This window comes from Thioalkalivibrio sp. ALJ21, from assembly GCF_000378605.1.
GTDB lineage: Bacteria > Pseudomonadota > Gammaproteobacteria > Ectothiorhodospirales > Ectothiorhodospiraceae > Thioalkalivibrio.
This window is the reverse complement of record NZ_KB905155.1, coordinates 457,679-570,324: the sequence shown is the minus strand read 5'-3', so window position 1 is coordinate 570,324 and position 112,646 is coordinate 457,679. Positions and strand designations below refer to the sequence as shown.

Annotated in this window: 108 protein-coding genes, 1 tRNA gene and 2 pseudogenes (2 of these 111 running past the window's edge); 56 read left to right on the top strand and 55 right to left on the bottom strand. The window is 64.1% G+C overall.

Going from position 1 to position 112,646, the window contains the following annotated elements; translation table 11 throughout:
- The 3 genes from F579_RS0102675 to F579_RS0102665 all read right to left on the bottom strand — a co-directional run.
- Positions 1-406 carry the 5' end (the start) of an HDOD domain-containing protein gene (locus tag F579_RS0102675; protein ID WP_019024389.1) on the bottom strand. It extends 1,967 nt beyond the left edge of the window, so 406 of the gene's 2,373 nt are visible here — the first part of the coding sequence; it begins with the start codon at positions 404-406; its stop codon lies beyond the left edge, outside the window.
- Between the two features lie 126 nt (positions 407-532).
- Positions 533-1,558, bottom strand: a complete 1,026-nt coding sequence (locus F579_RS0102670) for a DUF2235 domain-containing protein (protein ID WP_019024390.1) — start codon at positions 1,556-1,558, stop codon at positions 533-535.
- A gap of 97 nt (positions 1,559-1,655) precedes the next feature.
- On the bottom strand, positions 1,656-2,186 hold the full coding sequence (locus F579_RS0102665; protein ID WP_019024391.1) for an Hsp20/alpha crystallin family protein: 531 nt from the start codon (positions 2,184-2,186) through the stop codon (positions 1,656-1,658).
- A 141-nt stretch (positions 2,187-2,327) separates the two neighbouring features.
- Here F579_RS0102665 and F579_RS0102660 point away from each other — a divergent pair, with 141 nt between their 5' ends.
- The 4 genes from F579_RS0102660 to F579_RS0102645 all read left to right on the top strand — a co-directional run bounded on the left by F579_RS0102660 (position 2,328) and on the right by F579_RS0102645 (position 6,389).
- Positions 2,328-2,945 (top strand): rhomboid family intramembrane serine protease, encoded by a 618-nt coding sequence (locus tag F579_RS0102660; RefSeq protein ID WP_019024392.1) that lies wholly within the window; start codon positions 2,328-2,330, stop codon positions 2,943-2,945.
- Positions 2,946-3,015: 70 nt separating this feature from the next.
- Complete coding sequence (locus F579_RS0102655) at positions 3,016-4,383, top strand: sialidase family protein (protein WP_019024393.1); 1,368 nt, start codon at positions 3,016-3,018, stop codon at positions 4,381-4,383.
- A complete protein-coding gene (locus F579_RS0102650) occupies positions 4,383-5,306 on the top strand; it encodes an isoaspartyl peptidase/L-asparaginase family protein (protein ID WP_019024394.1) in 924 nt (307 codons plus the stop codon). The genes F579_RS0102655 and F579_RS0102650 overlap by 1 nt, the downstream gene beginning before the upstream one ends.
- 75 nt (positions 5,307-5,381) lie before the next feature.
- Entirely contained in the window at positions 5,382-6,389 is a 1,008-nt protein-coding gene (locus F579_RS0102645) for an adenosine deaminase (RefSeq protein WP_019024395.1), read from the top strand.
- A gap of 26 nt (positions 6,390-6,415) precedes the next feature.
- Here the strand turns inward: F579_RS0102645 and F579_RS0102640 are convergent, their stop codons facing one another.
- Complete coding sequence (locus tag F579_RS0102640; RefSeq protein ID WP_051076694.1) at positions 6,416-7,945, bottom strand: amidase; 1,530 nt, start codon at positions 7,943-7,945, stop codon at positions 6,416-6,418.
- A gap of 216 nt (positions 7,946-8,161) precedes the next feature.
- Between F579_RS0102640 and F579_RS0102635 the strand changes: the two genes are divergently transcribed.
- The 7 genes from F579_RS0102635 to F579_RS0102605 all read left to right on the top strand — a co-directional run bounded on the left by F579_RS0102635 (position 8,162) and on the right by F579_RS0102605 (position 15,598).
- Positions 8,162-9,472, top strand: coding sequence for a diguanylate cyclase (locus F579_RS0102635; RefSeq protein WP_019024397.1), 1,311 nt, complete (start codon positions 8,162-8,164; stop codon positions 9,470-9,472).
- A gap of 81 nt (positions 9,473-9,553) precedes the next feature.
- Positions 9,554-10,102, top strand: a complete 549-nt coding sequence (locus tag F579_RS0102630; RefSeq protein WP_019024398.1) for a heme NO-binding domain-containing protein — start codon at positions 9,554-9,556, stop codon at positions 10,100-10,102.
- A complete protein-coding gene (locus tag F579_RS0102625) occupies positions 10,095-11,972 on the top strand; it encodes a bifunctional diguanylate cyclase/phosphodiesterase (RefSeq protein ID WP_019024399.1) in 1,878 nt (625 codons plus the stop codon). Before F579_RS0102630 ends, F579_RS0102625 begins: the two co-directional genes overlap by 8 nt.
- Positions 11,973-12,076: 104 nt before the next feature.
- Complete coding sequence (locus tag F579_RS0102620) at positions 12,077-12,826, top strand: bifunctional 2-polyprenyl-6-hydroxyphenol methylase/3-demethylubiquinol 3-O-methyltransferase UbiG (RefSeq protein ID WP_019024400.1); 750 nt, start codon at positions 12,077-12,079, stop codon at positions 12,824-12,826.
- Positions 12,827-12,918: 92 nt separating this feature from the next.
- Complete coding sequence (locus F579_RS0102615; protein ID WP_019024401.1) at positions 12,919-13,236, top strand: hypothetical protein; 318 nt, start codon at positions 12,919-12,921, stop codon at positions 13,234-13,236.
- 56 nt (positions 13,237-13,292) lie between these two features.
- Entirely contained in the window at positions 13,293-14,552 is a 1,260-nt protein-coding gene (locus F579_RS0102610; protein ID WP_019024402.1) for a GspE/PulE family protein, read from the top strand.
- Between the two features lie 38 nt (positions 14,553-14,590).
- A complete protein-coding gene (locus F579_RS0102605; protein ID WP_019024403.1) occupies positions 14,591-15,598 on the top strand; it encodes an MDR family oxidoreductase in 1,008 nt (335 codons plus the stop codon).
- Positions 15,599-15,607: 9 nt separating this feature from the next.
- On the opposite strand, the gene thiI is transcribed toward F579_RS0102605, so the two are convergent.
- Both thiI and F579_RS0102595 read right to left on the bottom strand, forming a co-directional pair.
- On the bottom strand, positions 15,608-17,089 hold the full coding sequence (gene thiI / locus F579_RS0102600) for a tRNA uracil 4-sulfurtransferase ThiI (RefSeq protein WP_019024404.1): 1,482 nt from the start codon (positions 17,087-17,089) through the stop codon (positions 15,608-15,610).
- Positions 17,082-18,020 (bottom strand): DUF523 and DUF1722 domain-containing protein, encoded by a 939-nt coding sequence (locus F579_RS0102595; RefSeq protein ID WP_019024405.1) that lies wholly within the window; start codon positions 18,018-18,020, stop codon positions 17,082-17,084. Before F579_RS0102595 ends, thiI begins: the two co-directional genes overlap by 8 nt.
- 97 nt (positions 18,021-18,117) lie before the next feature.
- Between F579_RS0102595 and F579_RS0102590 the strand changes: the two genes are divergently transcribed.
- The 3 genes from F579_RS0102590 to F579_RS0102580 all read left to right on the top strand — a co-directional run bounded on the left by F579_RS0102590 (position 18,118) and on the right by F579_RS0102580 (position 20,710).
- Positions 18,118-19,110: a patatin-like phospholipase family protein gene (locus F579_RS0102590; RefSeq protein WP_019024406.1), complete on the top strand. Its 993-nt coding sequence runs from the start codon at positions 18,118-18,120 to the stop codon at positions 19,108-19,110.
- Positions 19,107-20,093, top strand: coding sequence for a pentapeptide repeat-containing protein (locus F579_RS0102585; protein ID WP_019024407.1), 987 nt, complete (start codon positions 19,107-19,109; stop codon positions 20,091-20,093). The genes F579_RS0102590 and F579_RS0102585 overlap by 4 nt, the downstream gene beginning before the upstream one ends.
- A gap of 203 nt (positions 20,094-20,296) precedes the next feature.
- Positions 20,297-20,710 carry a hypothetical protein gene (locus tag F579_RS0102580; RefSeq protein ID WP_019024408.1) on the top strand — a complete coding sequence of 138 codons (414 nt, stop codon included), beginning with the start codon at positions 20,297-20,299 and terminating at the stop codon, positions 20,708-20,710.
- On the opposite strand, the gene F579_RS15400 is transcribed toward F579_RS0102580, so the two are convergent.
- Complete coding sequence (locus F579_RS15400; protein WP_081616890.1) at positions 20,707-20,901, bottom strand: hypothetical protein; 195 nt, start codon at positions 20,899-20,901, stop codon at positions 20,707-20,709. The two genes, F579_RS0102580 and F579_RS15400, sit on opposite strands and share 4 nt — an antisense overlap.
- Positions 20,902-21,022: 121 nt before the next feature.
- Here F579_RS15400 and F579_RS0102575 point away from each other — a divergent pair, with 121 nt between their 5' ends.
- Positions 21,023-22,591 (top strand): EAL domain-containing protein, encoded by a 1,569-nt coding sequence (locus F579_RS0102575; RefSeq protein ID WP_019024409.1) that lies wholly within the window; start codon positions 21,023-21,025, stop codon positions 22,589-22,591.
- On the top strand, positions 22,588-23,304 hold the full coding sequence (locus F579_RS0102570) for an OmpA family protein (protein ID WP_019024410.1): 717 nt from the start codon (positions 22,588-22,590) through the stop codon (positions 23,302-23,304). The genes F579_RS0102575 and F579_RS0102570 overlap by 4 nt, the downstream gene beginning before the upstream one ends.
- Before the next feature lies 1 nt (position 23,305).
- On the opposite strand, the gene F579_RS0102565 is transcribed toward F579_RS0102570, so the two are convergent.
- Positions 23,306-24,064 (bottom strand): GGDEF domain-containing protein, encoded by a 759-nt coding sequence (locus tag F579_RS0102565; protein ID WP_019024411.1) that lies wholly within the window; start codon positions 24,062-24,064, stop codon positions 23,306-23,308.
- Positions 24,065-24,617: 553 nt separating this feature from the next.
- On the opposite strand from F579_RS0102565, the gene F579_RS0102560 reads away from it, so the two are divergent.
- Positions 24,618-25,064 carry a PRC-barrel domain-containing protein gene (locus tag F579_RS0102560; protein WP_019024412.1) on the top strand — a complete coding sequence of 149 codons (447 nt, stop codon included), beginning with the start codon at positions 24,618-24,620 and terminating at the stop codon, positions 25,062-25,064.
- A 246-nt stretch (positions 25,065-25,310) separates the two neighbouring features.
- A complete protein-coding gene (locus F579_RS0102555; RefSeq protein WP_019024413.1) occupies positions 25,311-26,048 on the top strand; it encodes a Crp/Fnr family transcriptional regulator in 738 nt (245 codons plus the stop codon).
- Between the two features lie 30 nt (positions 26,049-26,078).
- Here the strand turns inward: F579_RS0102555 and F579_RS0102550 are convergent, their stop codons facing one another.
- Positions 26,079-26,291 carry a CsbD family protein gene (locus F579_RS0102550; protein ID WP_012982783.1) on the bottom strand — a complete coding sequence of 71 codons (213 nt, stop codon included), beginning with the start codon at positions 26,289-26,291 and terminating at the stop codon, positions 26,079-26,081.
- 685 nt (positions 26,292-26,976) lie between these two features.
- On the opposite strand from F579_RS0102550, the gene F579_RS0102545 reads away from it, so the two are divergent.
- Positions 26,977-27,528, top strand: a complete 552-nt coding sequence (locus F579_RS0102545; RefSeq protein ID WP_019024414.1) for a hypothetical protein — start codon at positions 26,977-26,979, stop codon at positions 27,526-27,528.
- A gap of 21 nt (positions 27,529-27,549) precedes the next feature.
- Here F579_RS0102545 and F579_RS0102540 read toward each other — a convergent pair whose 3' ends face one another.
- Positions 27,550-29,085, bottom strand: coding sequence for an L-lactate permease (locus tag F579_RS0102540; RefSeq protein WP_019584597.1), 1,536 nt, complete (start codon positions 29,083-29,085; stop codon positions 27,550-27,552).
- A 72-nt stretch (positions 29,086-29,157) separates the two neighbouring features.
- On the bottom strand, positions 29,158-29,781 hold the full coding sequence (locus F579_RS0102535) for a hypothetical protein (RefSeq protein ID WP_019024416.1): 624 nt from the start codon (positions 29,779-29,781) through the stop codon (positions 29,158-29,160).
- A 130-nt stretch (positions 29,782-29,911) separates the two neighbouring features.
- Here F579_RS0102535 and F579_RS14835 point away from each other — a divergent pair, with 130 nt between their 5' ends.
- Positions 29,912-30,289: an MliC family protein gene (locus F579_RS14835; RefSeq protein ID WP_026301048.1), complete on the top strand. Its 378-nt coding sequence runs from the start codon at positions 29,912-29,914 to the stop codon at positions 30,287-30,289.
- Here F579_RS14835 and F579_RS0102530 read toward each other — a convergent pair.
- Positions 30,231-30,908 carry a hypothetical protein gene (locus tag F579_RS0102530; RefSeq protein ID WP_019024417.1) on the bottom strand — a complete coding sequence of 226 codons (678 nt, stop codon included), beginning with the start codon at positions 30,906-30,908 and terminating at the stop codon, positions 30,231-30,233. The two genes, F579_RS14835 and F579_RS0102530, sit on opposite strands and share 59 nt — an antisense overlap.
- A 207-nt stretch (positions 30,909-31,115) precedes the next feature.
- On the opposite strand from F579_RS0102530, the gene F579_RS0102520 reads away from it, so the two are divergent.
- A complete protein-coding gene (locus F579_RS0102520) occupies positions 31,116-32,243 on the top strand; it encodes a flagellin (RefSeq protein WP_019024419.1) in 1,128 nt (375 codons plus the stop codon).
- Between the two features lie 17 nt (positions 32,244-32,260).
- On the opposite strand, the gene F579_RS0102515 is transcribed toward F579_RS0102520, so the two are convergent.
- Complete coding sequence (locus tag F579_RS0102515; protein ID WP_026301049.1) at positions 32,261-33,019, bottom strand: hypothetical protein; 759 nt, start codon at positions 33,017-33,019, stop codon at positions 32,261-32,263.
- Between the two features lie 242 nt (positions 33,020-33,261).
- On the opposite strand from F579_RS0102515, the gene F579_RS0102510 reads away from it, so the two are divergent.
- From F579_RS0102510 to F579_RS0102495, 4 genes are all read left to right on the top strand, one after another.
- Positions 33,262-34,569 (top strand): PAS domain-containing methyl-accepting chemotaxis protein, encoded by a 1,308-nt coding sequence (locus tag F579_RS0102510; RefSeq protein WP_019024421.1) that lies wholly within the window; start codon positions 33,262-33,264, stop codon positions 34,567-34,569.
- Positions 34,570-34,767: 198 nt separating this feature from the next.
- Entirely contained in the window at positions 34,768-35,910 is a 1,143-nt protein-coding gene (locus tag F579_RS0102505) for a hypothetical protein (protein ID WP_026301050.1), read from the top strand.
- Between the two features lie 19 nt (positions 35,911-35,929).
- Complete coding sequence (locus tag F579_RS0102500; protein ID WP_019024423.1) at positions 35,930-36,877, top strand: hypothetical protein; 948 nt, start codon at positions 35,930-35,932, stop codon at positions 36,875-36,877.
- A gap of 256 nt (positions 36,878-37,133) precedes the next feature.
- On the top strand, positions 37,134-38,372 hold the full coding sequence (locus F579_RS0102495) for a bifunctional diguanylate cyclase/phosphodiesterase (protein ID WP_019024424.1): 1,239 nt from the start codon (positions 37,134-37,136) through the stop codon (positions 38,370-38,372).
- A gap of 68 nt (positions 38,373-38,440) precedes the next feature.
- On the opposite strand, the gene F579_RS0102490 is transcribed toward F579_RS0102495, so the two are convergent.
- Both F579_RS0102490 and F579_RS0102485 read right to left on the bottom strand, forming a co-directional pair.
- Positions 38,441-38,836, bottom strand: a complete 396-nt coding sequence (locus F579_RS0102490; RefSeq protein WP_019024425.1) for a DUF4168 domain-containing protein — start codon at positions 38,834-38,836, stop codon at positions 38,441-38,443.
- A gap of 337 nt (positions 38,837-39,173) precedes the next feature.
- Complete coding sequence (locus F579_RS0102485) at positions 39,174-39,878, bottom strand: DUF4197 domain-containing protein (protein ID WP_019024426.1); 705 nt, start codon at positions 39,876-39,878, stop codon at positions 39,174-39,176.
- Between the two features lie 130 nt (positions 39,879-40,008).
- Here F579_RS0102485 and F579_RS0102480 point away from each other — a divergent pair, with 130 nt between their 5' ends.
- Entirely contained in the window at positions 40,009-41,097 is a 1,089-nt protein-coding gene (locus F579_RS0102480) for a lecithin--cholesterol acyltransferase (RefSeq protein WP_019024427.1), read from the top strand.
- Between the two features lie 19 nt (positions 41,098-41,116).
- Here F579_RS0102480 and F579_RS0102475 read toward each other — a convergent pair whose 3' ends face one another.
- Together F579_RS0102475 and F579_RS0102470 are read right to left on the bottom strand one after the other, a co-directional pair.
- On the bottom strand, positions 41,117-41,854 hold the full coding sequence (locus F579_RS0102475) for an ABC transporter substrate-binding protein (protein WP_038029312.1): 738 nt from the start codon (positions 41,852-41,854) through the stop codon (positions 41,117-41,119).
- Positions 41,855-41,918: 64 nt separating this feature from the next.
- Positions 41,919-43,442 (bottom strand): NAD(P)H-dependent oxidoreductase, encoded by a 1,524-nt coding sequence (locus F579_RS0102470; RefSeq protein WP_019024429.1) that lies wholly within the window; start codon positions 43,440-43,442, stop codon positions 41,919-41,921.
- A 114-nt stretch (positions 43,443-43,556) separates the two neighbouring features.
- On the opposite strand from F579_RS0102470, the gene F579_RS0102465 reads away from it, so the two are divergent.
- A complete protein-coding gene (locus F579_RS0102465) occupies positions 43,557-44,018 on the top strand; it encodes an SRPBCC family protein (RefSeq protein WP_019024430.1) in 462 nt (153 codons plus the stop codon).
- On the opposite strand, the gene F579_RS0102460 is transcribed toward F579_RS0102465, so the two are convergent.
- Positions 44,015-44,563: a cyclin-dependent kinase inhibitor 3 family protein gene (locus F579_RS0102460; protein ID WP_019024431.1), complete on the bottom strand. Its 549-nt coding sequence runs from the start codon at positions 44,561-44,563 to the stop codon at positions 44,015-44,017. The two genes, F579_RS0102465 and F579_RS0102460, sit on opposite strands and share 4 nt — an antisense overlap.
- 281 nt (positions 44,564-44,844) lie before the next feature.
- Between F579_RS0102460 and F579_RS0102450 the strand changes: the two genes are divergently transcribed.
- The 3 genes from F579_RS0102450 to F579_RS0102440 all read left to right on the top strand — a co-directional run bounded on the left by F579_RS0102450 (position 44,845) and on the right by F579_RS0102440 (position 46,883).
- Positions 44,845-45,468, top strand: a complete 624-nt coding sequence (locus tag F579_RS0102450) for a phosphoribosyltransferase (RefSeq protein ID WP_019024432.1) — start codon at positions 44,845-44,847, stop codon at positions 45,466-45,468.
- A gap of 127 nt (positions 45,469-45,595) precedes the next feature.
- Positions 45,596-46,249 carry a phosphoribosyltransferase gene (locus F579_RS0102445; RefSeq protein ID WP_019024433.1) on the top strand — a complete coding sequence of 218 codons (654 nt, stop codon included), beginning with the start codon at positions 45,596-45,598 and terminating at the stop codon, positions 46,247-46,249.
- The gene (locus tag F579_RS0102440) at positions 46,236-46,883 is read left to right on the top strand and encodes a dienelactone hydrolase family protein (protein ID WP_019024434.1); all 648 of its coding nucleotides are present in this window, start codon (positions 46,236-46,238) and stop codon (positions 46,881-46,883) included. Before F579_RS0102445 ends, F579_RS0102440 begins: the two co-directional genes overlap by 14 nt.
- Here F579_RS0102440 and F579_RS0102435 read toward each other — a convergent pair.
- From F579_RS0102435 to F579_RS0102415, 5 genes are all read right to left on the bottom strand, one after another.
- On the bottom strand, positions 46,858-47,310 hold the full coding sequence (locus F579_RS0102435; RefSeq protein WP_019024435.1) for an SRPBCC family protein: 453 nt from the start codon (positions 47,308-47,310) through the stop codon (positions 46,858-46,860). The genes F579_RS0102440 and F579_RS0102435 overlap by 26 nt on opposite strands.
- A 1-nt stretch (position 47,311) precedes the next feature.
- Entirely contained in the window at positions 47,312-47,791 is a 480-nt protein-coding gene (locus tag F579_RS0102430; protein WP_019024436.1) for a VOC family protein, read from the bottom strand.
- Positions 47,792-47,830: 39 nt separating this feature from the next.
- Entirely contained in the window at positions 47,831-48,208 is a 378-nt protein-coding gene (locus tag F579_RS0102425; protein WP_019024437.1) for a VOC family protein, read from the bottom strand.
- 88 nt (positions 48,209-48,296) lie between these two features.
- Positions 48,297-48,485, bottom strand: a complete 189-nt coding sequence (locus F579_RS0102420) for a hypothetical protein (RefSeq protein ID WP_018137790.1) — start codon at positions 48,483-48,485, stop codon at positions 48,297-48,299.
- Between the two features lie 49 nt (positions 48,486-48,534).
- Entirely contained in the window at positions 48,535-50,592 is a 2,058-nt protein-coding gene (locus F579_RS0102415; RefSeq protein ID WP_019024438.1) for a sodium-translocating pyrophosphatase, read from the bottom strand.
- 453 nt (positions 50,593-51,045) lie between these two features.
- On the opposite strand from F579_RS0102415, the gene F579_RS0102410 reads away from it, so the two are divergent.
- The 3 genes from F579_RS0102410 (at position 51,046) to F579_RS0102400 (ending at position 53,623) form a co-directional block, all read left to right on the top strand.
- Positions 51,046-51,585: an HIT family protein gene (locus F579_RS0102410; protein ID WP_019024439.1), complete on the top strand. Its 540-nt coding sequence runs from the start codon at positions 51,046-51,048 to the stop codon at positions 51,583-51,585.
- 205 nt (positions 51,586-51,790) lie between these two features.
- Positions 51,791-52,789, top strand: coding sequence for a streptogramin lyase (locus F579_RS0102405; RefSeq protein WP_019024440.1), 999 nt, complete (start codon positions 51,791-51,793; stop codon positions 52,787-52,789).
- A gap of 165 nt (positions 52,790-52,954) precedes the next feature.
- Positions 52,955-53,623 (top strand): c-type cytochrome, encoded by a 669-nt coding sequence (locus F579_RS0102400; RefSeq protein ID WP_019024441.1) that lies wholly within the window; start codon positions 52,955-52,957, stop codon positions 53,621-53,623.
- A 36-nt stretch (positions 53,624-53,659) separates the two neighbouring features.
- On the opposite strand, the gene F579_RS0102395 is transcribed toward F579_RS0102400, so the two are convergent.
- Positions 53,660-54,430: a hypothetical protein gene (locus F579_RS0102395; RefSeq protein WP_026301052.1), complete on the bottom strand. Its 771-nt coding sequence runs from the start codon at positions 54,428-54,430 to the stop codon at positions 53,660-53,662.
- A 192-nt stretch (positions 54,431-54,622) separates the two neighbouring features.
- Between F579_RS0102395 and F579_RS0102390 the strand changes: the two genes are divergently transcribed.
- Positions 54,623-55,906 (top strand): hypothetical protein, encoded by a 1,284-nt coding sequence (locus F579_RS0102390; RefSeq protein ID WP_019024443.1) that lies wholly within the window; start codon positions 54,623-54,625, stop codon positions 55,904-55,906.
- Positions 55,907-56,122: 216 nt separating this feature from the next.
- On the opposite strand, the gene F579_RS0102385 is transcribed toward F579_RS0102390, so the two are convergent.
- The 3 genes from F579_RS0102385 to F579_RS0102375 all read right to left on the bottom strand — a co-directional run bounded on the left by F579_RS0102385 (position 56,123) and on the right by F579_RS0102375 (position 59,998).
- The gene (locus tag F579_RS0102385; RefSeq protein ID WP_231365778.1) at positions 56,123-57,007 is read right to left on the bottom strand and encodes an alpha/beta fold hydrolase; all 885 of its coding nucleotides are present in this window, start codon (positions 57,005-57,007) and stop codon (positions 56,123-56,125) included.
- Between the two features lie 121 nt (positions 57,008-57,128).
- Positions 57,129-58,259: a site-2 protease family protein gene (locus tag F579_RS0102380; RefSeq protein ID WP_019024445.1), complete on the bottom strand. Its 1,131-nt coding sequence runs from the start codon at positions 58,257-58,259 to the stop codon at positions 57,129-57,131.
- 197 nt (positions 58,260-58,456) lie between these two features.
- Positions 58,457-59,998: an AAA family ATPase gene (locus F579_RS0102375; RefSeq protein ID WP_019024446.1), complete on the bottom strand. Its 1,542-nt coding sequence runs from the start codon at positions 59,996-59,998 to the stop codon at positions 58,457-58,459.
- A 199-nt stretch (positions 59,999-60,197) separates the two neighbouring features.
- Here F579_RS0102375 and F579_RS0102370 point away from each other — a divergent pair, with 199 nt between their 5' ends.
- The 3 genes from F579_RS0102370 (at position 60,198) to F579_RS0102360 (ending at position 64,470) form a co-directional block, all read left to right on the top strand.
- Entirely contained in the window at positions 60,198-61,208 is a 1,011-nt protein-coding gene (locus F579_RS0102370) for a TIGR00341 family protein (protein WP_019024447.1), read from the top strand.
- A 236-nt stretch (positions 61,209-61,444) separates the two neighbouring features.
- Positions 61,445-62,896: a diguanylate cyclase gene (locus tag F579_RS0102365; RefSeq protein WP_019024448.1), complete on the top strand. Its 1,452-nt coding sequence runs from the start codon at positions 61,445-61,447 to the stop codon at positions 62,894-62,896.
- Positions 62,897-63,171: 275 nt separating this feature from the next.
- The gene (locus tag F579_RS0102360; protein WP_019024449.1) at positions 63,172-64,470 is read left to right on the top strand and encodes an MFS transporter; all 1,299 of its coding nucleotides are present in this window, start codon (positions 63,172-63,174) and stop codon (positions 64,468-64,470) included.
- Between the two features lie 80 nt (positions 64,471-64,550).
- Here F579_RS0102360 and F579_RS0102355 read toward each other — a convergent pair whose 3' ends face one another.
- Complete coding sequence (locus F579_RS0102355; protein ID WP_019024450.1) at positions 64,551-64,883, bottom strand: antibiotic biosynthesis monooxygenase; 333 nt, start codon at positions 64,881-64,883, stop codon at positions 64,551-64,553.
- Positions 64,884-64,942: 59 nt separating this feature from the next.
- Positions 64,943-65,263, bottom strand: a complete 321-nt coding sequence (locus F579_RS0102350) for a hypothetical protein (protein ID WP_019024451.1) — start codon at positions 65,261-65,263, stop codon at positions 64,943-64,945.
- 734 nt (positions 65,264-65,997) lie between these two features.
- On the opposite strand from F579_RS0102350, the gene F579_RS0102340 reads away from it, so the two are divergent.
- Both F579_RS0102340 and F579_RS0102335 read left to right on the top strand, forming a co-directional pair.
- A complete protein-coding gene (locus F579_RS0102340; RefSeq protein WP_026301053.1) occupies positions 65,998-67,677 on the top strand; it encodes a diguanylate cyclase in 1,680 nt (559 codons plus the stop codon).
- Positions 67,677-68,795, top strand: coding sequence for an alpha/beta hydrolase (locus F579_RS0102335; protein WP_019024454.1), 1,119 nt, complete (start codon positions 67,677-67,679; stop codon positions 68,793-68,795). The genes F579_RS0102340 and F579_RS0102335 overlap by 1 nt, the downstream gene beginning before the upstream one ends.
- 35 nt (positions 68,796-68,830) lie before the next feature.
- Here F579_RS0102335 and F579_RS0102330 read toward each other — a convergent pair whose 3' ends face one another.
- From F579_RS0102330 to F579_RS0102320, 3 genes are all read right to left on the bottom strand, one after another.
- On the bottom strand, positions 68,831-69,610 hold the full coding sequence (locus tag F579_RS0102330) for a nuclease-related domain-containing protein (RefSeq protein WP_019024455.1): 780 nt from the start codon (positions 69,608-69,610) through the stop codon (positions 68,831-68,833).
- Positions 69,611-69,725: 115 nt separating this feature from the next.
- Positions 69,726-70,004 carry a hypothetical protein gene (locus tag F579_RS0102325; RefSeq protein ID WP_019024456.1) on the bottom strand — a complete coding sequence of 93 codons (279 nt, stop codon included), beginning with the start codon at positions 70,002-70,004 and terminating at the stop codon, positions 69,726-69,728.
- A gap of 797 nt (positions 70,005-70,801) precedes the next feature.
- Positions 70,802-71,464 (bottom strand): hypothetical protein, encoded by a 663-nt coding sequence (locus tag F579_RS0102320; protein ID WP_019024457.1) that lies wholly within the window; start codon positions 71,462-71,464, stop codon positions 70,802-70,804.
- A 503-nt stretch (positions 71,465-71,967) separates the two neighbouring features.
- Here F579_RS0102320 and F579_RS0102315 point away from each other — a divergent pair.
- A complete protein-coding gene (locus F579_RS0102315) occupies positions 71,968-73,434 on the top strand; it encodes an amidohydrolase family protein (protein ID WP_019024458.1) in 1,467 nt (488 codons plus the stop codon).
- Between the two features lie 42 nt (positions 73,435-73,476).
- On the opposite strand, the gene F579_RS15340 is transcribed toward F579_RS0102315, so the two are convergent.
- From F579_RS15340 to F579_RS0102285, 7 genes and pseudogenes are all read right to left on the bottom strand, one after another.
- A complete protein-coding gene (locus F579_RS15340; protein ID WP_231365783.1) occupies positions 73,477-73,638 on the bottom strand; it encodes an acetyltransferase in 162 nt (53 codons plus the stop codon).
- A 76-nt stretch (positions 73,639-73,714) separates the two neighbouring features.
- Complete coding sequence (locus tag F579_RS0102305; RefSeq protein WP_019024460.1) at positions 73,715-74,365, bottom strand: hypothetical protein; 651 nt, start codon at positions 74,363-74,365, stop codon at positions 73,715-73,717.
- 93 nt (positions 74,366-74,458) lie between these two features.
- Entirely contained in the window at positions 74,459-74,734 is a 276-nt protein-coding gene (locus F579_RS0102300) for a BrnA antitoxin family protein (RefSeq protein WP_019024461.1), read from the bottom strand.
- Between the two features lie 7 nt (positions 74,735-74,741).
- Positions 74,742-74,894: pseudogene (locus tag F579_RS14830) on the bottom strand (DUF2442 domain-containing protein); the annotation flags it as partial.
- 96 nt (positions 74,895-74,990) lie between these two features.
- Positions 74,991-75,728: a transposase gene (locus tag F579_RS0102295; RefSeq protein ID WP_019024462.1), complete on the bottom strand. Its 738-nt coding sequence runs from the start codon at positions 75,726-75,728 to the stop codon at positions 74,991-74,993.
- 196 nt (positions 75,729-75,924) lie between these two features.
- Positions 75,925-76,416, bottom strand: coding sequence for a hypothetical protein (locus F579_RS0102290; RefSeq protein ID WP_019024463.1), 492 nt, complete (start codon positions 76,414-76,416; stop codon positions 75,925-75,927).
- A gap of 381 nt (positions 76,417-76,797) precedes the next feature.
- Positions 76,798-77,085 (bottom strand): annotated as a pseudogene (locus F579_RS0102285) (hypothetical protein); the annotation flags it as partial.
- A gap of 195 nt (positions 77,086-77,280) precedes the next feature.
- On the opposite strand from F579_RS0102285, the gene F579_RS0102280 reads away from it, so the two are divergent.
- Positions 77,281-77,817, top strand: coding sequence for a hypothetical protein (locus tag F579_RS0102280; protein WP_019024465.1), 537 nt, complete (start codon positions 77,281-77,283; stop codon positions 77,815-77,817).
- A gap of 244 nt (positions 77,818-78,061) precedes the next feature.
- Here F579_RS0102280 and F579_RS15395 read toward each other — a convergent pair whose 3' ends face one another.
- The 4 genes from F579_RS15395 to F579_RS0102265 form a co-directional block, all read right to left on the bottom strand.
- Positions 78,062-79,384, bottom strand: coding sequence for a hypothetical protein (locus F579_RS15395; protein WP_231365780.1), 1,323 nt, complete (start codon positions 79,382-79,384; stop codon positions 78,062-78,064).
- Between the two features lie 247 nt (positions 79,385-79,631).
- Complete coding sequence (locus tag F579_RS15275) at positions 79,632-80,108, bottom strand: hypothetical protein (RefSeq protein WP_155984978.1); 477 nt, start codon at positions 80,106-80,108, stop codon at positions 79,632-79,634.
- Between the two features lie 322 nt (positions 80,109-80,430).
- Positions 80,431-81,669: a ribonucleotide-diphosphate reductase subunit beta gene (locus F579_RS0102270; protein WP_019024467.1), complete on the bottom strand. Its 1,239-nt coding sequence runs from the start codon at positions 81,667-81,669 to the stop codon at positions 80,431-80,433.
- A 109-nt stretch (positions 81,670-81,778) separates the two neighbouring features.
- Positions 81,779-84,673 (bottom strand): ribonucleoside-diphosphate reductase subunit alpha, encoded by a 2,895-nt coding sequence (locus F579_RS0102265; RefSeq protein ID WP_019024468.1) that lies wholly within the window; start codon positions 84,671-84,673, stop codon positions 81,779-81,781.
- Positions 84,674-85,124: 451 nt separating this feature from the next.
- On the opposite strand from F579_RS0102265, the gene trxB reads away from it, so the two are divergent.
- The 6 genes from trxB (at position 85,125) to F579_RS0102235 (ending at position 92,169) form a co-directional block, all read left to right on the top strand.
- Positions 85,125-86,237, top strand: coding sequence for a thioredoxin-disulfide reductase (gene trxB / locus F579_RS0102260; protein ID WP_019024469.1), 1,113 nt, complete (start codon positions 85,125-85,127; stop codon positions 86,235-86,237).
- Between the two features lie 3 nt (positions 86,238-86,240).
- Positions 86,241-87,461, top strand: a complete 1,221-nt coding sequence (locus tag F579_RS0102255; protein WP_019024470.1) for a GNAT family N-acetyltransferase — start codon at positions 86,241-86,243, stop codon at positions 87,459-87,461.
- Positions 87,462-87,701: 240 nt separating this feature from the next.
- Positions 87,702-88,457: a leucyl/phenylalanyl-tRNA--protein transferase gene (gene aat / locus F579_RS0102250; protein ID WP_019024471.1), complete on the top strand. Its 756-nt coding sequence runs from the start codon at positions 87,702-87,704 to the stop codon at positions 88,455-88,457.
- 259 nt (positions 88,458-88,716) lie between these two features.
- Positions 88,717-89,391 carry a hypothetical protein gene (locus F579_RS0102245; RefSeq protein WP_019024472.1) on the top strand — a complete coding sequence of 225 codons (675 nt, stop codon included), beginning with the start codon at positions 88,717-88,719 and terminating at the stop codon, positions 89,389-89,391.
- 232 nt (positions 89,392-89,623) lie between these two features.
- Entirely contained in the window at positions 89,624-90,124 is a 501-nt protein-coding gene (gene gloA / locus F579_RS0102240; protein WP_019024473.1) for a lactoylglutathione lyase, read from the top strand.
- A gap of 161 nt (positions 90,125-90,285) precedes the next feature.
- The gene (locus F579_RS0102235) at positions 90,286-92,169 is read left to right on the top strand and encodes a DEAD/DEAH box helicase (protein WP_019024474.1); all 1,884 of its coding nucleotides are present in this window, start codon (positions 90,286-90,288) and stop codon (positions 92,167-92,169) included.
- Between the two features lie 50 nt (positions 92,170-92,219).
- Here the strand turns inward: F579_RS0102235 and F579_RS0102230 are convergent, their stop codons facing one another.
- Positions 92,220-92,981 carry a TIGR01458 family HAD-type hydrolase gene (locus F579_RS0102230; RefSeq protein WP_026301054.1) on the bottom strand — a complete coding sequence of 254 codons (762 nt, stop codon included), beginning with the start codon at positions 92,979-92,981 and terminating at the stop codon, positions 92,220-92,222.
- A 114-nt stretch (positions 92,982-93,095) separates the two neighbouring features.
- Complete coding sequence (locus F579_RS0102225) at positions 93,096-93,716, bottom strand: methyltransferase domain-containing protein (RefSeq protein WP_019024476.1); 621 nt, start codon at positions 93,714-93,716, stop codon at positions 93,096-93,098.
- Between the two features lie 78 nt (positions 93,717-93,794).
- Here F579_RS0102225 and F579_RS0102220 point away from each other — a divergent pair, with 78 nt between their 5' ends.
- Both F579_RS0102220 and F579_RS0102215 read left to right on the top strand, forming a co-directional pair.
- A complete protein-coding gene (locus F579_RS0102220; protein ID WP_019024477.1) occupies positions 93,795-94,502 on the top strand; it encodes an MBL fold metallo-hydrolase in 708 nt (235 codons plus the stop codon).
- A 65-nt stretch (positions 94,503-94,567) separates the two neighbouring features.
- Positions 94,568-94,644: transfer RNA gene (locus F579_RS0102215), tRNA-Arg, on the top strand.
- A 166-nt stretch (positions 94,645-94,810) separates the two neighbouring features.
- Here the strand turns inward: F579_RS0102215 and F579_RS14820 are convergent.
- Entirely contained in the window at positions 94,811-95,032 is a 222-nt protein-coding gene (locus F579_RS14820) for a helix-turn-helix transcriptional regulator (RefSeq protein ID WP_081616888.1), read from the bottom strand.
- 147 nt (positions 95,033-95,179) lie between these two features.
- Here F579_RS14820 and F579_RS0102205 point away from each other — a divergent pair, with 147 nt between their 5' ends.
- From F579_RS0102205 to F579_RS0102195, 3 genes are read left to right on the top strand one after another with little or no spacing between them, the layout of a single operon-like run.
- On the top strand, positions 95,180-95,419 hold the full coding sequence (locus F579_RS0102205; RefSeq protein WP_018877780.1) for a hypothetical protein: 240 nt from the start codon (positions 95,180-95,182) through the stop codon (positions 95,417-95,419).
- The gene (locus F579_RS0102200) at positions 95,412-96,629 is read left to right on the top strand and encodes a site-specific integrase (RefSeq protein WP_026301055.1); all 1,218 of its coding nucleotides are present in this window, start codon (positions 95,412-95,414) and stop codon (positions 96,627-96,629) included. The genes F579_RS0102205 and F579_RS0102200 overlap by 8 nt, the downstream gene beginning before the upstream one ends.
- On the top strand, positions 96,619-97,590 hold the full coding sequence (locus F579_RS0102195) for a TraI domain-containing protein (protein ID WP_019024480.1): 972 nt from the start codon (positions 96,619-96,621) through the stop codon (positions 97,588-97,590). The genes F579_RS0102200 and F579_RS0102195 overlap by 11 nt, the downstream gene beginning before the upstream one ends.
- 265 nt (positions 97,591-97,855) lie before the next feature.
- On the opposite strand, the gene F579_RS0102190 is transcribed toward F579_RS0102195, so the two are convergent.
- Together F579_RS0102190 and F579_RS0102185 are read right to left on the bottom strand one after the other, a co-directional pair.
- On the bottom strand, positions 97,856-98,557 hold the full coding sequence (locus F579_RS0102190; protein ID WP_019024481.1) for a M48 family metallopeptidase: 702 nt from the start codon (positions 98,555-98,557) through the stop codon (positions 97,856-97,858).
- On the bottom strand, positions 98,554-101,892 hold the full coding sequence (locus tag F579_RS0102185) for a type I restriction endonuclease subunit R (protein ID WP_019024482.1): 3,339 nt from the start codon (positions 101,890-101,892) through the stop codon (positions 98,554-98,556). Before F579_RS0102185 ends, F579_RS0102190 begins: the two co-directional genes overlap by 4 nt.
- 89 nt (positions 101,893-101,981) lie before the next feature.
- Between F579_RS0102185 and F579_RS14590 the strand changes: the two genes are divergently transcribed.
- A complete protein-coding gene (locus F579_RS14590) occupies positions 101,982-102,173 on the top strand; it encodes a hypothetical protein (RefSeq protein ID WP_019024483.1) in 192 nt (63 codons plus the stop codon).
- Positions 102,174-102,389: 216 nt separating this feature from the next.
- On the opposite strand, the gene F579_RS15490 is transcribed toward F579_RS14590, so the two are convergent.
- The 6 genes from F579_RS15490 to F579_RS0102165 all read right to left on the bottom strand — a co-directional run bounded on the left by F579_RS15490 (position 102,390) and on the right by F579_RS0102165 (position 110,061).
- Positions 102,390-102,596 carry a KTSC domain-containing protein gene (locus F579_RS15490; protein WP_081616887.1) on the bottom strand — a complete coding sequence of 69 codons (207 nt, stop codon included), beginning with the start codon at positions 102,594-102,596 and terminating at the stop codon, positions 102,390-102,392.
- A gap of 79 nt (positions 102,597-102,675) precedes the next feature.
- Complete coding sequence (locus F579_RS14810; protein WP_081616886.1) at positions 102,676-103,764, bottom strand: HigA family addiction module antitoxin; 1,089 nt, start codon at positions 103,762-103,764, stop codon at positions 102,676-102,678.
- Positions 103,754-104,056 carry a type II toxin-antitoxin system RelE/ParE family toxin gene (locus F579_RS14805; RefSeq protein ID WP_081616885.1) on the bottom strand — a complete coding sequence of 101 codons (303 nt, stop codon included), beginning with the start codon at positions 104,054-104,056 and terminating at the stop codon, positions 103,754-103,756. The genes F579_RS14810 and F579_RS14805 overlap by 11 nt, the downstream gene beginning before the upstream one ends.
- 385 nt (positions 104,057-104,441) lie before the next feature.
- Positions 104,442-106,280, bottom strand: a complete 1,839-nt coding sequence (locus F579_RS0102175; RefSeq protein WP_019024484.1) for a DUF262 domain-containing protein — start codon at positions 106,278-106,280, stop codon at positions 104,442-104,444.
- A gap of 45 nt (positions 106,281-106,325) precedes the next feature.
- On the bottom strand, positions 106,326-107,648 hold the full coding sequence (locus F579_RS0102170; RefSeq protein WP_019024485.1) for a restriction endonuclease subunit S: 1,323 nt from the start codon (positions 107,646-107,648) through the stop codon (positions 106,326-106,328).
- A complete protein-coding gene (locus F579_RS0102165) occupies positions 107,641-110,061 on the bottom strand; it encodes a class I SAM-dependent DNA methyltransferase (RefSeq protein ID WP_019024486.1) in 2,421 nt (806 codons plus the stop codon). Before F579_RS0102165 ends, F579_RS0102170 begins: the two co-directional genes overlap by 8 nt.
- Positions 110,062-110,273: 212 nt before the next feature.
- Between F579_RS0102165 and F579_RS0102160 the strand changes: the two genes are divergently transcribed.
- The 3 genes from F579_RS0102160 (at position 110,274) to F579_RS0102150 (ending at position 112,378) form a co-directional block, all read left to right on the top strand.
- Positions 110,274-110,561 carry a hypothetical protein gene (locus tag F579_RS0102160; protein WP_019025562.1) on the top strand — a complete coding sequence of 96 codons (288 nt, stop codon included), beginning with the start codon at positions 110,274-110,276 and terminating at the stop codon, positions 110,559-110,561.
- A 75-nt stretch (positions 110,562-110,636) separates the two neighbouring features.
- Positions 110,637-111,629: a hypothetical protein gene (locus F579_RS0102155; protein ID WP_019024487.1), complete on the top strand. Its 993-nt coding sequence runs from the start codon at positions 110,637-110,639 to the stop codon at positions 111,627-111,629.
- Positions 111,629-112,378, top strand: coding sequence for a DUF3320 domain-containing protein (locus F579_RS0102150; protein WP_019024488.1), 750 nt, complete (start codon positions 111,629-111,631; stop codon positions 112,376-112,378). Before F579_RS0102155 ends, F579_RS0102150 begins: the two co-directional genes overlap by 1 nt.
- A gap of 51 nt (positions 112,379-112,429) precedes the next feature.
- On the opposite strand, the gene F579_RS0102145 is transcribed toward F579_RS0102150, so the two are convergent.
- Positions 112,430-112,646, bottom strand: the 3' portion of a protein-coding gene (locus F579_RS0102145; protein WP_019024489.1) for an MbcA/ParS/Xre antitoxin family protein. It continues 116 nt past the right edge of the window; only the last 217 of its 333 coding nucleotides appear in the window; its start codon lies off the right edge, out of view; the stop codon is at positions 112,430-112,432.

Here is a 112,646-nt window from a genome sequence, read left to right as displayed (position 1 = left end):
GGACAATCCCCTGCTCGTGCGCAGCCGCCAGGGCATCGACAATCTCGCGCATCAGCGCCAGGGCGCGGTCCAGCGGCAGCCGTCCCCCGGCGAGCAGGGCATCCAGCGTTTCGCCCTCGATGTATTCGCATACGAGATAGAGACCCTCGTCCCAGGGCCCCGCTTCGAAGATCGCCGCGCTGTGGGGATGCCGGAAACGGCTCACCGCGCGGGCCGCGCGCATCAGGTCATCACGCGCCTCGGCATCGCCCAGGGCCTGGTGCGTCAGCGTACGTACCATCACGCGCCGGTCCAGTACGCCGTCATGCGCGACATACAGGCCGTCGCGCGCACTCTCCCCCAATGTCTCCAGCACACGAAACCGATCGATCCAGCGTTCCTGGCTCGCGTCACGCGACCTCGCCATGCCCCCTCCCCGGAGTCCTTGCTACCCTTTCGTCCCGAGTCCGGCACCCCCGCCAAAGCGGCGGTTATACCTCCAAACGCCCCCGTGCCGGTGCATTCATGATGACACGACCCGGCGCCAGTGAGGTCACCTGTCGCGGGATCGCTTGTCGAGATAGGCCTTGAGGTTTGGAGGACGGTAGTCGCGCGACTGCCGGTAGCGTTCTTCGACCGACGAGTGCAGCCGCGTCGGGGAATCCCCCTGGTCGAGATCCCGGACCAGTGTACGGCGCAAGCGATAGATGTGACGCCGCGACTGGTGGATCGCGGCGCGAGCGTCGGGGCGCAGGCTGGCCGGGAGGTGCGGCTCGAACTCCAGTCCTCCGATGGATGCCTGCTCCAGCATCCAGTCCAGGGCAATATCGGCGACCCGCAGCCCCCGGGCATCGGGTGGATAGCCGCCCCCGATATCCGCGTGCACCCCGGCGAACCACTGCTGGTCCAGATCCAGCCCTTCGCGCGGCTCCCACAGGGTAGGTTCGAAGTCCGCGCGGCGCTCGTCGATGGCCAGTGCATGCCGGGCGATCCGGACATTCGGGCCGAGCTTGGTGTCGTAGAACTCGTCGGTGCGGTCGAACAGCCCGAGCACCGAAAACGGGATGCCCAGTGCCCCGACGGTATCCCAGACACCCACGAAACGGATCGTCCGAGAGGGATGGCTGTGGGTCTCGCGAAAGGCGCGCGAGTGCTTGCCCTCGGGCTTGTAAGCCGCCCCTGTGCGCTTGTACAGGCGAAAGGCCTCTTCGATCAGGCGTGCATCCGGGCGCCGGAGAACCCCGCAGTTGTTGATCAGGCCGCACAGGCTGCGCACGGTGTACGCGCCCCGGCTGAACCCGAACAGGAAGAGCTCCGTGCCGGAGGCGTAGTTCTGCACGATGTAGCGATAGGCATCGGTGATGTTTTTGTGGATGCCCCGCCCGGTTACTCCGCCACTGACCCGGGCGTGGTACGACCCCACACCCCAGTCATAGAACACCTGCTGGGTATCGCCGGCAGCATCCACGGGCGCCACCGCCCGCGCCAGGCGCAATACGTTGGTCGGGACGTCGGACTCGACGTCCTCCTCCGGACGGTTCCAGGTCCCGTCCGCGCAGATCACGATACGACGCGTCATCCATGGCCTCCCTGCCGCCTACCCTTTCTTCAGCCTAGACTGCGCCGGGCCGTTGCGCATGTGCCGTTCGGCTCCCCGTTGGCTAGCTTTCCTTGGCCTAACGGCCAATCTCGATGCGCCGCAGCCCGGGGCGCTCGCCATCCTTGCGGCGGGGCACGTGGATATCCAGCACCCCGTTCCTGAAACGCGCGGATATGCCGTCCGCGTCGGCGTCGCCGGGCAGGCTCAGGACCCGGCGAAACCGCCCGTAACTTCGCTCGATTCGATGGTAGCCCTCCTCGTCCTCTTCGTGTTCCTGGCGCTTCTCGCCGGAGACGATCAGGTCGTCGCCATCGATCGAAAGGTCGATCTCCTCCTCCGCGATCCCGGGCACCTCCACCGAGATCCGGTAGGCCTTGCGTCCTTCGGCGATGTCCACGCTGGGCTTCAACCACAATGGACCGGTACGCCTCGCGAGGGCACCGCCCGGGGCACGACCGAAGAACTGCTCGAACATCCGGTCCATCTCCTGGTGCATCCGCAGCAGCGGGTCGCCCGTGGCGTCATCGCTCCGCGCGGGCAGGACCTCGGGCTGTTCCTGTTCCTCGCGCTTGAACCAGTTCCACGGCTTGAGCTTTTGCAGGTCCATGCCGTCACCTCCTCGTGTCGTGTGTCGTGAACACTTGCGTTCAGGGCTCCTACACCGATACCTAGGAAGTCGAGCGAGCTTTTCAATACCTGGGGCCAAACCCATCAGAAAAATCGGCCCCTTGGGAGCGGTGGGTCATCAATGGAACAGGACTTTTACATCACGCTGTTCATAATCGCAGGCACGGTGGCCACCTCCGTGTGGGCCTGGCAGCGCCCACGCGTGATGGAGCGGATGATCTACTGGCCACCGGCGGTGGCCCGGGGCGAATACTGGCGGCTGATCACCCACGGGTTCATCCACGCGGATGGCACCCACCTCGCGTTCAACATGATCACGCTGTTCTTCTTCGGGATGACCATGGAGCGCGTGCTGGTCCCGGAGATCGGCGTACTCGGCTTTGTGGCGTTCTATCTGGCTGGCATCGTGCTGGCGATCCTGCCCACGCATCTGCGTCACCGGGACAACCGCTTCTACCGCAGCCTGGGAGCCTCGGGCGCAGTGTCGGCCGTCCTGTTCGCCTATATCCTGCTACAGCCCTGGTCGATGCTGTTCGTGTTCTTTATCCCGATGCCGGCGATCGTGTTCGCGGCCGCCTACGTGGCCTATTCGTTCTGGGCGCAACGGCAGGCACGGGACAACGTGAATCACAGTGCTCACCTGTGGGGTGGTGCCTGGGGCGTGGGCTTCATGCTCCTGCTGGAACCGGCCCTGCTCGGCCGTTTCGTGCAGGAGCTCCTGTCGCCGCTTGGGGGATAGACGTGAATCCTTCCGGGCCCCCGGTGGTCCCATAAAGCGCAGTTGCCCGGATTTCGCCACAGGAGGTCGCATGCCTCGAACCACATACGCACACGCATGGCCAGCCATTGGCCTCGTCGCCGGGCTTGCTCTCGCGTTTGCGCCCACACCGATCCTGGCGGACGAGGAAGCCCAGAGCCAGGTTGTCTGGCAGGATCCCGTCGAAGTCGCCCGCGGCGAGGCCTACCGAGGCCCCTGGCGCATGAATGCCTCCGACTTTCGCTATGTGGACGACGCCTCGGTGGCGATCAACGACCACGGAGAAGTGGTCGTCGTCTGGGTTGACCAGGTGGAGCAGGCGATCCTGCTGCAACGCTACGACCGCGACGGTCAGGCCGTCCTGGATGAACCCACCCGTATCGGCGGGCAACCGGACACCTTCTCCTGGCTCCCGCGCGTCGCGATCGAGCCGGCACCGGATGACGAGGACGACTTCACCGTTCACCTGCTCTGGCAGGAGATCCTGTTTACCGGAGGCGACCACGGCGGGGAGATCCTCTATGCCCGCTCCCGGGACGGCGGCCGATCGTTCGAGGATCACCAGAACCTGTCCAACTCGCGCGACGGGGCTGGCAAGGGACGCATCACAGCCCATCGCTGGGACAATGGCAGCCTGGACCTGCTCCTGGCCGGGAATGGACAAGTCGTCGCGGCCTGGACCGAATATCGGGGTCCACTGCGCGTCACCTACTCGTCCGACAACGGCGAAAGCTTCGCGGAACCCGAAACGATCAACGATGGGGCCGACAAACCGGCCCGCGCACCGAGTCTGGCCCGGGCTCCCTCGGGGCGGATCCTGCTCGCCTGGTCGGAGGGCGACAGCCCGTATGCCGATATCCGCATCGCGACCTCGGGTGAACTGGGCGAAGGCTTTTCCGCACCCGCGACGGCGCTTGAAACGCCCGGTCACGCCGACGCCCCTTCGCTGGTAGTGGATGACGAAGGCACCGTGCATCTGGCGTTCGGGGCCATCCCGGCGAACGACCTGGAGGACTACCGCCAGCCCTACCACCGTCGAATGCACATCACCCAGGCCGATGCGGACACCCTTGAGTTCAGCCCGGCGAACGAACTCGACGCGGACGACTGGCCGGGCGGCTTCCCCACGCTGTCGAGCTCCGCCGACCGGCTCTATCTCGTCTGGCAGCGCTATCCACACCCGACTGATCGCCCGTACGGCCTCGCGTTTAGCCTCGCTCCACTGGACACCCTGGCGTTCGCGCCTGTCGAGCCCGTCCCCGGGACCGTCGACCAACCCTACAGCGGTGGGCTTCAGGGGCAGCTGAAACGGCGGATGGCCGCCAACGCGGCTGGCGAGATCGCGATTGCCCAGAGCCGCTTTGTCCCGGGCAGCCACAGCGACATCCTGTTGATCCGCGGACAGGCTCAGGACCGCTGATGGCCTCGAAGTCCTTCTCGCTGATGATCCATGGCGGGGCCGGGCGCATCCGCGAGGCGCAGGACTCGCTGGTTGCCGAGCAGTACCACGTCGCGATACTGCGGGTACTGGAAGCCGGCCGCGAGCAACTGGCCCGCGGCGAGCGCGCACTCGATACCGTGGAACACTGCGCGGCGCTGCTTGAGGACGACCCGCTGTTCAACGCCGGTACCGGAGCCGCGCTGACGCGCGAGGGCACGGTCGAACTGGACGCCGCGATAATGGACGGTGAAACCCTCGGTGTGGGGGCCGTGGGCGCGGTTCGCGGCATCGCCAACCCCATTCGACTGGCCCGCGCGATCCTGGAGGATGGCGCGCATGTGCTGCTGGTTGCGGAGGGTGCCGCAAGCTTTGCCCGGCAGGCCGGGCGGCCTCTGATCGACGAACGCCGACTGATTACGGCGCAGCGGCGGGAGCAACTGGAACGGACGCTCCGGCGTGGCATGGTCACGCTTGACCATGACGAGCCCGCCCCCGGGACCATCGGTGCGGTCGCCCGCGATCAGCACGGCCACCTGGCCGCGGCAACCTCCACCGGCGGCATGAATGGCCAGCGGCCCGGTCGCATCGGGGACTCGCCAATCGCGGGGGCGGGCGTCTACGCCGACGATCACACCGCCGCCATCTCCGCCACCGGCCTCGGCGAGCATTTCCTGCGCAGTGTCTTCGCCAAGGACCTGGCCGACCGTATCGAGCTGCTCGGCCTCGGCGCCTCTGAAGCCCTCAACGCGAGCCTGCGGCGGCTGCACGAGCGACTGGATGGCTACGGCGGTGCGATCGTGATCGACCGCGAGGGCCACTGTGCGGCCGGCACGACGACCCCACGCATGATCCATGGCTGGATCGAGCACGGCGGCGCCAGCGAGACGCGTATCGACCCGTAATCGCGGCCCATCAAGCGCGATCCAGAACAAGCCGTTACCATTCCTCGCCCACGCACGAAACCACAGGCCGCCACCATGCAAGACGCCATCGCCCGCCTCCCCAAGGTAGAGCTGCACCTCCACATCGAGGGCGCGCTGGAACCGGAACTCCTGTTCCGGCTGGCCGAACGCAATGGCGTGGAACTGCCTTATGGCTCGATCGACGAGGTGCGCGCGGCCTACCAGTTCCAGGATCTGCAGTCGTTTCTGGATATCTACTACGCGGGGGCCTGCGTCCTGCTGACCGAGCAGGACTTCTATGACCTGACCTGGGCCTATCTGCAGCGCTGCCAGCAGGATCACGTACGCCACACCGAGATCTTCTTCGACCCGCAGACGCATACCGAACGCGGCGTGGCGTTCGCGACCGTGATCGACGGCATCACCCGCGCCCTGGACGATGGCGAACGCGAGCTGGAGATCTCCAGTCGCCTGATCCTGTGCTTTCTGCGCCACCTGAGCGCCGAGGCCGCGATGGAAACCTTCGAGGCGGCCCTGCCCTACCGTGACCGCATTGCGGCATTCGGTCTGGACTCGGCCGAACAGGGCAATCCGCCGGAGAAATTCCGGGCGGTATTCGATCGCGTGCGCGAGGCCGGCTTCCGTGTCGTCGCCCACGCGGGCGAGGAGGGCCCGCCCGAATACATCCACCAGGCCCTGGACCTCCTGCAGGTCGACCGCATCGACCATGGCGTGCAGGCCGAGCAGGACCCCGGCCTGCTGCAACGGCTTGCGCAGGAGCAGATCCCGCTGACCGTCTGCCCGCTGTCGAACATCAAGCTCTGCGTGTTCGACCGGCTCGAGGACCACAACCTCAAGCGCCTGCTCGATGCCGGGCTGCGGGTCACCATCAACTCCGATGATCCCGCCTACTTCGGCGGCTACATCGGCGAGAACTTCCGCGCGACTGCGGACGCGCTGGGACTGTCCCTAGACGACCTGGAGCAGCTCGCCCGCAACGCGGTCGAAGCCGCCTTCCTGGACGACCCGGCCCGCCAGCACCTGCACGCCGAAATCACGGACTGGCGCCACAGCGTCGCCTGACCGCAAACGGGGCCAGGACGTTTCCTTCAGCCCTGGCGAGTGTCCGGCAGGTCTGGCGGCACCCGGTGGAACCAGGGCTGCGCGGCCTCCAGTTGTGTCGCCAGCGACAGCAGCCGTCCCTCCTCGCCCCAGGGCGCCATGAACTGCACGCCCACAGGCAGCCCGGCATGATCCCAGTGCAGCGGTACCGACATCCCCGGGATCCCGGCCAGATTGGCGGCCAGGGTAAACGGGGTGCGCTCCAGGTTCTCGAACGTCATCCGCTCCAGAAAGCGGCTGTTCAGCATCCAGCGGCCCACCGGCAGGTACAGGGCAAGCCGTTGCAGGGCGCGGACCAGGGGGGCTGGCTCCAGCTCGCCGATCCGCGGGGGCGGCATCGCCACGGTCGGCAGCAGCAGGACGTCATAGCGCTCGAACAGCGTCGCCAGCGCCAGACTCACGCGATTCCAGCCCTGCCGGGCGCGGGCGTATTCCCCCGCGGTCAACGCCCGCCCCAGCCGCGCCAGTGTGCGTGTATCCAGCTCGAAGTCGTCCCAGCGCGCACCCCGTTCGCGCGCACGCGCCACGAATGCCGCTACCTGCCCGTACAACAACGCCAGTACAGACCGCGCCACATGCCGGCCGTCCACCGGCCAGTTGGTCACACGCTCAATGACGTGCCCTTGGGCTTCCAGTAAACCGGTGGCCCGCTCCACCGCCTCCACACAGTCGCGGTCGACCCGTCCGTCCACGGGCGAATCGACGTTCCAGCCGATCCGCAGGCGTCCCGGCTCGCGTCGGGCGAGTTCCTCGAAGCTTGCCGGAGGTGGCTCCACCCGAAAGGGCGCGGAAGCACTCCGCCCCGAGGACAGGACATCAAGCATTCGAGCACTGTCGCGCACACTGCGCGAAAGCACCCCTTCGCTCACCGCGCCTTCCCAGGCCTCGCCCGCCAGCGGCGTCACCGGCACCCGACCGCGCGAAGGCTTCAGTCCGAACAGGCCGCAGTACGAGGCCGGTATGCGAATCGACCCGGCCCCGTCGTTGGCACCCGCCATGGGCACGATCCCGGCCGCCACGGCTGCCGCCGCCCCACCGCTGGAACCACCGGGCGAGCGATCGATATCCCACGGGTTTCGCGTCGGCCCCCAGAGCGCGGACTCCGTAACCCCCTTGAGCCCGAATTCCGGCGTCGCGGTCTTGCCCAGAATCACCAACCCTGCATCTTCGGCCCGGTGGACCGTGTCAGCACTGGCCGACGCAATCACCTGACGGCAGGACCGACTGCCCAGGGTCGAGGGGAGCCCCTGAACGTCCTGCAGGAGGTCCTTGACCAGGTACGGGACCCCGGCGAATGGTCCCTTAACGCCCTCGTCGATTCTCGCCTTGGCACGCGGACGGGCATCGATGCAAACCGCATTGAGCACGGGGTTCACCGCATCCAGGCGCTCCAGCGCGCACCGCAGCAGAGACTCGGGCGCGACCTCCCCGTCACGCACGGCCGCCGCACAGGCGCAGGCATCCAATTGGCGATACTCGCGCGCTCCCGGTGTCTGGCCAGCGTCGTCTCCTTTCATGAGGGAACTGTACCGTGGGTTCGCTTACGCAGTCAGGCGACCCACACGCCATTCATGCCCTGACACCACAGCCGAAGTGCCGCAGTTGTTGCAAACGCTGGCAGCGCGCACTATACGGAGCGGCAGCACGGACGCTGCGGTTTCTGGACGGAATGGGAGCAAGGACATGCGCGGGCACAGGGGGCCACGGCCGGATCGCCAACAGGGGCCGGGATCATGAGGATCCTGGTCGTCGATCGCTCGCGCGTGTTCCGCGCCCTTTGGAGCCGCATGGTGGGCACCGCCGGGCATGAAGCCAGCATGGCCGGCACCGGCGCCGAGGGGCTCGCACGTCTGGACATCTTCCGCGCAGAGCTGGCCTGCGTTTCGCTAAGTCTGCCCGACATGGATGGCCTGGAATTCTGCCGCGCGGCGCGCAAGAGGCGTTACGGCCGCGGGCTTCCGCTGATCATCCTTACGTCCAACCCTGATATGCGCATTCGCGAACGCGCCTTCGCCGCGGGCGCGACCGATGTCCATGACCGAACCAACATTGGGGAACTGTTCCAGCAGGCCGAACGCTACGCGCAGCCGCTGGAGAGCCTCCTCAGTGGACGGATTCTGTATGTGGAGGACAGCCCCACTGCCGCACGCTACCTGCGCCGCGCCCTGGAGCCTATGGGCCTCGATATCGTGCACTACACCAGTGCCTCCGAAGCCCTCGCGGCCTTCGACCCCTCGCAGTTTGACCTGGTCCTGAGCGACATCCTGGTTGAGGGAGAGCTGAGTGGAATGGGGCTTGTGGGTTGCATCCGGCAGCAATGCCCGGACATGACCGAGATGCCAATCGTCGCCATGTCGGGCCTGGATGACCAGCATCGACGGGCAGAAATTTTTCGACTCGGTGTCAATGACTTCGTTACCAAACCTTTCCAGGGGGATGAACTTCGGGCGCGCCTGTACAACCTGCTGAACAACAAACGCCTGATGGAAGAGGTCCGCCTCCAGCGCCAGAAGCACTACGAGATGGCGATGGTTGATCCACTAACCGGTCTGAGCAATCGCAATGCCTTGACGGAGTTCGCCAGCCGATTCTTCGATGAACCCTGCAGCCACGAACAACCGCTGGCCCTGATCCTGATGGACCTCGACCACTTCAAGGACATCAATGACCGTCACGGCCACCTGGTCGGCGACGAGGTCCTCGCGGCCATTGGCGAACTGCTGCGCGCGGTTGCCGCGCCCGGCGAGGTCCCCGTCCGCTTCGGCGGCGAGGAGTTGCTGATGCTGATGCCAGGCAGCGACCTGTTCGATGCCCATACCCGTGCCGAGGACCTGCGCCAGCGGGTCCAGGATCTGCGCCCGGCGGGCCTGCCGCTCACCGCATCCTTTGGTGTCACCAGCCGAGAGCCCGGCAGCAATGCCGAACTCAATGACCTGTTCCGTGCAGCCGACGAGGCCGTCTACAACGCCAAGGCCCAGGGCCGGAACTGCGTCGTCTCCCTCCCCGGAAAACATCACAACCCCGCAGCGGAACACTACGGCTGAGCGGCCACCGTCGCCCACTCTGTCTTCCGCTGGTTCAATCGTTTAGGGTCGCGGGACGGACACGCGAACGGGAACAGTGGAATGAAAGGCATCGTATTCAACGTCCTTGAAGAGATCGTGACGGAGCACTATGGCGAGGAAGGCTGGGAGGATCTCCTGGACCGGGCGCAGGTTAGCGGCGCCTATACCTCGCTCGGAAACTACGAGGACGACGAGATGATGCGACTGGTCGGCGCCGCCTGCGAGGTCACGGGCCTCAATACCGCCGACTGTCTGCAATGGATCGGACGCGAGATGCTTCCGCGTTTCGAGCAGGCCTATCCGGGCGTCTTCGATCACTACCCCGACTCGATCGGGCTGCTTCAGGCCCTGAACGATGTGATCCATCCGGAAGTCGTGAAACTCTATCCGGGCGCTCGGGTTCCCGTTTTTGACTGCACGCGGACAGGGCCGCAAGAGCTGGCGATGGACTACCGCTCGGAACGGGGGCTTTGCTCGCTGGCGCACGGGTTGATGCTGGGCACGGGGGACCGCTATGGGCAGACCGTCCACGTCGAGCACCCGGAGTGCCAGCATCGAGGCGACGGCCGTTGCCATTTCCAGATCCACGTCGAGCCAAACGTTGGCTGACTCCTACCACCAGGATCGTGCCAAGGCGCCAGCACTGCGCGACCGCCGCCTGGAACGCGAACGCCAAGCTCGCCAGGAAGCCGAGCGAATCGCCGAAGACGCAACCCGGCGTCTGTATCGGGAACAGGTCAAGCTCGAGACGATCCTGGAAGTCACTCGACTAGCCAATGCCAGCGACAGCCTGGAGGACACCACTACCCAGGGCCTGCAACAGCTCGCTGCCCACACCGTCTGGCGGCGCGCTCACGCCCTTTACCGCGACCCGGCGGGTCAGCTACGCCGAATCGCCGACCTGAACCTGCCGGCACCGGATGACGAGGTCGAGCCCACGCCGGCCGGTCGTGTCCTGCTGGAGTCTGCCTGCGGCATCGAGAGCCAACTTGGGCTCGCCAGCCAACACCCCAACCGCCCGGAACGCTGCTGCATCTGCAGCATTTATGTCCATGGTCATTGCTATGGGCTGATCGAGGCATTCGCCGACACCCCGGATATCGACCCGGACCTTAGCCGCGAGGTCATCGAGGGGATCGCCCAGGCGCTCGGCCATGTGTACAAGCGGGAACACGATCGCCGCGTGATCGAACACATGGCCTACTTCGACAGCCTGACCGGGCTGGGTAACCGCGCCCTGTTCTTCGACCGCCTTGAGTTCGCCCTGCGTCGCGCGCGACGAGCCGATCAGTGCGTAGCGGTTCTGGCACTCAACATCGACCGCTTTCGCGACATCAACGACATGGTCGGGAAGCAGGCCGGCGATCAGCTCCTGATCACACTCGCGCAAGGCCTGCAGGGCGTCATCCGCGAGACCGATACGGCGGCTCGCATCGGCGGTGACGAGTTTGTCGTGGTATTCGACGGGATCGACTCCTCCGAGGATGTCGAGGGGCTTTGCCAGCGCGTATTGAAGGCCTTGCATCACCGATACTCCATGCACGTAGCCGATGAATTCGAGCCCCGACTGAGCGCGGGTGTTGCGGTGTTTCCCGGGGATGCCCCCAACGCCGAGGCCCTGACCCGCTGTGCGGAAACCGCCCTGCAGCGTTCCAAGACAGAGGGTGGGGCCCGCCTGACGGTGTTCGACCCCGCACTGGCCGAGCGCAGCGCGCGGCGGCGTGAGCTGGAGCAGGAAGTCCGCGCTGCCGTGGGCAACGGCGAACTAATCCCCTGGTTTCAGCCGATCGTGGCCCTGCCCGGCGGGCGCATCATCGGGGCCGAGGCCCTGCTGCGCTGGCAGCGTCCCGGGGCACCCGGGCCGGATCAATTCGTACCCATACTGGAAGAACTCGGCCTCATGCTGGAAGTCGGCGACCAGGTGTTGCATACCGCGATGCAGCAGGCCGCAGACTGGCGCGCGGCGGGACACCAGTTTGAGCGCATCTCGGTGAACGTTTCGCCGGTACAGCTCAAGCGCGACCACTTTCTGACCGTACTGGACCAAGCCCTGGCCAACACGGCCTTGCCCGCCGACTGCGTCTGCCTGGAGGTCACCGAAAATGTGTATCTGGAGGGCGACTCCAGCATCCGCAACCGAATCGCGGCCATCAGCGAGCGCGGGGTACATATCGCGCTCGACGATTTCGGTACCGGCTACTCGGCGCTCGGCTACCTGCAGTGGTTACGCCTCGACACGCTCAAAATCGACAAGAGCTTCGTTCAGCCACTCGGCCAGGACCCGTACTACACCAATCTTGTTCGCTCGATCATTGGTCTCGCCCAGGCGCTGGATTTGCAAGTGACCGCCGAGGGCATCGAGCACCCGGAAGCGGCGAGCATGCTGGCCGCAATGGGATGCACCTATTGCCAGGGCTATTACTTTGGTCGCGCCATGCCGGCGGATGCCCTCACCCCGCTGCTGCACAAGCGTCTTTAGAAACCCGGACCCGTTCACAGCTTCCCACATGCGCCCCCGGGGAACCGCCATGGCGCCAGACAGAACCCCTATACTCTTCACATATTCGCGCCCCGGAATTCCGCTTGTCTGATTCTGCCTCCCCGCATACCGCCGATCACGATCGGCTGCTCGACACCAATCGCCGTTTCTACAATGACTTGTGGAAAGATTCGCAACTGGTGTCGCCCGATCAGTTCAATACCTGGCCGCTGGTCTGCCGGCTGAACCGCGACGGCTGCGAACGCCTTGAAGTCGGGCCCGGCATGCGCCCACGGCTGCCCATCGCCGGCACGCACTTCGCCGACATCAGCGAGCCCGCCCTGCGCACGCTGCGTGCCGAAGGCGGGCACACGGAATCTGCCGTCATCGGCGACCTGCCCTACGAAGACAGCCGCTTCGACCTGATCTCTGCGCTCGACATCATCGAGCACGTCGAGGATGACGAACAGGCCATGCGCGAACTGGCGCGGGTCGCCGCCCCGGGGGCGCGCATCCTGCTCTCGACGCCCCTCCATCCGGAATACTGGACCCGCTTCGACGAAATCGTGGGTCACTATCGCCGCTACACGCCCAACAGCCTGTTCGCGTTGCTGGAACGCCACGGTCTTACCATCGACCAGAGCGGCGTGTTCGGCATGAAGCCCCGTTCGTCACTCCTCACCCGCCTGGGCATGTGGTTCCTGCAGCATCACCGCGATACGGCGATGCATTACTACAACCGCTACTTCATGCCACTGGCCCTGAAGCGGCAAAAGGCGCTCCAGCTCTACCCGGGCATGATCCCCACAGAAGACGTCGGCGAGGTCTTTCTGGTCTGCCGCCGAGTGGCCTGAGGCGCGCACTCGCGGCCGGAGTATGGGTGCTTGAAGGAACCCGCTCCCGCGGGTATTGTCCATGGATCAAGAACCTGACCCAGGCTGCATCGATGTTCGATACCCGTCCGCTGCATACGGCCCAACAACAGCACCCGTTTATCCTGTCGCTGCTGGTGCTGGCGACCGGCTTCGTGCTGACGATGCAGAATCCGCAGGCCCAGGACGCCACTGCCCAGCTGGTCTCGAAGGTTGAACTGCCCACTCTCGCGCAGGTCATGGAAATGCGGCCTCAAAGCCCGCCGCCCGGGGTCGAAGGTGACCAGATGGTCAGCGAGGAGACTGAGGAGACTCAGGCCCTGATCATGCTGGACCGCGAGGCACAGGTCACCCGTTCCGCGAGCGACCTGCGAGAACGCCCGCAGCGGTAGCTTTTGCCGGTTACGACCGGTATCGCGACATCCCCAACCCTTTCACCGGGGGCTGAATGCCGGAATCGCTCCGACCAACGCCCGGTGACGGGCGTGCACTGAAACCCCATCTGGTCCCCGGCCTGCGCGAATACCTCAACGAGGACGAGCACGCAGAAGGCCGGCTCGAGGCACATGCCCTGATCGAGGACGCCGTCGCCGTACGCGCCTCCGACATCCATCTCGACCCCGAGCCTGACGGCTACCGCATTCGGCTGCGCATCGATGGCCTGATGGTGGACGCCACAACACTCGAGTCCGGCCTGGGGGAACTGCTGTCCAATCAGCTCAAGACCCTGGCCAGTCTGGACCCGATGCCCACCCTGAACTCCGCGGAAGGCAGCTTCGCCTGGCGCGACGAAGACACGGGGCACCTGGATCTGCGTGTGACAACCGTACCCTGCGTCAACGGCGACAAGCTGTCCGTGCGCATCCTGGCCGAGCCCGATGCCTTCCAGGACATGAGCGACCTGGGTCTGCCGGAACAGGAAGTCGAGGCCATTCGCCAGTGGACACAGACAGCCGGTGGCGTACTGCTGGTGACCGGCCCCACCGGCAGCGGAAAGACCACGACCCTGTACGCCCTCCTGCACGAAATCGGCCAGACACCGCAGCAGATCATCACGCTCGAGGACCCGGTCGAGTACGCCATCCCGGGCGTGAACCAGATCCAGATCAATGCCGACCAGGGGCTCGACTTCGAGCAAGGCACGCAGACCCTGCTTCGACTCGATCCGGATTACGTACTGGTCGGCGAGGTCCGCGACGGGCCATCCGCCCGCGGCGCGATCAACATCGCCACCAGCGGGCGTTCCCTGATGGCCACCCTGCACAGTCGTGATGCAGTCGGTACCGTCGCCTCCCTACGCAACATGGGCCTTGAAGACTTCGAGATCGCGCCGACACTCGAGCTGGTGATCGCACAACGTCTTGTGCGGCGTCTGTGCCCGCATTGCCACGAGCGCCGGGCGCCGAACGACCGAGAACAACAGTGGCTCGGCATCGGTGGGCGCGCGGCACCCGAGACGGTCTGGGCCGCGCGCGGCTGCTCCGCCTGCAACAATCTGGGCTACCACGGCCGCATCGGTATCTTCGAGGTCTGGCACCTGGACGAGTCCGACAGCGCGGCCATCCTCGACCACCTCGACGACAGAGGCCTGCGCCAGCGCCTGGCCGACAAGGGCCAGCGAATGCTCCTCGATGACGGGATGGACAAGGCCGAACGCGGCCTGACGACCTATGACGAGCTGTTCCGCGCCGGCCTGCTTTCCCCGTAGCGGAACCACACATCGTCAAAATCTGATTACAGACCCCAATGACCCCGAACGACACCTTCAACGCATTGCTGCTGCAAGCGGGCGATCCACGACCGGTCGCCGAGCTATCTACCCTGAACCCGACCGACCTCCCCGCAGGGGAAGTACTGATCGCCGTTGACCACTCGGGGCTGAATTACAAGGATGCGATGATCCTCAACGGGCTGGGTCGCCTGGTGCGGGAGTACCCCCATGTGCCGGGGATCGACCTGGCGGGCACGGTGAGCGAATCGGCCGACGAACGCTATCGTCCGGGGGATCGCGTCCTGCTGACCGGCTGGCATGTCGGCGAACGCCACTGGGGCGGCTTTGCGGAATACGCCCGGGTCCAGGGCGACTGGCTGACCCCGATGCCGGACACACTGGATGGGCGTAGCGCGATGATCGTGGGCACGGCCGGGTTTACCGCCATGCTGGCGATCGAGGCGCTGGAACACGGTGGCATCACCCCCGAAAGCGGAGAGATCCTGGTCACAGGCGCGTCCGGCGGCGTCGGCAACCTGGCGATCGCACTCCTTGCCGCGCTGGGCTATCACGTTGCGGCCGCCACCGGCCGGCCGAAAAACGCCAGGCACCTGGAGGCCCTGGGCGCGCGGTCGATCGTGCCCCGAGGCGAGCTCGCCGAGCAGCCCGACCGCCCGCTGCTGTCCGAACGCTGGGCGGGTGTAATCGACAGCGTGGGTGGCGATACCCTGGCCCATGCACTTGCCGAGACCCAGGCCCGCGGCGTCGTCGCCGCCTGCGGGCTCGCCGGCGGGGCGGGACTGACGACCACGGTCATCCCATTTTTGCTGCGCGGCATTCGGCTGCAGGGCATCGACTCGGTGCAATATCCCGCGAACGACCGCGAAAGGGTCTGGCAACGCATCGGCCGCCTCCTCTCCCCGGAGACACTCAAGCGGTGCCTGGCGGAAGAGATCGGCCTGTCACAGCTCCCGGATCGCGCGGATGCGCTGCTGGCCGGTCAGGTCCGCGGGCGCGTCCTCGTCACCCCCAAAGGCGACTGACCGGCTCTCTCACGCACCCGTCACGGCCTCGGGCTGCCTGTCCCACAGCCGGCGGAGCCTGGTCACATCGCCCGCAAAGGCCCGCGCGTCATAGCCCGCCGCACGCATGCGTTCGGCCAGTACCGCGGACTGCGTACCACGAAAGCAGTAGAGCACGTACGCGCGGTCTCGCGGGAGCTGCTCGAAGCTCGCCGCGAGTTCGTCGGCCGGGTGGTTCACCGCGCCCGGCAGGTGCCAGTCCCGATACAGATCGGGTGGCTGACAATCGATAATCTCCGCCGCCTCGGGGATGTGCTCGATCAGTAGCGGGCTCGTGCGATCAGCGGATGGCGCCGGCGCCATCAGGTCATGCATCCGGGCCTCGGCAACGGCGTGGTCCAGACAGTCCTCACTGAGCACGGCCTCCAGCCTTTCGATGTGCGCGCGCTTGCTGGTCACCATCGGCCGCTGATTCGCGATCGCGCAAAACTCGGGGACCTTCTCGCACAGCTCGAACGTGCCAATCGCGCGCGCACGATTCATGATCTCGGTCTTGTCGAAGCCGATCAGTGGTCTGAGCACAGGCAGACTCGCTACTCCATCGATCGTTTCCAGGTTGGACAGGGTCTGCGAAGAGACCTGGCTGAGCGCCTCGCCGGTCACCAGCGCCTCCGCGCCGCGCTCGCGCGCAATCGGCTCGGCCGCCCGATACATCAGACGTTTCAGAACGATCTGCCAGGCATCGCCGGGCACCTTCGCACGCAGGTCATCGACTACACCGGAAAAGTCGACACTGAACATCCTGGGGCGAATGCCCGCGCCCCAGTCACTGACCAGGCGGCGACAGACCGCCAGCACCATCTCCTCGTGCACGGTCCCGCCGAGGTTGCAGAACACGAAGTCCACGGCGGTCCCGCGGCGCATGATGTACCACGCCGCCACTGCCGAATCGAACCCGCCCGAGATCAGCACCATGGCGCGCCCCTGTACGCCCAGCGGCAATCCTCCGCCCCCCTGCTCGCGCCTGGAATAGATCCAGGTCTGTTCGCGGTCCAGATCGATGCGGACGACAACCTCGGGGTTGTCGAGATCGACCCGGCCGGGCCCGTCCAGGACCGCACCCACCCGGCGCTCGACCTCCGTTGCCGAGATATCCTTGCGGCCATGGCGCTTGCAGCGAACGGCATACCGGCGCCCGCGCACCGCCTCCGTGAAACGGGCGCCCACAACCTCGCAAAGGCGTTCCACCGAGACCTCTTGGAGCACCACCTCGACCGGCGAGAAGGTGCTGACCCCGAAGGTCTTGCGCAGGATCGACTGCGCCGCCTCCGGCTTCGGCGTATAGAGCACCAGACGCCCCTGCTGGGTACGCAGGTCATGCGGGATGCCGGTCAGCGCACGCTTGAGGTTTCGCCGCAGGACCCGCGTGAAGTGGCGCCGGGTGCTCGGCGACTTCAGGTGAATCTCCGGGGCGAGACGAACGATGATCGGGGTTGCAGCGACGTCAGTCATGAATCTCTTCGGTCAGGAGTTCCTGGGGAAACGGGTTCAGGATGCTTTGCTCGCGCACCCACTGGATATCCAGTTCTTCGGCCAGGGCTCGGATTCGCGCGTAGACATGCTGTGGCGGACACTCGCCCCGGCGGCAGGCATCGATCGCTCCATGCAGGGCGGTCAGGCGGGATGGGTCCAGGCAATCCCGAAAGTGACCGACGATATGCTGCAGCACATTCACATGTTGGCCGACCGACACGGGCCTTGCCAGCACCCCCATAAACCGCCGCGTGTATCCCCGCACGACCTCGTCTCGCGGCTGACCAGCGGCTATTGCGACCATGCGTCCCAATTGATCGTAGCCGACGCGATCATGGGCGAGCAGAAGCATCTTTTCGCGCGTATGGAAACGCACCAGGTCTGCCGGGGTCCACCGCGCGGCAAACAACTCGCGGACCCGCGCATGCGCAAAAATGCGCTCGATCAGGGCCTCGCGGGCATCAGGATCGGCCAGCCCGTTCTCCTCGATGACGGGCAGATCGGGTAGCGCATCGGTCAGTGCGGCGGCGAACAGGCCCGCAGCAGGCTCGGCCTCGTTCGACACCCGAACCTGCAGTCCGCAACTGGGCGATCGTGCCTTGAATATGTAGCCATCCAGTCCGGCATCCACGAGCGCCGGCACACGCCCTTGAACAAAGTCCTGCACGGGGCCTGTGGAGTCCCCACCCGTTTCGTTCCCGCGCAGCGCCAGGCGTCCCCCTTCACGAACCAGGTGCATTGGCTCGCGCGGCGTGCCCAGCACCGCCTCCGGGCAGACGGGTACCCAGGTGACATGGCGTGCCAGCCGTTCGACCAGAAAGGCCTCCCGCCGGTGGCCGCCGTCGTAGCGCACGGGTTCGCCGAGCAAACACTGCGACACGCCGAGATTGGGGGTTGGGTGCGGATTCATCTGCCATGCGGATGGATATGCAGGACATTCAGGGTACCAAGCTACGCCATGCAACAACGACCGCTATACTGCCAACAGTACCTGCCGGAGCATCCGCGTGTTCGCGATCAATTCCCTCCAGCGCCGCATCTCGAAGACCCGCCCTGGCCTGCTTCTGCTACTGGCCCTGATGCTGCTGGCGTGGGTGGCCATGCCGGCGAACGCCGACGACACGGAATCAGCCAGCGATACCCGTCCCACTATTGGTCTGGCTCTGGGCTCCGGCGGTGCGGGCGGTCTGGCGCACATCGCGATACTGCAGGCCTTCGATGACCTTGGTCTGCAACCGGACCATATCGCGGGGACCAGTATTGGCGCGATCATCGGCGGCCTGTATGCCGCCGGCCTCAGCGCGGAGGAAATCCTCGACATCTTTGACGACTTCGCCGGTTCGGAGATGGACGCCCTCTCGCGCCTGGCCCGATCGGATCTTGAGCTGTTCGAACTGATCCCCCTGCGGCTGGGCCGCAACGCCCTGCTGGATGCCGATACCTTCCTGCGCTTTCTTGCGACACACACCCCGACCCGCAGCTTCGACGAACTGCGCATCCCGCTGACCCTGGTGGCGACCGACTACTGGACCAGTCAGACGGTCACGCTCCAGGAAGGTGAGCTCTTTCCGGCCATTGCAGCCAGCATGGCGGTGCCCGGTCTGTTCGAGCCCGTCCCGTCGGACGACGGCCGGTTGCTGATCGACGGTGGGGCCTCCAATCCATTGCCGTACGACCTGCTGCGCGACAAGGTGGACATCGTGATCGCGGTCGACGTATCCGGCGCATGGAATGCGACCGATCAGTCCCTTCCCGGACTGACCGACCTGCTGTTCAAGACCTTCAGCATCATGCAGAAATCGCTGATCCGCGAGATGATCCGACGTGAACAACCGGACCTTTATCTGGCGCCCGATACCGGTGGCGCGCAGCTGCTCCATTTCAACCGCATTCACCTGATCCTGGACGCCGCCCAGCCGAGCGCCGCCGAGCTGCGCCAGCACCTGAAGGACTGGGTACCCAGCGACTCCGTCACGCGTGATCAGGGGGGCCGACAATGACCACGCAGCCTTCCGATCCATCGGACGCGGCCACCGGGACCACGGACCCGCCCGCCTCCTCGCCCGAGGCCGTGCGCCACGAGCTCTGGTTCCTGCGTCGCCCGGATGGCGTCTGCGGGCCCTACCCGGCGCGCCAGATCGGCCGCTTCCTGATCCTGGGGCGCCTGACCGAACAGGACGAGATCAGTCAGGACCGGGAATTCTGGGTACGGATCGCCGAACGCCCCCACCTGATTCCCGAGGAAGTGCGTCTGGCCAACACCCCCGGTGGCAAGGAACGCCTCGAGCGCGCCCGGCTGCGCGAGGACGAACGCCTGCGGGAACGTCGTTCGCATGCCTCGGATTCGTTCTACCGCGACCAGCGCAAGGGCGACCGCCGCTGTCCCGAGAACCTGGAGACGTTGAGCCATCGCCAGCTATGGGCCGCTCTGCTCGACCGTACGCCATTTCCCTGGCGCCAATGGGTACAGGGTCCACGCCCCTGGATCCTGTCCGGCATTGCGCTTTTGCTTGCCACTGGCCTGCTGGTCTGGTTTGCACTGCAACAGGAGATCACGCCGGCACCTGATTGCGATGCGCCACCCGGACCCTCGGTGAACTGGAATTACTGCAACCAGGCCGGGGCTGCGCTGCGCGGAGCTGACCTGGCCGGTGCCAGCCTGTATGACACCCGCCTGAGCGCCGCGCGGCTGGAGCGCGCGCAGCTCGCAGACGCCGATTTACGCTATGCAAGCCTCGACCGAGCCCGCCTGGACGGGGCCGATCTTTCACGCGCCCAATTAACCGGTGCCGACCTGCGGAACGCTCGACTCCGGGGCACCCGCCTGGAAGACGCGGACCTGCGCCATGCCGACCTTTCCGGCGCGGATCTGACCGACGCCCGGCTTGAAGGGGCTCGACTGGACCGCGCCATCTGGATTGATGGGCGCATTTGCGCGGCAGGCTCCGTTGGCCATTGCGCATCCAGCGCGACGACCGACTGACCGCACCGGGCAATAGTTTGACCGAGGTTCGATTCCTCCCGTCTGTGCAGTGAAGGCGTTCGCACCTTCCCGCCCATCCCCTTTCGTCCCCCTGCCCGGGGGAGCTAGACCTGTACACGCAGACCGACACGAGCCGATGGCCGATCGGTCGGTCGCAAGGCACGGAAGTACCGTTCCTAAATCCGAAACAGGAGGTTGTACTGATGTATAGCTATCGCAAGACTGCAATTGCCTTTGCCCTGGCCTCGATGTTCGCCCTGGGTGGTCTCGCCACCGCACAGGCGCAAAACCTGGGTGCGGCAGCCGAAGGTGCTGCCGAGACCGGTGCCGAAGCCAGCGGTGGAGCCGCCGGCGGCTCCGAAATGGGCGGCGAAGCCAGTGGCGGGACCGCCGGCGGTGCGGCGGCCGAAGGCCAGGCCCCGGGTGCCGAGGGTGGTGCTGGCGCGAGCGGCGATGCCGGCGCCAGCGGTGACGTCCGTCAGGACGACGATGCCCGTGGCGGCATGGGCGCCGATGCAGGTGCCGGAGCCGGTGCTGGCGGTGAAGCCGAAGGCGACGACGGCGGTGCCGAAGCCGGCGCCGAAGGTGGGGCCGAAGGCTCCGTCGAGGTCGATTAATCACCTCCCGGCCGGGCGGCACTTGCCGCCCGGTCCGGCTTGTCCGACTGCGGATCGATCCCCATTTCCGCGGCAACCTCCCACCAATAGGGCTCCGCCTCGCAGGAGCAACAGTCGCAGGCCACCGACACCCCTTCGTGCTGGCTCAGTGATGACCCTGATTTTTCCCTCACAGTGACCTTTTCGTTCATCGTGAATCCGCACGGTGTTGCCATCCTTCTCACCATCCTCCCGGATGCGGCAGGATCCCAATAACCCCATGCTACACTCTTGAAATCCCGTCTATTCGGGCCTCGCGGAGGATGGAACCCCATGGCTACACGGCGCGACAAGCTGCTGTTTGCCGTCTTTGGCGTGACCGTCCTCGGGCTCCTGCTGCCGCTGTTCATCCTGGGCTGGTATCTCTGGCAAGGGTCCGTGGTCGCGGAGGAACAGCGTCTGGACGAACTCGCGCAGAAGCTCGGCCAGCAAACCGAACAGGCGATCCTCGACGCGCGCGACCTGCTCGACGAACTCAACGCCCTCGATGTGCCCCCCTGCTCTCCGCAGCACCTCAACCAGTTGCAGGAAGCCGCGATTTCGCGGCCCCATATTCGGGCTGTTGGTTACTGGCGAGCGGTAGAACGCGAATGCGGCGCCGGCTTTGTCCAGGGCGATGCTCTCACACCCCCCCAGGCGAGCCGTATCTACGACAGCGGCCTGGTGGCCTGGTGGCCCGGCCCCACGACGGCAATCGGTGGCGTAGAGCTCTTCCTGATGCGCTATGGCCAGCACGACGTGGCCATCGATCCGCGCCTGCTCGTAAACCCGGGCCTGCTGGAGGATCAGGAAGTCGGGCTCTGGGTGGAGTCCATGCCGATGATCACCCATCCTTCGGACGCCGAAGTCCCGGACCCCACGTCATTCGAACCCGGACTCACGGTGGATCGCGCCGAACAGCGGCTGGTCAGCCGCTCGTCGCTGGACACCATCCTGCCCATCGACATCATCGCCGTGCAGCCGATGGCGCAGTTCTGGCAGCGCTATCTGCCCACGCTGGCCGGGGTCGGGGCCTTTGGCCTATTACTGGTTGGGCTGTGGCTGTTTCTGATTCTGCGCTATTTCCGCCACCAGCTCAGTCTGGCTCAGGAGCTACGCCAGGCCATTGCGCATGACCAGCTGCAGGTGGTATTTCAGCCCATCGTTCATTTGGAGACAGGCGCCTGCCAGGGTGCCGAGGCCCTGGCGCGCTGGCGGCGCGATAACCGGGAAACCATCGGCCCGGATGTCTTCGTGCCCCTGGCCGAAGATACCGAACAGGGGACCGACTTGACCCTCGCGATCCTGCGCTGCGTTCTCCGCGAGCTGGGGCCACAACTGCGCGAGCGGCCCGATTGCCCGGTCAACCTGAACATCACCGGGCAGGACCTGGCCTCGACCCGCTTTAGCGAAGCCCTCCAGCGCGAGCTGGAGCGCGCCAAGGTGCCGGCCCGCGCGATCAAACTCGAGATTACAGAGCGCTCGCTACTTAACACGGATGACGTTCGCAGGAGAATCCAGGATTTGCGCGCCCGCGGCCATCGCATCGCCATTGACGATTTTGGCACCGGCTACTCCAGCCTGGCCTACCTCGAGAGCTTCGAACTGGACACCCTCAAGATTGACAAAACATTTGCCGACGCCATTGGCCACGAAGCGGTGACCAGCAACATCATTAGCCATATCATCGTGATGGCCCGCTCGCTGAAGCTGAACATCGTCGCCGAAGGCATCGAGTCCAGGCATCAGGTCGAGTGGCTGCGCCAGCAAGGGGTTGGATTCGGGCAAGGTTATCGCTTCAGCCGCCCCCTCTCGGCGCACGCATTCCGTGATTGGTGCCAACAAGCCGGGGACTCGAAGTGAACGCCATTATTCGCCACAACATGCTTGCAGCCATCATCGCGACACTGTTGTTGACCGGGTGTAACATCATGCCCACTCAGGGAGAACGCGCGCCTGACGAAGCCGCCAACGCCAACGGCGAGCCGGCGCGCGACGCTCGCGATACCGCCCATCGGGACGATTCTCACGCGGCGCCCCGGAACGCGGTTTATCTGGCGCGCGATGACGACGCCGTCAGCGCACGTCGCCAGCACCTGCTGGACGAGGGGCATGAATCCGTCGCCCTGGATCGGGTGGGCTTCTATATGGACGTATTGACCGCACGCTTGCGCCAGGAGCTGGCGGGTCACGACGTGGAAATGGAACGCGAGGGGCGAATCATCACCCTGATATTTCCCGGCGCCAAGGCCTTCGAGACCAACAGCGCGGAGATTCACCCGGACATGGTAGCCACCCTCGATGCCCTGGGGCAGGTGCTCGAGGAGTACGACGCCAGCCTGGTGACGATCGCCGGGCATACCGATTCCGCCGGTGCACGCGGTTACAACCAGCACCTGTCGGAACAACGGGCGCTGTCGGTCGGGCGTCACCTCCACGACAATGGTGTCGGAGAGGCGCGAATCATTGCGATCGGCTACGGACCGGACCGCCCCATCGCCGATAACGACACGTCACATGGGCGCGCCCTGAACCGCCGCGTGGAGCTACGCGTGGAACCACTCACGGCCACCTGATTCACAAAGCGTCTGGCGTTCCATCCGCGCGGTGGACCTCGACACGATTTCGACCACGCGCCTTGGCGCGGTAGAGCGCCGCATCCGCCTTGCGCACGAGATCTTCCAGGGCATCTCCGGGCTCGCGTGACACCACCCCCAGGCTGATCGACATCGGCTGGCCATGGGCCGCCGGTGTGTCCGCAATGGCCTGGCGGAGTTTTTCCGCCAGCAACGCTGCACGGTCCGAGTCGGCGTGCGGCACGAGGATCAGGAACTCCTCGCCGCCCCACCGGCCGAGTCGGTCCGATTCGCGCAGGCACGCCTGCAACCGCTGACACATCTCCCGCAGGATGACATCCCCCATCGCATGACCGTAGCGGTCGTTAACCTCCTTGAAGTAGTCCAGATCGAGGAAAATCAACGAAAGTGGCAGATCGTAACGCTCTGCACGAGCCACCTCGTGTTCCGCCTCGGTCTTGAACTTCTGGCGGTTCCACACCCCCGTCAAGGCGTCCGTACTGGCCAGACGCACGAGTTCCTCCTGCTGCTGACGCAGGGTTGCCTCAACCTCCTGGCGCAGGGCGGCCTCCTGCCGCAGACGGCGGCTGACGCGCACGTAATGCAGCAGAAGCAGAGTCACCAGAAGCAAGGTAGCGCCTGCGATCAGCGCAATCCGGTACCACCACGCCTGATCGAGTTCGACGCGTACCGCGTGCTGGCTGGTCAGGTTTGATCTGTCCTGGTAGAGCACACGCCGGCCGGCATCCTGATCATCCAACCGGTCAAACGCATTCCGGGTCTCCTGGGGCGGAAACGACTCCCTGCCCCACGGTGGCTCCGGTCCACCGGACCCCGCCAGCCGCCAAGCGAGCAGGTGACCCTGGGCTTCGCTGTCCTGCAGCAAGACTCCGGCATGAGACGAAGTCTGCGGGCTGGCGCAAACGGGGATGGAGAGGAACAGCCACAACAGCCCCCCGACGCCAAGCCAAAAGCATTGGCTACGAAAGCCACGGTTCTGGACGAGCGTCATCGGCGTCTCTCGGATCGACGGGCGCTTGCGTGCCGGCCCTCCTGCTGAGCCTAGCACCCCGTCGGGTAAACGACCGGCGGATAGCATCCAGTTTCCTGGGCCGCTCGAATCGTCCTGCCAATAACCCAACGTCCATCGCACTCCTGGCCCCTATTGCGGCCATTTGTGGTCCGGCGTACAGACCGACATTGCAACCAGCCACATGATCGGGGACGCGTATGCATCGTGCGGGGCGAAACCCTGGCGATGAGCGTGACACTGACCTCCGGCGTCAACGCCGGCCCCTTCAAGGAGCATAACCATGAAGAAACTCACCTCACTCAAACTCGCAGCCGCGATGATCCCCATCCTCGCTTTTGGCATGAGCGGAGCCCTGGCGGGCGAACAGGAGATGAATGGCAATGACCGGAACGCAATGGAAGAGCGTGATGCCGACGAACGCCATGATGCCCCCCATATTGACCGCATGCCGGCGCAGGGACTGCATGCCTCCGATCTGATGGACCAGAAAGTCCACAGCCGGGCTGACGATGAGGAGATCGGCGAGATCAACGACCTCGTCATCGACCAGGATGGCCGGATCATCGCCGTTGTAATCGGCACCGGCGGTGTTCTGGGTATGGGGGAAAAGGACATCGCAATCGCCTGGGACCGGATTGACCGCTCCACCGAAGGCGACGAGGTCAAGCTGTACATCGACATGGACGAGGACACCCTCAAAGAAGCACCCGAGTACGAGCGCGACTAGGGCTGGCAATACCCGACCCGAGGGACATCGCCTCCCTCGGGTCGGTTCCTCTCCACCGCGACCTGACCGTTGCCAAACGTTGGGCGTCGCTACGCCAAGTGCCTTAACGCGAAAATGGTCCGCCGGTCTGGAAGATTTCAGTCGGGGATACGGGGCTTGACCCACCTCGAAGGGCTATCCTTAAGCTATTCATTATCCGAATCTTTCGGACCATCGAACTCTCTCGATCAACAAACGGACCCACCGGTGCCCTTAACCCGACCGATCGGGCGAACGCCCCTCGACAATGGACTGCTCGCGGCCCTGCCGGACAGTGAATACGAATATCTGCACCCACACCTGAATTCGGTCCTGCTGCCACTGGGCACCAGCCTTTATGAGGGTCCGTCGGAGACCCACTACGTCTACTTTCCCACCGAAGCCATCATCGCCTTGATGTGTGTGATGGAGGATGGGAAATCGGGCGAGATCGCGGTGGCCGGCCGGGAGGGACTGGTTGGAATCTCCCTGTTAATGGGCGGCTACACAACACCGACCCGAGCCACGGTGCGCATGGCTGGGCACGCCTATCGAATCCGCAGCACCATCATCAACGAGGCCTTTTCCCAAGCGGGCGAACTGCAACGACTCATGCTGCGCTACACGCAGGCCTTGTTCACGCAAATCGCACAGACCTCCGCCTGCAATCGACACCATTCGGTGGAGCAGCAGCTTTGTCGCTGGCTGTTGCTAAGCGACGACCGCTCGCCACACCGGGAACTTAAAATGACGCACGAACTCATTGCGAGCATGCTGGGGGTGCGGAGAGAAGGGGTCACCGAGGCCGCCGGCAGGTTGCAAAAATCGGGTTTGATCACCTACCACCGGGGCCGCCTGGTCATTCTGGACCGCCCAGGGCTCGAGAATCGCAGCTGCGAGTGCTATGGGGTGATCACTCGCGAATACGCGCGACTCCTTGGCGAGCCGGCGGCGTCCCAGTACTAGATTCGGGACGCCGCCAAAGGGCCACTTCGATCAGTGTTCATCCCGGTCGATCTTCTTCTCGAATTCCGCCAGCTGCTTCTCCGCTTCGTCCTTCGTCACGCCATAGCGTTCCTGAATGCGGCCGGCCAGCTCTTCCCGCTTGCCAGCCACGGTGTCGAGTTCGTCGTCCGTCAGCTTGCCCCAGCGAGCCTTGACCTTCCCCTTGAACTGCTTCCAGTTCCCTTTAACGATATCCCAGTTCATTTGCCATCCTCGTCTAGTCGCTGACCAGCGACAGTGCTGATCCACTCCCGAGCGTAGACAGACGGCCCGGACGGCGTCTGTGCGACGACGCACAGACTTCCCACTCCCTCTTGTGACCCACTGGAGCCCCCACCCACCCAGTCAGGTCATCTACCCATGATGAACAACATCATTTGGATCGTCGGCTTTGTCGTGATTGTGCTGGTAATCCTGAGCTTTCTCGGTTTCCGTTAAGGAAACCCTGCTCCATGTACACGCTCGCTGCTTCGCCGCTATTGCGTGCGAACAAGGCGCGGTGACTGCCGTGCAGTCATTCTGCACAAAGGAGCCGCAACGCCGTTCCCGCGCCCGTTCTTTTAACAACGGGCGGCCGAACCCCTTCGTTCATTAAGTTGTGGGGTTGGTACCCCAGGTCCCCTGATCATGCGTTGCACCGCTTGCGGGTAGAACCACTACCCGCTGCACGGCGCGCCTTGTCTCGGAAAACCCGGGGTTCCAACGCGAGTGTCCGCATGGATCAGCGTTTCCTTTAGCAATGAGCGGTTTCTGTGTGCGCCGCCGTACAGAACCGTACCGGTATCCGCATGCAATCTGTCCTCAGGGACAGGCGCCGGCCTCGCTGGTGCCTGTCCCCGGAGACGCCCGCGATCCAGCCTGGAAGGGGCGCAACACGGAGGCCTGCATCATGAAAAAACTACTGGCGCTCACGCTCTGCCTGGCCGGCGCCCTTCCCTTGGCGGCCGCGCAGGCCCAGCAGGGATCGGCAGCGAACTTCGGTCCTTCTCAGGGTGATCGCGAGTTCTCGCTGTCCGGTACCGGCAGTAGCGACCGCAAGTTCGACAACACCAATTTCGGCGTGTCCGGCGAGATGGGATGGTACCTGCGCGACCACTTCATCCTCGGGGTCCGCCAAAGCGTCAATTACGCCAATATCGAGGGCGAATCGCTGCGTGATGACTTCTGGAACGGATCGACCCGCGGCTATGCCAATTTGCAGACCCGCGACGGCCGCCTGCGCCCATTCGGGGGTGGCAGTCTCGGCGTGATCTACGGTGATGGCGTCCGCGACAGCGGCTTTGCCGGTCTGGAGGGTGGACTCAAGTACTACGTCCTGGAAAACACCTACGTGCTGGGCCGCGTGGAGTACCAGTGGTTCTTCCGCCGCTCGAGCGACGCCGAAGATGCCTTCCGCGACGGCGCATTCGCCTACACCCTGGGACTTGGCTACAACTTTTGAACCGCACTCGGGGCCGGAGCTTTACCAGACAAGCGCCAGCAAGCCGGCCCCGAGACAAACCACGACCACGGGCACAATCGTCTCCTGCACCACCTGCCCTTCGCGCGCCTGGAGGCCGCAGGCGGCGGCCGCCATCGCGATGTTGTGCAAAGAAATCATGTTGCCCACGCCTGAGCCGATCAGCTGCAGGGCGAGAATCGACGGCAACGACAAGGCCACGGCCTCCGCGGTATCCGCCTGCAGACGAGCAAAGAGCAGATTGGAGACCGTCGCACTTCCGGTCATGAACGACCCCAGCGCCCCCAGGAATCCGCTGAACAGCACGAATGTACCCCCCAGCCACTCCGCCAGGCCCTGCCCCAGTACCTGAGGCATCGAGGGCAGCCCCGCCGCGTTAAGCTCGGACATCAACAGGACCTGGGTGAGCGCGATGATGAAGATCAGCACAATCGCGGCCACCCGCAGCTTGCGCCCGGTGGCCACCACGGCCTCGCCCAGCGTGGCGCGCCCCACGCGAAACAGGATCAGCGCGGTTACCAGCGCCAGGGCAAAGTAGAAATACGGCGTGTACAGCGGGGCCAGGTTCTGTCCCAGCTCCACCCCCTGAAACTCGCCCAGCGACCAGCGCACCGATTGCAGGGCCTCGCGCAGCGGCATCACCGTGCGCGAGGCAATCAAGGCCACCGACATCACGGCGAACGGCAAAAAGGCCACAATCACCCGCTTGATCGGGGCGGGTTCGTTCTCGGTTTGGTGCGAGCGCGCCGGCAACAGAAAGCCCTTGTGCGCAGCCAGCGCGATGATCACCATCGCGACGACGCCGCCGACAATCGAGGGCAGCTCCGGCCCGATCAGCCATGCCACCAGGGCGTACGGAATACCGAACGCGAGCGCGGAGAGCACCGCGAATGGCACGAACTCGCGAAAGCGCCCCTTCTCCTCCCCCAGCGTGGCGACCCAGGTCATGAAGATGGTGATGAACACGGCCAGCAGCGCGAGGATGAACGCCGTGCGAACCACCGCCTCCTGCACCACCGCATCTTCCAGCCCCAGCCCCGCGAAGCCGATCACCACGGGGGTGCCCGCCGCGCCAAACGGCACCGCGGTACTGTTGCCGATCAGCGCGATCGCCACGGCCTTCAGCGGCTTCATCCCGAAATAGACGAGCAGCGGCGCCGCCAGCACGGCCGGGGTCCCGAACCCGGCGATACCCTCCACGAATCCGACCAGGCCCCACCCCAGCAACATCGCCAGCACGCGCGGGTCGCGCGACACGCTGGCGATCACCGACTGGATCGCATCCATGTGGCCCGTCGCGATCATCACGTTCAGCACCAGCAGCGCGACGGCCACGATCAGCATGACCTCGACAAACACCACCCCCGCATCCAGCAGGCTGGCACCCAGCACGGCCCCCGGCATCTGCCAGACCCACAGGGCAATGATCAGCGTCGCCAGATAGGCCAGTGGCGCGGCCTCGTAGGCCGGCCGACGCAACGGCACCAGCCAGACAAACAGCACCACGAACGGCACCAGGGCCACCCAGAAAAGCGTCATGCGCGCGCGATCCTCGAAAAAGCGTTCCCGGGAGAGTATCGCCTGTCCCGGGCCGGGGCCCACTGCGTCAGATCAATCGCGCTCATCTTCCCCGCGCGGATGAACATGCCCGAAGCGACCCATGCCCCACCACAGCATGCGATGGCTCAGCCACCAGACCAGGGCGCAGCCGGCCATCAAGGCTGCGAGCCACACGTACGGATGGACTAGCTCCTGAGGGCGCGCCCACGGTCCAAGCACCCAGTTCACGTTCGCCTCCGGGGTCGAGAGAAGGTACGACACCAGCAAGACGGCCCAGCCCACCAGAATCCACAAACGCCCCGCCACCGGGTCGTATCCCAGGCGCCAGACCATCCACAACAGCACCAACGGCAGCGGCAGGTGATACAGGGAGAGCAGCCGCAGGTAGAGCGGAATCTCCGGGTCGAACATGTAGGCGACAAAGCCGAAGGGCGGGTTGCCCAGCAGCACCAGCCCCAGCAGAAAGTCGATCACCCACCCCATCTCGAGCAGGACCACGCCCACCGCCAGCATGCTCGCCAGGCGCCGGCTCTCCAGCCACGCCGCCGCGCACCCGGCGATCAGCGCGAGATTGGACAGCCAGAGGAAATTGAGCCAGCCATACTGGACCGCATAGACCGGCACCAGGACGCAGACAAAAAGCAGGTAGGCAACCAGAAACCAGCGAGGAAACAAAGCGTAATCGCCTGACGGGACCGGGCCCTCACTATAACGGTTCGAACCCGGAGTCACAGTGTTCCTTCACGTGCGACAGCCCGTTACGCGTATGATGAAAAGTCCATTCGACCCGCGGGAGAACCGGCGCGTGAGAACCTGGATTGTCATCAGCGCCACGCTGGCACTGGCGGCCTGCGGCACCCTGCCCCCGACCGCTGAACAGGCACGCGATGTGCCCTACAGCTGTGACCGTGGCCCGAACCTGATGGCGAGCTTCAGTGGCAACGAGGCCGAGTTGCGTTTTGGCCGCTCCAGGGCCGTATTACAGGCGACCGAGGTGGCCTCCGGGGCGCGCTACGCCAACCCCGGCGAGCAGATCGTGTTCTGGACCAAGGGCGAAGCCGCCATGCTCGAATTCCACGGTATCTACTGGACTTGCCGCGTTCGCCAGCCCAATGCCGATGCAGCTACTCCGGCTCCACCGGCGCCACGGCACTGGAGTGCCGCGGCAGGTGTTCCTGAATAAACGCCTCCAACCGGCCAAGCGCCTCGCCAGCACTGGAAAAGCCTTCCAGGCCACATTCGACCGAGCCATCGAGATACGGTCGCATGCCCTCGCTAATAGTCGGCGTAAACCCTACTCCCGTGCTCGCCAGCAACTCCGGGTCCAGACGCCCATCCACATGGATGCGCTGGATCTGCAGTACGGCGACCCCCTCCGACGTCACTCGGTCCTCGCGCACCAGTAGCGTCTCGCCGTTGTCGCACTCGGCGATCTGCAGCGCCCCTTCCCGCGCCGTTTGCGCCATTTGGTGCTCGTAGCTGCGCGCCTCGGGGTCCTGCAGGATCACGCGGGCGCCCTCGAAGGCCAGGGCCGCCAGCAGCAGTACCCCCGCCAGGCCGAACAGCGTAGCCGCCACCCGCCGCCGGCCCAGCGCAAACCCGACGACACCGCCCAGCAGCAACAGCGGCGTACCCCACTCGAAGGTCCGGGCCAGCGGTACAGGCATGAAGTCGATCCCGCCGCCGAGCCCCAGCAGGGCGGTCACATACAGCCAGACGATCCCCAGCCCGACCCCGAGCAGGATCGCGATCAGCGTGCGCCAGAACAGCGACTGCCTGCGCTCGGGTTGCGTATCGGCCATGCCCCTCTCCAATCCAGTCCAATCGGCGCAGCCTAAGCAAACACGCGCCGATGTGCACGCCAGGGCCCACCACCTGGCGCATCTCACCGGAACCCCTGCCCTAAAGTTTCCTCAAACGCGGCCGTTAAGCAGCTGTAGACGGGAAATTCCGGCTGCGGAATCCGGCCCTTCGCCGGATCGCCCTTGTGGCGTGCGAGACCCGACAACATGGCCCAGGTGTTGAGTGTTGCCACCAACCTCCTGTCGCTCAATGCTCAGCGCCACCTGCGCCAGTCGCAGGCCGCCCTGCAGACGGCCTTCCAGCGCCTCGCTTCGGGCCAGCGCATCAATTCGGCGCGCGACGACGCCGCCGGGCTGGCCATCTCCGAACGCTTCACAACCCAGATCCGCGGCCTGAACCAGGCCATGCGCAACGCGCAGGATGGCATCTCGCTGGCCCAGACCGCCGAGGGTGCCCTGGGCTCCATGACCGGCAACCTGCAACGTGTCCGCGAGCTGGCTATACAGGCGGCCAATGCCACCCTGTCGACCTCGGATCGTGGCGCCATCGACCGCGAGGTTCGCCAGCTCCTGGCCGAGAACGACCGCATCGCGACCCAGACAACCTTTAACGGCCGTTCGCTGCTGGACGGGTCCATGGGCACCGCGTTCTTCCAGATCGGCGCCAACGCCGGGCAGACCCTTGCCATCGACCTCGGCAACAGCATGCGCAACCGCTTCGTGGGCGACATTGCGAGCGCCTGGTCCGCCGAGCTGGAGGCCGCCTTCGCGGACGATCCGCTGGAGGTGGATCAGGACTTCTTCATACGTGTGGGCGAGCGCGACCCGGTGGAGGTCCCTGCAGGCCGCTATCGCACACCCCAGGAACTGGCGACCGCGATCGACCGTGCCCTCGGATCAACCGGACGCGCGGTCCTGACCGACGACGGTCGGCTGAACCTGATCGCCCGCGAGACCCTGACGATCTCGGGTGAGACCGCCATCGACACACTCGGGCTGCCGGCCACCACCGAACCCGGGGGAAGCCTGAACGATGTCGACCTGACTACGCGCCAGGGGGCCAGCGATGCCCTCTCACGTCTGGATGCTGCACTGGACGCGGTCAACGCGCGGCGCAGCCAGTTCGGGGCCATCCAGAACCGCTTCGAGTCGACCATCACCAACCTCGGCATCACCAGCGACAACCTGGCGGCGGCCCGCAGCCGCATTCTGGACGCCGATTACGCGGCCGAGGTCAGCCGCCTGGTGCGCGCCCAGATCCTGCAACAGGCCGGGCTTGCCGTGCTCGTTCAGGCCAACGCCCTACCGCAGACCTTCCTGCGGCTGCTCCAGTAACCAGGGGCGAGGCGTCCCTACTCTCCTGCGGCCCGCGCTGCCGCGCCAGAGAACTCCGGCCCCCGGACATCGTCGTCGGTCCAACCACGGTCCTGGTCGCGACCCGTCACCCACCATTCATGCACGAAGAGCCGAATCGGCCCGAGCACGCGCTCCTCGAAGCGCGATGGCAACGTATACGGGCCGACGTCCTCGTACTCCAGGAAGGTCGTATCGACATGGGCATTCCGGGTCGGTTCGAAGCCGGTCAGGGTGATGTGCACCCGGTAGAGCCGATCCGTTTCGGGGTGGATCCACATCACCACCTGGTCTTCGTCGGCCTTGCCGAAACCGGGCTGGATCGTGGCCAGCACGCGACGGTAGTCCACGCCACCCTCACGGCGATCTTCCAGCCGCGTCATTGATGTCGCGCGGTGTTTCACGAAGGTCGGCCCATAGTGGAACAGCTTGCCGGCATCGGTGGTCATCGCGGTGGCACGAATCCGGTCCTCGTCCTCGCTGCGCTCGCCGTTGTAGTACACGCGAATCTCGTCACGCTGGCGGATGACCGTCTTGGTGCCCTCCGGCCCCGTGTAATGCACCGCATACAGCTCGTCCGCCGGGCGATAGCGCTCCTCGCCCTGGCCACGGTACCCGCCATCCGCCACCAGCGGCTGCACGCGCTGCACCATTCGCCCCCACTCCCCGTCCGTAGCCTGGTTCAGGTCGCCGTCGTACTCGCGAAGATCCCCGCCGTGAGCGGCCATGGTGCGGTCGAACAGTTCCTGGGCCGTCATCCCGTCGATGAAAGCCTGGTCGTCAGGGGCATCCGGGAAGGTAGCGGCACAACCCGCCAGCAGCAGTCCGGGAAGTATCAGGAGCGGCGCCAGCCAGGGCTTCGGCCACGAAACCGACGGGACCCGCGTTGTGTTCTTGATCATCTCTAAGCCCTCCACACGAAACAGGTGTACAGCTCTTGTACAATTTCTGTACATGGAGTTCAATAAGGCCATCGCCCACCACCACCCAGGATGTGTCCATGTTCGCAAGAATCGCTCGGCTTCCCACGAAGGGGGCACGCACTCCGGTTACCCCTACCGATACTTCGGCCATCCTCGGGGCCATTCGCGATGCAGTCGCCTATATCGAGTTTACGCCCGACGGAACCGTGCTCGAAGCCAACTCGAACTTCCTCGACACGGTTGGCCACTCCCGCGAGGCGGTAGTCGGCCAGCACCACCGGATGTTCTGCGACGCGGCGTACGCCCGCTCCATCGAGTATCGGCAGTTCTGGCGGCAGCTGGCATCGGGCAATTCCCACGCCGGCACCTTTCCCAGGATCACGCGGGCGGGCAACACCATCTGGCTGGAGGCCACCTACTTTCCGGTACGAGACGCCGATGGCGAGGTGTACAAGGTCGTCAAGATCGCATCGGATGTCACCGCCAAGATGGAGACGCTCCAGGACCAGGCAGCCGTGTTCGAGGCACTGGATCGCTCGCTGGCGGTCATCGAGTTCACGCCGGACGGGACCATCCTCAAGGCCAATGACAACTTTTTGCAGGCCGTCGGGTACCGTCTGCAGGAGATACAGGGACAGCACCACCGGATGTTCTGCGACGACGACTTCTACCGCCAGAACCCGAACTTCTGGCAGGAACTCGCACGCGGCCGCTTCATGAGCGGCAAGTTCCGGCGCTTCAAGTCCTCCGGCGAGGAACTCTGGTTGGAGGCCACCTACAACCCGATCCTCGATGAGCAGGGTCGCACCGTGAAGGTCGTCAAGTTCGCCACGGACATCACCACCAGCGTGCACATGGCCGAGCGCACCCGCGAGGCCTCGGCTATCGCCTGCGAGATGGCCCAGAAAACCGCGGACGGCGCCAAACGCGGCGAGGCCTCACTGGAGGCAAACGTGGCCAACTCCGAACAGATACGCCAGCAAGTGGCCCAGACCAAGTCCGCGATTGACCAGCTCAATGCCGAGGCGCGCAATATCGAGTCCATCATCGAGACTATCCGCAACGTGGCCGAGACCACCAAGATGCTGTCCCTCAACGCCGCGATCGAGGCGGCGCGCGCGGGTGCACAGGGACATGGCTTCGCCGTGGTGGCACAGGAGGTCCGCAAACTCGCCTCCAGTACACGCGACGCCACCAGCCAGATTGCCGAGGTTATTCATGGCAATCTGCAAAGCACCCAGGGGATCGCAGAGCGCATCGACACGGTGAACCAGGTCGCAGAACAAGGCCGCCAACAGGTCCTCTCGGTACAGCAGATCATGGCCGAAATTCGCGAAGGCGCCAGCCACGTCGTCGAATCGGTTTCATCCATCCCGCGCGCATGACCCGCCCGGCGAGAGGCCTCGCACACCCGGAAGGCAGAGCCATCCGGGCAGCGGTGCCCCGCCCATTGATTCCCCCATTGACCACAAGGGTTCTCTCGCCTAGTCTTTCTTTTGGGTGGCGATCCCGCGCGATCGGCGGCAAACATTCCGGAATGGATCCGAATGGCTGCGACCACCCGACAGGGAGGGCAACGCCCCATGCCAGCGCGCATGTTCGGCTTGATCGTGAGACTCGGGCCCCTGGCCGGACTCAGCCTGCTCGGGCTGACTGCGCTGCTGCCCGCGCAAGCCTTGTCCGCAGTCACCCCCGCTCCCCTGCCACATAACACCGGCTTCTACCTCTCGCCGTACACCGCCTCCGGAGAACTGGCCGGCTGGGTCGACGAGGCATTGGGCGAATCCTCGCGCGACATCTCCGGGCTGGCCGGACGCCTCCTGCAAACCGCGGCGATGGCCTACGGTGCGCAGCAGTCGAATCGTCTGGGCGGCATGCTCGACCAGGCCAGCCGTTCGTCCGGCATCCCTGCGATGGACTTCGGCCAAGCCCTCGCCGCGGCCACCGAACCTGGCCGCACCTCGGCCGGAGGCCTCGAACAGGCCACCGCCATTCTGGGCGAGCTGGGGAGTCGCGGACTGGTGGGTGAACACGCCGGTCATCAGGTCCGACGGCTCGCGCAAGTACTGGAGGACCCGGAGACCGCCGTGCGCGGCGAGCTGGAACGCCTGCAGATCGGCTCGCGCGACATCGCCGGCGTACTCCGCGAACTGGAGCGCCTTCCGCAAGGCCAACGCCAGGGCGTACTCGGAGCCCTGGACCAGGACACCGCCCCGGCGCTGGAACTCCTGCTGGACGCCGGCCACCAGCGGCTTGACCGGCAGATGCGCGAACTGACCCAGCCCCGTGGCACTTCCGCCAGCTCTGCCGCCAGCGTCTTTGGCCTGCTGGCCCGTGATCACGATGCCGGGCTGTTCGGCGCCGGGGAGTTGTTGCAACGTCAGCTGGGCGATCACGCCCTGCGCCAGGGCGCCGAGCTGGGCATGGGGTTCTTCGCACTGTTCGACGGGCTCTCGCAGACCCACCGCCAACTCGAACTGACCCCGGAGCGCATGGTGCGCTACCGCCAGTCCGCCGACCGTTCGTTCAACGACCTCGACAGCCTGCTGGTACACACCATGGTGCACTACCGCACCCGGCGCGACTTCGCCCGCGCCAGCGAGGCCCTGATGCTCCTGTATCCCGAGGCGCGTCCGCGCATGGACGCCGCCCACGCGGCCGCGGGAGAAATCATCACCGCCGAATTACATCGCATGCAGCAACGCATGGACCTGCAATGGCAATAAACCCACGGAGAACCCACTGATGCGAATCCACCTGACGCCTGCCCGCATGCTCGCCATGGGCGCGATCCTGAGCCTGGGCCTGACGACCTCGCTCGCCCACGCCACGCCGGGCGCCGACCGCCAATTCGACCGCAATATCCAGGCGGTGGACACGGGCCTGCTGGAGCCCGGAACGCGTGCGCTACTCGACACCTACCGAACCGAACGGAGCACTCGCGAGGCACGTCAGGTCAGCCGTCAGGCATTGCCCGGCCGGAGTGCCACGCCGTGCACCTGGGACGACCGCTACCGCGTGCTGGCGGGCCTGGAGACACCTTCCGAGGTGATCTTTGCCCGCGCCCTGGTCACCAACAAGGGACGCGGCTCGGTCGATCTCGGCCACGACCGCTTCGAACTGCACGCCGATGGCGCCTGCCCGGACGCGGTCGACAATGGTCCCGCCTCTTTCTGGATTACCTGGTACCAGAATCATCAGGCCATGGAACCGGCCGCCGTCTCCAGCATCGAGGAGGCCCGCCGGCTGTACGCCGCCTCCGCCGCAGACAGCAGCATGAAGATGGTGATGCGCTTCGACGGCGAGTTCCGGAATGGTCAGCCTCACGGCCGCTTTCGACTGATCCAGACGAACCACACCCCGGAGATGCAGGGCATGCGCGGCGGCAGTGTTGCTGCCCATGCACTGGGGTATGCCGATTTCGAGGACGGCGAACGGGTCCGGGTCCTGATCGTGACCGAGATGGGTCACGGAGCGACCCTGGCGTACCTGGAGCAGCCGCACGGCGACGAGCACCAGCTCAACTACTGGGTCATGCACGGCGCCGGCATGCACATGGGCGACCATTACCCGACCAACGCCGCTGGCGAAATCGATGGCCTCTTCGTGCGCCTGCGCAGCAACGAGAGCCCGCCCGAGATCAGCGCCTGCGTGCGCGGCAACCTGCCCGCCGAGCGTTCCGCCTGCGACTAGGCCTGCTGCCGGCCGCGGCGCGGGATTCTCACCCGGCGCCGTTTCCCCGAGGTCTCAAACCAGGACGCCCGGACCGATCACTGAACGGCCCGGGCGTCTCTTTCCTGTTCCCATGAACTACACTACCAGAACAACCACTTACAACTGCGTGTAACGCCCGGGCGCATATCGCCGAGGACCCGCGACCGCGCCGCCATAATTGTCCTGCCCCGAACAGGGCACAAAGCCGGCCAGGAAGGCCAAAGGATACCTCGCGATGTCCAGGTTCGAGTCGGCACAGCCCCTGGCAGGCAACACCCGATATTCCGACTACCTGGCCCGAACCACGCTTCGCGCCTGGGTCGGGATGTCCTTTTTATCCGCGACGCTGATCATCGTCGCCGGCCTTCTGATCTCCTGGTTAATGCCGTACCTGGCGGGTGGCGCCGACAGCATCGTGCCGCACTTCTACTACGTGCCCATCCTGTTTGCCGCCGCGCGCTTTGGTCCCGGCGCCGCCCTCATCGTGGCACTGGTGGCCGGCGTACTGGCCGGTCCGTTGACCTATGTCGATGTCGCGGCCGCTACCGCACAGGAGACGGAACGCTGGCTGACGCGCACTGCCTTCTTCGTCGGCATCGGGCAATTGATGGCCTGGCTGGTCATTCCCGCGCTGCACCCGGTCACCGAAGAGCTCCGGCGCATGCGCCAGGAGTTCGACATCCGCCGAGGGCTGAAACACAACGAATTCTTTCTGCGCTACCAGCCAATCTATTCGCTCCGCCAGCGCCGTTTTGTCGGGGTCGAGGCGCTGATTCGCTGGCAGCACCCTGCACACGGCGAACTCGCTCCAGCGGATTTTCTCGACGTGGCGGAGGACTCCTCCCTGATCCATGACATCGGTGAACTGGTAATCGCCGAAGGCTGCCGGCAGGCCGAGGAATGGGCGACCCTCGCGCGGGAACAGGGCCGCGGGCCCTGGTACACCGCGATCAATCTCTCCGCCCGGGACCTGGTTCGCCCCGAGCTCGCATACGACGTCGCGTCGGCACTCAATCGCCACCACCTGCCGCCTGAACTGCTAACCATCGAACTCACCGAGAGCGTTCTCGCACTCGAGGATGCCGAGCCCGCCCTCGAGGCCCTGAAGCATCTGGGGGTGCATCTTGCCATCGATGATTTCGGTACTGGGTATTCGTCCCTCGCCTATCTCAACCGCTTCCCGATCGACACGCTTAAACTCGACCGGCAGCTGGTGTCCCGTCTCGGCCATGATCCCTCCGCAGAGGATCTCGCACGAGGCATCGTACTGCTGGCCAGTTCCCTCGGGCTGAAGATGGTCGCCGAGGGCATCGAAACCCTCGAACAGGTCGAGCGCGGCCAGGAACTCGGCTTCGATCTGATTCAGGGGTTCTATTTTGCGCGGCCGCTCACCGCAGACCAGATCCCCTCTCTCCTGATGATCGACAACGTCGATCCGGACCATCCCCCCACACCGGAAGCGACACGCGCGTAAAAAAACCCCGGCGGGCACAGCGGCGCCGCCGGGGTCCTGGGAGATATCAGGCGTAGTACTCCCGGAGGTTACGAATCCTCCGCTATCTCGGCGAATTGCTCACCGAGGCCGCTGTCGTTATCGATCAGGTAGGCAATCTCCTGGTATTCCTCGACGGTCAGCCCTTCATCCTCGATCGCGGCGACCATCTCGTCATTGGCCTCGTCGCGCAGCGCTTGGGCTTCCTCGCCTTCTGTTTCCGCGATGTCATCTGCGTATTCCGCGCGGATGTCCTGGGCGGCTTCCGCGGCGGCCAGAAAGCTTTCCAGATCGCTCTCACTGACGTCCTCGGCGGACATTTCGGGATCATCGGTCCATTCCTGCTCGAACACATTCGGATCACCCGCCGCCACGGTGCCCGCGCCACCCAACGCGAGCCCGAAAGCCAGGGCGATCGAATATGCGGTACTGGTCTTGTGTCCCATTCTGCGCCTCGTGCTTCATCAGATCGGTTGGATTGCGATAGCCCGTCGCAATGCACGGGCCGTTTGGCCTGAAGCGAAGCAGCCTCCGTGCCAACATGGCCTGAATGCCGCATGCCGCGCCACCAGGCGGTTTCCGCACCTGGATGACTCGATCGAACGGACCCCCATCACACCGAGAAGTGGGTCATTCAGACACATGCATCGCCCCGACCCGTGTCGCTCCGACCCATTCCCCGGGGTCGGAGCCCTCGCGCAATACCGCAAAAGGTGCTTCACCCACAAAAAAGCCCCGTGGCGCAATGCCACGGGGCCCGGCCCTATCAGCTCGGCGTGTGAGTTAGCTTGACCCGAAGTACTCCCGCAGGAGTTGCGTCGTGCGCGCGGCCGGATCCTCGCGAATACGGCGTTCCTCGTCCGCCAGAATGGTAAACAGACCATCCAGTGCGTGGTCGGTCACATAGCGATCCAGGTCCACATCCAGATCGGCCATGCCGGGGATACGGCTGGCTGCATCACGCAGCGGCTGGTACACCCGGTACACCCCGGCACCCTCCATGTGTTCGCGCACCACGGGCGCATAGCGCTCGCGCAGGTCCGACTCGGACGCACCACGCAGGTACTGGGTGGCGGCATCGTCATCGCCGCGCAGTACCGCGTGAACGTCGGACGGCTGCATGCCGCGAATCGCGCTCACAAACACCGGGGCCGCCTCTCGGGCGGCCGCCTCGGCGGCCCGGTTCATGCGCCGCTCAAGATCATCCACCTGGCTGCCCAACCCGGCGCTGCGCAGCACATCCCCGGCCTGCCGCAGCTCTTGCGGGAGGCCGATCCGTATGGCCTGGTTGCCCCAGTAGCCGTCTTCCTGTCCCGTCCGCTCCACGGTTCGTTCGGTGCCGACTCGCAGGGCCTCGCGGATCGCCTCTTCCGCCCGGTCACCACCACTCCCCTCGCCGTTCAAACCAAAGTCGCGGACATCCAGCCCGGCACAGGCCGAGAGAAAGAACGGCAGAAACAGCAACAACACAAGCGGCGAATTACGCATGCGGACACTCCGACAAAAATCGTACGGGGCATGATACACATCACGCCTCGCATACCCCGTGCCCCGTTCGCCACATCCGACACCGCGCCAGGCTTGCGATCCACCCCCGCATGCTCAATCGTTAAGGCATATGCTCCACAGACCGCGCCGCCAAAGACCCGCCCGCAAGCGCCTGTACGCTGCCGCCATCCTGTTCGGCTTGCCGCTACTCGCGTTCATCGCCTGGGTGACCTGGACGGAACAGCACCCGGAGCAGGAGCGCGAGCTGCGTGTGGAGGTCCAGGACCGCCTGCACGAATGGTTTCCGGAGGTCATGGAACTGCCCGACGAGCTTCGCGGCTTTGTCCCGAGATCCACGGTATTCGATGACAGCGCCCCCCCCGAAGTCGTGATGCTGCACGGGCTCGACGAGCCCGGCGATATCTGGGACACGCTGGCGTCCGCCCTCGACACCGCGGGTATCAACGGCTGGGAGTTTCGCTACCCGAACGACCAGGCGATTGATCACAGCGCCGATCTCCTGGCGGAGTACTGGGAGACCCTGGAGGCGGACCAGCCCGTGATCCTGGTGGGGCACAGCATGGGTGGGCTCGTGATCCGCGATTTTGTTACCCGCTGGCGACACCCGACAGGCGAAGACCCAGGGGTCGAAGGACCACCAATTGCCGGCGTGATCCTGGTCGCTACCCCCAACCAGGGCTCCGACTGGGCACGCCTGCGTGTCTGGCTCGAGGTGCGCGAATGGCTCACCGACATTCGCGAACAGCGCTTTTCGCTTTTCGCCGGCCTGCGCGACGGCACGGGCGCGGCCAAGATCGATCTGCGGCCCGACAGCGAGTTTCTCGCGGACCTGAATCAGCGTCCCTGGCCAGAGGGCATTCCCGTGCGCATCATCGGCGGCGTGGTACCCGAGCCCACCCCGGCGATGGAGGCCAGCCTGCAGTCCCTGAGCGAGCAGTTCGGTATCGAGAACCTGCCCGAGCGCATTGGCGAATGGTGGCAAGACGCCAGCGAAGGTGTCGGTGACGGGGTCGTGCCAGTTGAGTCCCTGTCACTGGAAGGACACCCCGAGCCCCAGATCCTGGAGGCCTCGCACCGCGGTCTTCTGGTGCCCGGCCCCCTGACGGAATATCCCCCCGCGGTCGAACCGGTCCTGCATATCCTGTTCGACTGGCGGGGCGAAGACCGGCCTGTACCCGCGATTACCCCGCAAGACTAACGTCTCTCCAGCGCAGGAGTCAGATCCCCAGCTCCCGCAGGACTTTGTCGATGCGCGGCACCAGGTGCGCATGCGGCGAGTCCTTGCGCACCAGCAGATGCATCGATGTCACGTCCAGCACGTTGGAGGAAGCTACGATCCGATCCAGGGCATCCGCCTCGTCGGGATAGGCCCGCTTCAGCTCCCGGATCGTGTGTTCCGTCACCTCGCTCATGTTGATCAGCACGTCTCCCTCGCCGGCCGCCAGGCGGCGCAGGTTCTCCGACAGCGTGCCCTCGCGCTGCACGTCCAGACCCTCCAGGTTGGCCTTGCCCCAGCCGTTGCCGGCGTAGTCCAGCACGCGGTATCCGGGAAAGTCCTCCAGCCGCTCCTTGGCCAGCAATTCATCACGCTCGGGGTGATCCTCGCGCACGAAGGCCACCCATTCCGGCTCTGCCAGGGCGACCTCGTTCGCGATCAGATACTCCTCGCGCTCCGGCGTCATGGTGGTAATGATCGCGTCGGCCTTGCCCTCCTTCACCAGGCGCTGCGCCTCTTCCCATTCGTAGGGCTCGTGGCGCAGTGGCACCCACAAGTGGGCAAAGGCCTCCTGCATCAACTGTACGTAGTGACCGACAAAGCGCCCGTCGCGGTTGATGTACCCATACGGCGCCTCGTCTTGATCACCCGCGATATGAAACGCCTCGCGCTGATCCGCCACCGCCGGCAGCGACAACATGCCCAAAACCGCAATGCCCACTAACAGCCGTCCCAACATCGCTCACATCCTCCGTACCGCACCGCCCGGCCTCTGAATCAGCCGGAGGCCGGCATCCAGTCACTCAAGCCGCGGCGAGATTCACCAGCGGCACCAGGCCAAACCACAACACATAGGCTAGCGATACCGCCATCAGCCCGTCGATACGTCCGCCGGGTGCCCCGCGCTGCCGCTCGCGCCACAGGAGCCACGTCAGCCACGCCGCATGCGGCACGACGAAATAGGCAATCCCTGCATAGGCCCCCTGAGCCCAACCAGCCAGGTGGAATGCCGCTCCGGCAACCGCCGCCAGAACGGTGAACACCAGCGCTACAACGAGGGCACCACCATTCCCCAGCCGCACCGCCAGGGTACGTTTGGCCACGGCTGCGTCCGCCTCACGATCGGGTATACCGGAAAGCGTAATCGACGGGACGATTGCCAGGAACAGCGGCAGACTCAGCCACCAGGGCAAGGGGTCCGTCCAGTCCCCCGCGAGGAACACATAACCGCACAGCAATACGCCCAGGCTGTGAGTCAGCGCGACATCCAGCTCCCCGAGCCCGCGATAGCTGAGCTTCAGGGGCCGCGCCGTATACCCGATCGCGAGCACCGCCAGCACGCCCGTCACCCACAGCATGGGACCGGCATCGCCGGGCGCGACCCCGAGCAGCAAGACAAATGCCGCCGCGAAGCCCCCAAGCGCCACCGCCGTGCCGGCGTTGAGCTCGCGCAGGGACAGCCGCCCCTCCACCAGCACCCGCGACCCGCCGGTAAACGGACTGTAGAAACGGTTCTGGCGATCGGAGCCGAAATCCACGCGTTCATTGACCAGGACCGTCGCCACCTCGAGCAGGAACAGGCACAGATAGCCCAGCCAGAAAACCGGATTGCGCAGCACACCACCGTCCGGGGCCGCTGCCAGGGCTCCTGCGGTGTAGGCCACAAAGGTCATCGGGTAGAACTGCAAGCGCAGGGCCTGCAGCCAGCCCCCCAGCTTAAAACCGGCCCGTTCGCGCAGGCTCTCGCGCCCGTGCTGCAGGCGCAGCCCTTCCTGTCGTGCACGCTCGAGCCACGCCTCGCGTTGGCGGTCGTCGGCCTCGCGCACCGAGCCCAGCATCAGCGAGCGCACCGGGCGGATGCCGCAAAAACCCAGGGTGGCCCGCGCCATCGCGTTGATCCCGGGCTGGCGATACAGCAGACGATGGATCAGCACCGGGGTATCCATCGTGGTGATCAGCTGTGCGGAGCGCCCCTGCAGCAGACCCTCGTATCCGGTGCCGCCCTCGCAACTGCGAAAGGCGAACTCGGGCGTCATCACGCGATCGAGAAAACCCTTGAGCAGCGCCGGCATGGTGCCCCACCAGGTGGGAAAAACGAATACGAGGTGATCGGCCCAGGCGACCAGTTCCCGTGCCGCGTCCAGGTCGTCTTCCAGCGCCTGCTGATTCGGCGACGGCGTGTGAACATGCGGATCGAAGTCGAGATTTGCCAGCTCCAGGGAGCGGACTTCCGCCCCGGAGGATCGGGCCCCGTCACGGTAGGCCTCGGCCAGCGCGCCGCACAGGCTGTCGGTACGCGGGTGGCCCAGGATCACGAGCACCTTCATGCGCGGCGGCTCCCGGAAAGCGCCTCGCAACCGCTACCACTCGGGACGGGGCACGTGGTGCATACCGGGTTGCCTCCCTGCATACTCGAAGTCCTCCGAACCCCGTCTCTGACCATGCCCACGATCGAACACCAGGCCCACATCCGCGCGGACCGACCCGATGTATTCGCCCTGATTACGCGAGTCGAGGAGTTCGTCCATTACAGCGAGGCCATCGAAACGATAGCGCGCGTCGGGGAGGGCCGCTACCGATGGGTCGTCCGCATCGCCGGCATCCCTCTGAATTTCGATGTCGAGATCACAGAATCGGAACCACCGGAGCGCTTTTCCTGGCAATCGCTGACCGGCGTGCAGAATCGCGGCACCTATCACCTGACACCCGCGAGAGACGGGACGACGATCCACCTGCGTCTGGAGTACGAGCTGGACAATCCGCTGCTCGAAGAGACGGTCCGCCAGGCGGCCAAACCGCTGATCCAGACCCTGAGCCGGGAGATCATCGACAACGTGGAGGCGGAACTGCAGAACCCGCCGCGAAAAAGCGCAGACCGGCAGGGTCCACGCCCGGATCATTAGACCCCGGTATCGGACAGGCTCAACAAATAGCGCTGCTGGTCCGGGCTCTCGATCGCACCAGGGCGCGCATCGCGCACGGTTGCGATGGCCTCCTCCGGCGCGAGGCCCCGTTCGATCAGCGTCAGGGCCGCAATCGTCCCCGCGCGGCCAAACCCGCCACCGCAGTGAAAAATCACCCCCTCACCCGCATCCAACCGCCGATGCACCTCGGGGCCGACCTCGCCCCATCGCAACTCCCATGGGCGATCCGGGGCCGCCATGTCACCAATCGGCAGGTGCAGCCACGCCATCCCCGCCGCACCCACGGCCTCGCCAAGCTCGGGCACCCCCAGCACGTCCAGTTCATGCCTCTGGTTCAGCGTGACTACGGCCGTCGCTCCCCAGTCCCGGATCGCTGCCAGATCCGCCTCGAGGTCCCGCTGACCACCGGGCGTACCCGGCTCACACTTGCCGGGGCAAAGTGTCATCCCGATCGTTCCCCCCCCGGGCAGGCGCAACGTGCCGATCTCCAGGGAGTGGAGGGGATGGTTACTAGTCTGAGTCATCAAGCCTCTCTCAATCGTCCGGCGCCAGGGCCAGTCGTTCCGATCTCTTGTCCTCGAAGGCCTCGTCTGCGAACCATCGCCGCATCCCCCAATCCTACCGGTATGGACACCCCGTTACTCATCCTTGGCCTCCTGCTGGTCGCCAGCTTGGCCGCATTCTTTACCGGCGTACTGCCCTATCCCATCGGATGGATCATCCTGACCATCGCCTTCATCGCACGCTTGCTCTTTCTGGCCGGCCGATAACATCCTTGCGGAAGCCGGATTGGAGAGCACCCGCGATGTCTGAAGCCCGCAAGATGCCGGTACAACTGATCAGTGTGGACGCGGTGGTCGACGCCGCGGACACCCTCGCCCGCCAGATCCTGGACAGCGGCTTCCGGCCGGACACGATCATCGCCATTGCCCGTGGCGGCTTCATGCCGGCGCGATTCCTGTGCGACTTCCTGCAGGTGCACAAACTGCTGAGCCTCAAGGTGGAGCACTACACCTCCGGCGCCCGCAAGAAGCAGGCCGCGGCCGTGGTGACGGTGCCGCTGAGTGGTGAGGTCCGCGGTGAACGCGTCCTGCTGGTGGACGACGTCAACGACAGCGGCGATACCCTGACCGCGGCACGCCCCTACCTGGAGACCTTCAAGCCCGAGGCCGTGCGTACCGCCGTGCTGCACGAGAAGACCACGACCACCTGTCCGGCGGACTTTCGCAGCCACACCGTCCGCGAGTGGCGCTGGCTGCTCTATCCCTGGGCGGTCGTCGAGGACGTCGGCCAGTTCATCCAGCAGATGGACCCGCCACCCAGCCACCGTGTAGAGCTGATCGAACGCCTGCGCCTGGATTACAGCCTGGAGCTGCACCCCGCCGAACTCGATCGCGTGATTCGCTACCACAATCTCGAAATCGGCTAGGCCCGCCACCGCAAGGGGCTTAAGGGGCTCCGGACGAGGCCTCCTATTTTGCTCAGACCTCCCCGTTTTCCTGCGCTTCCGGTCCTACACTCGAGGTCAGTTCAACTGCTTATTGTTCGGAGGGCCCATGCGTTTTCGGGACCGTACCGACGCCGGCCGGCGGCTCGCGCAAGCGCTGGACCGCTTCCGCGGTCAGCCCGGCGTGGTGTATGCCCTGCCGCGCGGCGGCGTCCCGCTCGGGGCAGAGGTCGCGCGTCACCTGGATATGCCGCTGGATCTGCTGATCCCGCGCAAGATCGGCCACCCGTTCCACCCCGAATACGCGATTTGCGCGGTCCCGGAACAGGGCGAGCGCGTCTGCAACCCCCGCGAGGAGGATCGCATCGACCCGGAATGGCTGGAGCGGGCCGAGGCCCGCGAACGCGCCGAGGCCCGCCGACGACGCGAACTGTACTGCACCACGCCCGCCCCGGACGTCGCCGGCAGACTGGCGATCATCGTCGATGATGGCATTGCCACCGGCCTGACCATGCGCGCAGCCATCCGCGACGCCCGGCAACGCCACCCCAGGCAGATCATCGTCGCGATCCCGGTGGCCCCGGCCGATACGGCGGAGCTGCTCGAGACCGAGGTCGACCACGTGGTGACCCTGGACCGCCCGGTGTACTACCGGGGCTCGGTCGGGTCCTACTACGAATCCTTCGAGCAGACCTCGGACGACGAGGTGATCGACCTCCTGGCCACCGCCCACCGCTCCCGCAAACCCGATGTCTCGCGCTGAGCAACACGATGTGACCCTCGCCCTGGACGGACATCCCCATCAGGGGATCCTCGGCCTGCCGGAGACCCCGGCCGGGCTGGTCGTGTTCGCCCACGGAAGCGGCAGCAGCCGCCTCAGCCCGCGCAACCACCATGTGGCCCACGTGCTGCAGGCGGCCAATCTCGCCACGCTGATGTTCGACCTCCTGACCGAGACCGAGGATCGCACCTACGAGAACCGGTTCGACATCCCGCTGCTGGCCCGTCGGCTCGTACAGGCCTGCGAATGGGCCGCTTCGCAACCCCGGCTCGCAGGGCTACCGATGGGCCTGTTTGGCGCCAGCACCGGGGCGGCGGCGGCACTACAGGCGGCCGCGGCGGCCCCGGATACCATCCTCGCCGTCGTCTCCCGCGGCGGCCGCCCCGATCTGGCGGGCGAGGCCCTGCCCCGGGTGGCGTCGCCCACCCTGCTGATTGTCGGGGGCGACGACACCATGGTGATCGAGCTCAACCGTCAGGCGCAGGCCCGTATGCTGGCCACCTGCAAGCTCGCGATCATCCCGGGCGCCACTCACCTGTTCGAGGAACCGGGCACCCTGGAGCAGGCGGCGGAGCTGGCAACGGACTGGTTTACCTGCTGGCTGCATCCCGAATAGGAAGGGCCGGGTTTTCTTCCAGGAGACTTTTCAGTTGGTCCAGGTCCTTCTCAACCGCGGACCGGTCCGCAACAAACTGTTCGTCGGACATCCCCGGCTGCCGGAAAAGGCTGAACACCAGCTCGCTGCCCTCGCCGTTCGGCAGGACGCGCATGGGGTTGTGAACGATCACGCCCGAGGGGAGCTCGACATCGTGGTCCATCACACCGAGATCGTTGGGCGCCGCAAACCGCACCGTCACCCTCCCAACGGGCCCTTCCACCACCCACGCATCCCCCTCCTGCCGAACCTCCGAGCGTGCGAGCCCTTCGGCCCATAACGGGAGGTTTCTCGGATCGGAGGCAAAGGCATAGACATCCGCGGGAGTGCGCGCGATGGATACGGTCAGGTGCAGCACCTCGGCCATGCTGGGCCCGCGGGCGTCCATTTCAACGGCCCTCAAAGGCTCGAACCAGGGCCGCGATGTCGAACTTCTTCATCTTCAGGAACGCCTGCGTGATCCGCGCCAGCGCTGCCGGATCATCAGACTGCATCATCTCGTCCATCACTGCGGGGACGATCTGCCAGGACAGGCCGAACTTGTCCCTCAACCAGCCGCATTCCACCTCCTGCCCGTCATCGGCCGTCAGCTTGTCCCAGTAGTAGTCGATCTCCTGCTGGGTATCGCACTTGACCATGAACGAGATCGACTCGTTGAACGATACCAGTGGACCCGCACTGATGGCCTGGAACTCCTGCCCCAGCACGAAGAAGGTGACGATCTCCACCGAGCCGGACGGGGTGTCTTCCAGGGTGACCGTGTTCTCGACCCACGAGTTTTCGAAGACCGAGGCGTAGAACTCGGCCGCCTCCCTGGCCTGGTGGTCGAACCACAGGTGCGGGACAAGCTTTTGCTGAACGGTTGCCATGATGTCTCTCCCGTGCGTGCGGGCTGTACTACTGGGACATCACGCCCACTCATTGGCTCCCTGCTCGAAGCCGGCCCGATAGGGGCTGCCCACACAAAAACGGTGCCCACTGGGCGCCTGCATCACCACCCAAGCCTCGTGCCGGGACACAACGGTCGCGCCCAGACTCTGCAAACGCGCGACTTCGGCCTCGATCGAATCGGAGTCGATGTCCAGGTGTGCCCGCGGATCGTGATCCACACGCTGGATGATGACCTGGACCTCCCCGGGCGGCGTTACGAGCTGGATGAAGCCGCTGGCCGCATCGAAGTCCTCGGGCATCGGGTAGCCCAGTGCGCCGGCCCAAAAACGCGCCTCGGCGGCCAGATCCTGCGTCCGGCAGTCGATCACGATGTTTCCGAGTCGGCTCTTGTGCATGGTGTCAGGAGGAACACGGCACTCGCGTGCCCCCAAAGCCCACCTTCGGTTCGGGAGAACCCGCTGGCGTGCGTGTTCTCCCGCCCCGCTAGCGCGGCTTGCAGGCCAGGCCGAACTCGAAGGTATGGATCTTGAAGCCCTCGGGGAACGCGGCCTTCAGCCGGCGTTCGAACTCGGCGTAGATCTCGGCCTTGTGCTGCTGCACGTCCCAGTCGCGGCTGTCGCAGTCGACCCCCTCGACGTCCAGCTCCATGTTCAGCTCCAGATCCGGGGCCATTTGCAGTCGGATTGTCGGCATCTCGATTCTCCTTGCGTTTCGCCAGGCCCTAAAGAACGGGCACCAGCAGCAGCGCCATGATGTTGATGACCTTGATCAGCGGATTGATCGCGGGGCCCGAGGTGTCCTTGTACGGGTCCCCCACCGTGTCGCCGGTGACCGCCGCGTGGTGGGCCTCGGAGCCCTTTCCACCATGGTGTCCATCTTCAATGTACTTCTTTGCGTTATCCCACGCCCCGCCACCGGCGGTCTGCGAGATCGCCACAAACAGGCCCGTCACGATCGTCCCGATCAGCAGCCCGCCCAGCGCCTCGGTACCGAGGAACACGCCGACCAGTACTGGCACCAGTACTGGCAGCAACGAGGGCAGGATCATCTCGCGGATCGCTGCACTGGTGAGCATGTCCACGGCACGGGTGTAATCCGGCTTGGTGGTGCCCTCCATGATCCCGCTGATCTCGCGGAACTGGCGGCGCACCTCGTTCACGATACCCGAGGCCGCCCGGCCTACGGACTCCATCGTCATCGCCGCGAACAGGAACGGGACCAGCCCCCCGATGAACAGTCCCACGATGACATTCGGGTTGCTGAGCTCGAAGTTGTGTACACCGCCCGTGTGGCGCACCAGCTCGTGGGTGTAGTCGGCGAACAGCACCAGGGCCGCGAGCCCGGCCGAGCCGATCGCATACCCCTTGGTGACCGCCTTGGTCGTGTTGCCCACCGCGTCCAGCGCATCGGTGGTCTCGCGCACCTCGGAGGGCAGATCGGCCATCTCCGCGATGCCGCCTGCGTTGTCCGTGATCGGCCCGTAGGCGTCCATTGCCACGATGATCCCGGTCATCGACAGCATCGTGGTCGCAGCGATGGCGATGCCGTACAGGCCGCCAAAGGCATAGGCCACCAGGATCGCCGCGCAGACCGCCAGCACCGGCGCGGTGGTCGCCTTCATCGACAGCGCCAGGCCGGCGATGATGTTGGTCGCGTGCCCGGTGGTCGAGGCCTCGGCCAGATGGCGGACCGGACGGAACGCCGTGGAGGTGTAGTAGTCGGTGGCGACCATAATCACCCCGGTCAGCACCAGGCCCACCAGCGCCGCGCCATACAGTCTCAGCGCCGCGCCACTCTCGATGCCCATGCTGGTGGCCAGCGCGTTGTCCGGCACCAGCACCAGCGTAATGGGCAGGAAGGCCACCGCCGCGAGCCCGCCGGAGACCATCAGGCCCTTGTAGAGTCCCTTGATGATCTCGGAGCCCTGCCGCGCCTTGACCGCGAAGGTGCCCACGATCGAGGCGAGGATCGCCCCGCCCCCCAGCACCAGCGGATACACCGAGGCCATCAGCCCCAGTTCAGGTATCAGCAAGGTGCCCAGGATCATCGTCGCGATGATGGTGACCGCGTAGGTCTCGAACAGATCCGCGGCCATCCCGGCGCAGTCCCCGACGTTGTCGCCCACGTTGTCGGCGATCACGGCCGGGTTGCGGGGATCATCCTCAGGGATGCCCGCCTCGACCTTGCCCACCAGGTCCGCTCCGACATCCGCACCCTTGGTGAAGATGCCACCGCCGACACGCGCGAAAATCGAGATCAGCGAGCCGCCCAGTGCCAGCCCCACCAGCGGCGAGAGCCCGACGTCGCCACCCTCCGGTGTAAGCCACCAGAGCACGGCAAAATAGCCTGCCACTCCCAGAAGCCCGAGCCCGACCACCAGCAGGCCGGTCACCGCGCCCCCACGGAAGGCCACGTCCATCGCTGCTTCCAGCCCCGACTTCGCGGCCGCCGCGGTTCGCACGTTGGCTCGTACCGCCACATGCATGCCAATAAAACCCGCCGCACCCGAAAGCACCGCGCCGATCAGGAACCCGATCGCGGAGCCCACGCCGATGACGAGCCAAAGCCCGACGAACAGAACCACCCCGACCACCGCAATGGTCGTGTACTGCCGCTTCATGTAGGCCGATGCGCCTTCCTGTACGGCACGGGCGATGCGCTGCATCTCCTGGCTCCCCTCCGACTTCGAGAGCACCCAGCGGATGGAAAACAGACCATAGGCCAGCGCGGCAACGCCACACAGCAGCGCAAACACGAGGCCGAAAAATGGCATGGACATGGACTCCCCCTTCGATACGTCGTGACACAAAGCATCCGGAACGTCGGGCACCCGCGGCGGCCGACAGGCAGGCTGTCGACACGACACGGCCGCCCGGCGCGAATCCGGGCATCCGGTTTGTGCTGGCGCCGCGCATCCGCGCGACGGTCGAGGCGCGCGGCCTCCGCTGGCGCGGGGCGTACAGCCTCGACAAACGTATTGGGGGATGGTGGGCCTGGCCGTGAATCGGCTCGAAAGAAGGACCGCAAAAACCCCTTACAATGCTAGGGCAACTTACGTGGTGACTTGCAGGGCGTCAAGCGCGGTGGATGCAAACCGCGCGCGAAAGGCACCTTAAAGAGCATCGACCGGGGCATACCGCCAGGTGAACTTCATCGGCCGCAGGAGAACGAACAAGTGAAAATCCAGTAAGATCGTTGACTTACAAAACAAACTGATCAACCAGGCGTTTCGATGACCAGTGCCACAGCAGCCAACAAGGATTGTTACTTCTGCCGCGTCGCGGCCGGACTGGCCGATCCCCTCATCTACGAGAACCGCTCGTTCGTCGCCCTGTTCGACACCAACCCGGTCAACCCGGGGCATGCCCTCGTCATCCCGCGGCGGCACGTGGTCTCCCTGTTCGAGCTGAACGAGGCCGAACAGTCGGACTACTTCGACGCCATCCATGGCGTACGCCAGGTGATCGAGTCGACCGACCTGGCCAGCCTGTACCGCAGCATGCTGGTCCGCGAGGACCTGAGCGAGCGCCCCAAAGACCATATCGAAGGCGTGCTGGAGCTCCCCTTTCTGGGCAATCGGCCCGATGCCTACACCGTCGGCAACAACGACGGCCGCATGGCCGGGCGCAGCATCGATCACCTGCACGTGATTCTGCTGCCCCGCTACGAAGGCGATGTGGAAGACCCCCGTGGCGGCATCCGCAACGTGATCCCGGATCGAGCGAATTACCACCGACACGCCCACCCGGGCGTTCGCGCCGACCGCGCCTGACCCCAACCACCCGGCCCGTCCCGGCCATTGCGACCGGGCGGGCAATCGCCCGGTGAACCATTCCTGCACGCGGGCCGTCTACCGCGTAACCGGGCTTCGTGGCGTCTGCCTCCCGTGGCCGACCTGCCCTTCGCTCCTGGCAACGACTGTTCCTCCAGGTGCTATATCCAACGTTCGGCAAGTGACCCGTTCAGGAGTGGCAAACATGTTGAAATTCGTAGCGACAGCACTGGCGGTTCCGGCACTGGCAATGGGCAGTGCCACGGTAGTGGCGGACGATGCCGAGCCCATTGGCTCGATTCAGGAATGGGAAGTCCCCTGGCCGAATACGCGCCCGCGCGACCCCTGGATGGGCCCCGATGGGCGAGTCTGGTTCGTGGGGCAAACAGGCCACTACGTTGCGACCCTAGACCCCGAAACCGGGGAATTCGAACGCTTCGACCTGGAATCCGGCGCGGGTCCGCATACGGTCATCACCAACGAAAGCGGCGCTTGGTATGCCGGAAACCGCGCCGACCACATCGGGCGCATCGACCCGGAAACCGGCGAAATCGAACGCTTCGAATTGCCAGGTGACGGGAGGCGCGACCCACACACCATGGATTTCACCGAGGACGGCAACATCTGGTTCACGGTCCAGCACGGCAACCAGATCGGATATCTCGACGTAACCAGCGGGGACATCACGCTGCACGACGTGCCCACCCCCGGCTCCCGCCCGTATGGACTCATGCTGGATGGCAACGAACAGCCGTGGGTCACTTCGTTCGGCACCAACAAGCTCGCCACAGTGGCGGGCGTTGGCGAGGCCGTCGAGGAGATCGAACTGCCGCGCGAAGACGCGCGCCCGCGCAGGCCGACGGTGACCGACGACGGCCGCGTCTGGTATGTCGACTTCGCCGATGGCTACCTCGGTGCCTATAACCCGGCAAGCGGCGAGATCGAGGAATGGCGGACCCCGGGCGAAGCAGCCGGTGCCCCCTACGCCATCACCACCGACGGCGAGGGCCGGGTCTGGTTCTCGGAAACAGCCCACTCGCCCAACCGGCTGATCGCCTTCGACCCCAGTACCGAGACCTTCCTGCCGGCACTGGAGCTGGCCGATGGTGGCGGGATCGTGCGGCACATCACCTACCACGGCCCCAGCAACACGATCTGGTTCGGGGCCGACACGGGCACCATTGGTCGCATCCAGCTGGATTGACCCATGTCTGAGCGGCCCTGCAGGGTGGGCCTTCCTTGCCCCACGGCTTATCCTGCCTGCGCAGCATCCGCCCGCGTCCACCAACCCGTGGCACCAGTCGCAGCAATCAGGCCGTGTACGGGCTACGATCATTCATCACGCTTACACCGATGACCTCGCTTGCGTATGACACGTGTCCACCCGCCTCTCGGCCCGGCTGCCGGGCTCGCCCTCGCCTCGGCCTTGTTTGGTCTTCTGGCGGCCAGTGCCAGCGCGGAGGAGAACCCCGGTGCACGCATTGCGCAGGAAGGCAACGACCGCGGCGCAACCGCCTGTATGCAGTGTCATGGCGAACAGGGTCAGGGCCAGTCGCAGCCCCCGTTCCCGCGCCTGGCGGGGCTGCCGGAGCAGTACCTGGTGGAACAGATGGAGGCCTACCGGGAAGGCCTGCGCCCGAACGCCACCATGGCACAGATCGCCCAGCACCTGGACGACGAAGAGATCGAAGCGATCAGCCGGCACTACGCGGAGATGGAACCGGCGGGCGGCCCGCATGACGTACCGGGCGATCTGGCGGAACGAGGGCGCGAGATTGCCCTTGAAGGATTGCCGGAACGCAACGTGCAGTCCTGCGCCTCCTGCCATGGGGAAAAAGGACGCGAACGGAACCCCAGCCTGCCGCCGCTGGCCGGCCACCCGCCCCGCTATCTGATGGCACAGCTCCAGGCCTATGCCCACGGTGCGCGCGAGACGTCACTTGCCGGTCTGATGCAGGGAATCGTGAGCGAACTGGAAGAAGAAGAAATGGCCGCCCTGGCGGCCTACTACGCCTCCCTGCCGGCCAGCGACGAGTAACCAGGGCTCGCGGAGACCTGCCCATTCAGTCTGGCACTACTCCGCTTCCACCGCCCCCGTGGCCGGATCAAACACCCATGGTTCGTCGCCGAGACGGAACCGAAGACTTCCCTCTTCCCAGCCCAGCGCCTCGTAGTGTTGGTCCTCCGGATCAAGCTCTCCGTGGTCATCGACGCGCACCGGGATCGCATTCGCTTCCACCGAGTCGCCCAGCGATTCGCGATCCACGACCGTCAGCGTACGGTTTCCTGCAGGTCCTTCCTGCGCGAAGACCACGTGGCGCCCATCGTCGCTCCAGAGGCCGATCGTGACGCTGCCCCCGTACTGAAACGCCGCCGGGAACGCCTCGCCACTGTCCGCCTGTACCAGCCAGCCGGCGCTGTGCGCGGCACCGCTGGTGACCACCGCTACCCAGGTATTGTCCGGGGATGCCCTGGCCTCCCGGAATCGCGTCGCCGCACCGAAGGCGTTCTGCTCGTCCACCTGAATGTCGCCGGGCAGATCATCGATGCGGAGCAGCGTGGTGCCCTCTACTGTGCGAATTGATTCCTCACTCATGTCGAGCGGCGCCAGCATCGACGCCTCGTCATCGTCGGAGGATCGCTCCTCCTCGCCGGACGGCATGCAACCACCGGTCACGATCAGCGTCATTACGACGCCCACGGCGAGCAAGGCTGCGGGGGATCGAGCCGAGCGACCATATCCCGGCCGCAATGCGCCCGCAGCCGATCGCTCCGCCAGCCCATCCACTCCTTCTCGACTGTTCGCAGGACCTCGCATCACGCCACCATCGACGCGGACCCGCATGCGAGTCAAACCGCCCGTTCCTGCCACTGCCCAAGGCCGAAGCACGTTGGCTCGCGCACACCGACAGGCCCGCGCGCCCTGCTCGCAGGTGCGGAATGTCCCAACAGCGGCTATCTTCTTATCGCGGGACAGGGCAGTCCCGCTGTCGGGCCGACTGTCACGGGCCCGAACGAGCAACCGCAGGGGGAAGACATGCCAGGGAAATGGATCGTGGGCGGCCTTGCCGTGGTCGCCGCGGGTATCGGCTATTACCACTACGAGATTCGCCAGGTCGAGCAAAAGCTCGACGATATGGCGCAGATGATGGAGCCGCTCGGGACGCTGCACTATGGCGGGGTGAAGATCGGGCTGGGCGGTAAACTCCACGTCGACAGGCTCCTGTTCGAACCCCGCAATACGGCCATCGGCCGCACACGGGCCGAACGCATCACCCTGGAAACCGGCAACCTGTGGCAGCTCCTCCGGCTGCGCCACACCCTGGATGCCCGGCGCCTGCCCCGGCAACTGGGCTTTGCGGTCAACGGGCTGACCCTGCCGCCCGGCCTCGCCACCGGCGCACAGGACGGCATCCCGGCCCTGTGGCTCGACACTGCCGGCTGCGGCGCTTACCAGGCGGCCCCTGCGGACGACCTCCTGGCCGCCCTCGGCTATCGCGACATCCCGCTGGACATGAGCATTCGCTACCGTCTCGAGGAGGACCAGAACCGTCTGACCGTGCATAGCACCTTTGGCATGGGTCCCCTGGGCCTGGGCACATCCACCGCGCATTTCAGCATCCAGGCCGCCTCGAATCGGGCCCGTGACCTCGCACCCGCCCTGATGACCACTTCACTGCAATCCATGACCGTGGATTACGAAGACCGCGGATACTATCCCGCCCTGATGGAGCTCTGTGCGGCCGAGATGGACATGGAGCACCGGGACTACCTCAAGCACCATCAGGCGGCCTGGGTCGAAGCCTGGGAACCGCTTGGTCTGCAGCCGGGCCCGCTGATGGTCGAGGCCTATGGTCACTTCATCCAGGAACCTCGGGGCTACTCCGTGCGCATCGGTCCGATTGATAACCCCGCCCTGCTCTGGGCCGGCCTCGGCTCCCCGACACAGTGGCTACGGCAGGTCGAATCCAGCCTGAGTGTGGCCGGCCGACCCTTTGGTCGCATCGACCTGCGCCAGGTCACACCGCGCCCCGGGAGGCTCGCCGCGAAACCGAACACGGGATGGAACGCCACACCGGCCCTGCCATCCGATTCCGCCCGCCCCCCGCAAACGGCGCGGGACTCGGTGATCGCGTTGAATACACTGGGCGAACACATTGGCCGCAACCTGCAGATCACCCTCGCGGACGGTCGCGCCCGCAACGGCGAGCTGCTCGAAATCCATGAGGGGCATATCCGCGTACGCCGCCGCATCGGGAGCGGCTACATAGTGGTGCCAATCGCCCTGACCGACATTAGCGAGGTACGGCGCCTTCGTTGATCCTTACCCGCACCAGCACGCGGACCGCACCGGAGCGAAAACTCGACGTTACGAGGTGAATGCATCCCGTTCGCCGTGATCGGGTCAGGGGCTGTGAACTCCTCCACCGGCAGACTCTTCGACGCCATGGCCCCATTTCCTGTCTTCGTCGCAAGCCAGCAGCTTCGGCTCGCAACTGCCTCTGAATCTAGCAAATCTCCGCGAGACTTCAGGCGATCACGAGAGGGGCTGACTGCCGGCAGATAGCTCCAGCCACTCGAGAAGCATCCGATCAAATTCTTCCGGCTCCTCCAGTTGCGGAGTATGTCCACTACGCTCGAACAGGCGAAAGGCAAGGCCGTTTCGCGCCAGGCGATCCTCATCCCACAGGGTGGGCGGCACCGCGTAGTCATGCCGCCCCATAGCCAAGAAAACAGGGGCGGTCAGTTGCTCCGGATCCCACTGCAATTCATAGCCCTCAGCGAAAAAACCGCGAAAGACCGCCATAACACCCATGTCGAGCGGCACGCCCTGCCAGAGAGGTGATGCATCGTAATGCGGGTTGAACCAGTATTTCGGCCCTTCTGCGACGTACTCGGCGATATAGGCCTGCGCCGGCAACAGCCGGACCGATTGTTCCGCTCGGAAGGCGGCCACCTGCTCTCTTAGCAGTCGCTTCCGCGGCTCGGAGGCGTTGCGCTTCCAGTACGCCTTTGCCGCCCTCACCGTTTCGTCTGCATCCACTGGGGGCGTGCCGATCAGCACCACATGGGATACCCGTTCCGGGTGCCACTTCGCGTACTCGAGAGCCAGGTTCCCGTGATGGGAATGCCCGATGAGCACGACACGATCGAACCCGAGCTGCGTCTGGGCCTGCGCAATGTCGGCCAGATAGGTATTCAACGAGACATCCCCAGGTGCGACCGAACCGGTCGGCTCCGCGAAGTGGCGGGTATCGACAAAAGCCAGCCTCATCCTCTCGCGGAGACGACGGGAGAAGGTTCGTGGATAGTAGATCGACGAACCAATCACCAGTGCCGGCGTACCCGACCCTTCGCACGCATAGCGCAGAATCGCACCGTCCACATCGATTACGCCACGACGATCCAACTCCTCGCTCATCCTGGTCCCTGGCCTCCCGTTCTCCATGTCGGCCTTCCACCACCGACCCGACATCCAGAAGGCGCCTGCCGCCACAGGCGTCGAATCGCCCGCTTGCGTGCCGGCCCCCATGCATCCCGTTTCATCGCGATTGCTTGAGCTCCATATGGATCTCGATGGTGCGCAGGAGCTGCTGGCGATCGATCCAGCCGATGGCTCGGTCGGATTCATCCATCACCGGGATCTGGTTGAGGTTGTGTTCGCTCATGATCTGCAGAATCTCCTCCGCCTTCGTATCCGGCGCGACCCGACTCAGCGCCTCCACGGGGGTCATGATCGCCGCGATCCGGGTGCTCGGCCACCGCTCCCGCGGCACCTTGCGGCTGTCGCTGAGCGTCACCAGTCCCTGAACCCGCTCCGCATCGCCCACCAGAAAGGAGCGGCGGCCACCCGGCAGGACAAAACGGTCAATCCATTCCTCGATCGATACATTCGCGCCGACGAATGGCGGATCGGGGTTTGCCAGATCCCGCGCACGAACACCCACCAGCCGCTCGCGCATGTCATACATCCGCCCCTGCATCTCGGCCATGTTCAGCAGGAACCAGGCGATCAGCATCACCCACAGGCCCCCGATCAGATTGCCAAGCACCACGACATTCCAGAAGGCGAAGCCGAACAGGAGGTAGGCCACCATCCGCCCACCACGGACGGCGGCCTCGATGGCCCTGCGCGGGTCGCCCGTCAACTTCCAGATCACTGCCCGGAATACCCGCCCGCCATCCAGCGGAAAACCCGGGATCAGATTGAAAATGGCCACGATCAGGTTGATCAGCGCGAGCCAGCCCAGCGCCACCGGTACCGGCTCGAACCAATCCGCGGTGAGCAACGCGAGCCACCAGAAGAGCAATGCCAGGGCCGCACTCACCGCCGGCCCGGCAATCGCTATCCAGAACTCGTCCTCTGCCCGCTCGGGGTCTCGCCCCATCTGGGCCAGCCCCCCGAAGATGAACAGGGTGATGGACTCCACCGGCACACCACGCCGCAGCGCCACCATACTGTGGCCAAGTTCATGGGCCAGGATGGAAGAAAAGAACAGCAGGGCCGTCACCGCCGCGGTGCCAACCGCCATCGCCAGGCTCCACTCCGGATACTGGTGATAGAAGCCGGTGCTCATGCTCGCCAGCAGCAGAATGAGGATGAAGATCCAGCTGATGTGGATCTGAATACGGATGCCACTGACATGGCCCAGGACTAGGACGGTCTTGAACATTCTTCGGCTCCTTGCATGACAGTACCGCTACCGGCCGCCGTTGCCGGTGCCGCCTCAGTCGACCGGGCTTATGACGTGCCGGCCGGCCCTGTGGAACGCCCGTCCGCCTCGAATCCTGGCCCCACCGCGGACCCCGCGCGGTCTACCCCATCCATCCTCTGTGACCGCCCGAGCAGGACATCACCGATACCCCTGACTCAATGCTCCTGCCCTGGCGCCTTCGGCGCACTGGAGGCCACGCTCCCCGACGCCTCCGTCCTGGAGGCATTGATCGCGCGCTGGAACACCCAACTCTTGATCTCGCGGATCTGCTCCACCATCGTCCGCGACAGCGGCACGGTGTTGATCACGTTGCGGATCACGTCGCGCTGATTGAACACCCGCCCCTCCTGATAGGCATCGATGCGCGCCGACTTCACCGCCTGCTCGATCTCCGCCCCGCTCCAGTCCTCGGTGCTGGCGGCCATGTAGTTCAGATTGAACTCCTCGATATTGCCGCCGTAGCGCTCGACATGAATCCGCAGGATCTCCTTGCGTTCCTCCGCCTGTGGCAGGTCCAGGAAAAACAGCTGGTCGAACCGGCCCTTGCGCATCAGCTCGGCCGGGAGCTGATGGATGCGGTTCGCGGTCGCCGCCACGAACACCCGTGGCGACTTCTCCTGCAGCCAGGTCAGAAAGCTGGAAAAGATGTTCACGTTACCCGCGCTGCCCGATGCCTGGCTGTCGAAGCCAAAGGCGTTCTCCAGCTCGTCCACCCACAGCACCATCGGCGCGATCTCCTCTGCAATCCGCGTCGCCCGGGCAAAGGCATACTCCGGCGTGCCAAAGCTGCCGGAGAGCACCAGGCTCATGTCCAGGCGCACCAGCGGCAGACCCCAGGCGGTCGCGATCGCCTTCGCCGCCATGCTCTTGCCGCAGCCGCTGACCCCCATGAACAGCACACCGGCCGGGAGCGGCACGTTGTCGCGCCAGGCCTTCTCGGTAAAGAGGTCGGCGCGCGTGCGCACCCACTCCTTCAGGTTCTCCAGCCCGCCGATATCGTCCAGCGAACGCTGCGGCGGGTAGAACTGCAGGCAGCTCTCCTTGCGCAGGATCTGGCCCTTTTCCTCCTGGATCTCGGCCAGCATCTCGCCCTCGCCCATCGGCTTGCCGCCAAACAGCCGCGCACTCAGGTGCCCGACCTCGTTCAGCGACAGTCCGCGCATCCCGGCCGCCACGCGGAACAACTGCTCGCGCGGGACCCCGGACGCGCCGCTCGCGACCTCCAGCTGCTCCAGCACCTCCTCCTCCGACGGCAGGTCCACCTCGATCAGGAAGACCTCCTTCTTCAGGATCTCCGGCAGCTTCAGCAGCGGACAACTGAGAAACACCACATCCCGGCTGTTCTTCAGCCGGTAGTACAGGTCGCGCACCCCGCGGACCAGCGCCGGGTTGCCCTCGAACTCGGTGGGCAGATCCTTCAGCAGCACCATGCGCGGGCCTTCGGTGCGCCCCTTCGCCACGCGTGCCACCGCCTCCAGCGGATCGGTCGTCGGGGCGTCGGGGGCATCGCTGTCGAACCCGGTACCCGCGGACCACACCTCCAGGTGCCCGTCCTCGCCGTAGTACGAGCGCGCGACCGCCCGCAGCAGCCGCTCCATGCGGTCCTCGTCCCACCCTTGCAGGTAGAACACCGGATAGTGCGACTTGAGCCCGCGCAGGATCTTGCGCGCCGTCTGATTCTGAAGCGCCGTTGCCATTCACTCCCTCCGTTCCCAACACCGGCTCCTGCCAGCGAATGCCACAGACCCGTGATGCCCATGGTGTCGACTTCCCCGGTCCGGGTCCACGCATAGTTTCAGCGATTCTGCGTGCCCCGTTCGCGCATGCCCCCGGTTCTCTTGCCGCACCCGGCAGCTCCAGCCCCCCTGCTATGATGCCGGAAGCAAAGGGGGGCCCATGAGCAGCAAGATCATTGAAGTCGTCGGCCCGGCCGGGCATCTGGATACCGTACTGGGAATCGCCGACGGGCTGGCCATCGATGTCCTCTGGCACGGGGTGGACGAAAACCGTGACCGCATGGCCGTGCACATGCTGGTCAGCACGGATTACCGCCAGCGCCTGCTGGACGACCTCTATCGTGTGCTGGGCGCGGTCGAGACCGCGCGCATCCTGGTCCTGCCGGTGGAGGCGGTCCTGCCCGACCCGCTGCAGGACTCCAGCGCCGACGAGAAGGATGCTGCACGCACCGGCAAGAAGGCCCGCGCAATCTCGCGTGAAGAGCTCTATACCAACGTGGCCGGGGGCGCCGACCTCACCGGCCAGTTCGTCCTGCTGACGGTGCTGTCCACCATCGTCGCGGCCATTGGTCTGCTGGAGGACAACGTGGCCGTCGTGATTGGCGCGATGGTTATCGCTCCACTGCTGGGTCCCAACCTGGCCCTGGCGCTGGGGACCTCCATGGCCGACACGCGGCTGATCGGACGCTCCCTGCGCACGAACGTGGTAGGACTCGGCGGGGCCATCCTGATCGGGATCCTGCTCGCCACTGTCATGTCGGTGGACGTCGGTGCGCGCGAACTGCAAATGCGCACCGAAGTCGGTCTCGACTCGGTCGCTCTCGCCCTTGCGTCCGGCGCCGCCGCAGTGCTGTCGCTCACCACCGGCCTGCCCACGGTTCTGGTCGGCGTGATGGTGGCCGTCGCCCTCCTGCCGCCGGCTGCTACCGTTGGCATCATGCTCGGCTCCGGCGAGTTCTCCGCCGCCTACATGGCCTTCCTGCTACTGGCGGTCAACGTGGTGTGCGTAAACCTGTCGGCCAAGCTCGTGTTTCTCTATCAGGGCGTGCGCCCGCGCGGACGCGCTCAGCGGGAGGCCGCTGCGCAGAGCATGGCCGGCTATCTGCTGCTTTGGGCCGTCACCCTCGCCCTGCTGGTGTTCCTGATCCTGGAAGCCGACATCACACTGTAGGCTGCTCCAGCCTCGCCGGGATCTGAAGCACGATAACCCGCTGCATTCACAGGTGTTATTTAGAACCAATGCCTCCAAAAGGGGGAGGCATTGACCGTTCTTTTATGGTGCACCCGCCCGTTTCATGCCTGCCTTGCTACAACCTTGCTTCTGGTTTAACTCATGCTTGCTCCGACCGGGCTTTCTGGCATTCTGACAACATGGAGCGTGATCACTCGCCTGGCCAGGGGGCATCGATGGCGTATGAAGATCAGGACCAGTTCAACGCGCTGATCGTCGACAACGCAGCGGTCTGGATCAATTCACTGGATGTGGACGGCCGCATCACCTTCTGGAACCGTGCTGCCGAACAGATTAGCGGCTACTCCCGCGAGGAGGTGCTTGGCCACGACCGCGTCTGGGAGTGGCTATATCCCGATCCCAACTACCGCGAGGCGGTCTTTGCCCGCGCCCGCCAGATCATGCAGCTGGGCAAGGGCCTGCAGGGGTTCGAGAGCACGATCCGCAACCGCGCGGGTGAAGACCGCACACTGGAGTGGCACTCCGAGCAGCTGTTCGCGCCGGACGGGCAATTGCTCGGCGCCAGCGCGGTCGCCATCGACATCAGCGACCGTCGCCGTCTGGAGGCCGCCCACGATCGGCAATATCGCCTGCAGGGCATGATCGCCGAGATCTCCGCCGCCCTGATCAACATCACGGCCGAAGACGTCGACCGGGTGATGGAAACGAGCCTGGCCCGACTGGGAGTCTTCTTCGGCCTCGGGCGTGCCTACGTGTTTCGCTTCGACCTCCCCGCCCGGCAGATGAGTCTGGTAAACGAATGGTGCGCCCGCGGCGTACAGCCCTACCGGGAACACCTTCAGGCGATTCCACTGCACGAACACAACTGGGTCACCTCACAGGTCCTCGCGAGAAAGGTCGTGCACGTGCCAGACGTCGACGAGCTACCGGCAGAGGCGGCGGTGGAACAGGAGGAATTCCGCCGCGAGCAGATCCGCTCCCTGCTGCTGATCCCCCTCGTCAGTGACCAGAACGCCTTCGGCATGCTCGGGTTCGATGCCGTGGAGGCGCCGCATAGCTGGACCGAGGATCAGATCACTGCGCTGCGCCTGGTCGCCGACATGATCGCCGGCACCCTGGCGCGCAAGCAGGTGGAGCAGGAACTGGCCCGCCAGGCACGCGTGGACGGGCTGACCGGCCTCGCCAACCGACGCGAGTTCGACCACCAGCTCGAGCGGGAATGCGCCGCCCGGCGCGAACGCTCCCTCTCGCTGCTGATGATCGATATCGACCACTTCAAGCCGTACAACGACGCCTTCGGCCACCAGGCCGGGGATGACTGCCTGCGGGCAGTGGCCGACGTGATCCGCTCGATACTGAACCGCCCCGCCGATGTCGGCGCCCGCTACGGTGGCGAGGAATTCGCCTGCGTCCTGGCCGACACCAACCCCGAGGGCGGGCTGCGGGTCGCCGAACGCATCCGCGAGGCGGTGTACGGGCTCGACCTGAAACAGCCCGACACCGACGAAGGACGCGTCACCATCAGCATTGGCGTGTGCAGCGTACACACCCGGTGGCCCGTGGAGCCCAGGGCCCTGCTGCGCCAGGCGGATGAGGCGCTCTACCGCGCCAAGCGCGACGGCCGCAACCGGGTCGCGGCCCTCACGTTGCCCGAGGCCTCCTGGTAGCCCGGGTATGCCGGTTTGCGTCCCGGCCCCTTCCTCCCCCTGACAACAAAAACTGCCTCGTTCCGGATCACGAGCAACACCTCGATTCACACCCGGACCTGCGATGCCCAACGATCGTGACCGCCCCTTGAGTGCGCCCAGCGCCCGCCCGGCTCGGGACATCAAGAAATTTTGGTGCCCTCGTCCCTAGGTTGTTCCCCCGCTTTCTCGGCTTGTCGGCCGGCCCGGGGCTGGCACAAACTGCCGGTATCGCCCGCCCACCGAGACCCGACGCGTTGGCTCGCCTGATCATTTCCATCGTCGCGCTGCTCGCCTCCATCACCATCCTGGTGATGGGCAGCGGCCTCATGGGGACGCTGGTCAGTACGCGCCTGAGCCTCGAGGCCATCGATCCCCAGCTAAAGGGGCTCATCATGTCCGCCTACTACATCGGGCTGGTCATCGGAGCCCAGCAGGGCGATTGGGTCGTGCGGCGCACCGGCCACATCCGCGCCTTCGCAATCTTCGCGGCGATCGCCACTGTCGCGGTGCTTCTTCTGGGACTCCATGTTGCCGTCTGGGCCTGGTTTGCCCTGCGCGTGGTGATCGGGTTCTGTCTCGCGGGCGCCTACCTGGTGGTCGAGAGCTGGCTCAACGCCCGAACGGAGAACCGAACGCGCGGCCGGGTGTTCTCCATCTACCAGTTCCTCGCCTACCTCGGGCTGGCCGCGGGCCAGCCCCTGCTCAACCTCTACGAACCCATCGGCACCGAGCTCTTCATGGTTGTCGCGGTACTCTTCGCCCTCTGCCTGGTGCCAGTGGCCCTGACACGCACCGGGATGCCCCCGGACACCCCGGCGCGCAAGCGCATGCAACTACGTCAGGTGGTAGCCGTCTCGCCCCTGGCGGCAATCGTCTGCGTCGCCGCTGGACTGGTTAGCGGCGCCGCCTTCACCCTGACCCCCATCTTCGCCCTGCGCATGGGCCTCGACATCACCGGGGTATCGCTGGTCATGACCAGCCTGATTCTCGGCGGGGTCGTTCTCCAGTGGCCGATCGGCTACTTCTCGGACCGCTTCGGGCGCCGAGCATTGATGATCACAACCGGCGGTGGCGTAGCCCTGGTATCGCTCGCGCTCATTTCCGCCATTGGCGCAGCCCCGCCTTGGGCCATACTCGCCCTCGCCGCCGTGTTCGGCGGGCTTGCATTCACCCTTTACCCACTGAGCGTGTCGCACGCCAACGATGTACTCCAGCCCGACGACTTCGTGGCGGTAACCGCGGCCCTGCTCTTCCTCTGGGGCCTGGGGGCCGTCGCGGGCCCGATACTCGGCGGGTGGGCCATCGCCTGGCTGGGCGGGCCAGGGCTATTCGCCTACATGGCCGCGATTGGCGGAGCGGTCGCGCTCGCTGCCTTGTTGCTCAAGCGCGAAACGGCCGAGGCCCGAGAGCCCTTCCGCACCCTCACCCGCACCACCCCGGTGATCTACCATCTCGACCCGCGGGCGCTGCCCCAGACCGAAGGCGAAGCCGAGGAGGAAACGCACAAGCAAGCGTCAGACAACCCGCCGTCGAAGGGCACTCACGGTTACTGACCTTCGGCGGCACAGTAGGCAAAGGAAGGTCATGGCTGTCCTCTTTTTGCGCGGCAAGGGACGTCCCTGAGGCCGAAGACTCAGCAGGTACTCGTGTCATCCATTCCGGATGGGTCGACGCGCCATTCGGCGTCCGCGAATTCGCCGATGACCCGCACATCCACACACGCCGCCTGCTCTGCGATGATGCGGCGTACGTGGTCCGGCTGGTCCGCCTCCATCGCATCGCGCTGGTCCTTCGATTCCCAGTGCGCGATGGCCAGCAGTACATGCGGGTCGCCGATCTTCCGGTGCAGGCGGGTGCCAAGGGCACCGGGGGCCTGCTGGATGATCCGGCTGGCCCGCACCCAGGCGTCGGCGTAGTGCTCGGCGGTACAGCCAGGCCGGAGACGGATCTCGAACACAAAGATCATCTGCTCCCCTCCGCACTCGGCAAGGCCATGCGGTCGCGGCGATGTCGATACCGGACGGGTCAGTCGTGGAAGATAATGCGCGCGCCGGCGGGATCGATATCGACGCGACAACTCGCGTACTCGCAGGCGTCCGCAATGTCGTTCAGCTTGGGCATGTCGTTGAGCTCGGCCAGCTTCCGCACCAGGCCTGCACCTTCGCAGCCGCGCTGCATTCCGCTGTCCGGGTCCGCCTTGCACCCAAATTCGCTGCCATCCACCGACCAGTCCATACCCGATGGCATCATCAAAACCACCGGCTCCTCGTGCATCACCTGGAATTTCACTCGTCCCGCGTTCCGTCCGTCCTGCCAGTCCACAGTCGGGATGTTATCGCTGGCCATGAGGTCACTCCTTCCCGGTATCCCGGGCAGTCTTTCGGCCTTCCCTGTGACGCTAGACCGCTTGCCGACAATGCTCAAGCAGCGCCTGCCGGTTGTCGGGCCTCGCGAACTCATATCGAGACGTAATAATCATGTCTGTCGTCTTTTTATCCCGTTGCCACGGCGACGTTTACGGGCGCATTGCGCTTTCAATCAGCATTGCCAACGTCGGAGAGGACATCCAGACCGGGGATGGGCATCGCAAACCGACGGTTTTCACGGGCTCCAGGTACTCAGGACGCCGGTGCCGTGATGACCAGGCAAGGCAAGACCACGGTCAGGGTGCCATCCGGATCGCGCAATGGCGCAAGGGTCTCTTCGGCATCGGTAGTGAGTTGCTGGAGCTGTGCCTCATTGAGTACTCCGCCGAGTGTCCAGGCACAAGGACCTAGGGGTCTACCTTTGGATTTCAGACCTTGCCTTTTGCCCCCACGGAACATCGAGACGGGCAAAAGGCAAGGTCTGACCCCATGCGTCTCACGGGACATCCGGTGTTCCGTTAATGGCAGACTGCATGTAAGCCAAGCCTGATTCGGGTCCGTTGCAATGCACTTCGACATAACACGGTGAGAATGAAGCGCCCTCCTCCCCTGCTGTCCACCGGTTTCGAGCCTCAACGTGCAAGCCCCTTCCAATGGCTTGGGCTGGCCCTCCTGGTCTCCCTGTTCCTGTGGATTCTCTTTCCCCCGGCGGTCTTGGCCTCCACATCCACCGAACAGACGATCGAGATCGGCGACCTCGGCAGCATGACGCTGCGCGAACCGGCGACCTTCTGGGTCACCAACCACGCGTACGAGCCATCTGAACTGCCGCTCGATCAGTTCCGCCCTCTGACCAGTGATCAAATCAACCGCGGCATCACAAAAGATGCCCACTGGGTCCGGGTCCGGCTGTCCAATACAGATGCGGAACAGCCGCAACACTGGGTTCTGCACCACGAGACCAGCTACCTGGATGAAATGGCCGTCTATTTCTCCGATAACGGAGCCCCACTGGAAAAAGTGCTGCTCAGTGACCGGCAGCCCTTCGCGGAGCGCCTGCTCAACTACCGGACACTCGCGTTTCCCCATACCACCCCGGCGGATGGTTACACCGACCTGTTTCTCCGGCTGCAGTACACGAAGCCCGACGCCATGTCGCTGAACGTCTTCCTGAGCCGTGCGGATCACTTCCACAGCCAGTCACGGGGCGAGTACCTCATCTACGGTGGTTACTACGGCCTGTTGGCGGCTCTGATCATCATCGCCGGGACGTTCTCGCTGATCATGCGCCAGGGTGTTTACCTGTGGTACGCCGCATTCCTGCTGGCCAGCATTCTGATGTGGGCGCTGCTGAACGGTTTTGCCTTCCAGTACCTCTGGCCCAATTCCGTGTTCTGGCATAACGAGGGCTTTCACATCGTATTCCTGGCGGTCGCCATCACCGCCCTGCAGTTCTCGCGCCTGTTTCTCCAGACTCGATACTGCTGTCCCCGCATCGACAAGGTCATCCTTGCGGCCCAGGGCATCATGGTTGCCGGAATCGTCTTGCGGTTCGCAGGCTTCTACACGCCAGTCCTGTACCTCTCCTTCGCCTCCCTGGCCCTACTCGCATTGCTACCCATCCTGGGCGCGATCGCCTACCGGAACGGCATGCGCTATGCCCGCTGGTACACAGTGGCCTGGAGCCTCTACGGTCTGGGCCTGCTGATCAGTGTGTTCAGCGCCGGCACTTCATTGTTTGCATGGGGCATGGCACCACTGGCGTACGCCCAGGCCTTTAGCGCGCTCGAAGCCGTGTTCCTGCTGGTTGCTCTGGGAGAAAGGTTGATCGACTGGGACCGGGACCGCCTGCAGGCGCTGAAGGTCGCCAACCAGGACCCGCTCACCGGGCTGGGCAACCGCCGCGCACTCAACGCGGCATTTGATCGCGTAAAGGCAATCCCCCGATCCAGCGAACTGTCGGTATTCCTGATCATGATCGACCTGGACAACTTCAAGGCAATCAATGACCACTATGGCCATGATGCCGGCGACCGCATCCTCACCCGACTCGGCAATCTCCTGCTGCAGTTATCCCGGCCTCAGGACATCTGCATCCGCTACGGTGGCGAGGAATTCGCCATCCTGCTTGAGGCACCCGGGCCGGAACAGGTTCGCCTGATGGCCGAGCGGATCCGCAAAGCATTTTCCGACACGCCCACGGATTACGAGGGCCACCACATCGAACACACCCTGACAGCCGGCATCGGCATGGCCCCTTCAGCCGGTCGCCGGTTTGATCCGGACGCCCTCATCCGTCAAGCCGATGCCGCTTTGTATCAAGCCAAAAACGCCGGGCGGAACCGAGTCGTCTTCCAAATGAGTGAACCAGAACCCCCAGAAGGTCAGGACTAGTGCTTCGCATCGCTGCCGTGTTGCTGGGCCTTGTGATGCTTGCCAGCTACATCGGAGTGCAAAACTGGGAGGCCATGCGGGTGCTCCAGGACATCGAGGCCGGTGACGGACCGAGCGCGCTGAAGGACCGCACCCCGGAACCCGCGCGCGAAACGCTTGCAGTCACGACGAGCGAAGGGGCCATCGAAGCCGACCTCTACCATCCCCGGCAGGATGTCGGCGCCCGTATTGTCCTTGTGCCGGGCTTTACGCCAGAGGGCAAGGACGACCCCCGCCTGGTACAACTCGCCAATACACTGGCCCGGGCACGCTTCCTGGTGCTGGTCCCCGATCTGGAGGGCACGAAAGCCCTGAGGATCCGCACCCAGGATGCCGCCGCCATCGCGGATGCCGCTGCTCTGTTGTCCCGCCTGGAGGCAGAGCGCGCCCCGGATGACCAGGACGTCGGGGTCGCGGCAATCTCTTACGCCGTGGGCCTGGCCGCGCTCGCGACGCTAACGCCACAGGGAGAAGCGAGCATCGACTTCCTGGTCGGGATCGGCGGCTACTACGACACGATGAACGTTATAACCTTCGTCACGACCGGGGCCTTCCAGGAACCTGGGTCAGACCGCTGGATGACCAGGACTCCCGATCCACTGGCGAAGTGGCTATTCCTGCGCGGCAATCTGCACATGCTCGATAACCCCGCAGACCGCGAGATCCTCGACGAAATTGCCTGGCGGCGCATGGACGATCCCGAGGCCCCCATCGACGAGCTGGCCGCCGGTCTGGGCGAAGAGGGGCAAAGCCTATTGGCGTTAATCCGGAACGATGACCAGGAACGCGTGCCAGGGCTCCTCGAAGACCTACCTGCAAGCGCACAGGAGGCCATCGACATGCTATCCCTGAGCCATCGGGACCTCTCGCACCTTTCCAGCGGGGCGCTCCTGATCCACGGCCGCGACGACAACATGATTCCCCACACCGAAAGCGAGCGCCTCGCCCATGCAGTCGGCGAGACCGACCTGCATCTGCTCGATGGCTTCTCCCACATCGATGCGCGAGGCGTGGGCCTGGTGGGCCAGTGGCAGCTCATCCGTGCCGTAACCAACCTGTTGGCTCGGCGGGACAACTGACCTGCGACAGGGGCACCTTCTCGCCCGGTCACCGCCTACTGGACTGCCTTCGTCCCGCGGCAGCCGGGATACTGCGTGCACCCCCAGAACTCCTGCCCCATATTGGAGCCCCGACGGGCCTTGCGCTTTACCATGGTGCTGCCGCATTTCGGGCAGTCCGGAATAGCCGGCGCCGCGTGTCGCTCACGCAAACCCTCCACGTGTGCTCTGCGGGTCTGGCGCGAACGCTCGAGTCCGCAATTCTCCAGCGTTGCGAGCATGGCGTGGACCTCGTCTTCGCTCCACACCTCATCCCGGAATGAGCGGATGTAGCTCACCAGCCCCAGCCCATGGACCACGTTGTCCGGCATCCGTGTCTTGAAGGTGCTGCCACCGACGAAAACCACTACCGAGTGAATCTGCTCCGGGTCTACCCCCAGCGCCTCGGCTACCGCGCGTTCATGGCGATAGTTCTGGCGCAATGGATTCTGGAAACGGAACGACCGGCGGTAGATCTTCTGTGTCCACTGGGCCTGGCGCTCACTCCCGAAAATCCAGCCCCGCATATTCTTCGTCTCGATGACGAACACCCCGAACCGCGACACCAGCACATGATCGACCTGTGTGGTCCCGTCCGAGGTCTTAAGCATAACGTCGTGAACCACGCGACCCGACTTTCCATCCAGACCAACCGCCAGAACGAGGCGAACCCACAGCTCGCCAAGCCAGCCCTTCACCTTTGGAAACCGAGCGATTGCAACCAGCGCCGCCAGTACCCAGGCCCACCAGAACTGCAGAGCCGCGTTCACAAATACTGCGCCCAGATCGATATCCATCTCGATTTCCTTCTCCGCTCCCGGGATCCCGCATCGCCGACTGCGCGGGATCAACGAAATCGCGGCTGTCCTCTCTTCGCTCTTCGCTCTTCCCGTCGAGACCGTTGTCCTCGAGTCAGTAGGGGACGGGGCCCCACTCCCGGCGCAACCGCGTCAGTGTCGGATCGAATTGGCAGCCAATCCGCCGGTCCACCTGCTCGAAATGGCGTGTCAGCTCCGGCATGGCCTGACGCAGCTTTTCCACTTCGTCCGGAGGAATCTCCGGATCCCCCTCCTCCAGGCAGATTCGCGCCAGATCATAGCCCCAGGCCTGACCGAGGTAGTTCACCTTGTGGTGATCACAAACGTCTTCCGTACCCCGCGCTACCTGCATCAACTGCCGCGGGAAGATCATGGGTGTCCTTATCTTTTTTGGAGCCCCGACGGGCCTTGTTGCGCTTCACCATGGCGCTGCCGCACTTCGAGCAGGCTTGGCCTGGTAAGATCATGGGTGTCCTTATCTTTTCGCCATCTTTTCGCCTTCTAGTTCAGGCCTAAACCTTGCCTTTTGTGCTTGTAAAGCTTTATAAGATTGCGGTTATGTCGGGACTTTGGCCATTGTTGTCGGAGACCATGGCGGCGATCTTGGCGGAACCCCCGGCAATAATGGCGCAGGTTAAATCTCTATCGCTGTTCTTCTTCGTAAAACTAGAGGGATACATACATGAAAACCGTTGCTCTTATTGCAGTTCTGTCTGCCGGCCTTCTTGCTACCCCAGTATCCGCGCAGTGGAATAACCCGTCTTCCCAGTGGGGTGGCTACAATGCGCCGGCCGCTCCTATGCCAAACCCATCAAGCTCTTGGTCCACCAGCGCGCCCAGTGCGGACTGGCGCTGCACGAGCTATACGGCCTCTGCCTACGATCGCCAGCTCGCTGGCTGTGACCGTTACAACACCATACCGGGCCTTGACCCGAACACTGGCAACTCGAGCATCATGCGCTGGAACTCTCGCGGCGAAGCCTACACCCGAGGTCGTGATGGCCAATGGCAGCGTAACCGCGCCTACGACTAGAAGGAGTTGCCGATTGTTCTGGGTCGCATCCATCATCGATGCCATCGCATAGAGCTCCGGGGCCAGACCATACGTTTTGCCCTTAAACAAAGCCTGAAAGGCAAAAGACATGGCCTGGCCCCGTGGTCGCTACCCTTTTAGTACGTCCCTTCAACCACCTCTGGATCCCCGGAATCGCTCTCTTTCACGACCCTGTAGCGCAGTAGATTGTCCTCAATCGAAAACCCCACCGGCCACGCGCTCTGCCTCTCGAAAATCGGTAGGCCCTTTTCGATATCTAGAAGCTGCAAGGCCTCACCATGTACGCCGCGCCGCCAAACCAGAACGGCCCGTAGTTCCCGATGCTCGCCATACTCGAAAACCTGGGCACGATCGATGCCCGATGTAATCGCGCCGCGCGACTCCGCGTACCGCAAAGACTCATCCCGGAAAGCGCATACATGGTCCATGCCCCGTCGATAATGGGCGAAGATCTCTACCACCCCGTCATGGACAGGCTCGCGAAGCGAAAACACCTCCACCTGTTGGGTGTCCACACCGAACCAGGAACGCGTCACATCTCCTGGGTCCCTACCTTCAAGACGCAGTCTGCGATTCCATGCCCTGTCACAACGACAGGCTTGCGCCTCGGCGTCAGCCGCGATCATACCGACCACCGACCGTTCAGCCTCTAGCGCAACCCCCTCGAGCATCTGGAGCAATACATCGGTGTATCGGCAAGCCATATCCTCGTCGAACGACCGCTGAAGTAAAGCATGGGCGACCTGTAAATGCGTCCCGAATGGCGCGGGCGCCGCCAAGCAAGCTCCCAAAATTGAAGAAGCCCTATCAGCATCTGCTTCCCCTGAGGCAATCTCCAGCACATCCTCACACGGATCGGCCGACGAGACTGGCGCTGCCAGCCAACAGAGAACCCCTACAACCAACCCACCCACAGCCTTTGGGCTAATCGACATCAACGCATCGCTCCCCGCATGTCACTGCACCGCATCATCGCGCAAAACATTTCCTGCGTCCCATTTCAGTTTCTATGGCCAACGCGAAATCATGGGAAGAAATCATAGGTGTCCTCTTCTTCCCATCTTCGACCTGGCCCGAAAGTCCGGCCGGAGAACGCGGCACCGCGCCCCGGGCCGGCCAGTAGACGCGCGCCGGATCTTGGGTATGCTGCAGGTATGCCCCGGCTATCGCCCGCGATCGGCAGCGGCCGGGATTCCGGCACCCGCGCGGGCGTCGGGGCGCGCCCCGAACCACGCGGCGCCGCATCCCGATGTCGCGTGCGTTAACCAGGAGCCACACCGTCATGGGCATGGCCTGTTGTACACCGCACGGCGCGAACGCCGGCATCAACCCCTGCCACTGTGGCGCGGCCCATACCCAGGCGGCCCTCCGGCGCATCGAGGCCGACCTGAACCGGCGCCAGTTCCTCGGCGGTGCCGCCGCCGTGCTGGGCATGTTCGCGGGCTTCGGCCTCGCCCCGCGCGAGGTCAAGGCCGGTGAACCCGGGCAGCCGCTGCTGCTCACCCACCTGCGACTGTTCGACGGCGAGACCCTCGAGATGCGCGAGGACGTGGACATCCTGATCGAGGACGGCCGCATCGCCGCACTGCCTCGGCGCGGCGAAGGCCCGACTGCCGCACGCACCATCGACTGCGGCGGGCGCGCGGTCATCCCCGGCCTGATCGACGCCCACTGGCACAGCACGCTGGTCGGGGTCAGCCAGATGACCGCCATGACCGCGGACATCGGCTTCCTGCACCTGATGGCCGGGCGCGAGGCCGGCGCGACCCTGATGCGCGGCTTCACCACCGTGCGCGATCTCGGCGGCCCGGCCTTCGGCCTGAAGATGGCCATCGACCGCGGCGCGGTGGCCGGCCCGCGCATCTTCCCCTGCGGCGCGATGATCTCCCAGACCTCCGGGCACGGCGATTTTCGCCAGCGCCACGAGTTGCCACGTATGCCGAGCACCCCGCCGAATTACATCGAGAGCAGCGGCGTCGCCGCGATTGCGGACGGCGTGGACGAGGTGCTGCGGCGCACCCGGGAACAGCTGATGCAAGGCGCCAGCCAGATCAAGATCATGGCCGGGGGCGGCGTCTCCAGCCTGTACGACCCACTGGATACCGCCCAGTACCTGGAAGAGGAGATGCGTGCCGCCGTGCGCGCCGCTGCTGACTGGGGCACCTACGTATGCGCCCATGTCTACACGCCGCAGGGCATCCAGCGCGCGATCCGCGCCGGGGTTCGCTCCATCGAGCACGGCCAGCTGGCCGACGAGGACACGGTGCGCATGATGGCGGACGCCAACGTGTGGTGGAGCATCCAGCCCTTCCTGGACGACGAGGACGCCAACCCGAAAACGGACCCCGTCTCCCGGGCCAAGCAGCTCCAGGTGAGCGCGGGCACCGAGCGCGCCTTCGAACTGGGCCGCCAGTACGGCGTGCCCATGGCCTTCGGGACCGACATCCTGTTCAGCCCCGAGGGCGCCGCCAGCCAGGGCCGCCAGCTGGCCAAGCTGACTCGCTTCATGTCCCCGCTGGAGGCCCTGCACATGGCCACCGGCGCGGCCGGCCAACTGCTCGCCCTGTCCGGCGGCCGCGCCCCCTACCCCGGCCGCCTCGGCGTCATCGCCGAAGGAGCCCTGGCCGACCTACTCGTGGTCGATGCCGACCCGGCTGCCGGCCTGGACTGGCTGGATGCGCCCGCCGACCACCTGCACCTGATCATGAAGGGCGGTGCCATCGTCCGAAACCAGCTGGACCACGCCTGACCCCAACAACCAGCGCGGGCGGAAACCCAGCGCCCGACCGCGCTATCCCGCGCAGCAGTGCAGCATCAGCAGGTGTGGCCCGTACGGCACGTCATCGAACCCCCGGTCCACGCGAAAACCCGCCTTGGCAAACGCGCGCTGGGAGGCCCGGTTGCCCACTCGCACACAGCCCATCACATACGGCACGTCCGGGTCGGCCAGCACGAGCTCCAAGAAACCATGGGTGTCCTCTTTTCGCTTTCTCGCCCCCCATGACTCGTCTTTCTGCTTTCGCAGCGAGTCAGAGGCGTGGGTTCCGGCGGCCCAGGCTCCCCGAATCTCGCGCCTTGGAGGACGGGCCGAACACCGTGGCGAGAATTATCCGCGTGGAGATCGCGATCAGCACCACCCCCAAAAGCAACATGCCATCGACCACCCAGCCGTTTTCGAACCACGGCAGGATCGGATCCGAGTTTCCGAGTCGTTCTGCCAGGCCGAGTCCCAGCAACATCGCTCCGGGCGTATGCACCATGAAGGCAAGCCGCATCGCCCGCGCCCGGTCATCCTGCCTCGGCGCCACATCGTGTCCATGCCCCGAATCGGACTCGTGCCCAGCGCCATCAGACTCCTGCCCCGCCACGTCGGTCACCGAAGGGTCCCGCTTCGGGTTCACATTCATCTCCTGCGTTGGCGATACGGACGGGTATCGCCGCAGGAACATCCGACCAAAACCGGCGGGAACGACCACAAACCCCAGAAACAAGACCGTCAGCGCCAGCCCCATCGACGGGTCGCCACCGGCGATAGCCCAGCCTGCAAAGAGCACGACAACGGGCAGAATCAGCGTTGCGAGGGCGTACCGCACCCGAGGCCCCAGTGCGGCCCGCCTGGCCATAAACAGGATTCCCAGTGCGACCAGCACTGCGGGGATATACAAAATCAGTAAAACCATGCGCGCCTCCTTGCGTCGCTTATCACTACTATTGGCCCGAGTCCGATCAGGCTTACCCATCCACGTACAGAACTCAGCCCCTCAACCCAACCGCTAGCCCTTCTTGCGAGCCTGCTTTACATCGTCCGCGAGCCACGCCTTGATCAGGGACTGATACGGCATATCGCGCTTGTTGGCCTCGATCATGATGTGGTCAAGAAGCGACTCCGGTAAGCGCAGCGAGATCGTCTTGGTGGAGGGCTTGAGGTTCGGGAGCTCGACGGCCTTGGCTCGGCCCCAATCGACATCGTCGCTGGAATCATGGCTTTCCCAGAACGCTCGTTCTTCCGCCTCGTCCTGGAACTCAGGACTCGTCTTGGTGTTGCTCATAAGTATTCTACCGAGCAGGCGCAGGTGCGCCTCGCAGCAGCCCTTCAGTGCTCAGGTCTTCGTCGAGCTTTGGCCAGTGAATTCCGTAGCCTCCGGCGGAGATCTCCCAGATACGCAGCTGCGCGGGCGTTGCGTGCGCGAGGCGTGGGTACCACTCCAGGCGAAAGATCGGGGTCGGACCTCGCTACCTGACTGTTTCAAATCGCATTTTCAGTCCAGAGCCCGTCCATGAATGCCTTATCCGCCATTTTCATGGTCAAAACCGCCCGTCCATGGCATAACCCGCAGCATCCTCACGAACGCACGCCGTATCCCCCAACTCTTCTACCTCGCGCCCCGGCGAGCGTATCCCCAATGCCTTCTGAACTTCGTCCACATACGGCCGACTACCCACGGCCACGCACGTCGTCCAACGATCGTCCCGACTGGCACGATCCGACGCTAGCGCATCGTCTACCCACATTCGATGACATTGCCTCAGCTCTGGCAATGAACCGATCTCCAGTGACTCCTGTAGCGCTTGCTGGTCAATCACGCGGTACCGATCCGGAGGGTCCTGGATCTCTCGATAACCGCTGGCTTGCCATTCGCGCGGATGCTGCACCACCCCCGCCCGCACCATATTCAGGTCGATGTACACCAGACAACGCGCCAGATGGGTGCCGGTCTCTACCGCCGTGGCGTGGTAGCGGTCCTCCCAGAACGCGCCCTTCCGGCCCTTGCGCCGGTTGTAGGCCTGGCCGACCCGCCCCGCGATCAACTGCATGGCCCGCGGGATCTCGCCACGGCCCTCATCACGCACCAGCAGGTGCACGTGGTTGGACGTGACGATGTAATTCAACGCACACAGCCCGTAGCGTCGCCGCGCTTGATATAACCAGTAGCGCCACAACCGGCGGTCGCGCGCGAACTTCAGCAGAAACTCCTGCTTATGGCACCGGTGGGTGATATGCCAGACATGGCCCGGCAAGTGATGGCGATTCGCCCGTGGCATGGCTTCCCTCCCTGGAAGGCCCATTTCCTGGCCCAAATGGCCGCGATAAGCTCGAATTACACCCTTTCTAAACCGTTTTCCATCGATCTTTCCGAGGGTTACCGTGGTCCGACCCCGTTATTTTAACCTAGACAGCCCGCCTCAGACCGTCAAGAAATCATGGGTGTCCCCTTCTTTCGCAGCAGGCGCGCCCCTTCTAAACATACCTCCGGCCCATATCCACCAGCCCGTCTTGCAATTGCTTAACCTTCTCTTCTATATCACTTTGACGATCCATAATTGATGACTTCAACTGACTACGTTCTTCATCACTCAACTTGTTAATAGAAATCATCTGAACATGGATCTTCCCGTAATCCTTCTGAGTCGCCTGCAGCACTTCTTCATATCGCCATGACAACTCTGGCGCATAGAAGTCTACGAGCATCTTGAGTTCTTCAAACGGCACTTTTTCACCAAGCGCATCAACCGGCTTGCTCTCACGCAAGACCAAACTCGCGAGATGCTCCCCACACATCCTTCGGTAGAGATCGCCTATCTTAATAGTAAGCACGTGGGCTTGCTCGATTTTCTCAAGCCTCTTCCTTGAACTCTCGACGCGCCACTGATGTTTATTTGTCAACGTCACAGCCACAAGACTGATTGAGCCGCCGATCAAAGTGGCGAGAATCGTTTGCCAGAAGTCCATTACCAATCCCCGCGATACCAGTGCACCAACGTCCTAATTCTTATCTATTTGTCTCTCTAGTACGAGACACACCCGATATCATGGGTGTCCTCTTCTTTGTCTCCTGGCTCGCGTCATCTCCGGACCCTCCCTGGTCCATGCACTCCCCCTGAAACCTAGACAGCCCGCCTAAGACCGTCAAGAAATAATGGGTGTCCCTTCTTTCGGTGTGTGATATGTCAGACATGGCCCGGCAAGTGATAGCGATTCGTCCGTGTTATGGCTTCCCTCCCTAGAAGGCCCTTTTTGCTGGCCAAAATGGCCCCTATAAGCTCGAATTACACCCTTTATAGACCATTTTCCTCGGATCTTTCCGAGGCTTACCGTGGTCCGACCCCGCTATTTCCAGCGCTCCATCACCTCGTCTTCGCTCCATCCCGCCGCCCGATCCGAATCCAGCCGCACCACCAGGTGATAATGGTTCGACATCACCGCGTACGCGCACACGTCCACCGCGAACACGCCCTGCAGCACGCGCAGGCGCTCCAGCACCCAGCCGCGCCGGTGCTCGTAGTTCTTGCCCGAATAGGAATCCTCGCCGCACAGGAACGCGCGGCGAACACAGCGACAAATACAGTGGTAATACGGCGTCGTCTCGACCGAGACGAGCTCCTTCCTGGCTCGCGTCATCTCCGGACCCTCCCTAGTCCATGCACTCCCCCACAAACCTAGACAGCCCGCATCAGACCGTCAAGAAATCATGGGTGTCCTCTTCTTTGACCTATCAGACCGTCAAGCAATCGTCGGTGTCCTCTTCTTCTGTTTCGGCTAACATACTCGACTTTCACAGCTAAAACCCACCTAAAACCAAGGAGCCAAAAGGCGATGAGACATACTACCCTTAAGGGATTAGCGATAGCATTCACCCTGTTTTTTCCATTAACGACTCACGCGACGGGCCCGCTGAACCTAGAAGTCGGTAAGATGACTTTTTCGGATGTACACGAGCACCTGAGCCCTCACATGAATCTTACTGAAGTGGGCGTGAATCCGGATCGGGCATATTCCGATCATCCCGGATACGTTGCATTGAGCCCCCTTGGCGGCCTGGCAGGCATCGAGAACCTCACAATGATCGCGACTTCCTTCAGCAGTGACGGTCTCTTGGTTTCTGCAACCGCCGCTTACACTCAAGAAAGTTGGATCCCTATCAAGCGCGCCTTGAACAATCTCTACGGAGAACCAAGACGCATCGACGACAACCATCTCGAGTACATGTCGGAAAGTGGTATCCACATCCGCGCACAGCGGAGTCCTGTCCAGCCTACCGGGACCCTCATGCCGTCTATAGCCTATCGCACCCCCAAATACGTGGAATGGCAACTTAATCGGGATAAAGCTGAACTATCCGATCAGTTTTAGGCCAGAAAGCCCCGATGAACATTCATCGGGGCCAACTCGCGTTTCCCGAGGCGAGCTCCATCCTGGCTAGTGTCATCCTCGCACCCTCCGAGCCCCGCCCCCTGAACCCTGTAGACAGCCCACCTCGGGCCGTCAATAAACCATGGGTGCCATCTTCTTCTTCCAACCTTCCCTTGGCACTTAGTCCATGCTGCAAGAAATCATGGGTGTCCCCTTCTTGCCGCCGCGCTCATTTGTTCCTTCGTTACGCGATGCAAGCCTCCGAAAATCTTTCCACCCATTCTTGTCCTTCATATAACTCTCCGAATATCTCGTCGAGACCCAAATCATTCAAACGGAGCCCCTCCCGACCAAACACTCTCACCTCGGCACCATCTCCCAGATAAACAGACGGAAGTGCTAGGTTTGAAAGATCCAAGCCCGCATCAAAAAATGGAATTTCCCGAAAATTATAAATTCCTGCTTGCGACAACACCTTTATGACATCCAGCCCGCTCACTTGTAGCTCTTCATTTATTTGCTCAACCTCCCGCGTTGCTTCCTCGATAAGCAGCGCCACGGAGACGCCAAGTTCACTCAGCGCGATTTCCAAGCCCGAGATAAACTTCTCCTTCGTATCCGCGGAGTCTTTGGGAAGAGCGCAACAGATCAAATAGTATAAAATACCAAGGTCATGGCTCTCCACTCCAACCTTCGCCCGACCCGCGAGCTCATGCGAGCCGGGAACACCAAGAATATCGTGTAGTTTCGCGACTTCTAGTATTCTGGGAATTAACGCCTTGGGGAAGTTCAACACTAAACGGCTAATTGTCGAGCAAATACCGAAAGCGACAAATAGATCTTTACATTGAAGCTGATTCGCTACTATGTGCACACAAACCGAATACTCTGTTATGTTTTTATTATAGATATAATCAAGTGCCTCTTTTTCAAACCTCGCCTGCTCTACTATTCGCGCATCATCGCCCAGTTCATTTATCAACCCCAAGCGAGCGACCATCTCCACCGACATTGCTGAAGCTTCAAGAAGTGATACCGTCGAAACGGGGGATCTGGCCAACAATTCTCCCCGATGATTTGTAAAGCGCGAAAACAGAATGGGAACTTCCGATACTTTACCATCTAAGTCGAACTGCTTACCCATTGTTATATTCGACTGCCACGGCCGGGATGATCTGTTGTTTTCCTCCACCAACGTGTAGTAACTGGGTAGGCGCAATGATCTAACGTGATCTAAAAACAATTTGGCTTTATAGAAGTCGTTTTCCGAGCCTCCTTTACCGTCATTTGAGCAATACGCATCATTCATTTTCCGCAGATGATTCATACCCCAAACTGTAGAAGTCGAATCAATAAAATGCGTAAACTCGTGAACCAATAAAGGAACTAGCTTTGACAAATAAAGATAATCTTCATTTTTCCGAGCTTCCATCATATTTTCAAAACAACCAGAATCAATGCTATCTAGGCAAATGATACAGGTAAAAAAATCAAACGAACCTAAAGTGTCTGCCTCGAGAAGCCTACCATAAGAAATAAACGTATCTTGTAATGTTTCGAAAGTCATTACAGCACCTGTTCCCCACGACACTCGGATCCCGAGATTTTGACCCCAACAGGGACCGGACCTCACACATACAAGCGGTAGCCCGCGCATGACCCGCCTCCCGTCGCCAAAACCTAGGCCGGTGTTTTCTTGACTCGCGCCATGTCCGGAGCGATCCCAGTCCCTCCCTTTTAACCCGAGACAATCGACCTCATGCGCTCTCGCAATCGAGGGGTCTCTTTTGGCGCAATCCGTTATTTCGGTGGGTTTACGCCCAATTGACCAAGACCGCAACAAGACCAGTGAACATTCCAACGAGCCCACTAATTGCAGTAATATAAGGAATACGCCTTGCCCAACGTTCCGACCGATATTTTTCTTCTTCACGGATCGCCGATCGAACCTTCTGCTCCCCTAAGAGCGACAAATAATAGCGGCGTCCATCCAATCCACTCCGCTCATAGTCCTCGGACAAAACATCACCCTCAAATATCGGGGGTGGTGGAATTCGCAGGACTCGAGCGCGCCTCAAGAGCTGTTGTGAATGAAAACTAGCTTCGTCTTCTTCAAGTAGCTGATACTCAAACCGCCAGGTACCATCCTCCCAGATATCATCCACGTTTCCGCCTGCCTTCATGACGCGAAAACGCTCCCGGTATAGCTCCCGATCCATAAAATATCGTCGCAGACGCAGGCGAATACCTTCCGGAATCGGAGAAACGTGCAAAAACCGATAGATGTTCATCTTTAGTCAATCCATTTCACAAACGAAACCCACGTGCGACCTCTTCCATTCATCTGCGGTGGTCCCGACATCAGGACCCTTCCAGCGCCATCCACTCTCCCTGCGTGTCACCCTCCATGACGTGCCTCAGTGGTCGATCCAACTGTTTTGAGTTCTAGCCAACTCCGGGCCAGAGGGGGGGGGGGGGGGGGGGGGCGAGTTCATGGTTTCCCCCTCATATCCAAAGCGAACAAACAGAAAGGGCGCCGTCTCCCGGCGCCCTCTTCTGTTCCTGCAAGGCCATTTCCCTGGCTCCGCTTCGTTAGGGCTCGGCTTCCCAGCCTCAATCCCAGCTCAACGCCCCACCCGTCTGATACTCCGTAACCCGCGTCTCAAAGAAGTTTTTCTCCTTCTTCAGATCGAGCACCTCGCTCATCCACGGGAACGGGTTGTCGGCCCCCGGGTACAGCTCGGCCAGGCCGATCTGGGCGCAGCGGCGGTTGGCGATGAAGTGCAGGTATTCCTCGAACATCTGGGCATTCATGCCGAGCACGCCGCGGGGCATGGTGTCGCGGGCGTACTGCGCCTCCAGCTCGACGGCATCCGAGATCAGGGTGCGCATCTCGTTCTTGAAGTCTTCGGTCCACAGGTGCGGGTTTTCGAGCTTGATCTGGTTGATCACGTCGATGCCGAAGTTCATGTGCATGGACTCGTCGCGCAGGATGTACTGGAACTGTTCGGCCACACCGGTCATCTTGTTGCGCCGGCCCATGGAGAGGATCTGCACGAAGCCGACGTAGAAGAAGATGCCCTCGAACACGACGTAGAAGGCGATCAGCTCGCGCAGCAGCTTCTGGTCCGCCTCCGGCGTACCGGTGCGGAAGTTCGGGTCCGCCAGGTGCTTGGTGAACGGCAGCGCCCACTCCGCCTTGGTGGCCACGGAGGGCACCTCGCGGTACATGTTGAAGATCTCGCCCTCGTCCAGGCCCAGAGACTCGACGCAGTACTGGTAGGCGTGGGTGTGCAGCGCCTCCTCGAAAGCCTGACGCAGCAGGTACTGGCGGCACTCGGGGTTGGTGATGTGGCGGTACACGGCCAGCACCAGGTTGTTCGCCACCAGCGAGTCGGCGGTGGAGAAGAAGCCGAGGTTGCGCTTGACGATGGTGCGCTCGTCCTCGGTCAGACCATTCGGGTCCTTCCACAGGGCGATGTCCGCGTTCATGTTGATTTCCTGCGGCATCCAGTGGTTGGCGCAGCCGTCCAGGTACTTCTGCCAGGCCCACTTGTACTTGAAGGGCACGAGCTGGTTGAGGTCCGCGTGGCAGTTGATGATCTTCTTGTCATCGACGCGGATGCGCTCGGCACCCATCTCCAGGTCTTCCAGACCGGTGCCGGTCAGGGCGTCTTCGTTCGGCTCGGCCAGCGGCTGGCCGGCGTTTTCCGGCTCCGGCGGCACGCTGGGTGCGGCGCCGGCGGTGCTCATCAGGGCTTCGTTCTCCTGAAAGCCCATGCCGGGGCGGACGGCGGGTTCTTTCTGGCCTTCGCCTTTGATGGCTGCGATCGGATCGTCCCAGGAAAGCATAGTGTCCCCTCTTCTTTTCGGTGGCGGCCCGGCGCGGTGGCCGGGCCTTTTGTTCAGTGCGTTGTGATCGGTCTGTGGTGCGTATTCGGTGCCCGTGGGCGGGGCCGCCTTACTGGCAGGCCTCGCAGTCCGGGTCGAGGATGGAGCAGGCCTTCGGGGCCTCGGGCTCGGCCGCCTGCTGGCCGCCGGAGACGGCGTTCAGCTTGTTGGCGCGCGAGGAGTCGGCCACGGTGCTCTTTTCCACGTGGGTCGCGCCCATGGAGCGCAGGTAGTAGGTCGTCTTCAGCCCGCGCACCCAGGCCAGCTTGTACAGGGCGTCCAGCTTGGGCCCGGAGGGCTCGGCCATGTAGAGGTTCAGGCTCTGCGCCTGGTCGATCCACTTCTGCCGGCGCGAGGCGGCCTCGACCAGCCAGCGGGTGTCCAGCTCGAACGCGGTGGCGTACAGGGCCTTGATGTCCTCCGGCACGCGGTCCAGCGGCTGCACGGAGCCGTCGTAGTACTTGAGGTCGTTGACCATCACCTCGTCCCACAGCTCGCGGTCTTTCAGGTCGCGCACCAGGTACGGGTTGATCACGGTGAACTCGCCGGACAGGTTCGATTTGACGAACAGGTTCTGGTAGGTCGGCTCGATCGACTGGCTGACCCCGCAGATGTTGGAGATGGTCGCGGTCGGCGCGATCGCCATGGTGTTGGAGTTGCGCATGCCGACCTTCTTCACCCGCTTGCGCAGCTTGTCCCACTCCAGGCGCTGGGTGGTGTCCATCTGCAGGTAGTCGCCGCGGGTCTCGGCCAGCTTGTCGATCGAGTCGATCGGCAGGATGCCCTGGCTCCACAGGCTGCCGGGGAAGCTCTCGTAGCGCCCGCGTTCCTCGGCCAGATCGGTCGAGGCCTTGATGGCGTAGTAGGACACCGCCTCCATGGAGGTGTCGGCAAACTCCACCGCCGCCTCGGAGGCATACGGCACGCGCAGCTTGTACAGCGCGTCCTGGAAGCCCATGACCCCCAGCCCCACCGGGCGGTGGCGCAGGTTGGAGCGCCGCGCCTGCGGCACGGAGTAGTAGTTGTAGTCGATCACGTTGTCGAGCATGCGCATGGCGGTGTTCACGGTCTGCTCGAGCTTGTCCTGGTCCAGCTCGCCGGCCTCGTTCACATGCGCGGCCAGGTTGATCGAGCCCAGGTTGCACACCGCGATCTCGTCGTCCGAGGTGTTCAGGGTGATCTCGGTGCACAGGTTCGAGCTGTGGACCACGCCGGTGTGTTGCTGCGGGCTGCGCAGGTTGCACGGGTCCTTGAAGGTCATCCACGGATGGCCGGTCTCGAACAGCATGCCGAGCATCTTCCGCCACAGGTCCACGGCCTTCATGGTCTTGTGCACACGCAGTTCGCCGCGCGCGGCCTTCTCTTCGTATTCGCAGTAGCGCTTCTCGAACTCGGCGCCGACCAGGTCGTGCAGGTCCGGGGTCTCGTTCGGGGAGAACAGGGTCCAGTCGCCGTCCTCGGCCACGCGCTTCATGAACAGGTCCGGGATCCAGTTGGCGCTGTTCATGTCGTGGGTGCGGCGGCGGTCGTCGCCGGTGTTCTTGCGCAGCTCGATGAACTCCTCGACATCGATGTGCCAGGTCTCGAGGTAGGCGCACACCGCACCCTTGCGCTTGCCGCCCTGGTTCACGGCCACGGCGGTGTCGTTGGCGACCTTCAGGAACGGGACCACGCCCTGCGACTTGCCGTTGGTGCCCTTGATGTGGGCGCCCATGCCGCGCACGCGGGTCCAGTCGTTGCCGAGCCCGCCGGCAAACTTGGACAGCAGCGCGTTGTCGCGGATGGCGCTGTAGATGCCGTCCAGGTCGTCCGGGACGCTGGTCAGGTAGCAGCTGGAGAGCTGCGGGCGCAGGGTGCCGGAATTGAACAGCGTCGGCGTGGAGCTCATGAAGTCGAACGAGCTCAGCAGGTTGTAGAACTCGATCGCACGCGCCTCGCGGTCGATCTCGTTGATCGCCAGGCCCATCGCCACGCGCATGAAGAACGCCTGCGGCAGCTCGAAGCGGGTGCCGTCAGAATGGATGAAGTAGCGGTCGTACAGGGTCTGCAGGCCGAGGTAGGTAAACTGCAGGTCGCGCTCGGGCTTGATCGCCGCGCCCAGCTTGTCGAGGTTGTAGCGGGTCAGCTCGCTGTCGACCAGCTCCAGGTCAGCGGCGCGCTTGATGTAGGCGCCGAAGTACTCGGCGTAGCGCTCGGCCAGCTGGGCCTGGGTGGCCTCTTCCGGGCGGCCGTGCACGAAGCTCAGGGCCTCGCGGCGCAGCGCGTCCATCAGCAGCCGCGCGGTGACCTGCGAGTAGTTCGGCTCCTGCTCGATCATCACACGGGCGGCCATCACCAGCGCGGTGGAGACGTCCTTCTCGGCCACACCGTCGAACAGGTTGCGGCGCGCCTCGGTCAGGATCTTCTGGCCGTCGACCTGCTCGATGCCGGCGCAGGCCTCGTCCACCACCGCCTGCAGGCGTGCCTCGTCCAGCGGGGCCTGGGTGCCGTCGGCGCGGGTCACGTTCACGGCCGGAGCAATCTCCTGCTCGTCCACGCCCTGCTCCGCGGCCTCGGCGGCGCGCTTTTGCGCCTGCTGTTCGCGGTAGATCACATAGGCCCGCGCGACCTTGTGGTGGCCACCACGCATCAGGGCCAGTTCCACCTGGTCCTGGATGTCCTCGATGTGCACCGTCATGCCCTGGGTGCCGGCGCGGCGGAACAGGCTGTCGACCACCTGCCCGGCGACTTCCTTGGAGATGTCGTGGATGCGACGGCTGGCCGCGGCACTGCCGCCCTCTACCGCCAGGAAGGCCTTGGTGACCGCAACCTCGATCTTCGAGGCGTCGAAGCCGGTGACCTTGCCGTTGCGGCGGATCACCTGGTGCTGGCCCGGGCTGGTCGCCAGGACCTCGGCCGACGGCTCGGCTTGCGGCGGGTACTGGATGCCCTCTTGGGCTTCGGCGGTCTGGGTGTCGCTGTACATGGTGGCGGCCTCACGCGTAACTATGGGTAATGGACGTGAAGTACTATAGATCGGGGATCGGGAAGTGCATAGACACAATATCTTGTGTCTCCCAGGCGAATAACCCCTCGCACAACCCGTGGGCAAGCTGTGGATAAAAACCCTAATCCGGCACTCTGCCGCCATTCTTTGCGCATTCGCTCGCTGGTGGATAAATCGGCCTTGTTGTGATCGTTCGGGCCAATCATCAGCAAACTCGAACATGAAAATGTTTTATGGCCCGCGATTACCGAATCGGTATCCGTCGATGGGTCTTCCCAAGGTCGAATCCGGGTGGACCCTCGCGCGCGGTGGCGGTGTTGGACAAAGCCACCACGGGTACCAATAATCCCCGCCTTATCGAACCTGATTCCGCGCGGCCGGGAAAACCGGCCGCGCCAGCCGTATTCATCGAATCGACAGGGAGTACCGCATGAGCGACGCCAAGGACCCATCCGACAAGAAGAACAAGAAGGCCGAGAAGAAGGACGCGCCCAAGGCCGCCGTTGCCACTGGGGCCGTTCAGGCGGCCGCGGGTGCCGTGTCGCTCTCTGGTGGTGGCGAGACCGCGCCCAAGACAAAGAAGGGCGACGAGAAACAGCCGCGCCACTGCCCGCTGCTGATCCTGGGCTCCGGCCCTGCCGGCTGGACCGCGGCCGTCTACGCCGCGCGCGCCAACCTGAACCCGGTGGTGATCACGGGCCTGGAGCAAGGCGGCCAGCTGATGACCACCACCGACGTGGACAACTGGCCGGGCGACAACGAAGGCGTTCAGGGCCCAGAGCTTATGCAACGCATGCAAAAGCATGCAGAACGCTTTGATACGGAAGTGATCTTTGATCACATCCACACGGTACATCTGAAGGACAAGCCCTATCGCCTGGTCGGCGATTCCGGTGAGTACACCTGCGACGCGCTGATCATCTGCACCGGCGCCTCGGCACAGTATCTGGGGCTGGAGTCCGAGACCACTTTCGCCGGCAAGGGCGTTTCCGCCTGCGCGACCTGCGACGGCTTCTTCTACCGCAACCAGAAGGTCGCGGTGATCGGCGGCGGCAACACCGCGGTCGAAGAGGCCCTGTACCTGTCCAACATCGCCTCCGAGGTCGTGCTGGTGCACCGCCGGGATGCGCTGCGCGCGGAGAAGATCCTGCAGGACAAGCTGTTCGAGAAGGAGAAGAACGGCAACGTCACCATCGAGTGGAACCACACTCTGGACGAGATCCTCGGCGACGACTCCGGCGTGACCGGCATGCGCATCAAGCACGCGCAAAGCGGCGAGACGAAGGACGTCGAGCTGATGGGCGTGTTCATCGCGATCGGCCACAAGCCGAACACCGACATCTTCCAAGGCCAGCTGGATATGGAGGGTGGCTACATCAAGGTTCAAAGCGGCCTGGAAGGCAACGCCACCGCGACCTCCGTACCGGGCGTGTTCGCCGCCGGCGACGTGATGGACCATGTCTACCGCCAGGCGGTTACCTCCGCCGGCACCGGCTGCATGGCCGCACTGGACGCGGAGAAGTACCTCGAAGAGAACGGCTGAGTCGTGAGCGCCGAGGGCGACACCCAGGCAACCCCGCCGGAAGAACACGCCGAGCGCATCGAGCTGCGCGACGGCCTGGCCGACGTGGACCCGGCCGCCTGGGACGCCCTGACCGGCGGCACCGAGCCGTTCCTGCGCCATGCCTTCCTGGAGGGCCTGGAACGCCACGGCTGCCTGGGGCGGCAGTTCGGGTGGTTTCCGCAGCATGTGCTGATCTTCCGCGAAGACGAGCTGGTCGCGGCCGCGCCGGCCTACGCCAAAACCAACAACTACGGCGAGTTCGTATTCGACTTCGCCTGGGAGAGCGCGTGGAGCCGCCACGGGCTCAACTACTACCCCAAGCTGGTCGTCTCCGTGCCCTACACCCCGGCCACTGGCCCGCGCCTGCTGGTGCACCCGGAGGCGCCGGACTTCGATCACCTGCGCACCCTGCTCGTGCGCGCCCTGGTCACCCGCGGGCGCGAACTGAACGCCTCGGGCGTGAATATCCTGTTCCCGAACGCGGATGATCTCGACGTGACCCGCGAGATGGGGCTGGCCGAACGCATGGGCTGCCAGTACCACTGGACGAACGCCGACTACGAAAGCTTTGACGACTTCCTGGCTGCGCTCAGCTCGAAAAAGCGCAAGAACATCAAGCGCGAACGCCGTCGCGTCAACGAGGCCGGCATCGAGTTCCGCACACTGACGGGAGCCACCGGATCGCCCGAGGACTGGGCGCGCTTTCACCGCTTCTACGTCGACACCTTCGAGAAGCACATGGGCATCCCGACGCTGTCGGAGGCCTTTTTTGTGGAGACGGCCGCGGCGCTGGGCGACCAGGTGGTGCTGTTCGAGGCAAGGCGCCCAGGCGAGGCGGGGGACGACGAGACCATCGCCGCGGCCCTTTGCTACCGCAGCCACGACACCCTGTACGGGCGCTTCTGGGGCTGCACCGAGGATCTGGCCGATCTGCACTTCGAGACCTGCTACTACCAGGGCATCGAGTTCTGCATCCGCGAAGGCCTGGCTCGCTTCGAGCCCGGCGCCCAGGGCGAGCACAAGATCCCGCGCGGCTTCCTGCCCACGCCCACCTACTCCGCCCACATGATCCTGACCGAGGGCTTCGACCAGCCCGTGCGCGACTTCTGCGAACGCGAGGCCCAGCTGATGCGCACCCAGTGCAAACGCCTGCACGAACACTCGCCCTACCGCCACGTCGAACCCGACGATGACCGCCCCTGAACCACCCATTGTAGGAGGCCAGCCACCTGGCCGATGGGGGCTATCCACACGCCCGATCGCGCAGGGGGCTGCGCTCCTACATCACCCCACACGCCGGACCCAACCGGTAGGAGGCCAGCCCTCTGGCCGATGGGGGCTATCCCCGCGCCCGATCGCGCAGAGGGCTGCGCTCCTACAACACCCCGCACGCCGGACCCAGCCGGTAGGAGGCCAGCCCTCTGGCCGATGGAGCGCCACCCCATGACCGGCGGCCCGCAGATCACGCTGCCGTGGCTGGACCCGGAGCACCCGGAGGCGCCGTTCCCGGACCCGGGGCATGCCCTGCGCGACCCGAACGGCCTGCTCGCGGCGGGTGGCGATCTCTCCGTGCCGCGGCTGCTGAACGCCTATCGTTCCGGCGTGTTTCCCTGGTTCGAGGCCGGGCAGCCGATCCTGTGGTGGAGCCCGGACCCGCGCGCGGTGCTGGAACCGGGCCATTTCAGGCTGCACCGCAGTCTGAAAAAGGCGATCCGCAATCGCGGCTACACCGTCAGCTTCGACCGCGCGTTCGAGGCCGTGATCCAGGCCTGCGCCGGGCCGCGCGAGTACGCCGAGGGCACCTGGATTACCGCAAGCATGCAGCAGGCCTACATCGCCATGCACCGCACGGGGCACGCGCATTCGGTGGAGGTCTGGGACGGTCCGCGCCTGATCGGCGGGCTCTACGGCGTGGCCGTGGGTCGGCTGTTCTGCGGCGAGTCGATGTTCTCGCGCGAGCGCGATGCCTCCAAGATCGCGCTGGCCTGGCTGTGCCGCCACCTGGTCGCCTGGGACTGGCCCCTGGTGGATGTGCAGATGGAGACCGAGCACCTGCGCAACCTCGGCGCGATCACCCTCCCCCGGCGCGAGTTCATCGCACGCATCCGCGAAATCGCGCACGCGCCCGAAGCACCCGGGCCCTGGCGGGTCGATCCCGGCCTGAGCCCACTCGACCCTGACTGGAACACCGCCCCGTAGCACAAGCGGTGGGAGTGCTCCTTGTGGCAGGTGCTTGCTTGTGGGAGCGGGCTTGCCCGCGAATGGAACTTGCCAAAGTTCGACGCGGGCGGGGGCTTCGCGGGCAAGCCCGCTCCCACAGACCCGAACCCACAGACCTCTCCCACAAGCAAGTCCACTCCCACAGCCCCTGCCACAGAGTCCCCTCGCCACCCGCCCTTTGCGCCGACCGAGGGTGCTTTATACTGCCGGCCATTGGGGAACCGAACGGGAGATTCGGGTGGGCAAGGCATATCAGGGGGAATGGCGGGCCATGGCGCTCAATGGGCTGCGCGCGGGCCTTCTGCTGGCGCTGGCTGCGATCACCGCGGGCTGCGCGACGCTCGCGCCGTCGCCGCCATCGGACCAGAGCAATATCTGTGAGATCTTCCGCGAGCAGCCGCGCTGGTACGACTACGCCCGCGACTCCGAACGCGAATGGGGCACCCCCATCGCCACCCAGATGTCGTTCATCCAGCAGGAGTCCTCGTTCCGCAGCCATGTGCGCCCGGATCGCGAGCGCCTGCTCGGGTTCATCCCGTGGCGCCGGCCCTCCTCTGCCTACGGCTATGCCCAGGCGCAGGACCCGGTCTGGGGCGAGTACCGCGAGGATGCCGGAAGCCGGATGGCGCGGCGCACGCACATGAAGCACGCGACCGACTTTATCGGCTGGTACAACGCGCGCACCCAGCGCATCACCGGGGTCTCCCTGCACAATAGCGAGCACCTGTACCTGGCCTACCACGAGGGCCAGGGCGGCTATAACCGCGGCAGCTACCGCAGCAAGCCGCAGGTCCAGGCCGCGGCGCGCCAGGTTGCCCAGCGCGCCGACCGCTACGAGTCGCAGCTGGCGAGCTGCGAGTCCGAATTCCGCTGCCGCCGCTTCTACCAGTTCGGTCCGTTCTGCCGGCAGTAGCCGGTTCTGCCCGGGCCCGGGCATCCATCCGCGAGATCCCGGATAACCGCTTTGCGGTTTCCGGGATGACCCGAGAGGACACAATCGCTCGGGCGCGGTCGGTCATTCCGGCCACAGCGCAGCGGAGAGCCTGGATCTCCCGCCCAGGCGCAGAAGCCATCACTTGAGGGAACCTCGGGCCCTGTGTTCCAGTCTTCCGGGACACCCCTCCTTTAGCCGACAAGGACGCACCATGAGCGACAATCCCACCGCAGGCTTTCGCTTGAACCACACCATGCTGCGCGTGAAGGATCCGCAGAAGGCGCTGGACTTCTACCAGCGGGTGTTCGGCATGCAGCTGGTCAAGACGCTGGACTTCCCGGATTTCGAATTCACGCTCTACTTCCTGGCGCAAATCGGCGAGGACGAACCGCATCCGCCCAAGGATGGCGGCGAGGCCACCCGCTGGATGTTCAGCCAGCGCGGCATCCTGGAGCTGACCTACAACTACGGCACGGAGAAAGACGCCGACTTTCACTACCACGACGGCAACGAGGAGCCGCAGGGCTTCGGCCATATCTGCTTTTCGGTACCGGATCTGGACGCGGCCGTGCGCTGGTTCGATGAGAATAATGTCGAGTTCGTGAAGCGTCCGGACGAGGGGGGACTGAAGGACATCGCCTTCGTGAAGGACGTGGACGGCTACTGGATCGAGATCCTGGAGCCGGCCCGGCTGACCGGGCTGGGGCAGTAGCAGACCCCAAGCCCACGTAATGCCCGTGTTTGTGCGCGGGCAAGAGTTTTATTGCATATGCGCAGACGTATTTTGTTCCGCAATTCGTGTATGATGCGCGCTGAGTAGATTCATCCGATTTTCGCCGGGCCTTTGTTCCGGCCCGCCCGAGTACCCCCAGCATGTCCGAATCCCCCTCCTTCGCCGAACTCGGCCTGTCCGAGTCGTTGGCCCGTGCCCTGTTGCAACTGGGCTTTACCACCCCGACCCCGGTCCAGGCCGCGTGCATCCCGGCCCTGCTGGCCGGCGACGACGTGCTGGGCGAGGCCCAGACCGGCACCGGCAAGACCGGCGCCTTCGGCCTGCCGCTGATCGACTCGATCGATCCCGCACAGCGTCGCGTGCAGGCGCTAATCCTCGCGCCGACCCGCGAGCTGGCTGGTCAGGTCGCCACCGCCCTGGAGGGCTTCGCGGCCAGCATCGACGGGCTCGAGATCCTGCCGGTCTACGGCGGCCAGCCGATGGGCGTGCAGATCCGCGCCCTGCGCGATGGTGCGCAGGTCGTGGTCGGAACGCCCGGCCGCGTGGTCGACCACATCAAGCGCGGCACGCTGACACTGGATGCGCTGCGCATGGTGGTGCTGGACGAGGCTGACGAGATGCTGCGCATGGGCTTTGTCGAGGAGATCGAATGGATCCTCGAACAGACCCCGGCCGAGCGCCAGACCACGCTGTTCTCCGCGACCATGCCGGCACCGATCCGCCGTATCGCGCACCGCCACATGCGCGAGCCGCAGGAGATCCGCATTGGCGAGGGCAACGAGGCCGGCACCGACATCGACCAGAGCTACTGCCTGGTCGACCAGCGCCACAAGACCGAGGCCCTGGGCCGGATGATCGAGGTGGAAGCGGGACTGGACGCAGCGATCGTGTTTGCCCGTACCAAGGCCGCGACCGCCGAGATCGCCGAGGCCCTGAATGCCCAGGGCGTGCAGTCCTCCCCGCTTAATGGCGACATGGAACAGGGCGAGCGCGAGCGCGTGGTCGCCGACCTGCGCGATGGCCGCCTGGATGTGATCGTGGCTACCGACGTCGCCGCCCGCGGCATCGATGTCCCGCGCATCACCCATGTCTTCAACTACGACGCCCCGGGCGATGCCGAGGTGTACGTGCACCGCATCGGCCGTACCGGCCGTGCCGGACGCAAGGGCCGCGCAATCCTGTTCCTGGAGCCGCGCAAGCGGCGCATGCTGCGCGATATCGAACGCCTGACCGGCAAGCCCGTGCGCGAGCAGAAGGTCCCGGATCGCGCCGCCGTAATCGCCCGACGCGAGGAGCGCCTGGCCGAGCGCCTGCAGGCCGAGCTGGCCGGCGAAGCGTCGCCGCAGCTCGACGCCCTGCTGGACCGGCTGCTGGCCAACGGCCAGATGGGCGAACGCGATCTCGCCCGCGCCCTGCTCGCCCTGGCGACCCAGGGCACGCCGCTGGATGGCACGTCCAATGCGCACGATCCCGTGACGGCGGCCACCAGCCGACCCGAGCGCGACAGTCATCGTGCGGATCGCAACCGTGACCGCGCCCCCCGCCCCAGCCGCGGCAAGGACCGCGGGCCGGAAGCGGACATGGTGCGCTACTACATGCCGGTCGGGCGCAATCACGGCATCGCCCCCGGCGCGATTGTCGGCGCGCTGGCCAACGAGGGTGGCCTGAACGGCCGCGACATCGGCCGGATCGGCCTGCAGGACGACCACAGCCATGTGGACCTGCCGGCCGCGCTGGACGAGGCGGCGGTGCGCCGCCTGGGCAATATCCATATCGCCAACCGTCGCCTGGAAATGGCGCGCTCTGTCCCGACTCGCGACTCGCGTGCGACCGAGCGCCACGCCCCGGCTGCGCGCAAGCCCCACGGCCCCGGCAAGCCTGCCGCCAAGCGGCGTGGCCCGGCCCCGGCCAACGGCAAGCGCCCGGCCTATGCGGCCGCCGGAAAGCCGCGCAAGGCGCCGGGCCGCAAGGCCAACGCCAGCCGCGGTGACGGGACCCTGTCGGTCAAGCGCCGATCGGCCTGACCCCGGCCAGGACCCGCGCGCCGGCCGTTGATGACCGGCGTGCGATTACCTCAACTCAGTAGCGCATCGACGATGTCGGCCAGGCTATCCGCCAGGCCGGCACCGGCGTGTTGTGCCCGCTGTTCGTCGCCGTCCTGATACTTGCCGGTGCGCACCAGGCAGGCCGCCAGACCCGCGGCGCGCGCGCCGTCCACATCCCCCGACACATCGTCGCCCACCATCAGCACCTGCCCCGGTGGCAGATCCAGATCCGCAATCGCCGCCTGGAACAGCCGGGCATCCGGCTTGCCGAAGTTCTCGGCCTCCAAATCGGCCGCATACTCCAGTGCGCGTACGAACGGGCCGATATCCAGCGACAGGCCATCCGCCTCGCGAAAGTAGCGGTTAGTCCCCATCACCCATAGCGGTGCGCCCCCCATCAGCACGCGAAACGCACGGTTGAGCACCGCGTAGTCAAACGCGGCACCCATGTCGCCCAGCACGACCACATCCGGCTCGCCCGTGGGCACGCCCTCGAACTCGCGTTCCAGCGCCGGGTGTACCAGCAGCAGCGGCGTGCGTGACTCGGACTCGAGCCGCGCGCGGATCGCGGAGGGGACCGTCGTCAGCTGCGCGGACTCGAACGCGAAGCCGAGGCCGGCCAGCTTGTCGATGATGGCCGCGCGTGGCTCGCGCGTGGTGTTGGTGATCAGGCGGATCGGGAGCCCGGCGGCCTGTGCCCGCTGCACGGCCTCGATGGCGCCCGGGAGAGCCTCGTCGCCCACGTAGAGCACACCGGAGAGGTCCAGCAACAGCGCGCGGACCTGCTCCATCCCCTGCGGGTTTGATTCAAGCATCGCTACTCCCCTTGCCGCGGTACGTCACGCGGTATCCGGCCGGAATCCGTGTGTCCCGGCCCGGGGCACAGATGTACCCCTTCACCCGATTCAACGCCGAATCAGGCGATGAAGCAACTCGAACTTGCCGTTGGTGTGTTCGGTGCGCCCGGCATCGTTGCGCCACTCCCAGCGGCTGCCCGGGAACAACGCCCGCATGTCCGCCATCTCGCAGTGAAACGGCGGCCCACCCTCGCGCCCGGTCTGCATGAAGCACGCGAACAGCTCGCCGCCCGGGCGCAGCCAGGCGTGCAGCTGCCGCTCGTAGGCCGCCCACTGCTCGGGCGGGATCGCGCACAGGGAGGTCTGCTCATAGACGCCATCCACCGGCGTCTCCGGCTGCCATGCCAGCATGTCGGCCTGGACGACCTCCGCCGAAAGTCCCTCCCGCTCCAGCTGTTCGCGCAGATGGCGCACCGGTGTGGGGGCCACATCCAGACCAATCGGGTAATACCCAAGGCGCGCCAGGGCCGGGACCTCGTGTCCGAAACCGCAGCCCGGCACCACGATCCGTGCGCCTTTCGCCAGGTCGGTGATCGCCAGCCAGGCCTCCAGCGACGGGCTGGGGCCACCGCGATCCCAGCGCGTGGAGCCCTCCTGATAGCGGGACTCCCAGTCGGCCTCCGCATCCAGGGCGGCATTAACGGCCGACGACTCTTCGGAATTTTGCATCTCTCTCCTTCCCTGCGGACGATGGAACCAGTAATGAACGGACCCTACCAAACTGGAAACGACTCAATGGAGGCCGCAATGGACCGCAACGACCTGCCCTACCGCATCCACCGCCAGGAACTCGGGCCGATGGAGAACTTCGTCTACCTGATCGAGGACATGGCGAGCCGCCGCGCGGCGGTGGTGGACCCGGCCTGGGAGCCGGACGCGATCCTCAACCAGGCGCGCGAGCAGGACGTGACCATCTCCGACATCCTGCTGACCCACAGCCACCACGACCACATCAACGGCGTCGAGGCGATCCTGGAGCAGTACCCCAATGCCCGACTGCATATCCTCAAGCCCGAGGCCGAGTTCTGGGGCAAGGAGCTGGAGCGCCCTGAACTCCACCACGGCGGCGACACGATGAAGCTGGGCGATACCGAAATCCGCTTCCTGCACACGCCCGGCCACACCCCCGGCTCCGCCTGCTTCCACATGCCAGCCGGCGACGACCTGATCACCGGTGACACGCTGTTTGTGTTCGGTTGTGGCCGCTGCGACCTGTCCGGGGGCGACCCGGAGCAGATGTTCCATACGCTGAACGGCCTGCGCGACGGGCTCCCGGCGCATACCTGCATCCACCCGGGCCACAACTATGCGGAGAAGGCCGAATCCACCCTGGCGGAACAGGACGAGGGCAACCCGTTTCTGCACTTCCACGACCAGGACGAATTCGTCCACTACCGCATGCACGAACACGACCGGGTGCGCTCCACGCCCTACCATCCCATCCCGCGCGGCTGAGGCAAATCGCTCATGGCGCTTGCATCCCTCGGGACCAATCGCGATAATGCGCGCCTTCAGTCGATGCGCCCGTAGCTCAGCTGGATAGAGTACCTGGCTACGAACCAGGTGGTCGGAGGTTCGAATCCTTCCGGGCGCGCCATATTCCAGAGAAAGGGATCAGTGACTTACAGTCGCTGGTCCCTTTTTCTTTTGTGGCTTCAGAAGTCCTGTGACCAATTCTGTGACCAACCTGTGCCGCATCGCGCGATCGGCCCCTCGGACGAGACAACGGGATGACCTCCTGGCGCTGTGTCCAAATCCCTACCCTACTCCGGCGCCTGACCACCTTCAGGTACATGTTCAAAGAGGTCACCCACTTGGCAATTGAAGTAGGTGCAGAGGGCATCTACGGCTGGGAGCTCCACTCGCGTCGCCGTTTCCTGATAGAGCAGCGTAACCGTGTTGCGGTTTAGTCCAGTAGCTCGAGCGACATCGGCGATCTTCAGCTTCTGCTCGCCCATCATCCTCGATAGATGGCAACGAATCATATTCTCCCCGACTTAATTTGATCCTGAATCGTATTTTTAGTTGACGAACGACATTCTGCGTCCTAGGATTTTATCCAGGATGGCAAAAACAGCTACTGCGCGCTGTTACGCGATCCTGAAATCAACATTGTCCACTAGGAGCAGAAGATGGCACAAGAACGTACATACCTCACCACCGAAGGGCTCGCCGAACGGATTCACTACGACGCGCGAACCATCCGCGAGCGCCTCAAAGACAGCGTCCTGATTGAAGGCATCCACTATTTCCGGCCCTTTGGTGGCCGCAAGATCCTGTTCATCTGGGAAACAATCGAACGGGACATGCTCGGCTCCACCGATGACGAAATCGCCATCCCCATGGCGTCGGGGGGCACCTGCCATGGTTAACGTTCGACGTAGAAGGGAAACCGGAAAACTCGTCTTTGATTTTCGCTATCGAGGACAGCGGTGTCGTGAAACAACGAAGCTGGATGACACCCCGGCCAACCGGCGAAGCATGGAGAAAGTCGCGAAGAAGATCGAAGCCGAGATCACTCTTGGCACCTTCGAATACAGTCGGTACTTCCCCAACAGCAGCCGAGCGGTCAGGTTCTCCGCCGAGCTGGAAGGCGCCGCCCCGACCGAAGCGGACGACGAAACGGCCAGCACCCCACTGTTTCGCGATTTCGCCGAACAGTGGCTGCAAGAAAACGAGGTCGCCTGGCGCTTCAAGACGCTGGAGACCAACCGCGGCTCCCTGCGACGACACCTGCTGCCCTACTTCGGTGATCAAAGGGTCAGCGACATCAGCAAAGCGGACATCCTTGCCTTCCGGTCCGAGCTCGCCAAAGTTCCAGGCCGGAAAGGCAACGCGACCCTGTCCCCAAAGACCATCAACCACACCCTCGGGGTGCTCTCGATGATCCTGGCCGAAGCCGCTGACCGCTTCCAGTTTACGTTCCCGATGAACAATCTGAAACGGCTCAAGCAACCACGTAAGGAGATCATGCCGTTCACGTGGGAGGAAACGCAGCAGATCATCAATACGGTCCGAGCCGACTACCGCGACTACTTCATCGTGCGACTTTTCACTGGGCTGAGAACCGGGGAAGTGCACGGCTTGAAGTGGAAGTACGTGGACTTCGAGAAGGGCCAGATTCTGATTCGCGAGACTTACAACCAGGGCCGGACGGAATACACCAAGAACGACGGCTCACAGCGTGAGGTCGCCATGTCTTCCGTGGTCGCAGAGGCCCTGCAACGACAGTTCCGAGCCACTGGCAAACAGGAATACGTCTTCGTCACGAAGGCCGGCCGGCCACTGGACACCAAGAACGTCACTCAGCGGGTCTGGTACCCATTACTCCGCCATCTCGGGCTTGAGCCTCGCCAGCCCTACCAGTGCCGGCATACCGCCGCCACACTTTGGTTGGCGTCTGGAGAGAACCCGGAGTGGATCGCCAGGCAACTGGGCCATACCACGACCGAGATGTTGTTCCGCGTGTATTCGCGGTACGTCCCGAACCTGACACGCCAGGATGGTTCCGCCATGGATCGTCTCCTGCGTTCTCTCCAAGGGAACGCCGAAGAGCATACGGAGGTGCGCAATGAAGGCTAAGGACGTTCAAGAACTGCAGCGAATGGTCGGGATGGATGACATCGCATGCTATGAGCCCGTCATTTTCGCCGCACGGGTCGAAATCCAGTGCGAAGGCCGAGCTCCTAGCGGAGAACCCTACTACCGACTTCGGGTCTACGATTCGACCGGTTATTTCACGGCCTTCGCAAGGATTCGAGACTGGGAGGGACATCCCTTGGGAGGAGGTCAGTTCCGATCCCTGGCCCTCCACACCATCGAAACGGAGCGTGGACAGCGACACGTTGTGGCTTATCCAGAAGTCGGGTCGGCACTGCCCGAGAAGGGGCCGCTGGATCTTCTCCCCGTCCACCGCGCACCCGACCCTGGCAGCCTGCAGCGCCTGGTCAATGTGGTGCAGAACCTTTCCGTTGAGCCCTACCGAGAATTCGTCAGTGAGGCCTTCTCGGATCAGGAATTCGCCATCCAGTACCTCACGCTCCCGGCCTCCAGGCGATGCCACCATGCCAAGACTGGCGGGCTGATCGCCCACAGCCTCGAACTGGCAGAAGCGGTACATGCGGTGGGTCGGGCCATGGCATTGCCAACGCTGCAAACGGAAGCCGGCATGCTCCTGGCCCTGATGCATGACATCGGCAAGATCGTCCTTGCTTCGGAATTTGCCGAACGGGTACCCACTCGCTCGCATGAAGAGCTCATCGAATACGCTCTCCAGGAACCGCTGCTTTCCCTAAAACAGATGGACTCAGACGCCTATCACACGCTGTGGGCGCTCATAGTGGCCTACCGCAACGGCGACAGCTATTCAGCACCAATGGCAACCGTGGTGCGTGGCCTGGATGGCTGCAGCGCCCAAACGGATGCGGCCTTCCAGAGCTCATCACAGGCGCCGATGCACCGGTACTGGCAATCTCCCTGCGGAGGTCGAAAAGTCTGGATTCCGCCCCTTTTCAGCCAGGACACCCGTCGCCGCGCCGAATAACGTTCACAACTGGCCCCCAGAGACCCCTGCTCCATCTATACGGGGTTCTGGGGCCTCTCCTGGCCCCATCCAGCTGGTTGGCCTGCAAAACGGGAAGACAGCCCCCACATACCGGCCGATTACTAACCATGTCGGTGATTCGAGCGGATCCCGGGGGCCTAATAATCCACGACGCGGGCCAACCTCTCGGTTGGCCTATTTCGTTTGTGTACCCGGATTTGTACCACTTGGTGTTGTTGTGGCCCTTAACCCCGGTCTGGGCGTTTCAGATGCCCTCCACCTCGATCCCGTGCTCCGCCAGCCAGCGCTTGCGCAGGTCGTAGTCAGGCATAGCGCGTTCGAGGCGGCGCCAGAACTCGGGGGTGTGGTGGGGCTCGTGCAGGTGGATCAGCTCGTGGACCGCGACGTATTCGGCGATGTTGCGGGGCAGCAGGATGGTCTTCCAGTGGAAGTAGAGCCAGTCGCCCCGGCCGCAGGAGCCCCAGCGGAACCCGAGGTCCTGCACCCGAACGCCCGCGGGCGACAGGCCGAGGCGCTGCGCGTGGGCATCCACCTGGCGGCCCAGCCAGTCATTCGCGCGTGCGGTGTACCACTGGATGAAATGCTGCCGGGCGTCGTTCAGGGCATCCTGGCGGATGAGAAAACGCCCACCATCAAGCTTCAGGGGAACGGCCTGCCCAGTCGTGGGGACCGTCTTCAGGCGATGGCTGCGCCCAAGGTACAGGAACCCCTCGCCGTCCACGTATTCTTTCTTCGGTAGTGGCCGGTGACGCCGAGCCTTTTCCGCCAGTTTCCGGTAGATCCAGCCGCGCTTCTCGACCACGAAGGTGCGCATCTGCTCCGGGTCGATGCCCGCCGGGGCCGCGATGAAAAGCTCACCCTCCCGGTCCACGGTGATCTCCAGCGTCTTGCGGCGCCGACTCTCGCGCACCTGGAAGGTCAGGTCTTCGACCCGTAGCTCTGTCATGCGTTGACCAGACGGTCGTGGTTGGCCCGCGCCAGATCGAACAGGCGCTCGACCAGCGGCTCGACTTCGTCCACCGGCACCACGTCCCGCTGCACCAGGTGCTGGAACAGCTGCCCCTTCAGCCGCTCCTGATCCGGAACGTGGGAAGGCTTCCAGAAATCAGGCACGTCGATCTCGTCCTGGATCACCCCGAGCAGCTCTTCGGTGACATCGATCAACTGGACCGCTTCGGTCTCCCCGGTCGGCTCGCCCTCCGCACCGGTGCTCTGCACCAGCTCACGCCAGAACGGGACGGCGTGGGCCGGCAGATCGGGCAGCTCCTCGCCGTCCACGGCCGCATCGTCCCGCAGCTGCTGGGTCAGACCTCCCAGCGCATCGACCTGCTCTGCCCACTGGCCATCCAGTTGCTGCAGTAGTTCCTCCAGCCGATCGCTCAGCCGCCCATACTTCACCGGGTCTTCGTCCAGATGCTTGCGGATGTGGGAACGGACCGCGTGCTCCATCTCGGAGGCCTTGGCGCGATCGCCCACCTGACGGTTCAGGTGCCGCTCGAAATCGGCATCGGTGAGCTGCACCGGCGGAATACGCGGGTCCACGCCGAGCGAGATCACATAATCGTCGATCAGCTTGCGCACCTTGTTACCCACATCTTTCCCAAGCGACGGCACATCTTTAAAGCGGTTGCGGGCCAGGGCGTGGATGTAGGCCAACTGCTTGGCGTCGTTGACGAACTCCAGCCCTTCCGGTCGCGGCAGCACGTCATCCAGGCTCTGGCTGAACTCCTTGAGCTTCACGGTGAACTCGGCCCGCACCCGCTCGTCCGCCAAGGCCTGCACGGCCTCTTCGACGTCCTCCAGGCGCTCCACGCCCTGCTGGCGCAGCACGTCCACCGTGCGCAGATGACGATCGCGCAGCAGCGGGATCTCGTCCTTCAGGCTTTGCAGGGCGCCCTCGATGTCCTCCTCGCTGTAGGCCGCCAGGGCCTCCTTGAGGTGATTGGCCACGCCGAAGTAGTCCACCACGATGCCGTGGGTCTTGCGGTGGCCGGTGCGGTTCACGCGCGCGATGGCCTGCAGCAGCTCCGCCTCGCGGATCGAACGATCCAGATACATCACCCCCTCGATGGGCGCATCGAAGCCCGTGAGCAGCATGGACTTCACGATCAGGAAGGCCAGCGGATCGGCCTTCTCGGGGTCGTCGTGCGTCAGCGGCTTCTTGAAGCGCTGGATGTGGTTCTCCACCGCGGCGCGGTCGGTCCAGCGCGCCCAGGCCGCATCTTCGTTGTTGCGGCTGCTGATCACCACGGCAAACTCCAGACGCCGGAGCAGATCCCGATAGCGCCAGGCCTGGATCGCCGCCTTCACCCGCTCCGGCCGGGCCACCAGCTGCGCATCGTCGAGCTGCTTGTCCTCCACGGACAGCGCCATCGCCTCCTGCAGCAGCTCGTCCCGGGCCTCGTTCAGTGCCTCGAAATAGCGCACGGCCGCCCGCCGGCTGTAGGCGACCAGCTGCGCCTTGTAGCCATTCGGCAGGATATGGGTCACGTAGTGGCGTAGCATGTCCGCGGCCTTCTCGCGGATGAGCTGCGGCGCCTCGAAGATCTGCCCCTTGGTGGCGTATTTCTTCTTGATCGCCTCCAGCTCTTCCTTGCTGTAACTGCGGAACAGGTCCTCGAACAGGCCATCCAGGCTGGCCCCATCCTTGATCGCGCCCTTCACCGTGCGCCCCTCGTACAGGATCGGCACGGTGGCGCCGTCCTGCTCCGCCTCCTTGATCGTGTAGCGGTCGATGTAGTCGCCGAAGATATCGTGCGTGCGCTTCTTCTCGCCCATGATGATGGGCGTACCGGTGAAGCCGATGCGGGCCGCGTTGGGCAGCGCGCGCATCATGTTGGCGTGCAGGTCGCCGGCCTGGGTCCGGTGCGCCTCGTCCACCAGCACCAGGATGTCCTCGCTGGTGTTCAGCACCTCGAAGGGCTCGCTGCGCTTCGGGGCCGCCGGGGTCGCATACTCGCTGGGTGGTTCCGCCACCTCGCGCAGATCATCCTGCGCCGCGTCTCCCGGCGCCTCGCCGGCGCCGCCCTCCCCCTCGATGTCGGGGTCGCGATACTTCTGGATGGTGCCGAACACCAGCCCCGGCCCCTCCCGGGCCAGCAGCAGCTTCAGGCGCCCGGTATTCGCCGCGGTCGCCACCGTCTCCCCGGTCAACGCGGCCGTCTCCGAGAGCTGGGTCTGCAGATCCTTGCGGTCGGTGATGACCACCACCTTGAAGCGGCGCAGCTTCGGGTCGGTGCGCAGCTTGCGCACCAGAAACACCATCGACAGGCTCTTGCCGCTGCCCTGGGTGTGCCAGATGATCCCGCCGCGCCGGTCCACCTCCCCGTCTTCGCGTCGCGTCTGGCCGGTCTTCAGCCGTTCGATCGCACGGGTCACCCCGCGATACTGCTGATAACGACACACCAGCTTGATCGTCTGCCCGCCCGCGTTCATGAACAGCGTGTAATGGCGCACGATGTCCAGCAGCGTATCCGGCGCCAGCATCCCCGCCGCCAGGCGCTGCTGGGCGGAGAGCTCCGCCACGCCCAGCGCCTCGGCCACCTCCGACTCGCGCCGCGGCACCACCGTCTTCCAGCTCAGGTAGTGGGCAAACGCGGCCCCCACGGTGCCCGCGCGCGCCTCGTCGAAGTTGCTGGCGACCAGCAGCTGACTGGTCGCGAACAGCGCCGGCGCGCCCTCGTGCTCCTCGACCTCGAAATCCTGGAAGCGCTGGTCGTGATACCGCCGCAGCTGGTCCACCGCCTGGCTGATGCCCTCCGGCACCGTGCGGCTCTTGCACTCCACCACCACCAGCGGGATGCCGTTCACGAACAGCACCAGATCCGGGATGATGTGGCCCTTGCCGACATCGAACCCGGGCGGGCACTTCACCTTGAACTGGTTCACCACCAGAAAGTGGTTGTTCGCCGGTTCGTCCCAGTCGATCAGCCGAATGGTCTGCCCCCGGCCGCCGTCCCAGTCCGGCAGGCCCTCCACGCTCAGGCCGCCCAGCAGCAGCTCGGTCGCCTGCCGGTTCGCCTCCATCACCTTGCTGGCCGGGATGCGCGTAACCGCGGACACCGCCTGATCCAGGCGCTTCTCGTCCAGCCAGGGCTCGCCCGCCCGCAGGTTGATCGCCCGCACCCGCTCGCGCAGCACCGGCTCCATCACCACCTGCGCGAAGCTCTCGCGGTGGGTCACGCCCGGATCCTCGACCGACCCGGCGAGGTGCGTCCACCCCAACCCGACGAGCTGATCGATCAGCGGCTTCTCAACGTCCGTGTACTCGGATCCGGCCATACCATGCTCCAGAGATCTGTAGGGTCAGGATAGCAATTCTCCCGGTCGGCCTAGCGCAAACACAGCAGCGAGGGCGCGTTGAGCGCATAATGGAGGGCAAACGGCAGGAGCGCATGATGAAACCACCGTCCGGCAAGAAGACCCGCAAGCCCGTAAGCCGCGAAGCCATTATCCGAGCGGTCGCAACCTCCACGGCCTTGGAAACCGGCGAATCCAGCAAGACCATCGAGGCACGCCTGCGCAAGCCCAACCCCCGCCTCAGGTCGCTAAAACTCGGCTGAACTCCTCGACCAACGGACGGTAATCGCCGCCCACTCCGGCGTGGCTCGTTTTGATCTACCCAGCGCAAACGCGACTATCCCGTGGATTCCCTCGGTAGAAGTCCCATTTGCTCGCCAAAATCACCCCAATAAGCCCGAATTACGCGTCCGTTTGCCGAATTTCTCCCGTTTTTTCCGACAGTTACCGTGGTCCGGCCCCGTTATCTTACTATTTCCCTAGCAGTCATATCTATCCTTGATGTACTGATGATAGTGCCGCCCTACTGACCGGGCATTGATAAACTCTCTGAATACGTGCTCTGGTACCCGGCAGAAAGTGTAATATGGGTCGCTGTCCTCGAAATCGATATACATTTGGCTTGTCGAAGCGTCGTAGCCAATCTTCCTTATCGCTGAAGATCTTACATTTACCCAATCGATCATCTTTCATTCCTTCTACTTTTACGCCAGGCTAAGCCGCCGGCTGGAGCGCCAGCGCAAACGGGTCGACTCGAGACATTTGCTAAGCTTTCTTCCACTTAAACCTAATTCTGTGGTGATGCACTGTATGGGGCAGAAACCCATCAAACTGTAAGCGACCAGTCACGACTCCAGGAAAAATCCCAATTTTGTTTGCAAAGCTCTCAATAGAACTCGCAGAAAAATCACGTTTGCTCACAAACTGTTTGTACTCTTTTTCAGGAATTAATGTCCTTTGAGCAAAAAGATCAGCCTCTTTTTCTTGTTTGCGATATCGCGGGTCGCTTTGACCATTTTCTAAAAATGTGGCTCTTTTATCGTGCAACAAAATATGCCCTATTTCATGCATTAAACTGAACCAAAAGATGTCGGACCAACTACCTCTAAGCGACATCATTATTACTGCTTTATTTTTGTCTACCCAAAAGGTCGCACCCGTTGTGTAGGTCTTAGGAAAATGAGGGATCAAGACTAAAGCAACACCACAGCTTGCCAATAGCTTCCCAAGGTTTTCAATTAGAATATTGGGATCAGTTTCAAAGGTAAGGCCTCTAATATCATATAAGCAGTCATTTAGTCGCTCGGGATTAAATTCTCTTGTATTTTTACCGGACGCCAAAATGTGGCCAGCTCTCAACCACGCAGCAAGGGCTTCATGAGAAACACTGTCCTTTTCAACCTGCCTAAATGCGGGCGAATACTCCTTTACCTCACATATATTAAAAAGCGAGGAAACACCAAAAAACTTTCTGAGCTCTCTGACCTTAGATATTTTATTTCTGGTTTTCTCCACCAAGCCCAACTTGGAGAGTTCCAAATATGGATAAGACGAAGCAACATCCACCTCCCCTTTAGCCTTTTTCTCATCTACTTCTTTAGCAAGAATCAATCGATAACTGGCTTCCAAATTGCTCCAGAAATATGCGGGCACACCTACCACTTGCTCTAGCTGTAGTGCGGTCTCTGGTGTTATCGCTTTCTCACCTTTCAATATCTCGTTGATTGCTTGAGAGGGACGCCCCATTCGACGGGCCAATTCCGCCTGACTGACGCCCATCTCTTCAAGCACTTCTTCCAGATACTCTCCCGGTGGCACAGCTAAATCTGACATATGTGCTTGTTCAGTCATCATAGTGCTTACTCACTTCTTCAATCATCACAATGTTCAAGCAGTCGCCATCAGCAGTGAATATCAACCTGTAAAATCCCGTGAGATTGACCGCATATTGGCCTTGGCATTTTCCTTTTAGGGGATGGCACCTCAGGCCTGGTAATCCCATAAGGTCATCAAGGTTCGCCACCGACTTGATGATTTCGATACGCTGTATGTATTTTCGAGCGACCTGATCGCCGAATTCTTTAACTGCGTGTTTCTGGTGCTTAAAGCACTTTTCTAGCTTTTTCTTGCGAAATTCGACTTTCAAAGTCGGCGCACCCTAAGTGTAGACAAATTCGGAGGAGAATCGTTCACCCTTGGGGTGAAGAGTATACGCGATGGAAATGCTCGGGTCGACAGGCTCAGGGAGTGGTGAGAACCCGAGCGAGCTTAACGCCAAGCTCAGCCGAGGAAGGCCGCGTCGCGGCCTGACGTCGACTGGAGCGGCGTGTTGGGCCAATACGAAATCCAGGGGCGCTTGCGGGTGGTATCATCCCGGCCTCCATTCCTGGCCGGCGAGAGAGTCGCGGGTGTCGCCTGAGAGCCGGGACTCTCTTCCGGGGTTTCTGGCGAGATTCGGACCTCGGCCTCGATGGACTGCATGTCCCCATGGCACGCGTTTTCGGCCGGCGGGGGCGCCGTCAAGAAGACGGCTACGAGGCAGGCACGCCGTCCTGCGTCTCGGGGGTCCCTTCATCAGTGCCACCCATGAGTACCTTCTTGCCCATCGCCTTTTCGATAATCTCCAGCAGGCGGCGCTTGCGCTGCTGGTAGAAGGCGTCGAAGTCGTCCGCGCGCAGGGCCTCCACCGGGATGCGGTGGCCTTCGAGGATGGCGTCCATCTTCGCGTTGCCGAGCTGGACCTGTTCGTGGTTTTGCAGGCGCTGCAGATACTCCGAGGGCGCGTCGCCGCCAATCATCCGGTTGGCCTTGTACGAGATCGGGGTCTTGTTGACGATCGAGTCGTACACCCGGGGCGGGATGTCCCGGGCATCGCACCAGGCGCGGGGGAAGATGTGGTGGATATCCAGCTCGACGCCCTGCTGGTCGAGGGCCTGGATATCCCCCTTCCAGAAGAAGTCCCTGGCGCCTTCGCGCAGGATCAGCACGTTGATGCCCTTGTAGGCCGCACTCAGGCGGGTGCGCAGGGTATCGAGGCGCGCCGGGTCGAACGAGGCATCCACCACGGTGCGGGGCAGTTCGGCGTCGTCCTCGAACCAGTGCATCAGCTCGTCCAGGTCCAGGGCGATGCGGGTCTCCACGGCGCCGCCGTAGAGTTCGCCCAGCACGCCGCTCCAGAACCAGCGGGAGAGCTTGTTGTGGATGCGCGGCTCGCGCCAGCGGTTCCCCAGCAGGGTCATGACCGCGGCCAGCGGCACCAGCTGCGTGGCGTAGGGCAGCTCGCGCCGACTGTAAAAGCACTCGCCCTTGAGGAAGTATGCCGCCTCGACGAAGCCCTGCTCCACCGCGTCGGCCCAGCGCTGGTAGGCCGGAAGTGGCAAGTCCAGCACCGAGGCCCGCTTCGCGCTCACCGGACGTACCTGCTTGCCCTGCTTTCCGGCGGCGATGTCCTCCTGCTTGCGCTCGCGCGTGTGCAGCAGGGTGACCGCCTGCAGCAGGTCCGTGTTCTCCACGTCGGCCAGCAGTTCGTGCTGCGCCAGGCGGGCCTGCCGCGAGGGAACGTCGCGAATGTCGGAGCCGTACCAGTCGTCGCGCAGGTTGTAGCCCTCTGCGGCGTAGCTGGCAGTGATCAACTCGAACACCGAGAGCTGCACCCCGCCCGTGTTGACCTTCTCAAACACCAGGCAGACCGCCTCCTTGGAAGTCTCCTTCTTCAGCTCGATTACCGGCAGCTGATAGGAGGAAAAGGCGCTGATGATCTGCTTCTGGAACTCCAGAAACTCACCCATGGCCTCTTGGTTGTAGCGGAACAGGTCCTGCAGCCATTCGGAGGCGTCAAGGATCCTGTCGCACGGGAAGCACAGCCGCTCGCACTCCAGCTGCCGCGTGGACAGATCGATTTCCACGTCGCGCCCGAAGTTGGTGCGCGTCTGGCGGTTCTCGTCTACCGCGAACACCGCGTCTTCCAGCCGATCCTCCCCTTCCAGCGCCATGCGCACATCGAAGTAGTAGTGGCGCTTGATCGGCTTGCCCTTGGAGGTCCGGGTATCCACCGGGCTCTCCAGCCCCACCGCCTGGGTCAGGCTGGTCAACCGCTGCTGACCGTCCAGGATCAACTGGTCGGGTTCCCCGCCCACACCCTTCGGATCGATCCCCTCCACCGGCCGCGTCTGGAACTGCACCTCGCCCCCGGTTTCCATCAGCATAACCGCCCCCACCGGGAACGACCGCGCGATGCTGACCAGCAGGCTCTGCACGTGGTCGTCGTCCCACACCCACCCGCGCTGGAAGTCCGGCAGCTGGATCTTGCCCGTGGTGATGTCCTTGAGGAGTTCGGGCAGTGAGCGTTTGGTGCTGTCGAATGTCGTCATGGCGGTTCCTTGTGCGCTGTCGTGCGGGTAATTTAATGGCCCGGTCTATGCCGAGGTGGTGGGTTGGCCCTGTTCGAGCAGCGGGGTGACGCGGACGCGGCCGGTAAGGAGGTCGTCCATCAGTGCGGTTTTCTCAGATTTGAGCTTTGCTGCCGCATGCTGTTCTTTATTTATTTTTTTATTCAAACCGAGCAATGCATCAACAACCTTGAGCTGCTCCCTTATACTGCTTGGCGCAGCCATATAGACTTTTCTGAGATTCGTAGGATTGACATTTACTTGATGAACCCCGGGCGTGGCATATCTCTTGACCATATTCTTTGTGCTGTTAAGATTAAGCCAAAAATTGAGATACTCCGGACTTAGCTTTTCTTGATCAGGGTTTAGTCGAACCAAGTAAGAGGCAAAGCTCACTCTGGGAAGCTGGCCTCGCCATATTCCTGTTCTCCCAACATGATCTATACTGTTGGTTCTGTTGAAGAGCACGTCACCATACTGAAGGGTCAGACCACTGATTGAGGATGCTGGTGAGAACTTGAGGCTTCCAAGAGAGGCTTCTCCGTCCTGAAAGTTATTCATCCTAAGTACAGGAACCTCTCCTGAATCACTCAAGCTGGATGAAATCCCATAATCAGCTGTTGGCACAAACCATTTCAGCTGATCACATACCCACTCCCTCGGAATGAGCCCCAGCGGCGAGTCCTTGTAGAGTTCCGGCGCCTGCTCGGGGCTGGGACGGAGCTGGCCGTTCTCGTCGATGCCGCGGGTCAGCAGGTCGTGGAGCAGGCCCTCCTTGACCTTCTCCAGCTTGGCGATCAGCGCCTCGGTCTTCTGGATCTGGGTGTCGACGGTGTCGAGTATGCGGGCGATGTGTGTCTGTTCAGTCCACGGTGGCACCGGGACGGAGACCTTTCGAAATTCGGAACCCGAGATCTCCAGGAATGTGGTTCCAGAAGCGAGACGAACCAGCTCGCTTTTCAGTTTCGCAGACCAGTGGTAATAGTAATGCGGACTGAAGTGATTGCCGAAGGCGATGCTCTTGAAACCCTGGTTTGTGGTTGCCGGAACCGAGTTTAGAGCTGCCGCACCGAGCGAGGCACGTGTTGTAATCAGAAGGCTATTCACCGGCAGGAGCTTCGCACCACTTTGCGCAAGGCCTTCGGTTGTGATCTTTTCCTCGGTGTACTCCAAGTGCTTCTGTGCGAGACCTGTCACCTCACTTGGGGTCACCCAAGGGATACCCCCTCCCCAGTAACTGGGGTTATTTCGACTCGGGGTGCCCCCGCTTATGACCTCTCCAACCTCATTGATGGGAAGGGTGCTCCAGTCACTCGGCAATTCCGCGAGCAGCTGCTGGTAATCAGACATAACCCAGCCCCTCCAGATACTGCTGCAGCTCCCGGGCAGCGGTGTCGCGCTCGGCCTCGATGTCGGCCAGGGTCACCCGGTACTTCTCCCACCAGGTCTCGAAGGCGGCGATCACCTGCTGGCGTTGCTGGCGGATGTGGCGTTCGAGGATCCCTTTGAGATCGTTGTGCAGGATGGTGCCGACCAACTGGGCGGCGGCGGGCTCGTCCAGGACGTCCACGGCGGTGTTCAGGTGGGTCTCGAAGCTGGCGACCTTGGCCTTGTGCTGTTTCTTCACCTGGGTGCGTTCGCTCTTCCACGCCCTGATCTCGGCCGGGGTCGGGGCGTCTTCGTCCTCGCTGGTGGCTTCGCCCTCGCCGTCGTCGTCGCCTTCGGGTTGGGCCTCGGCGGCCTTGATGCGGGCGTCCAGTTCGGCCTTACGGGCGGCCAGGTCTTCGAGTTCGGCCACGTAGTCCTGCAGCAGGAAGTGCACCAGGCGGTGGTCCAGCGGGTTGGCCTTGTTCTGGTCGTCTTCCAGCTGGCTGATGATGGTGGTGCGCCAGGCGTCCACCACGCCGAGACAGCCACGGGTCTGCAGGGTGCGGAACTCGTTCTTGTTGTCGAACCAGAAGCCGGCAATGATCCCGCGCACCGCGAAGCGGTCGAGCATGCCGGTGGGCTCCAGAGCGGCGGAGAAGCTGCCCAGCAGCTCGTCTCGCAGCTGGGTCAGGCGCCCGCCATTGCCGGAGAGTGCGGTAATGCTGGCGCCGTGCTCGGCCCACCAGGCCTCGAAGGCGGCCAGCACACGGGCCTCGCGCTCCTGCAGGCCGGTGTCGGCCTCGATGGCGGGCTTGAGGTCGCGCTTCTCGTTCAGGTGTTCGGCGAAGTCCACGTAGTCGGGATCGTCCGGTCGGGGCGTGAACAGGTGCATGGGTTCGAGGCCCTGGGCGTCGAACAGGGGGCGCCGGGCCTCGATCTCCTTCACCGGCACGCCGCCCTTGAGGTGGGCGCGCACGTCCTGGGGCTCGGGCGGCGGGGTGTTGTCGGCGTAGCGGCGGATGTTCAGGTTGTAGTCGTTCTCGCGCAGCTCCTCGAGGGGCACGACCCGGGCGAAGCCGGGCACATCCTCGAAGGCATCCCAGGTGCTGACGATCTTCTCGATGTGTTCCGGCAGCAGGTGGTTCTGGGCGCGGCCCTCGTGGTATTCGCGGTCGGCGTTGATGAACAGGACGCGGCCCTTGCGCGCCTCGGGCTTGGCGCCTTTCGCGCGCAGCACGAGGATGCTGGCCGGGATGCCGGTGCCGTAGAACAGGTTGGGCGCCAGGCCGATCACCGCCTCCACCAGGTCGTCTTCCAGCAGGCCGGCGCGGATGCGCTTCTCGTCGCCGCCACGGAACAGCACACCATGCGGCATCACGGTGGCCAGGCGGCCGTTGGCGTTCAGGCTGGCGACCATGTGCTGCAGGAACATCAGGTCGGCCTTCTTGGCACCCTCGGGCACGCTGCCGTAGTGGAAGCGCTCGGGGAAGTGCGGGCTGGGGGTGTAGCCGATGGAGAACGGCGGGTTGGTGAGGATGCGGTCGAAGCGCTTGAGCTCGCCGCCTTCGACGTGCTGCGGGTCGGTGAGGGTGTCCTCGTTGCGCAGGTCAGCGCTGCTGATCCCGTGCAGCAGCATGTTCATCTTGGCGATGGCCCAGACCGAGCCGGAGGCCTCCTGGCCGAACAGGTTGACCTTGCGCGGATCACCGCCCTGCTCTTCCAGGTACTCCTTGGACATCACCAGCATCCCGCCCGACCCCATGCACGGGTCGTAGACGCTGTGGCCCTCCTGCGGATCCATCAGCCGCACCATCATGCGGACCACCGGGCGCGGGGTGTAGAACTCGCCACCCTTCTTGCCGGCGGAGTCGGCAAAGTCGCGGATCAGGTACTCGTAGGCGGCCCCCAGCAGGTCGGGGAACTCGAAGTCCTCGTTGCGCAGGCGGTACTCGCTGAAGTGGACGATCAGATCGCGCAGCTTCTTGTCCGGCAGCGTGGTGGAACCCACCTTGCGGGTGAAGTCGATGTGCTCCAGCACCCCGGCCAGGCTGGGGTTGTGCTCCTCCAGTCCGGCCAGCGCCTTGTTCAGCTCGTTGCCCACGCCCTGGTGGGCTTCGTTCAGCAGGTACTCCCAGCGCGCCTTGGGCGGCACGTAGAAGTCCGACTTGTACCAGCTGGGCATCTCGACGAGCTTCGCGATCTCTTCCTCGCTCTTGCCGCTGGCGCGCAGGTTGTCACGCACCTCGTCCCGCCGCTGCTCGAAAACGTCCGAACAGCGCTTCAGGAACAACATGCCGAAGATGTATTCCTTGAACTCCGAGGCGTCCATGCGCCCTCGGAGGATGTCCGCCGCCGCGAACAGGTGGCGCTCAAGCTGGTTCAGGGTCAGGATCATGGAGGAAATCGGTCCTTCGATCGGTTCAGGTAATGGGACAGTCTTGGAGCTCGCTGCGACGACAGCCGTCGCGCGCGCCGTGCCTCATGCTAACGAGCCCCGACCCAGCCCGCCACGACGAAGCTCCCCAGCCGGTTAGCGGCAAAGTCGCAGCCCCACTCCTTGCGGAACATCCTTGCATCTTCAATTCATAAGGGACGAGGGATGCCATCATGGCCGCACCGATCGATCTGTACCTGGACCCATTGCCGGACATGGGAGAACTCGGCCCATGCAATCTGCGTATCACGCACGCTCCCTGCCACGTTCGCATGCGGATCTATACCCACCCTGTCACTGGAGCCCAACAACTTGTCTGCCCAAAATGTGGTCGCTACATCGACCTATCGCACGCGATGCTGGACAGCATAGAACACGCGGCGATACTGGAGCTTCCCGGCTTGGTTCGCGGCAATCTCCCTGGACAGGGCCCTGAAGTTATTCTGATCCTGTGCAACTGAACCCGACGACTCTGCGGAAACCCTGGGGGGTCCCTCGCGAGCGCTGGCACTCGGCGCGGGTGATACGCTCAAGCCATGGCATTGCTGAAGGTTGGCGAAAAGGACCGCGACGGTCGCCAGAAGCGCATCGAACACACCGGGCGCTATCTGCGCGCCAGTCGCACGGGTGGCCTTGCCCTGCGGGCGCAGACCCGTGCCGCCGGCATCAACCTGACGGGCAACACCAACCGAGGGGTGCGCGTTTCCACCCGTCTGGCCAAGAATACGCAGGTGGCCTTCCAGAACGGTCGCTTCATTCTTCGAGGGCGGTACGGTTCGGATGCCGCCAAGTTCAACCTGTCCAAGTCCGGCGTCACCGTCTCTACCAAAACCCCGATCGGCTCGTTCAACTGGATCCGGCCCGGGCGTTCGTCGGCAAAGATCGCGGGCGTGCAGCTTCGCGGGCACAACGCAGGGGCCATTCAGGGGATCTTCGCGCTGGTCGCCGCTGTTTTCTTGCTTGTTCGGGGCATCCTTCGCTTGTTCACCGGGATCATCGGCGGAATGGTCCGGTTGGCCGGCGCCGCCCGGGCCCGACGCGAACTCGCACAAGAGGAAGCCGCGCGCCCGACGTTTGTATTGGAGGCAATCGAGGCGCTTGGTGAGCAGGTGCTCGCCGCGAATGGCGACGACCCTTCTGCCTGGGCGGCACGGGATCAGCTCGCCGCCGTGGCCTTTGCTTTTCTGGTGATCGGTCGCGGCGCGGCGAGCGCCCCGCCACTGACGGTCGCCGATGGATCCACCTCCGCTGCCGAGAACGCCCTGCTCGAAGATCTCCAGACCGCTCGTGAGCGCTGGAAAGCTTGGCTGGGTGCGTTACCGCCAGAAGATATCGAACCGGCCATGGGCATCCTGGTGGTTCTGGCCCGGAACCTGGCCAACGCCGAGTCTCCCGAGTGGCGAGGCGAGACGCTGCTGGCACTGGATGACGCCTGCCTGCGCGATGGCCCCAAGACCCTGCTCCAGGAAGCGATGATCGATCTCACCGCCGAGGCCATGGGCGTAGAGCTGGTCCTGGAGGGCGAGTGATGAGCGCAGCACGCCCCGGCACGCTCGATGCGCTGGTCCAAGTGCATCAACACCTGATCCGGAACCCTGGATCCACCGAGACCTGTGCCGCGTGGCGGGCGTACTGCCGCGAGCATCGCTGCGAATGGGTCACGACCTGGGATACCGAACCCTACCGGGAAACGAACCCAGACGAACTCTCGCTGCCCGGGCGCGACCGGTTCGACGACATCCCACAGGAGGCGCTGGACGAGGCGGTGCTGCAGATTGTCGATACCGAAGGACCGGTTCACCTCGTCATCCTCACCCGGCGACTGCTGGAGGCCGCTGGATTTTCCCGGGCCGGCTCCCGAATCCAGGCGCGCATCCACGAGGCTCGGGCCCGGCTGGGCGCGCAGGGTTTGATCCGACTGGACGGTGAGTTCTCCGGGCGCCCGGAACAGTTCGCGGTGCCCTGCCTGCGGGACTGGAGCAACCTGCCGGATGCGTTGCGCCAGCTCGACCACGTCCACGACTCGGAACTGATGCTGTCGCTGGTTCGTACTGTGGCCGAGACCGGCACGCTCGAACGGGACACCGCCATGAACGATGCCCTGCACCGGATGGGGTTCATCCGGCTGACGGACAATGGCCGAGAGCGCCTCCAGGTACCGCTGGAGCGCGCGCTAGAAATGGCTCTTCTAGTAAGCCAAAACGGCGTTCTCGAGGCCGGTACAAAAGCCTTTCACCGGCCTCGGTCTCCTGCGGACCCGATAACGTCCCTGGGGTAATCCCGGGGTCCCAAGAGCCTCAGCAGCAACCGGGCCATTCCCGCACAGCCGCTACGCGACGGCCCGGCCCAAATAGCCTCTGATGCGCAACAGGCCCTGCAATCCCTCACGACTGACGACTGCGACCGGGGTGCAGCCATCGAACGCACGGTTGTGCGTCTTCATCCAGCGATAGGCCTTATCCCGCTCATCCGGAAACAACAGGCGCAGGTCCTTGTGGATCCCCAGGATGTGGCCCGCACGATCCAGAGCATCGCGCTCATCCGGC

What these genes read in the sequence shown, in the direction of transcription:
- F579_RS0102670 (WP_019024390.1), bottom strand. Translation starts at nt 1,558, where the DNA reads ATGACGCGTCGTATCGTGATCTGCGCGGACGGGACCTGGAACCGTCCG.
- F579_RS0102665 (WP_019024391.1), bottom strand. Translation starts at nt 2,186, where the DNA reads ATGGACCTGCAAAAGCTCAAGCCGTGGAACTGGTTCAAGCGCGAGGAA.
- F579_RS0102660 (WP_019024392.1), top strand. Translation starts at nt 2,328, where the DNA reads ATGGAACAGGACTTTTACATCACGCTGTTCATAATCGCAGGCACGGTG.
- F579_RS0102655 (WP_019024393.1), top strand. Translation starts at nt 3,016, where the DNA reads ATGCCTCGAACCACATACGCACACGCATGGCCAGCCATTGGCCTCGTC.
- F579_RS0102650 (WP_019024394.1), top strand. Translation starts at nt 4,383, where the DNA reads ATGGCCTCGAAGTCCTTCTCGCTGATGATCCATGGCGGGGCCGGGCGC.
- F579_RS0102645 (WP_019024395.1), top strand. Translation starts at nt 5,382, where the DNA reads ATGCAAGACGCCATCGCCCGCCTCCCCAAGGTAGAGCTGCACCTCCAC.
- F579_RS0102640 (WP_051076694.1), bottom strand. Translation starts at nt 7,945, where the DNA reads ATGAAAGGAGACGACGCTGGCCAGACACCGGGAGCGCGCGAGTATCGC.
- F579_RS0102635 (WP_019024397.1), top strand. Translation starts at nt 8,162, where the DNA reads ATGAGGATCCTGGTCGTCGATCGCTCGCGCGTGTTCCGCGCCCTTTGG.
- F579_RS0102630 (WP_019024398.1), top strand. Translation starts at nt 9,554, where the DNA reads ATGAAAGGCATCGTATTCAACGTCCTTGAAGAGATCGTGACGGAGCAC.
- F579_RS0102615 (WP_019024401.1), top strand. Translation starts at nt 12,919, where the DNA reads ATGTTCGATACCCGTCCGCTGCATACGGCCCAACAACAGCACCCGTTT.
- F579_RS0102610 (WP_019024402.1), top strand. Translation starts at nt 13,293, where the DNA reads ATGCCGGAATCGCTCCGACCAACGCCCGGTGACGGGCGTGCACTGAAA.
- F579_RS0102605 (WP_019024403.1), top strand. Translation starts at nt 14,591, where the DNA reads ATGACCCCGAACGACACCTTCAACGCATTGCTGCTGCAAGCGGGCGAT.
- thiI (WP_019024404.1), bottom strand. Translation starts at nt 17,089, where the DNA reads ATGACTGACGTCGCTGCAACCCCGATCATCGTTCGTCTCGCCCCGGAG.
- F579_RS0102595 (WP_019024405.1), bottom strand. Translation starts at nt 18,020, where the DNA reads ATGAATCCGCACCCAACCCCCAATCTCGGCGTGTCGCAGTGTTTGCTC.
- F579_RS0102585 (WP_019024407.1), top strand. Translation starts at nt 19,107, where the DNA reads ATGACCACGCAGCCTTCCGATCCATCGGACGCGGCCACCGGGACCACG.
- F579_RS0102580 (WP_019024408.1), top strand. Translation starts at nt 20,297, where the DNA reads ATGTATAGCTATCGCAAGACTGCAATTGCCTTTGCCCTGGCCTCGATG.
- F579_RS15400 (WP_081616890.1), bottom strand. Translation starts at nt 20,901, where the DNA reads ATGAACGAAAAGGTCACTGTGAGGGAAAAATCAGGGTCATCACTGAGC.
- F579_RS0102575 (WP_019024409.1), top strand. Translation starts at nt 21,023, where the DNA reads ATGGCTACACGGCGCGACAAGCTGCTGTTTGCCGTCTTTGGCGTGACC.
- F579_RS0102560 (WP_019024412.1), top strand. Translation starts at nt 24,618, where the DNA reads ATGAAGAAACTCACCTCACTCAAACTCGCAGCCGCGATGATCCCCATC.
- F579_RS0102550 (WP_012982783.1), bottom strand. Translation starts at nt 26,291, where the DNA reads ATGAACTGGGATATCGTTAAAGGGAACTGGAAGCAGTTCAAGGGGAAG.
- F579_RS0102545 (WP_019024414.1), top strand. Translation starts at nt 26,977, where the DNA reads ATGAAAAAACTACTGGCGCTCACGCTCTGCCTGGCCGGCGCCCTTCCC.
- F579_RS0102540 (WP_019584597.1), bottom strand. Translation starts at nt 29,085, where the DNA reads ATGACGCTTTTCTGGGTGGCCCTGGTGCCGTTCGTGGTGCTGTTTGTC.
- F579_RS0102530 (WP_019024417.1), bottom strand. Translation starts at nt 30,908, where the DNA reads ATGGCCGATACGCAACCCGAGCGCAGGCAGTCGCTGTTCTGGCGCACG.
- F579_RS0102520 (WP_019024419.1), top strand. Translation starts at nt 31,116, where the DNA reads ATGGCCCAGGTGTTGAGTGTTGCCACCAACCTCCTGTCGCTCAATGCT.
- F579_RS0102515 (WP_026301049.1), bottom strand. Translation starts at nt 33,019, where the DNA reads ATGACGGCCCAGGAACTGTTCGACCGCACCATGGCCGCTCACGGCGGG.
- F579_RS0102510 (WP_019024421.1), top strand. Translation starts at nt 33,262, where the DNA reads ATGTTCGCAAGAATCGCTCGGCTTCCCACGAAGGGGGCACGCACTCCG.
- F579_RS0102505 (WP_026301050.1), top strand. Translation starts at nt 34,768, where the DNA reads ATGCCAGCGCGCATGTTCGGCTTGATCGTGAGACTCGGGCCCCTGGCC.
- F579_RS0102500 (WP_019024423.1), top strand. Translation starts at nt 35,930, where the DNA reads ATGCGAATCCACCTGACGCCTGCCCGCATGCTCGCCATGGGCGCGATC.
- F579_RS0102495 (WP_019024424.1), top strand. Translation starts at nt 37,134, where the DNA reads ATGTCCAGGTTCGAGTCGGCACAGCCCCTGGCAGGCAACACCCGATAT.
- F579_RS0102490 (WP_019024425.1), bottom strand. Translation starts at nt 38,836, where the DNA reads ATGGGACACAAGACCAGTACCGCATATTCGATCGCCCTGGCTTTCGGG.
- F579_RS0102485 (WP_019024426.1), bottom strand. Translation starts at nt 39,878, where the DNA reads ATGCGTAATTCGCCGCTTGTGTTGTTGCTGTTTCTGCCGTTCTTTCTC.
- F579_RS0102480 (WP_019024427.1), top strand. Translation starts at nt 40,009, where the DNA reads ATGCTCCACAGACCGCGCCGCCAAAGACCCGCCCGCAAGCGCCTGTAC.
- F579_RS0102475 (WP_038029312.1), bottom strand. Translation starts at nt 41,854, where the DNA reads ATGTTGGGACGGCTGTTAGTGGGCATTGCGGTTTTGGGCATGTTGTCG.
- F579_RS0102470 (WP_019024429.1), bottom strand. Translation starts at nt 43,442, where the DNA reads ATGAAGGTGCTCGTGATCCTGGGCCACCCGCGTACCGACAGCCTGTGC.
- F579_RS0102465 (WP_019024430.1), top strand. Translation starts at nt 43,557, where the DNA reads ATGCCCACGATCGAACACCAGGCCCACATCCGCGCGGACCGACCCGAT.
- F579_RS0102460 (WP_019024431.1), bottom strand. Translation starts at nt 44,563, where the DNA reads ATGACTCAGACTAGTAACCATCCCCTCCACTCCCTGGAGATCGGCACG.
- F579_RS0102450 (WP_019024432.1), top strand. Translation starts at nt 44,845, where the DNA reads ATGTCTGAAGCCCGCAAGATGCCGGTACAACTGATCAGTGTGGACGCG.
- F579_RS0102445 (WP_019024433.1), top strand. Translation starts at nt 45,596, where the DNA reads ATGCGTTTTCGGGACCGTACCGACGCCGGCCGGCGGCTCGCGCAAGCG.
- F579_RS0102440 (WP_019024434.1), top strand. Translation starts at nt 46,236, where the DNA reads ATGTCTCGCGCTGAGCAACACGATGTGACCCTCGCCCTGGACGGACAT.
- F579_RS0102435 (WP_019024435.1), bottom strand. Translation starts at nt 47,310, where the DNA reads ATGGACGCCCGCGGGCCCAGCATGGCCGAGGTGCTGCACCTGACCGTA.
- F579_RS0102430 (WP_019024436.1), bottom strand. Translation starts at nt 47,791, where the DNA reads ATGGCAACCGTTCAGCAAAAGCTTGTCCCGCACCTGTGGTTCGACCAC.
- F579_RS0102425 (WP_019024437.1), bottom strand. Translation starts at nt 48,208, where the DNA reads ATGCACAAGAGCCGACTCGGAAACATCGTGATCGACTGCCGGACGCAG.
- F579_RS0102420 (WP_018137790.1), bottom strand. Translation starts at nt 48,485, where the DNA reads ATGGCCCCGGATCTGGAGCTGAACATGGAGCTGGACGTCGAGGGGGTC.
- F579_RS0102415 (WP_019024438.1), bottom strand. Translation starts at nt 50,592, where the DNA reads ATGTCCATGCCATTTTTCGGCCTCGTGTTTGCGCTGCTGTGTGGCGTT.
- F579_RS0102410 (WP_019024439.1), top strand. Translation starts at nt 51,046, where the DNA reads ATGACCAGTGCCACAGCAGCCAACAAGGATTGTTACTTCTGCCGCGTC.
- F579_RS0102405 (WP_019024440.1), top strand. Translation starts at nt 51,791, where the DNA reads ATGTTGAAATTCGTAGCGACAGCACTGGCGGTTCCGGCACTGGCAATG.
- F579_RS0102400 (WP_019024441.1), top strand. Translation starts at nt 52,955, where the DNA reads ATGACACGTGTCCACCCGCCTCTCGGCCCGGCTGCCGGGCTCGCCCTC.
- F579_RS0102395 (WP_026301052.1), bottom strand. Translation starts at nt 54,430, where the DNA reads ATGCGGGTCCGCGTCGATGGTGGCGTGATGCGAGGTCCTGCGAACAGT.
- F579_RS0102390 (WP_019024443.1), top strand. Translation starts at nt 54,623, where the DNA reads ATGCCAGGGAAATGGATCGTGGGCGGCCTTGCCGTGGTCGCCGCGGGT.
- F579_RS0102385 (WP_231365778.1), bottom strand. Translation starts at nt 57,007, where the DNA reads ATGAGCGAGGAGTTGGATCGTCGTGGCGTAATCGATGTGGACGGTGCG.
- F579_RS0102380 (WP_019024445.1), bottom strand. Translation starts at nt 58,259, where the DNA reads ATGTTCAAGACCGTCCTAGTCCTGGGCCATGTCAGTGGCATCCGTATT.
- F579_RS0102375 (WP_019024446.1), bottom strand. Translation starts at nt 59,998, where the DNA reads ATGGCAACGGCGCTTCAGAATCAGACGGCGCGCAAGATCCTGCGCGGG.
- F579_RS0102370 (WP_019024447.1), top strand. Translation starts at nt 60,198, where the DNA reads ATGAGCAGCAAGATCATTGAAGTCGTCGGCCCGGCCGGGCATCTGGAT.
- F579_RS0102365 (WP_019024448.1), top strand. Translation starts at nt 61,445, where the DNA reads ATGGCGTATGAAGATCAGGACCAGTTCAACGCGCTGATCGTCGACAAC.
- F579_RS0102355 (WP_019024450.1), bottom strand. Translation starts at nt 64,883, where the DNA reads ATGATCTTTGTGTTCGAGATCCGTCTCCGGCCTGGCTGTACCGCCGAG.
- F579_RS0102350 (WP_019024451.1), bottom strand. Translation starts at nt 65,263, where the DNA reads ATGGCCAGCGATAACATCCCGACTGTGGACTGGCAGGACGGACGGAAC.
- F579_RS0102330 (WP_019024455.1), bottom strand. Translation starts at nt 69,610, where the DNA reads ATGGATATCGATCTGGGCGCAGTATTTGTGAACGCGGCTCTGCAGTTC.
- F579_RS0102325 (WP_019024456.1), bottom strand. Translation starts at nt 70,004, where the DNA reads ATGATCTTCCCGCGGCAGTTGATGCAGGTAGCGCGGGGTACGGAAGAC.
- F579_RS0102315 (WP_019024458.1), top strand. Translation starts at nt 71,968, where the DNA reads ATGGGCATGGCCTGTTGTACACCGCACGGCGCGAACGCCGGCATCAAC.
- F579_RS0102305 (WP_019024460.1), bottom strand. Translation starts at nt 74,365, where the DNA reads ATGGTTTTACTGATTTTGTATATCCCCGCAGTGCTGGTCGCACTGGGA.
- F579_RS0102300 (WP_019024461.1), bottom strand. Translation starts at nt 74,734, where the DNA reads ATGAGCAACACCAAGACGAGTCCTGAGTTCCAGGACGAGGCGGAAGAA.
- F579_RS0102295 (WP_019024462.1), bottom strand. Translation starts at nt 75,728, where the DNA reads ATGCCACGGGCGAATCGCCATCACTTGCCGGGCCATGTCTGGCATATC.
- F579_RS0102290 (WP_019024463.1), bottom strand. Translation starts at nt 76,416, where the DNA reads ATGGACTTCTGGCAAACGATTCTCGCCACTTTGATCGGCGGCTCAATC.
- F579_RS0102280 (WP_019024465.1), top strand. Translation starts at nt 77,281, where the DNA reads ATGAGACATACTACCCTTAAGGGATTAGCGATAGCATTCACCCTGTTT.
- F579_RS15395 (WP_231365780.1), bottom strand. Translation starts at nt 79,384, where the DNA reads ATGACTTTCGAAACATTACAAGATACGTTTATTTCTTATGGTAGGCTT.
- F579_RS15275 (WP_155984978.1), bottom strand. Translation starts at nt 80,108, where the DNA reads ATGAACATCTATCGGTTTTTGCACGTTTCTCCGATTCCGGAAGGTATT.
- F579_RS0102270 (WP_019024467.1), bottom strand. Translation starts at nt 81,669, where the DNA reads ATGCTTTCCTGGGACGATCCGATCGCAGCCATCAAAGGCGAAGGCCAG.
- F579_RS0102265 (WP_019024468.1), bottom strand. Translation starts at nt 84,673, where the DNA reads ATGTACAGCGACACCCAGACCGCCGAAGCCCAAGAGGGCATCCAGTAC.
- trxB (WP_019024469.1), top strand. Translation starts at nt 85,125, where the DNA reads ATGAGCGACGCCAAGGACCCATCCGACAAGAAGAACAAGAAGGCCGAG.
- aat (WP_019024471.1), top strand. Translation starts at nt 87,702, where the DNA reads ATGACCGGCGGCCCGCAGATCACGCTGCCGTGGCTGGACCCGGAGCAC.
- gloA (WP_019024473.1), top strand. Translation starts at nt 89,624, where the DNA reads ATGAGCGACAATCCCACCGCAGGCTTTCGCTTGAACCACACCATGCTG.
- F579_RS0102235 (WP_019024474.1), top strand. Translation starts at nt 90,286, where the DNA reads ATGTCCGAATCCCCCTCCTTCGCCGAACTCGGCCTGTCCGAGTCGTTG.
- F579_RS0102230 (WP_026301054.1), bottom strand. Translation starts at nt 92,981, where the DNA reads ATGGAGCAGGTCCGCGCGCTGTTGCTGGACCTCTCCGGTGTGCTCTAC.
- F579_RS0102225 (WP_019024476.1), bottom strand. Translation starts at nt 93,716, where the DNA reads ATGCAAAATTCCGAAGAGTCGTCGGCCGTTAATGCCGCCCTGGATGCG.
- F579_RS0102220 (WP_019024477.1), top strand. Translation starts at nt 93,795, where the DNA reads ATGGACCGCAACGACCTGCCCTACCGCATCCACCGCCAGGAACTCGGG.
- F579_RS14820 (WP_081616888.1), bottom strand. Translation starts at nt 95,032, where the DNA reads ATGATTCGTTGCCATCTATCGAGGATGATGGGCGAGCAGAAGCTGAAG.
- F579_RS0102205 (WP_018877780.1), top strand. Translation starts at nt 95,180, where the DNA reads ATGGCACAAGAACGTACATACCTCACCACCGAAGGGCTCGCCGAACGG.
- F579_RS0102200 (WP_026301055.1), top strand. Translation starts at nt 95,412, where the DNA reads ATGGTTAACGTTCGACGTAGAAGGGAAACCGGAAAACTCGTCTTTGAT.
- F579_RS0102195 (WP_019024480.1), top strand. Translation starts at nt 96,619, where the DNA reads ATGAAGGCTAAGGACGTTCAAGAACTGCAGCGAATGGTCGGGATGGAT.
- F579_RS0102190 (WP_019024481.1), bottom strand. Translation starts at nt 98,557, where the DNA reads ATGACAGAGCTACGGGTCGAAGACCTGACCTTCCAGGTGCGCGAGAGT.
- F579_RS0102185 (WP_019024482.1), bottom strand. Translation starts at nt 101,892, where the DNA reads ATGGCCGGATCCGAGTACACGGACGTTGAGAAGCCGCTGATCGATCAG.
- F579_RS14590 (WP_019024483.1), top strand. Translation starts at nt 101,982, where the DNA reads ATGGAGGGCAAACGGCAGGAGCGCATGATGAAACCACCGTCCGGCAAG.
- F579_RS15490 (WP_081616887.1), bottom strand. Translation starts at nt 102,596, where the DNA reads ATGATCGATTGGGTAAATGTAAGATCTTCAGCGATAAGGAAGATTGGC.
- F579_RS14810 (WP_081616886.1), bottom strand. Translation starts at nt 103,764, where the DNA reads ATGATGACTGAACAAGCACATATGTCAGATTTAGCTGTGCCACCGGGA.
- F579_RS0102175 (WP_019024484.1), bottom strand. Translation starts at nt 106,280, where the DNA reads ATGACGACATTCGACAGCACCAAACGCTCACTGCCCGAACTCCTCAAG.
- F579_RS0102170 (WP_019024485.1), bottom strand. Translation starts at nt 107,648, where the DNA reads ATGTCTGATTACCAGCAGCTGCTCGCGGAATTGCCGAGTGACTGGAGC.
- F579_RS0102165 (WP_019024486.1), bottom strand. Translation starts at nt 110,061, where the DNA reads ATGATCCTGACCCTGAACCAGCTTGAGCGCCACCTGTTCGCGGCGGCG.
- F579_RS0102160 (WP_019025562.1), top strand. Translation starts at nt 110,274, where the DNA reads ATGGCCGCACCGATCGATCTGTACCTGGACCCATTGCCGGACATGGGA.
- F579_RS0102155 (WP_019024487.1), top strand. Translation starts at nt 110,637, where the DNA reads ATGGCATTGCTGAAGGTTGGCGAAAAGGACCGCGACGGTCGCCAGAAG.
- F579_RS0102150 (WP_019024488.1), top strand. Translation starts at nt 111,629, where the DNA reads ATGAGCGCAGCACGCCCCGGCACGCTCGATGCGCTGGTCCAAGTGCAT.